Below are 115,343 nucleotides of genomic sequence, written 5' to 3' on the forward strand. Positions count from 1 at the left end.
CACGGTCGACCTCGGCCGCTCGGTGCGCATCGAGCGGGTGGCGCCTCGCTGGGGCGAGCCCGCGCCCGCGGCTTCGTCGGTCGCGGTGTCCGAGGACGGGCGAGCGTGGTCCGCCGTCGCCGCCGATCCCGCGACCGGGACGCTCACCGAACCGGTGTCCGCACGGTATGTCCGGCTGGAGGTGACCGGCGCGGAGGCGGCCGCGCCGCCGGGCGTCCGGGAGCTGGAGGTCTCGGGTTCTCGCGGCTGAGCCGCACTCATTCGCGCGCGGCGCTCGTGGCCGCCACGGGCTCGGCGGCCTCGTCCCGCCGGATCCTGCGGCTGATCGCCGTGCCCGCCAGAAAGGCGATGGGCAGCATGACGATGCCGTAGACGCCCGCGGGCACCGCCATCCGAATATCGCCGAGCACGCTGATGGCGACCGTCATCGCCAGCGTGCTGTTGTGGATGCCGACCTCCATCGAGCACGCGATGGCCTGGGTGCGCGCGACGCCGAAGGCCTTGGGCACGAAGTAACCGATACCCAGGCTCGCCACGCACAGCAGCGCGACCACCAGACCGACCGCCGCGAGGTAGTCGAGCACGCTGTCCCGCTCGGCCGCCAGCGCCGCGAGCGTGACCACCGCGAGGAATCCCACCGAGATCATCCGCACCGGCCGATCCATGCGGTCGGCGAAACCGGGTCGCAGCCGCCTGGTCGCCATGCCCGCGGTGATCGGAATCAGCACCAACGCGAAGACCTGGGCCACCTTGCCGAACTGCAGGCCGATGCCGTCGGCGCCGGGCGGCGCGAAATAGCCGAGTGCGAGGTTGGTGACCAGCGGAAGGGTGACCACGGCGAGCACCGAATTCACCGCGGTGAGCGTCACATTCAGCGCGACATCGCCGCGGAACAGATGGCTGAGCAGGTTCGCCGTCGCCCCGCCGGGCGAGGCCATCAGCAGCATCACGCCCACGGCGAGCTCCGGGGCCAGACCCACCGCGACGACCAGCCCGAAGGCCAGCGCTGGCAGCGCAACGAGCTGACAGCTCAGCGCCACGATCACCGCGCGCGGATACCGCACCACCCTGGTGAAATCGTCCATCGTCAGCGCGAGCCCGAGCCCGAACATGATGAGCGCCAGAACCATCGGAAGCGCGACGGTGACCGGCCAGCTGTCCATGAACACCTCGTCATGTCGATGCGGCCCACCACCCCGCCGGCCACCGGATCTGTGTAGCACGATGCTACGGGCGGTCTCGCCGATCCGCCGAACTCCCGCGGCCGCCGAGCACGCGCGTCGGCCTTTACTGTTCCGCACCGAGGTGAATCCGTGTTAACTTAGTCGAGAATATGAGTTAACTTAATCGATCGGAGACAGCTATGAGGTCCGCCGTCATCGTGGACGTCGTCCGCACCCCCTCGGGCAAGGGCAAGGCCGGCGGAGGTCTGTCGGAGGTGCATCCGGCGACGCTGCTCGCGGGCGTGCTCGCCGAGCTCGTCTCCCGCAACGATCTGGACCCGGCGCTGGTCGACGACGTGGTGGGCGGTTGCGTCACCCAGGCCGGGGAGCAGGCGTTCAACATCTCGCGCACCGCCGTCCTCGCCGCGGGCTTCCCCGAGTCGGTGCCCGCCACCACCGTGGACCGCCAGTGCGGCTCCTCGCAGCAGGCCGCGCATTTCGCCGCGCAGGGCGTCATCGCCGGGGCCTACGACATCGCCATCGCCTGCGGCGTGGAGTCGATGAGCAGGGCGCCGATGTTCTCCAATGCGCAGGGCAAGGACGCCAACCGCGGGCCCATTGCCCATCGCTACCCGGAAGGTCTTGTCCAGCAGGGCATTTCGGCGGAGGTGATCGCGGCGCGGTGGAAGTTCGACCGCGCCGCGCTCGACGAGTTCGCGGCACGCTCGCACCGGCTGGCGGCCGAGACCGCCGCCGCGGGCGGGTTCGACCGCGAACTGGTGGCGGCAGGCACGCTGACCGCCGACGAGACCATCCGCGCCACCACCACCGCCGAGGGCCTGGCGGGGCTGCGTCCCGCCTTCGTCGACGAGCAGTACAAGGCGCGATTCCCCGAGATCGAGTGGTCGATCACCCCGGGCAACTCCTCGCCGCTCACCGACGGCGCCTCGGCCGCGCTGATCATGAGCGAGGAGGCCGCCGCCAAGCTGGGCCTGCGCCCGCGCGCCCGATTCCACTCGTTCGCCGTCCTCGGTGACGATCCGCTGCTCATGCTCACCGCCGTCGTCCCGGCCACCCGCAAGGTCCTCGGCCGCGCCGGACTGAGCATCGACGACATCGACGCCTACGAGGTGAACGAGGCGTTCGCGCCGGTGCCGCTGGTCTGGCAGCACGAAATCGGCGCCGACGCAGGCAAGCTGAACCCGCGCGGCGGCGCGATCGCGCTCGGCCACCCCCTCGGAGCGTCCGGCACCCGGATCCTGGCCACCCTGGTCAACCACCTCGAGCAGACCGAGGGCCGCTACGGCCTGATGACCATGTGCGAGGCGGGCGGCCTGGCCAACGCGACCATCGTCGAGCGCCTCTGATGACGATCTCCTTCTTCCACACCATCGACAAGACGCACCGATGAGCACGACGACGCGCAGCGCTCTGGTCACCGGCGGGTCCCGTGGCATCGGCGCCGAAATCGCCCGGCGCCTTGCGGGCGAGGGGTATCACCTGACCCTCGCCGCCAGGAATGCCGATACCCTGGCCGAGACCGCGCGGCGTCTGCACGACGAATCCGGCGTCGAGGTGAATCCCGTTGTGGCACAGATGAACGACCTGGATCAGGTGCGAAACCTGGTGCAGGCGCACGCGGATCGGTTCGGCGGACTCAACGCCCTGGTGCTCAGCGCGAGCACCGGGACCGCGGGCCGGGTGGCGGACATGCCCGCCAAGACCTACGAGCGCATGCTGGACGTCAATTTCCGCGCGCCGATCACCCTGATCCAGGCGGCGCTGCCGCTGCTGCGCAAGAGCGCCGCCGACGACCCCGCTCGCGGCGCGAAGATCGTCGCGCTCGCCTCCATCACCGGCGTCGCGGGTGAGGCGGGACTGGCCGCCTACGGCGCCACCAAGGCCGCGCTCATCTCCTTGTGCGAAACCGTCTCGCTCGAGGAGTCGGGCAACGGCGTGAGCGCCACGGCCATCTCGCCCGGCTATGTCGACACCGACATGACGGCGTGGAAGCGCGACGAACTGGACCCCTCGGCCATGCTCGGCACCGGCGACATCGCGGAGATGGCACTCGCCGTGATCCGGCTCTCGCGCAACGCGGTGATCCCCAACATCGTCCTGTCCCGCGCGGGCGATCGATTGTGGCGGGCTTGAGCCGCACCGATTGAGAGCAGGGAGACCGGGTATGCGACCACTGTCAGCCGTAACCGATATTCGGAGGTAGACATCGTGTCGAAGCACGAAAGCGGTCCCCGCGAAGGTGTCAAGGGCGTCGTCGAAGACGCCAAGGGCAAGGCGAAGGAGGCCGCGGGCATCGTCACCGGCAACGAGAACATGGAAAAGGAAGGCCGCGTCCAGCAGGACAAGGCCGAATCGCAGCGTGAGGCCGCCGAGAAGGAGGCCGCCGCCGAGAAGGCGCGGGCGGAAGCCGGCGTCGACGAGGCGCGCCAGAAGGCGTACCAGCGCGGCGACTGATCGCTGACGCACAAGTGGGCGGGTCCGTAGGACCCGCCCACTTGTCGTTGTGTCCTCAGCGTGCGGTCAGGCGCTGCGCGACCGCGCCGAGGCCCTCGGCAATCGCCCGCTGTTGGGCCGGAGTCAGGACATCGAGCAGCGCTCGGCGTACGGTGGCGACGTGTCCTGGAGCAACCTGCTCCAACCGGTGCCGTCCCGCTGCGGTGAGCACGGCGACCACGCCGCGTTCGTCACACGGGGCTGCCGCGCGGCGGACGAATCCGGCCTTTTCCAGCTGAGCGACCTGGTAGGTGAGGCCGCTCTTGGACGTGAAGAGCGCGTCGGCGAGGTCGGTCATGCGCAGTTCGCCGTCCGGCGCGGCGGCCAGCCGGACCAGCGTCTCGTACTGCGTGTGCGACAGCCCCTCCCGCTTGAGATGCTGCTCGATCTCGCGGTTGACCAGGGCGCCCGCCGCCAGGAATCCGTGCCACGCGCGCATCTCGCCGTCGTCGAGCCAGTTCGGTTCGTCCACCCCGCCACCCTAGCGTTGTTGTTCAAATTTGAACCAACCTTCCCAGAGAGGACCTCCGACATGACGACCACGACAGCACCGACCGCGACAGCGGCGGCGAGCACGCTGCCCACCGATCTCGGCCTGCTGGTACTGCGCTTGGCGCTCGGCCTGACCATGGCCGCGCACGGCGCGCAGAAGCTCTTCGGCTGGTTCGACGGCGCCGGGCTCGACCGCACCGCCAAGTTCTTCGAATCGGAGGGTTATCCGGCGAGCCAGGCAGCCGCGGTCCTCGCGGGCATCTGCGAGGGCTTCGGCGGCCTCGCCCTCGCCCTCGGCCTGCTCACGCCGCTGGCGGCGGCCTCCATCCTCGGCGTGATGATCAACGCGACCGCCGTCAAATGGGGCGGCGGATTCTTCTCCGCCAAGGGCATCGAGTACGAGCTGCTGATCATCTTCTCCGCCGTCACCATCGCGCTGGCCGGTCCGGGCCGCTTCTCCGTCGACAGCGCGGTGGGTTTCCTGCGTCCGTACCGCCTGACATACGGCATCGCGGCGATCGCTCTCGGCCTGATCACCGCGGGCATTGTGCTGCTGGCGCGTAACTGATCCGTGCGCGAAACTCGCCTAGAATCGCCGCCACCGAAATCAGGCACGACGAGGTGAGGGCACATGGTTGATCCGCGGGCGACCAACGAGGATCTGACCGCGAAGGCGCGGATCAGGAACGCGGCCATGGACCTCTACGCCCAGTACGGCGCGGAACGGGTGTCGTTGCGCGCGGTGGCAGCCGAGGCGGGCGTCACGCTCGGGCTCGTCCAGCACCATTTCAAGACGAAGGCAGGACTGGAGGCGGCGGTCGACCAGTTGATCGTCGACTATTTCGCGCACGCGGTCGCGTCCGTTCCGGTGGCGGGCACCACCGCGGAGGTCGCCGCCGCGCGGGACGAGGCAGTGCGGCGGATGCTCGCCGCCAACCCCGCGGTGGTGAACTACGTCCGGCGCGCGGTGCTGGAGCCCTCCGAGACGCGGATCGAGCTGCTCGAGTCGCTGGTCGAGCTGACCCGCAAGGAAGTGGTCGGGCTGCGCGAGGCGGGCGTGGCCTCCACCGACCGGCGCGAGTCGACACAGGTCGTCTCGGTCCTCATCCGCCAGCTCGGCGAACTGCTGCTCGCGCCGCTGGTCGAGGCGGTGTGGGAGCAGGTCGCCGGGCCGGGCGAGACCGAGCGGCCGCGGTTGAGCATCACCGTCCACGACTGAGGCGGACCCCCGCCGTATGCGGGCCGAGGGTGGGCTCCCGCCGAGAGCGCTTACGATGCGAGCCATGTCGCACAGCACCTCGCACGATGCGGAGCTGGAGCGGTTGGCCGTGGTGCTCGCCGACCGCCGGGTCGCGGTGCTGACCGGCGCGGGCATCTCCACCGACAGCGGCATTCCCGATTATCGCGGCCCCGATTCCCCGCCCCGCAACCCCATGACCTACCAGCAGTTCGTCGGGGATGCCGCCTTCCGGCAACGGTATTGGGCGCGCAACCACATCGGCTGGCGCCGGATGGACGCAGCCCGCCCCAATCCGGGGCACCGCGCGCTCGCCCGGCTGGAACGCCTCGGCGTCGTCACCGGGTTGATCACCCAGAACGTCGACCTGCTGCACACGAAGGCGGGCCACCGCAGGGTGATCGACCTGCACGGCACCTACGCCCGCGTGCGCTGCCTCGGGTGTTCCGCGCTGATCTCCCGGATGACGCTGGCCGACCGGCTGGAAGCGGCCAACCCCGGCTTCGCCGCGGCGGCCACCGCCACCGGCATCGAGGTGGCGCCCGACGCCGACGCCGTGGTCGCCGACACCGAGAGCTTCCGCATGGTCGACTGCGCTCGCTGCGGCGGCATGCTCAAGCCGGACATCGTCTACTTCGGCGAGAACGTCCCGAAGGACCGCGTCGCCGCCGCCTTCGACCTGGTCGACGCCGCCGATGCCCTGCTGGTCGCCGGATCCTCGCTCACCGTCATGTCCGGCCTCCGCTTCGCCCGCCGAGCCGTCGCACAGGGCATGCCCGTGGTGATCGTCAACCGCGGTAGAACCCGCGGCGACGATCTCGCCACGCTGACCATCGACGCGGGGTGCTCGGAAATCCTCGAATCCCTTGCTCGGCGTTGCGCGAACGAGTCCGCGCCCCTGGCGGCCGAGCCCCAGTAGCGGCCGTGTCAGTTATCGGATACGTAGAAATCGAAGCAGGCTCGGACTCCGGCACGCGAGGTCGCCGCACCGCAACAGCAGTCGTGGCGTCTACCCGGCGAACAGGAACCGCTGCCGCCGAAGCAGACTCGGGATCCGGCACGCCAGATCGCCGCACCGAGACAGCAGTCGTGGCGTCTACGCGGTGAACAGGAACCGTTGCCGCCGAGTCGGACTCGGGATCCGGCACGCCAGATCGCCACACCGCAACAGCAGTCGTGGCGTCTACCCGGCGAACAGGAACCGCTGCCGCCGAAGCAGACTCGGGATCCGACACGCCAGATCGCCGAAGCGATGCAGTAGCGGCGTCGGCTAACCCACCGTAGAAACCGTTGCCGCCGAGGCGGACTCGGATTCCGGCGAATCAGGCCCCATGGCGCGATCGGCGAGCCAGCGAAGGCCGCGGACCGGCAAGCTCCAGCGCGCGGGCCGCCGGACCGACCCGGTGAGGGCACGCTCGGCGCGGTCGAAGCTGTCCTCGAGGCAGGCGTCGTGCATCCAGCGATAGGCGAGCGGCCAGGTCAGGCGGGCCGGGCCGCGGGCGTGCATGGCGAGCAGGTGGATCAGATCGACGCCGCCGTCGGGAGTCGGCTGCACAGTGAGTTCGTGAAAACCGTCGAAACCGCGCGGGCCGGTGAATCGGAAGCGCACCCATCGACCGGGTTCGTACTGTTCCACCGTGTACCGGACCGGACCGTGCCCGCCTGCCGCGCCGACGCCCAGCGGGCGGTCGAAGCGCATGGGCGGCCACTCCGGGGCGGGCCAGAGCCGGTCGTTCTCGCTCGCCAGCGAGTCGAGCAGCTGACCTGCCTCGGCCGCCGACGCGGCTAAGTGTCGAACGTGAATATTGATGACGGCCATGGTTTTTCGCTCCTTCTTCAGCCGTGTACGGAAGTCCGGCGTGGTGCGGAATGGCGGTGGCGACGCCAGTAGTCGGCGGTGGCGGCGAGCAGCAGCACCGGCCACAGCGGCCACCATCCGATCCACCTCCATTTTAGAGAGTTGTCTCTAAAACAGAATTAGAGCATATCCTCCAATACATGGGAAGACCGCCGAAACACGACGCCGATCGGCTGCTGGACGCGGCCGCGGAACTCCTCGCCGCGGGCGGCCCCGCCGCCGTCACCATGTCGGCGGTGGCCAAAGCCGTCGGCGCGCCGAGTGGGTCGGTCTACCACCGCTTTCCGGACCGCCCCGCGCTGCTCGCCGCACTGTGGTCACGCACACTGCGCCACTTCCACGACGAACTACTCGCGGTGCTGACCATCGAGAATCCCGGGGAGGCGATCCGCCGCAGCGCGCGGGCGACCCTCGACTGGGCACGCCGAAACCCCCGCGAGGCGGCCGTGCTGCTCGCGGGGGCACGGGAATTGGGAGAGCGGGACTGGAGCAGGCAGGCGCACAAGGACACCGCGCTACTCAATGCCGCGATCCAAGACGCGATGACCGAGCTGATCGCGCGCACCGGCGACACCGGCGCCGCGGCGACCGACCGGGTGCTGCTCGCCGTCGTCGACCTGCCCTACGCGCTGGTCAGACGGTATCTGCGGGCCGGGCAACGGATCCCGCCGCACGCCGCCGATCTCGCCGAGCAGGCCGCGGCGGCGCTGCTCGGCGCGGCGGATTAGCGACCGAGGGCGCTCTCCAGCTGCCTCTTCGTCATCGTGGAGCGGCCCTTGATGTTGCGCTTCTTGGCCTCGTTGTACAGCTGGTCCCTGGTCGGGCCCTTCGGCCCGCTGCGGCCCGAGCGCTGCCCGCCACGCTGCTGCGGCGACTTGTCCTCGAGCGACGAGCGGCTCGCGGTCTTGGACTGACCGGCCTGCGCGCGATTCTTGTTGACGGTGCGGGCCGCGATCTCCTTGGCGCGCTTGGTACTCGCGCCGCGGTCCTGCGCGGAATCCTTGATGTGTTCGTATTGCCGTTCCTGTTTGCCGGTCCATTCCTTCGGCATGACACACACCTCCTCTGTCGATCGGATACCCCTGAATCGCACGGGAAACCACCGCGACCCGCCGGTGATCGGCCCCGCCCGCCGCCTCGTGCGAGACTGAGCCGGTGATCGAGCGTGAGCGAATGGAAGGCAAGTCGTGAGCGAGCCAGACAAGCCAACCGCCGGGACCGACACCGGCAAGAAGAAGGCGCTCGAGCTGCCGGAGCGCGGGGGCGTGATCGGCCTCGGACTGCTCTGGCTCGCGAAGTGGTCGCTGTGCATCGTCGCGATCGCCGCGGGAGCCTGGGTGCTCGGCTGGATCGTCGCGCGGCTGTGGGTGGTGATCCTGCCGATGGCGCTGGCCGTCGTCGTCGCGACCGTGCTGTGGCCACCCGCCAGGTGGCTCACCAAAATAGGGCTGCGGCCGGCGCTCGCCGCCACGCTTTCGGTGCTCGGCTTCCTCGGCCTGCTCGCCGGGGTGATCGCGCTGATCGTGCCCTCGGTGGTGGACCAGGCCCCCGAGCTGGCCGACAAGGCCACCGAAGGCGTCAACCAGATCCGCAAATGGTTGCAGGGCCCGCCGCTGAACATCCGCGACGAACAGCTCGATTCCGCGGTGGACGCCATCGTGTCCCGGCTGCAGTCCAGCGCCGAGCAGATCGCGACCGGCGTTTTCAGCGGCGTCACCACCGCCACCTCGGCGCTGGTCACGCTGTTCCTGGTGCTGGTGCTCGCGTTCTTCTTCATCAAGGACGGGCCGCGCTTCCTGCCCTGGCTGCACAACGTGACCGGCACCCGCGGCGGCATGCACTTCGAGGAGGTGCTGCGCCGGATCTGGATCACCCTCGGCGGTTTCATTCGCACCCAGGCGCTGGTCAGCCTGATCGACGCGGTCTTGATCGGCGCGGGTCTGGTGATCCTCGGCGTGCCGCTGGCCGGGGTGCTCGCCGTGCTGACGTTCATCGGCGGCTTCATCCCGATCGTCGGCGCCTTCGTCGCGGGCGCGCTCGCGGTGCTCGTCGCGCTGGTCGGCAACGGCCTGACCACCGCACTGATCGTGCTCGGCATCATCCTGGCCGTGCAGCAGCTGGAAGGCAATGTGCTGCAACCGGTGTTGCAGAGCCGCAGCATGCAGCTGCACGCGGTGGTGGTGCTGCTCGCCGTAACCGCGGGCGGCTCGCTGTACGGCATCGTCGGCGCGTTCCTCGCCGTGCCGGTCGCCGCCATCGTCGCGGTGGTGCTGCGCTATGTGGGTGAGCAGATCGACGAAGCCTGCGCGCCGCCGCAGGAACCGGACGACGCGGCCGAACCCGCGCGGTGACCCCCGCGCCACATGCGGCTGTGGCAGTGTGAGTTTCATGAAGACGATCCTGATCACGGGGGCGACGTCGGGTATCGGTCTGGAAGCCGCGCGGCAACTGGGCGAAGCAGGCGATCACCTGATACTCGTCGGACGCAATCCCGAGAAGCTCGACCACGCCGCACGACTGGTCCGCGCGGCGGGCGCGGGACGGGCGGACACGCTGGTGTGCGATTTCGCGAGTCAGGCCGCGGTGCGCGAACTCGCCGCGGCGGTGCTCGCGACCTACGAACGCCTCGACGTGCTCGCCAACAACGCGGGCGGTTACTACCCGGACCGTGTGATGACCGACGACGAGGTCGAGTCCACCTTCGCGGTCAACCACCTCGGCGGCTACCTGCTCACCGAGCTGCTGCTCGACCTGCTGCGGCGCAGCGCCCCGGCGCGCATCCTGTTCACCTCGTCGGTCATGCATTACGGCGCCAGCCTGGACTTCGACGATCTGAGCCTGGCCCGCAGCTACTCCGGCGAGAAGGCCTACAGCCAGTCGAAGCTGGCCAACATCCTGTACGTCCGCGCGCTGGCGCGGCGGCTGGAGGGCACCGGGGTGACCGTCAACGCCTTCCATCCCGGCGCGGTGGCCACCGGGATCTGGGATGCGATGCCGTGGTGGGGCAGGCCGTTCGCGGCGGTCGCCAAGCGCGTGTTCATGATTCCCGCCGCCGAGGGCGGGCGCAGGCTCACCTATCTCGCCTCCGCGCCGGAACCCGCGCGGCACAGTGGACGCTACTTCCAGAACAACGAACTGAAGACGCCGTCGCGCCGCGCGCAGGACGACGCGCTCGCCCGGCAACTGGACGAGGTCAGCGCGCGACTGGTGGGGCTCTCGAGCTAGGGAGCACCCGGACGCCTGCGAACCCTGCCACCGGCCGGTGGCGCGGATTACCATGCAGTGAGGACTCGAAGAGCACACGCTGACATTCGATCGCCCCGGACGTCCATCACACAGACCACGGGGCTCCGTCGATCGGCACCCGGACTTGGGCATCGTCGCCCCTAGCTGATCGTTCGTCCCATTTCCGGAGGAGGACGCATGTCCTACCCGCTGCACGCGAAGATCTGCCTGACCGGCCACGGTTGCCTCTGCCCCGCGGTCACCCTCTTCCTCGTCTCCGAACCGCTGATGCCGGGCGGGAACATCCTGCACCTGCTGGAACAAGCGATCGTCGACGATCCCGGCGCGCCGCCGCGGCCCGACATCCCGCTGGTCGAGTCGCTGGAGACGCCCTCCGAGCCCGGCAGCCCCGAGCCGCAGATCCACGCCGAACTGCGCCCCTTCACCGCGCACCTGCCCGATCCCGAGCGCCTCCGCGCGATCCTGCACGATCATCTGATCGTAGACCCCTTCGGACTCGATCTCGGCGACCGCGCCGAGGTGACCCGGCTGGCGCTGCTCCCCGAACACCGCATCGGCTTCCGCCGCAGCGAGGATTTCCAGCCCGACTCCATCCGCCAGGCCATGCTGGCGATCTACCGGCACTTCGACCTCGACCAGCGCGCACCCCTCGTCTACCACGGCTTCGCGGACCCGACCAACGGATGGTTCGCCCTGCGCACCGCGGCCGCCTGACCCTGCGCCACGAGACGGTCACCTGGCGCGGGTGACCGCCTTCGTGATCTCGAAGTCGAGGCCGAAGTGGTTGAGGCTCAACGGCCACCGAACCTCGATTCACCCGAGCGAGGCGGGCTCGCTCCAGATGTCGGCGCGCACCACGCGCCTGCTGCGACCGTGCGGGTCGAGGATGTGCCCGAAGAGCTTGTCGTGGCGCAGGGTGACGGTGCGTTCCGCGATGCGCAGGGCGGGGTGCGCGGTCGCGAGCCCGGCCTCGAAACGCGGGATGTCGGCCAGGCTGTGCAGATTGGCCTGGATCAGCAGGTTGTGCCCGCCGCTGATGGCGGCGCAGTTGCGCGTCTGCGGGAGCCGGATGATCGCGTCGCCGATCTCGGCGAGACGATCCGGCGGCGCGTCCAGCCACAGCGTCACCGCGACCGGCCAGCCGCCGAGCGGACGCGCGAAATCGCAGCGGAACTGGAGTAGTCCGAGCCGGGTGAGCCGATCCAGCCTGCGCTTGACGGTCGAGGCGCTGGCGCCGACCGCGGTCGCCAAGGATTGGTGCGAGGCCCGGCCGTCCAGCGCGAGCTGGGCGAGCAGCGCCCGGTCCGCGTCGTCGATGCTCACCGCGCGCGCGGGCGCCGTCGGCTGCGGACGCGGAACGTCGAGTTCGGCGCGTTGGTCAGGAGCGAGCGCGTCGATGCGCCAGCGGCCGCCCTCGGTGAACATGTGCGTGACGATCCTGGCCCGCACCGCCGCGACGTGCGGGATGGCGGGCAGCACGTCCAGTGTGTAGTGCGACATGGCGCCCAGATCGCGCGCCGCGACGGTGGCCAGCAGGTTGTAGGTGCCCGCGCAACGCTCCACGGTGACCATGTGCGAGTGCTCGCACAGGCTGCGGCTGACCACGGCCGCCGCGTCGGCGGTGCAGCCGATTTCGACGTAGGCGACGGTGATCTGGTCCAGCAGCCGCGGCCCCGGCGAGGGACTCACCCAGGCCGCGCCGTGCCGCGTGAGCCGTTGCCAGCGGCGGGCCACGGTCACCGGATCGACCCCGAGCGCGTGGCCGAGCTCCGACCAGGAACCACGCGGCCGCAGCTGCAGCGCGTTGATCAAGGCGAGCTCGTCTTCGCTCAGTAGTGCGGCGTCATCCTGCATTCACGCTTCCCATCGTGCCGGATTCCTGCATTCTAGTAGCCGCGAGTGAATGGCGCCCCATGCTTTCTCCCGGTGGCGCGGTGCGGCGCCGGAGACGAAAGGGCAACCGAATCCATGGCCTTCGCCGATTACCAGAACGAGATCTACCTGCGCGGGCTCGGCGGCGTGCAGCCCACGCTGCCCATGTCCTTCGCCGAGCTGGAGGCCAAGGCACAGGCGGCGCTGCCGCCTTCGGTGTGGTCGTACGTAGCGGGCGGGGCAGGTGACGAACGCACCCAGCGCGCCAACGTGACCGCATTCGACCGATGGGGTCTGGTGCCGCGGATGTTCGTCGGCGCGTCCGAGCGCGACCTGTCGGTGGAGCTGTTCGGGATGACGCTGCCCGCGCCGGTCTTCCTCGCCCCGATCGGGGTGATCGGGCTGTGCGCCCAGGACGGGCACGGCGATCTGGCGACCGCCCGCGCCGCGGCGCGCACCGGCATCCCGATGGTGGCCTCCACGCTGTCGGTGGACCCGCTCGACCAGGTGGCGGCCGAAATGGGCGAGACGCCAGGGTTTTTCCAGTTGTACACGCCCACCGACCGCGATCTGGCCGCCAGTCTGGTGAAGCGTGCGGAGCAGGCGGGCTACAAGGGCATCGTCGTCACGCTCGACACCTGGGTCACCGGATGGCGCCCGCGTGATCTCGGCGTCTCGAACTTCCCGCAGCTGCGCGGCCACTGCCTGGCGAACTACTTCACCGATCCGGTGTTCCGCGCCGGCCTGCCCGGCCCGCCGGAACAGCACCCGCAGGCCGCGGTACTGCGCTGGGTTCAGCTCTTCGGCAATCCGCTCACCTGGGCCGACCTGCCGTGGCTTCGCGAACTCACCACGCTGCCGCTCATCGTGAAGGGCATCTGCCATCCCGACGACGCGCGGCGCGCGAAAGACGGTGGCGTGGACGGCATCTACTGCTCCAACCACGGCGGCCGCCAAGCCAACGGCGGCCTGCCCGCCCTCGACATGCTGGCCGAGGTGGTCGACGCGGCCGACGGCCTTCCGGTGCTCTTCGACTCCGGCGTCCGCGGCGGCGACCACATCGTCAAGGCGCTGGCCATCGGCGCGACGGCGGTCGGCATCGGCAGGCCCTACGCGTACGGTCTCGCGCTCGGTGGCGTCGACGGCATCGTGCACGTGCTGCGCGCGCTGCTCGCCGAGGCGGACCTGATCATGGCCGTCGACGGTTACCGCAGCCTCGCCGACCTGACCAGAGACGCCCTGCGCCAGGTCTCGGTCTGAGCGCCCCTTGACTTCAGGTCGACCTGAACTCGCACGCTGAGGGTCGACCTGAGGAAAGGGATGACATGGGTGAGTTCGGAGAACAGGAAAGCCGCGGCTACGATCGCCGCGCCACCAGACTGCTCGGCGGTCTGTACCGGCACATCGCGGACGAGGTGGCCACGTCGACCGGGACCGGTGAAGCGGTGCTCGACGTCGGGACCGGCCCGGGAGTCCTGCTGGCCCACCTCGGGCGCAGACGGCCGGATCTGCTGCTGCACGGCGTGGACCTCTCGCCGCACATGATCGCGCTCGCCCGCACCAAACTGGCCGGGCGGCCCGTCGAGCTGTCGGTGGGCGATGTGGGCGCACTCCCCTACCCGGACAACAGTTTCGACCTGATCGTCTCGAGCCTGAGCATGCACGAGTGGCCGGATCCGGTGGCCGCGGCGGCCGAGCTCGAGCGGGTGCTCCGGCCACGCGGGACACTGGCGCTCTACGACTTCCGTTTCGTCCGCGACGCCGCGATGCGGACCGCGTTGGGCGCGCGTTTCGAGGAGCCGACGGTACGCAGGAAGGTCGTGCGGCCCCGCGGGTATCCGATCGGGCTCTATGCCCAGTGGACGGCTCGAGCGGCGTGTCGGACGAGGTCCGTCGATGATTCGCGCTACGCCTAGGGTGCTGTGTATGCCCGAATCCGCGGTGACGATCGGCGAACTGGCCGCGCGATTCGGCCTGGCCACCCACGTGCTGCGCCACTGGGAGGACCTCGGCCTGCTCGCGCCGCACCGCGATTCCGGAGGTCGCCGCGTCTACCGCGCCGACGACGCGGAGACGGTGGCCGTCATCCTGCTGGGCAAGCGGGTAGGTCTGTCGCTGAACGAGATCGCCCGGCTGTTCGAGAGCGCCGCGGATCGTGACGCGCGCCGCGAGCTGCTGCGCGCGCACCGCGATCAGCTGGCCGCGCGGATCGCGCGCGCCACCGCGGCGCTGGACACCATCGAGCACGCATTGGAGTGCGACGCAATGGATTTCCGTTCGTGCCTGCATTTCCGCACGAAGGTCGACGAGGCGCTGCGACTCGGCGTCGACGGGGTGGCGGCCCACCCCGTCGACGTTCCGCTCAGCGAGCGGTGACCGTGGTGGGCAGGCTCGCGAAGCCGCGGTTGTTGGAGGAGTGGATGCGGCGCAGCTGCGCGGCGTCGATGTCGTAGTCGGCGACCGTGGCGACGATCTCCTCCAGCGCGACGCGCAGTTCCAGCTGGGCCAGGTTCGCGCCGAGGCAGTGGTGGCGGCCGCTGCCGAAGACCAGCGCGGCGCCGGTGTCGCGGTCCAGGTCGAAGGCATCGGGGTCGGCGAAGACCTCGGGGTCGCGGTTGGCCGAGCCGGTCAGCAGCAGAATGCGCGCACCGGCCGGAATGTCGGTGCCGTGCAGGGTGATCGGTTCGGTGGTGCTGCGCAACTGGGACTGGGTGGCAGGTTCGTAGCGCATGCCCTCGGCGATCCACTCGTCGATGCGTCCGCCGAAAGCCGCGCGGCGCTGGTCGGGGTGCTGCCACGCGGCGTGCCAGAGGTTGCCCAGCGTCAGCATGGTGGTCTCGATGCCCGCGCCGACCAGCAGGATCAGCACCCCGACGATCTCCTCGGGGCTGAGCCGGTCGTCGCCGTCGGCGGCGTCGAGCAGACCGGAGAGCAGGTCGTCGCGGCGGGTCTTGCTCCGTTCGATGGTGAGCTCGGTGTAGTAGCCGACCAGCGTGCCGATGGCCTGCATCGCCTCCGGGCGCAGATCGGTGGATTCCTCCTCGGTGTACATGATTTCCATGCCCAGCTTGCGGAGCATCTCGCGGTCCGCCTCCGGGACGCCGACCAATTCGGAGATCACATCGGTGGGGAACGGGCCCGCGAAATCGGCCATCAGATCGAAACTTTCGCGTTCCAGCAGTGGCTGCCACAGGCCGCGCGCGATCTCCCGTAGTCGCGGCTGCAACTCCTGCACTCGCCTATTGGTGAACGCACGGGCAACCAGACCGCGCAGACGAGTGTGCTTGGGCGGGTCCATCGCGACGAAGGAAAAGAACCGCTCGGCCTGAGGTCCCCAGAATGCGGGTTCCATGCGCAGTCCGTTGGCGCTGGAGAACCGATCCGAATCACGCAGCGCGGCAACGATATCGGCGTGCCGGGAGAATGCGTAGAAATCGTCGGCCGGGTTGTGGAAGACGGGCGCCTCCGCGCGTAGCCTGGCGTAGTACGGATAGGGATCGCGGTGGACGTCGAAATCGTACGGGCTGTACTGCAACTGCATGACGTAGCCTTCCGGGGGCCGTGCGAGATTCACGCTCGCTACCGGTTCGCAACTCGAGCTGACACGATGAGCGTAGTCGAAATGAATTGAGGGCAAGGTGAACTCGGAATCGGCAGCTGCCCGGGTGGATATCAGCAAACCGCACCCGGCGCGCCGGTACGACTACTGGCTCGGCGGAAAGGACAATTTCCCGGCGGACCGGGACTCGGCCGACGCGGTGGCCGAGGCATTTCCGACCGTGCGCCTCGCCGCGGTGGAGAACCGCAACTTCCTGCGTCGCGCGGTGACCTACTTGGCCGCCGAGGCGGGCATCCGGCAGTTCCTCGATATCGGCACCGGCCTGCCCACCGCGGGCAACGTGCACGAGATCGCGCAGGGCATCGCGCCCGAATCGCGCATCGTGTACGTCGACAACGACCCGATCGTGCTGGTGCACGCCAGAACGCTGCTGGACAGCTCACCCGAAGGCGCGACCGCCTACCTCGACGCCGACCTGCGCGACCCGGATCGGATCCTCACCCACCCGGATCTCACCGGCACGGTCGACCTGACCGAGCCGATCGCACTGATGCTGGTGGCCATCATGCACTTCATCACCGACGACGAGGCGCCCTACGGCCTGGTGCGCCAGCTCAGCGAGGCACTGCCCTCCGGCAGCTACCTGGTGATGACGCACGCCACCAACGATCACCTCACCGACGAGGACCTCGCCGAGACCAAGCGGGCCAACAAACGCAGCGGCGTCCCCTTCCAGCTGCGTTCCACCGCCGAATTCCGCCAATTCTTCACCGGCTTCGACCTCGTCCCACCCGGCATCACCTCGGTGATGACCTGGCGCCCCGAAGTCTGGCGCCCCCACCCCCGCCCCGAAGCGGTCTCCATGCTCGGCGCCGTCGCCCGCATCCCCTGACCGCTCCCACACACCGTTCGGGCGCCCCACAGCGCCACCGGCTTTGTGACGCGTGCGGGGGCTTTGTGGGGGTCAGGGGGTGCGGCGGGCTTTGGCGCGGCGTTTGCCCTCGTGCATGGCTTGGACGCGGGCGACGGGGATAGTGTGGCCTTCGGCGACCAGGTCGGCCGGGAGTGGTTGCGGGGCGGGCATTTCCGCGGTCCAGGGGTCGCGGTCGCCGAGGCGGTCGGCGGCGGTGCGGAGGGTGAAATCGGTCGGCTTCGCATCGGCGAGATCGGCCCAGCCGACCGGGAAGGACACCGGGACGCCGGGGCGGATGCGCGGGCTGTAGGCGGCGACCACCGTCGCGCCGCCCGCTCGGGTGGAGTCCAGGAAGACCTTGCCCTCGCGGTCCTCGCGGATGAACGCGGTGGTGGCAAGGCCGGGGTCGAGACGTTCGGCGCGGGCGGCGATCGCCCGGGTGGCGGCCGCGGCGTCCTCGATGGCGGTACCGGCGGCCACCGGGACGAACACGTGAACCCCTTTGGCGCCACTGGTCTTCACCGCGCCGGACAGTCCGTCGGCGGCCAGCGCCGCGCGGATCAGCTCGGCGGCGAGCACCGCGTCGCGGAAGGTCTGGCCCGGTGAAGGATCGAGATCCAGGACCAGATGGGTCGGTCCGGCGGAGTGGTCGGCGAGCAGCAGCGTCGGGTGATATTCGACGGCGCGCTGATTGCCGAACCACAGCAGGGTGCGCACGTCGTCGCAGAGGGCGTAGGTCACCTCGCGGCGCGAGCTCTCGGCCCACAGCGCGATCCGTGGCACCCACTCCGGGGTGTACTTGGGCAGATTCTTCTGCATGAAGGGTTCCTGCCCCGGCCGGATCCGCACCACCGACAGCGGACGGTCACGCAGCTGGCCGACCAGCCGGTCGCCGACGAACTCCAGGTAGTCGACGAGATCCCGCTTGGTCGCCTCCGCCCCGTCGAACAACGGCTGGTCCAGGTTCGTCAGCGTGACGCCCGCGCGCTCCTCTTCGCCACCCATCGCCCCACCTTGCCCGGCGGCCATGGCGCGGTCAACCCCGCGGGCGGGCGGCGCGGCGGTCGCTGCCGCGTATCCTTCGGCACCGCCGCGGCGACGGTGACCTGTCGAACTCTCCAAAGAGCTTCGTGCCGTCCGGCAGGTTCACCGGACGGCACGAAACTGGTATTTCAGGAAGCCCCGCATCTACAGCGCGGAGAGCTATCTCCTTGGCGGGCAAACATAGTCGACAGAGTTTCATACGCCGCGCCTACCCCGACGCGGCGGATGAAAGATCAAATTCTCGCAAATTCACCGCAATCAGGCCCCGATGGGGCAGGACCGACTAGCGGTGATCTACCGTGAACGAATCAGGCGGCAGGCTTGGGCTGGGTCAGGTCGTTGACGCCGGTGATCGCGTCGATGATGTTGACGATGGCGGAGGTGCCGCCGTCGAGGGCCGAGCTGCCGGAGTCGAGCATGCCGGAACCGGCGGACGAGCCGCTGAACGAACCCGAGTCGGAGCCCGAGGCCGAACCCGTGCCGGAGGAGCCGGTCGCCGAGTCGGCGGCGACGGGGGTCAGCTCCAACGGGGCGGACTGATCAGCGGAGGCCACCGCGACAGGGCCGAAGAACATGGCGGCGGCGGCGGAGACGGCGCCGGCGGTGGCAAGGGCCTTACGAGAGAACATGCGTGGAGCTTCCTTTCACAGTTTGATAACGACGCCATCACAGGCTCGCATCAGCAACACTAGGAAAGATAAACTCATAAATCCACTTCTCATATTGTGCGATGAATCACCGTTAATTCTGCGCTAACAGAATATTGTGCCGTGGTAACACCATTTGATCTTCATACCGGCGTGGATTCGATGATCAAATTCTATTGAATTATCCGACGGTGTCGCGTATCTGCTTGCGGCGGTGCCGATCTCGTCGTGGACCTCCGATTCCGGCACGGCAGGGCCCGAGCCGACGACGCGCTCGAGGGCGCTGCCATGACGGCGATCCGGCTCGGGTTACCGGGGCGAGGTGGCGCGCCGGGCGACGGCGAGACACACTCGAGACCATGAGTTCGATGTCATGGCGACGCGGGACGGCGGGCCCCGCGTGACCGCGCTGGCCCGCGGCGAGAACCGGCCCGCACCCGGTGACCGGATGACGATCACCGTCACCTGCACCGCGGCCGTCGACGTGTCCGCACTGCTGCTGAACGCGGCGGGCCGGGTCCGCTCCGACGGCGATTTCGTCTTCTTCAATCAGCCCGCCGGGCCTGGCGTCACCTACCGGCACGGGCGCGGCGCGGGCGACATGGTCGACGTGCAGACCTCCGCGCTGCCCGCCGACGTGGACACGGTCGTGGTCACCGCCAGCCTGGACGGCAGCGGCCCACGCACCTTCGCCGGCGTCGGTTCGCTCACCGCGACCATCGGGTCCGATGCGGGCACTGTCACCTTTCCGGTGACCGGGCTCAGCACCGAGGCCGCCGTGGTGTGCGTGGAGATCTATCGCCGGGGCGGCGCGTGGAAGATCCGCGCCGTCGGCCAGGGATACGACGACGGGCTCGCCGGGATCGCCAGGGCGTTCGGCGTGAACGTCGACGACGACCCCGAGCCGCCGAGCGCTGCACACCCCGCGGCGCCCCAGACTCCGCCACCGGCGTATCCAGCCGCGCCGCCCGCCGCACCCCAATCTCCGCCACCGGCGTACCCGACCGCGCCACCACCGGCGCACCACCCGGGCGGCGGCACCGTCCCCGGCTACGGCGCTCCGGCCTATCCGAACGCCCCCGGCTACCCGAGCGCCCCGGCCGCCACATACGGAACGCCACCCGCACCGGGCTACCCCACAACCCCCGGTCACCCCCCGTCCGGCGCGTTCCCACCCCCGCAGATGTCGACACCCCAGCAAGGAGCGCTGCCGATGCAGAGCGATCTGTTCAACCCGAGCCATGCCGAGGTCAGCGGCGTCGGGATCCAGAAACAGGGCGGCAAGATGGTCAAGGTCGGCCTCGCGGGCGAGGTCATGGCGCGCGCCGGATCGATGGTGGCCTACCAGGGTGACCTGCAGTTCCAGGCGCTGGGTTCCGGCGGCATCGGCCGCGCCATCCAGCAGCGGCTGACCGGCGAGGGCGTGCCGCTGATGAAGGTGTCCGGCCGCGGCGATCTGTTCCTGGCGAACTCCGCCGCCGACGTGCACCTCATCGATCTCGACGGCAGCGACGGGCTGACCATCAACGGCGCCAATGTGCTCGCCTTCGACTCCACGCTGCGCTACGACATCAAGATGGTCCAGGGCGCGGCCGGGTTCGCGAGCAACGCGGGGCTTTTCAACTGCGTGTTCACCGGGCGCGGCCGGATCGCCATCACCACCCACGGCACGCCGGTGGTGCTGAACGTCGACCAGCCGACCTACGCCGATCCGCAGGCCGCGGTGGCGTGGTCGTCGAGCCTGCAGACCAACATCAAGCGCAACGACTCGTTCGGCCTCGGCAGGCTCATGGGCCGCAGCACGGGCGAGGGCTTGACGCTGGCCTTCTCCGGCCGCGGTTTCGTCATCGTGCAGCCCTCGGAGCTGCCGCCCGGCGGGCTGCTCGGCGGCACCGGCGGCGGCCAGCAGGCCGGGCAGAGCGGCGGCATGCTCGGCGGCCTGTTCGGCTAGACCGGCCCTCGAGACAACAGCGGGCGCCCGTGATCCGCGAGCGTCGCCCACACCACCTTGCCGACCGGCCAGCGCGGCGCACATCCCCATGCCCGCGCCAGCGAGGCCACCACGTGCAAGCCGAACCGCGCGGGGTGCCCCGCGACCGGTTCGCGCAGCATCGCCTCCTGCGGATCGGCGTCGGCCACCGCGATCGTGAGCAGCCCACCCTGGGATTCGAGGCACAGTCTCATCTCGCCGAAGGCGTGCAGCAGCGCGTTCTCCACCAGTTCGGTGGCCACCAGCAGCGCGTCCGTGCGCACCGGACCGATGCCCCAGCGATCGCACATCCGGGTCACGAACCGCCGGGCGTACATCGAGGAGATCGCGCTCGGCGCCAGTTCGATCGACGCCTCCCGCCGCGGGGGCGGCGCGGGCAGCGACCGCAGCGCCGCCTCGACGGACGCGAAGGCCGGCACCCGGTGCCTGGTCGCGACGGTGGCCGTCGGGTTCGCGACCCCGTCGGCGACCAGCACGATCGGCACGTGCGGCCAGTCGCTGACCCGCACCCGCGCGGACGCGCAGGCCGTCGCCACCGCCTCCTCGATCAAGTCGAGATCGTCGACCACCACGACCACCGCGCGCGGCCGGTCGACGGCGTAGCGCACCAGGTCGTCGCCGAAGCGGCGATAGCCGTCCCAGTCCAAGACCCCGCTGGGCCGGAGCACCGTGCAACCGGCCAGTTCGGAAGGGCGCCAAAGCAGAGCGCCGCGACGGAACCCCGACATTTGCTCTCCGCCCGCACCGCGCCGAGCAGCGCCGCGTGGGCGGTGACCTATCCCGCGCACGCCGTCGCCGGCTGCGCCCACCGCATCCGGTGCGGCTGTCCGAGGCGCGCGGCGATCTCGGGCTGAGGCATCGCTGTCATCGCTCCCGCCTTTCTCCTCGTCGGTCTGTGTCACAGACGGGCTACCCAGCTTCGAACCGTCGAATCGGGCGGGCGCGCCTCACTCCGGTGCGATGCGTCGAGGCAGCGTGGGTGGTCGGAACTCATCGACGGCGAACGGCAGGCATCCGGGTTTCCCGCCGAGCCCGACGGGCACCCGGTGGGCATGGACGACGACAACGAGAAGCGCCCCCACTCCACGGTCACCGAGAGCGATCTGCGTGAGCTGCTCGCCGCCGGCCCTGAAGCGTGCCTGGTCCTGCTCGAAGGACGCGTCGAGATAGCCGAGGGCGCCGCGGACGGTCTGACCATCGCCACCCGCGACGACGTGGCGGGCCGCGCCGGAGCCGAGCCGGACCAGACCCGGATGCGCGAACTGGCGGCGGAACTCGCCTGCGAGATCCGGCTCCAGGGCGCCTGAGCCCCGGAGCCCTCCCAGCCGAGCGCTGACCGCGCGGTCGGCCGGTCAGAGCTGCATTCCGAGGTACCGTGACGTATGAGCCTGTCTCGTCGGCAGCTGTTGAGATTCGGCGCCGCAGGATCGGCCGCGGTGCTCGTCGGCGCCTCGGCGGCCGCCAGCGGCCGGTTCCGTACGCCGCGCTGGTCGGCGGATCCGTTCACGCTCGGGGTCGCCTCGGGCGATCCGACGCCGGACGGCGTCATCCTGTGGACCCGGCTGGCGCCGGACCCGTTCGCCCCCGACGGCCACGGCGGCATGATGAATCATCCCGTGACCGTCGACTACGAGGTCGCCGACGACGAGCTCTTCCGTCACGTGGTAGCTCGCGGTTCCGCCGTCGCGACCCGCGAACTGGCGCACAGCGTGCACCCGGAGATCGACGGGCTCGCACCGGATCGCTGGTACTACTACCGTTTCCGCGCGGGCTCGGTGATCTCGCCGGTCGGGCGTACCCGCACCGCGCCGCCGCCGGGGCGGCCGACCGCGCGCATGCGATTCGGCTTCGCCTCCTGCCAGTCGTGGAGCTCCGGCTACTACACCGCCTACGAGCACCTGGCCCACGAAGACCTCGACCTGGTCGTGCACCTCGGTGACTACATCTACGAGCGCGCGTGGATCCAAGGCCGCCAAGGGCTTTCGATGGGGCCGGAGTTCCAGGAGGAGGCCGTCGACCTGCCCGGCTATCGGCTGCGCTACGCCCTGTACAAGGCCGAGCAGCCGTTGCGCGACGCGCACGCCGCATTTCCCTGGCTGGTCACCATGGACGACCACGAGGTCGACAACAACTGGGCGGCAGGCTCGCCCGGCCTCGGCATCGACATCCACCGGATTCCCGCGCTGTTCCGTCGCCGCCGCGCCGCGGCCTTCCAGGCGATGTACGAACACCAGCCGCTGCGGATCGCTCAGCTGCCGCGCAGTTCCGGCATGCACCTGCATCGCCGCTACCGGTTCGGCGATCTCGCGGAGATCACCATGCTGGACACCAGGCAGTACCGGACGCCGCAGGCGTGCGGCGGCAACGTCGTCGCAGGCTGCGACGAGCGCTTCGATTCCGACCGCACGATTCTCGGTGCCAGGCAACGGGACTGGCTGCTGGACGGTTTCACCACCTCGCCCGCTCGCTGGCAGATCGTCGGCAATCAGGTGGGCATGAGTCAGACCGACAGCGATCCCGGGCCGGACCTTGCCGTGTCCACCGACTCGTGGGACGGATACGCGGCCGACCGCAACACCGTGCTCGGCGCGGCCGTGGACCGCGGCGTGCGCAACCTGGTGGTGATCACCGGCGACCGGCACCAGAACCATGCCACCGATCTGCGCCGCGACTACACCCATCCCGAATCACCGGTGGTGGCTTCGGAATTCACGGGCACCTCGATCACCAGCGGCAGCGACGGCGCCGACATGAACGACACCGGACGACGCCTGCTCGCCGCCAACCCCGACCTGAAGTTCTTCAACGCGCAACGCGGCTACGTCCGCGTCGAGCTGGATCACGGTCTGTGGCGCAACGACTTTCGCGTCGTACCGTACATCCGCCGCCGGGGTGCGCCCGTCCACACTCGCGCGAGTTTCGTCGTGCAGGACGGGGTGCCCGGAGTGCAGGAAGCGTGGCGGCCGGAGCCGCCGGCCGAGTCGGCGCCGAGCTCCGACATCACCGCGGGGCCCGACAGGGGGCCGCGCTGAACCTCACCGGTGCGCGGCGTCGTACCAGCGGTGCGGTATCGACCAATCCCAGCGCTGCGCCGGGGTGTTCGCGCCGAGCCATTCGGCGTGGCAGCGGGGCGAGCCGCCGACGCTCGCGCCGTACAGCAGCAGCCCACCGACCAGGTGACGCGACAGGGTGGATATGCGCGCTCGCATCGTTACCTCCTCGGCAGGACCCGAATTCGCGCCAGAATACGTGCGCGCACCGGGCGGCGGAGGCGAAATCGGCTGATCGCGGACCGCGCCGCGATCAGCCCAGCGCCAGCGTCGTGATCAGCCGAGGGCCAGCGTCGTGATCGGGGTCGACGTCGGCAGCAGCGAGCCGTCGAGCGGTTCGATCGTGATCGCCAGGGTGTCGGCCGGATGGAACCGGGTGACGAACGGCGTGTCGGCCGCGGGCAGTTGCCCGAGCACACCGACCGAGCGCGGCGCGCCTTCCGGCGGCACCAGCCACAGCTGGTAGGCCTGTCCCTCCACGGGGGCGGCGACCCCGTCGAAGTTGACCGTCGCGGCGCCGAGCTGCGCGGAGGTGGTCACCAGCAGCGCCCCGCCGCCCTCGACCACCGCCGAGCGGGTTCTGGTGTCGGGCTGTTCGTGCACCAGCTGGGCCGTGATGTCGTAAGTGATCCGTTCGGCGTCGCGATCGACGAAGAAGACGGCGCCCGCCCCCAGTGCGACTACGAGCGCGGCGGCGGCCGCGAGCCACTGCCATCCCGGGCGGCGCGACCGGAGATCGGTGGGCCCGTCGAGGGCGGACAGGATCGCGTTCTCCAGATCGGCGGGCGGTGCGACGCTGTCGACCACCGTCATCGCCGCGACGGTCTCACGGACGCCGCGCACGGTGTCGTCGAAGGCGGCGGCGGTGGCCGCGTCCGCCGTGTCCACCCGCTGGTCGATGGTCGCGCGCTCGTCGGCGCTGACGGCGTCCATCGCATAGGGGAAGGCCAGGTCGAGCAGGTCCGGGTCGGGAGACTCGGAGTCGATCAACTGGATTCACCTCCGCTGAGGCAGGTCGCGAGTCGCCGCAGTCCGTCGCGGATGCGGCTCTTGACGGTAGGCAGCGGGACGTCGAGCTGGTCGGCGACCTCGCGGTAAGTCCTTCCACTGTAGTAAGCCAGCGCCAGCGCCTCCCGCTGAGTGCTGGTCAGTGTGCCAAGGCATTCGAGCACGGATTGCTCGTCCAAGCGCTGGTCGACCTCCTCGGCGACGATGTCGTGGTCCCGGCCGAGGTGGCTGTGGCCGTAGACGATGTCCCGATCGGCGGTGGACTGCTCCGTGCGGACCTTGTCGACCGCGCGCCGGTGCGTGAGCATCATCAACCAGCCGATCGGGCTGGCCCTGGCGCGGTCGTACCGTTCGGCCGTCGACCACGCCTGCAGGTACACCTCCTGGGTGATCTCCTCGGCCGCGGCCTGACTGCGCGCGATACGCACCGCGAGTCCGAAGACGCGATGGCTGGTCGCGCGATAGAACTCGGTGAAGGCTTCCCGGTCGCCCGATCCGACGGCGGCCAGCAGGTCCGCGAGCCATCGATTGCGTTCGGCGGTCGCGGCCGCGTCCGGCGTGGAGCACTGCGAGGCGTGCGTCCCGTTCTCCGCCGGGTTTCCGCGCAGCCGGATCAGGCCGCGCTTCCCCGCGTCATCGGACATTCTTCACCTTTTCCCGCATAAGAGGTCCTTCGATGCGGATCGGAATCTGGATGGGTGTGATTCGGGCGCCTTTCGACCATGTGCCCCGGCGCCGCCGTCAAACGCTTGTCTGACACACTTGTCCCACCCGCCGTACCCCAGAACCAGGGGCCACATCATTCAGGTCGTGTGCGACGGAGGATTTCGCCGAATACTCCGTGCTCATGATCAGAAAAACCATCGCAGGCATCGCACTCTCCGCCGCGCTCGTCGTCCCCGCGAGCATGGCGTCCGCGTCGCCCCTCCAGGCGCAGACTCCCGTTGCGGACAGCGGCTCGGCGTCTTCCGGGTCGGCGTCCGCCGGGTCTGCCACGCAATCCCTGTGCCTGCTGCTGCGCATGTTGCGCGCCGGGTACGTCGACAGCTCCGGCTCGACACCGGCCTGCACCTTCCTGTAGGCGTGTGACGGGCAGCCATCACAGAAACGGTGCGCAACTCCAGCGGCGTTCGTCCAAGGAACTCCAGCACGGATGACCGGCACGGCATCTCCCGGCGGATACAACCGTTGGCCGCGCACATAGTCTCCTCCGGCATTACCCTCGGTGGTGGGCACGAAAACGTGCTCACCACAGTCTTTTTCGTAATCCGGGGGGATGGACCGGGCGAGCGTACGCCCACGTCGTCACCTTCGGTCTGCGCCGCAGGAGGCACGAGCGTGACCGGCGAAAACCCTGGCACCACACCGATCGTCATCGATCCGCTGGTCCGTGACCTCGATGGTGAGACCGCCCGGCTCCGGGCGGCCGGACCTCTCGCCCGCATCGACCTGTTCGGCGTCCCGGCCTGGAGCGTCACGCAGCACGCGCCTGCCCGCAAGCTCCTCACCGACCCGTGCTTGGTGAAGGACATCAACGCCTGGTCGCTGTGGACTTCCGGCGCGGTGACCCGCCAGTGGCCGCTCATCGGCATGATCGACACGGGCCGCTCGATGTTCACGGTGGACGGTGTGGAGCATCGCAGGCTGCGGATCAAGACCACCCAGGCGCTCACCGCCCGCCGCCTGCACGCGCTGCGCCCCGACATCGAGCGACTCACCGCCGAACTCCTCGACGACCTCGACGCGGTGGGCGGCGACGGCGCCGTCGTCGACTTGAAATCGCGGTTCGCCTACCCGCTGCCGATGCGAGTCATCAGCGAACTGATGGGCGTCGATCGTGCCGATCATCCGATGCTGCTCGGCTGGTACACCGCGTTCTTCTCCGTGCTCACCCCGCAGGACGAACGACTGCGCGTCATCGACGAAATGGATGTCTATTTCACCGAATTGGTGCGCAAGAAGACCGCAATTCCCACCGACGACCTGACCGGCGCCCTGATCCGCGCCGACGACGGCGGCGAACCCCTCACCGAGGAAGAAGTCGTCGGCAATCTGAAAGCGCTCGTCGCCGCGGGTCACGAAACCACCGTCGGCCTGATCCTCAACACCCTGCGCGCCTTGCTCACCCACCCCGACCACCTCGGCCGACTCCGCGACGGCGACCTCGAGTGGGCGTCCGTCATCGAGGAAACCCTCCGCTGGGACACCCCCGTCACGCATCTGCTGATGCGCTTCGCCACCGAGGACATCCAGGTCGACGACACCCTCATCCGCCGAGGCGAAGCCGTCGTACTCTCCTACCGTGCCGTCGGCCGCGACACCGCCTTCCACGGCCCCGATGCCGACGCCTACGACCCCACTCGCCCAACCTCGCACCGCCACTTGGCCTTCGGCCACGGACCGCACATCTGCCCCGGCGCCGCCCTCGCCCGGCTCGAAGCCATCATCGCCCTCCCGGCGCTCCTCACCCGCTTCCCCGCCCTCGAATTGGCCGTCCCCGTCGAGGAAATCCACAACCTTCCGGTGCTCACCCAGAACGACCTGGCGTCCTTCCCGGTGCGGTGGTAAGTCGCTACTCGGCTTCGATGGCCTCGAGGATGGGTGGCGAGCCGCTCCGGTGACAGCCGCTATTCCGACGCGGTGATCCGCGGGAAAGGGTTCTCCGCTTCGAGGAGATAGCCGATCTCGAGCAAGGTTCGCTCGTCTCCGTATGCGGCACTGCACATCACGCCTACGGGCAGCCCGTTGGCGCCGAGACCCGTGGGCACCGAAATGGCCGGCGATCCCGCGACATTGTTCATCGGCGTGTAGCCGGCGTATCGAAACAGTCGGTCGATGAGTTCGTCGGCGGGCACCGTGGGACTCAGGTAACCGAGCGGCGGGACGGCGTGCGTGGTCACCGGCGAGAGCACGATGTCGTAGCGGGTGAAGACGTCGTCGTAGATCCGTTTTGCCCGCCGCAGCCGGTACAACGCGGCCGCGCTGCCGACGAAACGTTCACGGTGGTATCGCCCCAATCCTTTGGTCAGATCGTCGAGGGCGGATCGATCGAACGAGCGGCCGTGCAGAATCTTGCCGGTCAGGGCCGTCATGTGCGCCAGCAGTGCCCAGTACAGCAAGAAATCTTCGGCGAGCCGCCGGGCGAACGGCACGTCCATCGGTTCGACATGATGCCCCGCTTTCTCCAGCAACCGCGCCGCTCGCTCGACCGCCGCGCGGGTCTCGGCATCCGGCTCGTCACCTGTCCCCGAGGCGAGCAGCAGACCGGTGCGCAGTCGCCGGTCGCCTGGTCCCTCGACCATTCCGATGGGAGCGAGCTTCGGATTGTGCCAATAGCGTTCGGCCGCAGCGGTATACATCGCCGTGTCGCGCATCGTTCGGGTCAGCACGCCTTCGGAGACGAGCTTGATCGGAAGCTGACGAGCTTGGGCGTTGTCGAGATGCCGGAACCGGCTCGGCTTCAGCGCGACCAGACCCGCACATGCGGCGGGAATGCGCAACGATCCGCCGCCGTCGTTTCCGTGCGCCACCGGTACCACGCCGGCCGCAACCAGCGCGGCACCGCCGCCGGAGGATCCGCCCGCCGAGTACTCCGGGTTCCACGGGTTGACAGTCGGCGGTGCGTGCTGGAATTCGGTGGTCGGATTGAGACCGAACTCCGGCAACCTCGTCTTGCCGAGCAACGTCACCCCCGTGCTCAGGAATTGTCGCGTGTACGCGTCGTCCCGCGTGGCAGGCCGCGGCTGGAACGCGACACTGCCGTGGCGGGTCGGCATCCCGGCCACATCGGCATTGTCCTTGATCAGCGTCGGCACCCCGTACCACACGCCCGAACGCTGGCGCGCGTAGCGCGGCGGATCGAAACACTCGTACTGGATGGCGTGCAATGTCGGTTCCACCCGCTCGGCGCGCACGATCGCCGCCTGAGCCAGTTCCTCCGGGCTCACCTCACCGGAGCGAATCAATGCCGCCAGCGCGACCGCATCGCGGTCGGCGAGGGCGTCGTCGGTAAACGCGTGCACACGGTCGGCCATAACAGCGCTCACAAAAGGTGGTCGGGGTCCGCCGGACCTTACCCATAAACGACTGTCCAGTTCTGCGCTATGGTACGCGCACCCCACCACGCGCGAAATGCTTCTGCCGTCATTCGTGAGTGCATCCGCGAGCGCTCGCAACACACCCACAGTGCAGGTTCACCCGAGCATCAGAACTGACAGATCGCACAACCCACCCGAGAGATCCGAGATCGACGCCGCATGCGCCGCAACAGGTTTCGCCCCCTCAGGGAGATGACCGGAGCTGGTTCGCGGACGGTCGCGAGTCGCCGGTCCGGCGGAGGACGCGATTCGAATGACCGCGTCTATGCGTATACGTATACTGCAAGAATGTTGGATCCCCTCAGCCTCGCGGTCGGCGCCGGTCTGATCGGTATCGGCTGGGTATTCGGCCGGTTCGGGCATCGGCGGCGAGCCCAGTCCGAGGCGAAATCTCTCGCACGCTGCGGTTGCGGTCACGACCTGGCGCTGCACGACCGCGCCACCGGGAATTGCCACGCCGAGTTCTCCCGCAAGGGCACGCACGGCCTGCGGGAGTGGGTCCGCTGCACCTGCCGCCGCTACACCGGCCCGACCCCGCTGGAGGAAGTGTTCACCTCGCCGATCCTCCCGCCGGAATCCTGAACGGACGGAAGATGATCGACGGTCCGCCGCCGTCAGCACGTCGCGGCCGAGGCTCGTCTAGCCGGTCGCCACAGCGACTACCCTCCGCGCCACGGGAGTCAGCATCCGCATCGGAAGCGGCGGAGCGAAATACCGGACGCCGATGACATCATCGTTGTTGCCGCCGAGCTCCGGCGTGCCGACCGCCGATGCCCGGAAGTAGTGCCGGGCGGACTCCCACCCGGTACCCGACACGATGTCGAAGAAGTACTCGACGAACTCGCAGATCTTGCTCGGCTGCCCGGTGATCCGCACCTTGGTCTCTTCTTCGACCTCACGTCGAAGAGCGTCCAGCAACTCCTCTCCGTGCTCGACGCCTCCGCCCGGCAGATCCCACTGCTCCTCGGTGCGCACGCTGTCGCGCACGAGCAGAATGCCGTTGTCGTCGGAGAGGAACGCATAGGCCGACGTTCGCCGCAGCAGTTCGGCCCGGTGGACGATATGCACCTCGCCGTTGATATCCCGGCAGAGGTAGTAATCGACGTCGAGGCGTGCATTCATCAGAGCGCCTTCCTCCTGGCTACGGCCGCGGAACCCCTTGCTACCGAACAACTTCCCCGGTTCGGCCGACCGAGTCGCTCCGAACTGCCACATCGAGGCGATCAACGATCGGTGGACCTCATTCGCCGTGCAGTGTATTCGCCGACCCCAACGGGATCGAGCGTCTGCCCGGCGGCTCCCGATACGACGATGCCGCAGGCACAATGCCTGCGGCTCGGTTTCGTCGAAGGGATGATCGTCGCACGCTATTTGGCGGGTGCGGGCGGCATCGGGGCGTTGATGGTCGTGAAGTATTGGACGGCGGCGGCGATCGTGACCGGTGCGGTCACCAGGATCTGTCCGGCCACGGCGCCCAGCGCGCCGACGGCGGCGATACCGCCGAGGCAGCCCACGGCTGCGGCCGGGAGGAACGGGCCGAACATGCCGACCAGCGTGGCCGCCATGACGGTGGCTCCGGCGATGCCGCCGAGTACACACCCCACGGCCGCGCCGCCGATCCCGCCGACCAGGGTGCCGACGCTGACGCCCAAGCCGATCGTGCTGACCATGCGAGACCAGGCGGCCTGCTCCCGCTCGTACGGGGTGCGCCAGCCTGCCTCGCTCTCGAACGGCAAGGCGACGGGCTGGTACACGGCCTTGGCGGGATCGAGCTGCGGGGTGAGGGTGGCGGTGCGGCCGGAGATCTCGGCAGCGATCGGGAAGACGTATTCGTCTACACGAAAGGTCAATTCGGTCCCGGCGAGGACGGTGCCGTCGGCGGCCTCGACCTTGAAGACACCGTCCTCGACGGCGAGCGAGCCCGAATCGGTGGTGACGGTGGTCGACTTGGCGTCCGCGGAGGGCGCGTAGGAGATCTGGGCGGCAGAGGCGGGGGCGGCCTCGGCGACACCCGACGAGATACCGACGGTGACTGCGAGGACCGCGGTGAGGGTGGTAGATGAGGCAAAGGCGCGCAGGGACATGACAATTGGCTGCTTTCTCGGGATGAGCTGAGGTTCGGGTGTTCCGGTGTTGTCATCACTGTGCTGGCCCGCGCTGACAGCGCGCTGACACCGCTCTGACGGGTTGCATGTGCCCGCGAAATAGACTGTCCAACAGCATGCTCCGCAGGCGACTACGCTCACCACGACATCGGCACAGGCCACGTGATCAACGAGGGGAAGGCGTAATGGAGGATCTCGCCACGCGATTCGAGGAGCTGGGTCGCCTGGTACCGATCCCCTACCCCTGGGACATCACGGAATACATCGCGCGGGTGGCAGAGTACCGGAGACGGCCGATCACGTTGTGCCCGATCGACGTCGGAGCACTCTCGGGGAACGGATGCGGCACCGGAAGTGGCCTGTGGATTGCCCGGGAAGACGACGACGTGATCATGTACGGTGCCGACACCGAATGGCATGCCGATCACATCATCGCCCACGAGATCGGTCACATGCTGCTCGGCCACGGAGGGACTGCGAGCGGCCCCGGTGGCGACGCGGCCGACCTGCCGTTGCGCGAATTGATGCCCTCGCTGTCGCTGGAATCCATCCGCAGCGTACTGGGCCGCCAAGACTACGGCAGCGAGCGCGAGCGTGCCGCCGAAACCTTCGCCGACCTGCTGCTGGTCGAAGCGATGCTGCCGAAGCGGTCGGCGAGCCGGTTCCGCTCGACGTTCTTCCGAAACCGGCATCGATGAGATGACCTCCCCGATCCCGGGTCTGATCACCTGGCCCGTCCTGACAGGTATCGCGTTGGCACTCGCCGGTCGGTGGTGGCTGTTGCGGGACAGCATCATCGACCGGCTCATCAACCGTGGGCTCGCCGCCACTCTCTTCGCAAACCTATTGCAGGAGGCATGGTTCGAACAGTCACTCGCCTGGCTGCTGCCCGGCGACGACAGCGACGTGGTGAATATCGCCCGACAGCTCGCGCTGGGAGCAACCACGTTGACCATCTCGCATGTCTACGCCGTCGCCAAGCTGTGGGCGGGCGCCGATCCTGCCCACACGTGGCGCAGGCAGGGGCGTTACTACCTCGTCGCGATCACCGCCACCGCCGTCATCCTGGTCGCAGGGACGCCCGCCCGTCGCGCCGACCAGTTGATCGACCAAACCTTGGGCTGGCCCGCCGTCGTGGTCTGGGCCGCGTTCTCCCTGCCGCTCGGCGCTACGGCCCTGCTCCTCGGCCGGGTATGTGTGCGTGAGATGCGCACCGCAGGCGACACCAGCTGGCAGGAACGTGCAGTGTACACAGCGTGCCTGTGCAGCACGGTGGGCCTGGGGGTCATAGCGGTCGTATACCCGCTCGAGACCGCCATCAGTGTCATGACAGGCCAACCATCATTCGCTCCCGAGATGCACTGGAAGGGCTGGAGCGGCTTCCTTCTCTCGGCAGTCGTCGTTCCCGCCGCGGTCACGGTGCCGCTGATCAGCACCCTGCTCACCCACATCGGATGGGACCGCACCGGCCGATACTGCCGCCGCCTGCAGCCGATGTGGGCCGATCTCACCGCAGCCGTACCCGAAATCGTCCTGGAGACGCAGCGCGATCACAACGGCCGAACAGACCCGGCCATCCGTCTGCACCGCATGACGGTCGAAATCCGCGACAGCCTGCTGCATCTCAAGCGCTACAGCGACAGCCCCGACGATCTGGCCGCCGCAGGCAGTGACCCACATATCTATGCCCGCCGCATTGCCGAGGCCATTGCCACCAAAGCTGCCGGGCATCCCCCGAGCGCGAGCCGGTTCACGCCCCGGCACCAAGTCCGACCGGGCGCACGGGATCTCACCGCAGAGCTGCGCCAGCTACTCGCACTCGCCAAGGCATGGCCGCACGCCCGCCGCTCGAGCACCACTACCTCGGCCTCCCGGTGCGGGGACACGGGAGGCCGAGGTGGTGGAGCGGTGCGGTTACAGGTTCCGCTAGAACCTCTCGGTTGAGCGGCCGCCGCGGGATGCGCCACTCAGGACGCCCAGGACGATGCCGCCGATGAGGGCGATCAAGCCCAGGATCGCCAAGGCGATGGGGAGTGTTCGGCTGAAGAGGGTGAGTCGGTCGAGGCTTTCCTGGGTGACGGCCAGCTGGGAGTCGATGGTTTTTTCGTCGAAGACGATGTGGGACTTGAGCGCGGTGACGTCGACCTGGTTCGCGCTGCGACCGTAGAACAGATGAATCTGCTCGCCGCCCTTGAGGACGGCTCCGGTCTTCGGCTCGACCCATACGTCGCGGGTGTTGGTGTAGAAGCGGGTCATCGTGACCGGCTCCTCGCCCTCGAGGCCCCACTTGGCGGCGGGGAGGGTGAGCTTGTTGGTCGGCGCCTGCACGACATCCCACATGTTCGTGACCGGGATGGTCTGGCGGAAGTGATAGACCGGCACGCCGTTGATCTCGGACTCGTCGACGTACTCGATGTCGTAGGTGGCGCGGGCGTTGAGATCGAAGTAGGGGTACGACTTCTTCTCGGTGCCGATCGGGAAGCGGTACTGCAGACCGGCGCGCTGCGACGGGTCGGCCACCGAGGCGCCCGTCCTGTCGACGGAGACGGCGATGGAACCGTTGGGGGACACCGGGATCGGCGCCCCCGTCTTGCGATCGATGGTGACGCGGTCGATCGAGGCGGTGAGCAGACCGGTGTCGCCCTCGCGGTCGTCACGACGCAGCGTCTGGCCCGCTTGCACCGTCATCTGGTCGGCATCGGAGGGCTCTTCGACGGTGAGGAAGCGCTGCGAGACGATCGGCACGTTGGTGTCGACCTTGGCCGCGCCCTCGGGCGAGGTGAGCGACTTCGCGTCCAGCACAAGGCTTTCCTCGCCGGGCACGCTCTTGGCGATCGTGGTGATCCGCAGGTCCAGCGGCGTCTTGGCCACCTTGCCGACGGTGTAGCTGGGAATCATGACCGCTGCCACGAGCAGCAGCGCGCCGAGGCCGACGAGGATGCAGGCGATGGTCCTGCGCCCGTTGCTCATCGGCTGCCGTACGGCGTATTGGCCAGCGACGAACCGGGGTCAACGGTCGTCTCGGGCGCCGGGATCGAATTCTGTTGCACGCCAGTGGTGATGCCTAGCACGGCGACCACCCCCAGGGTCGCGCCGGTCAGCCCGCTGACCAAGCCGGAAACGGCAAACTTCATAGATCGAACTCCAATACGTTGCGTCGGCTCAGGCGACGGTGAAGAACCCGAGGGTCGGCGCGAAGGTGCAGGTACGAGCGCCGGAATCGGCGGTCGTGGTAGTGAGCGACCCGGAGATCACCGCGGCGACGCGCCCCGAGCCGGTGTCGGCCAGGGCCGACAGCGTGGCGGGACCGTCGGCGTTGAGCTCCGACTCGTTGGTGAGCGGCTGGACACCCGAACGACGGTTGTCGAGGTTGACCCACTGCACGGTCAGCGGCGGATTTTGCACGGCCACAGGGGATTTGGTGCCCAGCGCGGTGAAGACGAAGCCGGTCTGGCCTGCCTTGGGTCCCGGCGGCGGCAGTTCGGCCGGACCGGGTACGGCCAGCGCGGTGCCGACGGAATCGGAGGTCGGGCCGATGCAGCCCTTGCCGATGGTCGGGTAGAGGAACTGGGCGATCCGCGGACCGTCCGACGGCGGGAGCTCGGGGCCACCGCCCCCGCTACCGTCGAGGAACGTGATGACCCTCTCCAGGGTCGCCTTGACCTGCGGGGGAATGCCGGGCGTGGCGAGCAGGGCGCGCGCCTGGGCCAGGATCGCGGCTTGTCCGCCGTCGGCGATGGCGCCGGGGGCGGAGATGGCGCTGACGATCGTCGGCGCCAGCGCGGCCAACGTCTCGGAGGGGACGTTCTCCGCGATCGCCGGAACGGCCTGCTGCGCCGGCACGGGCCGTGGCGCGGCCATGGTCGGCGTCGGTGCGACGAGTGCAGCGCTCGCCGCTAATACGAGAGCAGACAGAGCGGTCCGCGATCCTCGGGTGGGCAGCATCGGTCAGCCGTCCTTCGTTCAATGGGATAGGTGGAGCAACCCAGAAATGTCGGTGTAATCCCAGGTGGGGCGTCGAGGACCTCTAGGAGGCAGCGGCTGAAGATCTTCCGGCCGGCCCGGCATCGTCAGCGGCGGCGCGAGATCGGTTGTGGACATCTCGACTTCCTTCCCGCCGCTGCTCGAGCCCCAGCGCATCATGATGAAACAGCATCCGACCTGTCTCGAGCCAGCGATTCGTGCGATCTAGAAAGCTGTCGGCAATATTTTGTGACTAACCACAGTCGCTTCCGATCTACTGGCGGGTACGAACGGGCACTGGCCACGGTGGGCCCCGACAACCCCGAACCGCGCGGAAAGCCCCCAGCTCAACCGGCATCGCCGAAGCCGCCCGACCAGCTCGAACCGCACTGGGAACGTTCACAACGCCATCGCGTTCAGCCGACATTCGGCAGCAGACCGGATCCCGGCTCAGTAGCCTCGGCGGCCCGCTGCCGGATCGCCGCCGGAGGAACGCACCGTCCGGTGTTGCTGCCGCCGCGAGCACGAGCATGCCTCCGGGCGCGTGCCCGGCCGCGGCGTTTCCGGGAGTCGGGCACCGCTGCCAGCACTTCCGGCAATCCGACCATTGAGCATCGTTTCGTTCGCTGTGCAAGACTGCACCGGTGGCCGAAACCGCTGAACTAGTTACCAACGTTTCCGACACCGCCCGTTGGGTGGCCGCCTTCCGCGCTGTCGAATCCGCCCGCCCTGACGCGCTTTTCCGCGATCCCCTCGCCGACCGGGTCGCCGGGGAGCGGGGACGCGCCATAGCCGGCCGCACCCCGCTCTTGATGCACAACGGCTGGAATCTGGTCACCCGGACCAAACTCATCGACGACCTGATCATGAAGACCATCGAGCAGGGCTGCGATCGGGTGCTCAACATGGCAGCGGGCATGGATACCCGCCCGTACCGGCTGGATCTGCCCTCCGAATTCCCTTGGATAGAGGCCGATCTCCCCGGATTGGTCGAAGAGAAGAACGAGCTGCTCGCCGGGGAGTCGCCGCGCTGCGCGCTCACCCGCACGGCGGTGGATCTCGCCGATCCCGAGGCGCGGAGCAAGTTCCTGGACGAGGCCCTCGCGGGTGCGCAGCGGGCGCTGGTGCTCACCGAGGGTCTGATCTACTACCTCGCCGACGACGAGGTCATCGGCTTGGCCGCCGCACTGGCTCGTCCTGAAATCGCTTGGTGGGCATTGGATGTCAATAACAAGGCGATCTTCAAGCGGATGAGTAAGGCCACCACCGAACTGCTGGCCAACGCCCCATGGCAGTTCGGTCCGGTCGATCCGCTGCGCTTTTTCGCCGACCTCGACTGGACGGCCGACGAGGTGGAAGCTCTGGCCTCGGCGGCGCACCGGTTCCACCGGCTGCCCTGGTTCATGAAGCCGATGGCGCTCTTCCCGCAACCGGATCCCCGCAAGCCGATCCAAAATGCTTGGCAGCCTTGGAGTTCGGTGGTGCGGCTCAGGCACACACCGGCGAGCCGCTAGCTCGCGAGCCCTAGCCCTCGAGGCGCACCACCGCCGGCATCCGGCGGTGGTGCGTATCCATGCCATAACGAAAGGCTTCCCGCCCCATGGGTAATAGCTGGCTACGTCGCCTGTCCCCCTCCCCCGGGGATGGGTCCCACAAGTTGTTCTGCTTTCCGCACGCCGGCGGCTCCGCCCTCTCTTTCGGACCATTGGCCAAGTGCATCGGATCCGAATACGACGTTCTCGCTGTCCAGTATCCGGGACGACAAGACAGAAGGCATGAACCGCTCGTGGGTAGCATTTCAAGCCTCGTCGACGGCCTGCTTCCCGAGCTGATAGAAGCGGTCGAGGACGCCGAGAATTTCTCCATATTCGGGCACAGCATGGGATCTGTCGTGGCTTTCGAGGCCTGCAGGCGGCTCGAGCACGAAGTGGGAGCGAGCGCGAGGGTCCTGTTCGCCTCCGGTCGGCGCGCGCCTTCGGCGGCGCCACCTGAGCTGCGAATTCATCTGCTGAGCGATCGAGAACTGTGTGAGCACCTACTGCAGTTCGGCGGTACACCGGCGGCGCTGCTCGAGGATCCCGAATTTCGAGAGCTGATCCTGTCTATCGTCAGGAACGACTACCGAGCCATCGAGACTTACGAGTGCGGTACGGACGCGATGGTCAGCAGCCCTATCGTCGCGATTGTCGGCGATCGTGATCCCGATGCGAGTCTCGCGCAAATCGAGGCATGGGGCTCGCACACCTCTGGAAGCTTCTCAGCGAGACCATTTCCGGGCGGTCATTTCTTCATCGATGCGAATTGCCAAGCAATAGGCCAGCTGATCCGCGATCACTGCGCTCGAGCGCTGTCGGTCTAGCGAGAACGACCGGGTGGGCAAGTCGCCCACCCGGTCGTTGTTCCTAGCTCTCGAGCCAATCCTCGATCGCTTCGGCGACATCCGCAGAGCCGTCCTCCAGGATCGTGATGTGGTCAGCCTGTACCGAAACAACGGTATGCGTCGAATCCCACGGTTCGGCCTGCCAGTTCACGCGATCCGATGAGCTCCCCAGGAAGTTCTGGGCGCACTGGATGAACAACGTCGGCGTGGCGACGGAGCCGGGCACCATCTCCTTCAGGAGCTGCACGTACCGGCCCATCCCGGTCAGCCTGGCCTGGTCGAAGCGACCGAACGTAGCCTCCGCCGACACCATGTGTTCGAACATCGCCCGAAGCAGCCATTCACTGTCGTCGTTCACCTTGTAGGTGTCCACCATGACCACCGCGGCGGGCGCTGGGCCACCAGCCGCTTCCAGGTGCTCGGCGACGAGGTAGGCCAACAGGCCGCCCGAGGAGTATCCGACCAGCACGAACGGATCTCCCTGCGCCGCCTCGAGGACGGAGCGCGCCACTGCTTCCGCGGCCGCCGTCGGCGTCGTCGGCAGTGGCTCTCCCGTCCGGCAACCGATCGGCGGCAGCGCCAAAACGTCACGGGCAGTTCGCAAGTGCGATGCGATCCGGGCGTACTGATGTGCGCCGCCGGTGGCCAGAGGCGGAGCGAGGCAAATGATGCGTGGCAGGGTGGAACCCGTGGCGAGCCGCGTGGGCACCGGCAGTCGATCCAGTTCGTGGGCCGACGAGAACTGCTCGCGCAGCTCCGCCGCCGCCCGCAACAAAGCGAAACCCTTGTCGGCTTGGCCGGACGCTACCGCGCCACGGAACATCCCGTACAACGAGTCGTCCGCACCACCGGGTTCGTGATCGGTTCGTGAGTCTGCGGTGAGCTCCTTCTGCAGATATCGGGCCAGTGCCGCCGGCGTTTTGTGATCGAAGATCGCGGCCGTCGGCAGCGTCAGGCCGGTGGAAGCGTTGAGGGCGGTTCGCAACTCCATGGCAGCCAGGGAGTCGAACCCCGATTCGAGGAAGTCCCGCTCGGGGTCGAGTGCCTCAGCGCTCTCATGTCCCAGCAGTCTCGCCGCGTTCTCGAGGATGTGCGCCAGGAGCCACTGTTCCTGTTCTGACTCGGACAGCTGTGCCAGTCGTCTGCGGACCGCACCCGCATCCTGTGTTCCAGCGCTCTGCCGCCGCCCGGTCCGCTTGGCCAAGTCGCGCAGCAGCGCGGGCACCGCGTCCTGAGCACGCAACGTGGCAAGGTCGATCTCGACCGGAACGTGCACCGGACGGTCCGTGGACAATGCCGCGTCGAACAGCTCGAGCGCCTTGTCGGCAGCCAGTGGCGGCAGACCTTGGCGGCGCATACGCTGCCGGTCGGCCTCGCTGAGCCACTGCGAGAGTCCGGTTTCGATGTCCCACAGACCATAGGCGAGCGAGGTGGCCGGCAAACCTGCGACACGACGGTGGGTCGCGAGCGCGTCGAGGAACAGATTGGCCGCCGCATAGCCGCCCTGACCTGCGGGCAGTATCAAGCCTGCCACCGAGGAGATCATCACGAAGGCGGACAGCCCGGCTTCACGGGTGAGCTCGTGCAGATACCAGGCGGCGTCGGCCTTGGCACCGAGGGAGTAGTCGATCTGCTCCGGCGTCAAGGTATCGACCAGCCCGTTGTAGGCAACGCCAGCCACGTGAACGATCGCGCCCAGCGGATGCTCCGCGGGTATCGAGGCCAGCAGGTCTCGCAGCGCATCACGGTCCGTGACATCGCAGGCAGCTACGCGAACCTGGGCGCCGAGAGCATCGAGTTCCTCGATGAGATCCTGGGCGGCGGCTGGTCCGCGCCTGCCGGCCAGCAGCAGGTGTCGCACACCGTGCGCGTTCACCAGGTGCTTGGCGAGGTGGCTACCGATCCCGCCGGTACCACCGGTGATCAGCACGGTCCGCCCGGAATCCCAGGGTGCCTGCCGCTCCGATTCGGGCGACGCGGCACGAGTGAGCCGCGGCACCCGTGCCCCATCCGCGTGGACAGCCAGTTCCGGTTCGCCCGACATCGCCGCGGCGACAAGATGATCCGTCGCTGTCTCCGCGTGAGCATCGATGAGCACGATCCGCCCTGGGTTCTCCGCCTGAGCGGCGCGCACCAGACCCCACACCGCGGCCGCGGCCGGGTCGGTGGAGTCGGTGATCACCGCCAGAGTGCTTGCGGCATAGCGTTCTTCGCGCGCGAACTCCTGGATGACGCCGAGCGTGCGGTGCAAGGCCGTGCGCAGCCGGACCGGCACTTCCACGCCGTCGACCGGGGGCCGGAAGAGCAAGACCGAGGCCGACTCCGCCGCACCCCACTCGGCCCAGGAGACGCCTGCCGCGGATCGCAGCTCCGGACCGGGCCGCCAAGTGACCTCGTACAGCGAGTCCCGCGAAGACCGGGTCGCGGCCGAGAGCAGGTCGGCGGACAACGGGCGCAACGCGAGGGACCCTACGGAAAGCAGTGGCGCGCCACTGGAATCGGCCATCGCCAGGGCAACTGTCCCCTGATCCGACCAGGTCAACCGAACCCGCACCCGCCGGGCACCGTCGGCGTGCAAACGCACCGAAGACCAAGCGAAGGGAACGAGGGTCGGCCGCTCGGTGTCCTCGTCCACGCCCTGCCGAAGACCGAAGGGCAGTGCGTGCATGGCCGCATCGAGCAGTGCCGGATGTATGCCATAGCCCTGGGTAGCGGTCTGCTCGGGCAGAGCAATCTCCGCGAAGAGATCCTCGCCCCGGCGCCAAAGTGCTACCAGCCCTTGGAAAGCCGGCCCGTAGTTGTATCCGTTGTCGGCGAGTTCGTCGTAAGCGCCTGCCAAACCGACCTCGGAAGCACCGGCCGGTGGCCACTGAGCGAAGTCGGCCAAGACTTCCGGTTCGTCGGACTCTCTGCTCGGGCTCACGGCGCCTTGCGCATGGTGCGCCCACGGGACCGACGGATCGTCCTCGTCATGGCGCGAGTAGATGTCGAGCCGTCGGCGACCGGACTCGTCACCGTCACCGACGATCACCTGGATCTGTACTCCGCCATGCCCCTGGAGCACGAGCGGCGCGAGAAGAGTGAGCTCCTCCAGTTCCGGACAGTCGACCTGGCCTCCGGCGTAAACGGCCAGCTCGACGAATCCGGTGCCGGGCAGCAGAACGGTACCGAGCACGTCGTGATCGGCCAGCCAGGGATGGGTGACCGTGGACAGGCGGCCGCTGAATCTGGCGCCCCCACTCTCCGGCTGCGCCATCAATGCGCCCAGCATGGGGTGCTCGGTGGACCGCAGACCGAGCGCATGTGCCCCGCCTGTGTGCAGCGGGCCCGTGACCCAGAAGCGGCGGCGCTGGAAGTTGTATGTCGGTAGGTCTACCTTCGTGGCTCCGGTGCCGGCGTAGTAGCTCGTCCAATCCACCGCCGAACCTGTGACGTGCAACCGGGCGAGACCCGTCAGCATGGTCGCGGGATCCGCGTTGTTTCGTCTGGTCAGAGCGATTGTGGTCGCGGTGTCGAGGGTCTGGACGATCATCGGGGTAAGCACCGCATCGGGCCCGACCTCCGCAAACCGGGTCACACCCATGCCTGCCATCGTGGCGACCGCATCGGCGAAGCGCACCGTGTCCCGGACCTGACCGACCCAATACGACGGATCCGACATCTCGTCGACGATCTGGGTACCGGTCACCGTGGACACCAATGGGATGTTCGGGCGACTGAACGCCAAACCATCGATCGCCGTGGCGAATTCGGCCAGCATCGGCTCCATCGACACCGAATGGAAAGCGTGCGAGACTCGCAACCGATGCGTCCGCCAACCACGCGCGATGCACGCCTCGACGACAGCGGCGACAGCGTCCTCGACACCGGAGAGCACCACCGAAGCCGGACCGTTGACCGCCGCGATCGACACCTCACCGGCCAGCAGCGGCAGCACGTCGGCCTCCGAAGCACCGACAGCCACCATCGCCCCGCCCGTCGGCAGCGCCTGCATCAACCGGCCACGCGCGGCGACCAGGACGCACGCATCCGACAGCGACAACACCCCCGCCACATGCGCAGCAGCCACCTCACCGATCGAATGACCAGCCACCACATCCACACGGACTCCACACGATTCGAGCAGCCGGAACAACGCCACCTCGAACGCGAACAAACCCGCCTGAGCGAACACCGTCCGATCGACCAGAGCCTCGTCGGCCAACGCCACGCTCAGCGAAACCGATTGCCCCAGCAACGGATCCAACTCGGCAACGATCGCATCGAAGTGCTCGGCAAACACCGGATACGCACCACGCAGCTCAGTAGCCATACCTGTCCACTGCGCACCCTGCCCGGAAAACACCACACCCGTCGAACCCGACACCACACGACCGGACACCACACCCGGTGCCTGCACGCCGGCGGCCAACGCCCGCGCACCCTCGAGCAGACCATCGCGGTTGTCGGCGACGATAACCGCGCGATGCTCGAACACAGCACGCGTGGACGCCATCGAGAAACCGACGTCGACCGGATCGAGGTCGTGATCGACGACATGCGATGCCAGCCGGGCAGCCTGTCCGGCAAGAGCCGCACCGCTACGCGCCGAAACCACCCACGGCAGCACGCCACCGGCCGGGACAGTCTTGCCCACCGGCTCCGGAGGCGCCACCGGCGTCGGGGCCTGCTCGATGACGACGTGAGCATTCGTGCCGCTGATCCCGAACGAGGACACACCAGCCCGACGCGGCCGATCCACCTCCGGCCACGCCACCTGCTCGGTCAGCAACCGGATATGCCCCTCGGTCCAGTCGACCTTGGTACTGGGCTGATCGACATGCAGCGTTCGGGGCAGCACGCCATGGCGCATCGCCATCACCATCTTGATCACACCACCCACACCCGCGGCGGCCTGAGCATGACCGATATTGGACTTCAACGACCCCAACCACAACGGACGATCCGGGTCCCGGTCCTGACCGTAAGTGGCCAGCAGCGCTTGGGCCTCGATCGGGTCCCCGAGGGTGGTGCCGGTGCCGTGCGCCTCGACCACATCGACCTCGACCGGCGACACCCCCGCATTCGCCAGGGCTTGACGGATCACCCGCCGCTGCGAAGGACCATTCGGAGCAGTCAAACCATTCGACGCACCATCCTGATTCACCGCCGAACCCGCAACCACCGCAAGAACTTCATGACCATTACGGCGCGCGTCGGACAACCGCTCCAACACCAACATTCCAGCGCCCTCGGACCAGCCCACACCATCGGCGGCATCGGCGAACGACTTGCACCGCCCATCCGGAGCCAAACCCCGCTGACGGCTGAACTCGAGGAACATCTCCGGGGTGGCCATCACCGCGACACCACCGGCCAACGCCAGATCACACTCACCCGACCGCAACGACTGCGCAGCCAGATGCATCGCCACCAACGATGACGAACACGCCGTATCCACCGACACCGCCGGGCCTTCCAACCCCAGCGTGTAGGCGATCCGACCCGACACCAAACTACCGCCGGCGCTGCTACCAGTGCCCTGCGCGTAATCGTGGTACATCACACCGGTGAACACCCCGGTCGAACTGCCACGCAGCACAGCCGGATCCACACCGGCCCGCTCCAACGCCTCCCACGAGACCTCCAACAGCAACCGCTGCTGCGGATCCATCCCCGTGGCCTCGTTCGGACTGATCCCGAAGAAGTCCGCATCGAATTCCGCTGCCGAATACAAGAACCCACCCTGACGGGTATAGGTCTTGCCCGCCCTACCAGGTTCGGGGTCGTAGATACCGTCGATGTTCCAGCCACGATCCACCGGCATCTCGCCTGTGGTATCGATACCCGAGGTGACCAGATTCCACAGGTCTTCGGGCGAGACGACACCACCCGGATAGCGGCAGCTCATCGCCACCACCGCGATCGGCTCGTCGTCGGCTCGTACCCGACTGATCGCGAGTTCATCGACAGCCCCGGTACCGGTGAGTTGGGAATCGATGAACTCGGCAACGATCTGCGCGTTGGGGTAATCGAAAATGAGAGTGGCCGGCAATTGCAGACCCGTCGCAGCGTTGAGCCTGTTACGGAACTCGACAGCGCCCAGAGAATCGAACCCGAGCTGCTGGAACGCTTGCTGGGGTTCGACAGCGTCGACGGAGGCGTGCCCGAGGATGTCGGCGGCAACCGATCGGACCAGGTCGAGCAGAGCGCTCTTGCGAGCGGTATCGGAGAGACCGGCCAGCTTTTGCGCGAATGCCTGACCTGCCGGGGTTCGACTGTGGCGGCGCACCGGGACCGGTGCGATCGCGCGGACCAGGGCCGGTATCTGCTCGCCCCGGGTGCGAAGCACGGCCGGGTCGATCCGCAAAGCCACCAGCTGGGCGGTATCAGTCGCTATCGCGGAGTCGAACAGCGCCAGACCGTCAGCCTCGGTCAGCGGAGGGAACCCCTGCCTGCGCATCCAGTTGAAGGCGTCCTCGGAGAGCTCGGCGCCGAGCGCGGTCGATCTCGCCCACATCCCGTAATCGAGGGAGGTCGCGGGTAGTCCCAGGCTGTGACGATGTGCGGCAAGGGCATCGAGGAAGACATTCGCGGCAGCGTAGTTGGCTTGGCCGGCAGCCAGTACCAATCCACCCGCCGACGACAACAGGACGAACAGCGACAACGAGTGGTCGAGGGTGAGTTCGTGAAGGTGCCACGCCGCATCGACCTTGGGTCCGAAGACATGGTCGATCCGGTCCGGCGTGATCGACTCGATCAGCCCGTTGTCGGCGGTTCCGGCCGCGTGCACCACACCCACCAGCGGATGCTGGTCAGAAATGGAGTCGAGCAGCGCCGCCAGCGCAGACCGATCGGACACATCGCACGCGGCGATGGTCACCTGCGCACCGAGCTCGACCAGCTCCGCACACAATTCAGCCGCGCCGTCAGCATCCGGTCCACGCCGAGATGTCAGAAGCAGATGTCCCACACCGTGTTCGGTCACCAGATGTCGAGCGATCACCGCACCCAGACCACCGGTGCCGCCGGTTATCAGCACAGTGCCAGGCTCGGACAGCCGCGCAATCGTGCCGGGTGCGTGGCGGGTCAAGCGCGGCACGAGCAGGGTCGTCCCGCGTAGCGCGGCCTCCGGTTCTCCAGCTGCCGCTGCGGTCGCGACGGAGATCGGGTCACGGTCCTGATCCAGATCGAGGAGCTGGAATCGACTCGGGTGTTCGGCCTGCGCGGCACGCAACAGCCCCCACACCGGCGCCTGCCCCAGATCGACCTGGTCCGAATCGGCAGTGGACACAGCTCGTCTGGTGAGCACAACCAAACGGGAACCGGCGAAACGAGAATCGGCCAGCCACCGCTGAACTGTGTCGAGAACACCGGTCACAACCTGCCGCACGGCCTCCGGCGGCGCACCATCATGGTGCGGGCACTCGAGCAACACGATCTCAGGAACAACCAGGTCGGGAGTCGCATCCAGATCGGCGATCAACGCCGCGAGATCACCATTACGTCGCACCTCACCGGAACTCTGGTCGGCGGAACCCTTGCCGGAACCGAGTACCGCAACACGCCCCGGCTCGGCACTCACCGCCGACGACAGCGGAACAGCGACCCAATCCACGCCGAAAAGGGCCTCCGACACCCGGCCCGCGCCCAGGCGTTCAGGCGACACAGGCCGAGAAGCCAAGGCACCCACCGACAGAACAGGTTGACCCTGCTCGTCGGCGATCTGCACAGCGAACCGATCGCCCCGAAGCACAATGCGCACCCGCGCTACGGCAGCACCGGCCGAGTACAACACCACCCGGTTCCAGGCGAAAGGCAGCGCAGGGGCGCCACTACCACCGCCACGAAGACCATGAATTATCCCGGCATGCAACGCAGAATCGAACAGCGCAGGATGAATCCCGAAACCCTCGGCGTCCCGCGGATCCGACAGAGCGACCTCGGCGAACAACTCATCGCCACGCTGCCACGCCGCCCGCAAACCCTGGAAGAACGGGCCGTACCCGTACCCGAGTTCGAGCAGCTCGTCATACACACCGTCGACGGGCAACGGCTGCGCGCCAGCCGGAGGCCACGAGATCAGGTCGAAATCAGCCACCACATCACCCGGCGCAAGCACACCTTCGGCGTGCAGCACCCACGGACCGTCACCCGCCTGCCGAGAATGGATACTCAGCCGCTGACGACCAGCCTCGTCAGCAGCGGCCACCACGACCTGCACCGAGACACTGCCCTCGGCCGACATCGTCAACGGGGTGTGCAGAACGAGCTCGTCCACCACACCGCAGCCCAACAGGCCGCCGACGTAGCTGGCCAGCTCCACAAGTCCGGTTCCGGGCAGCAGCACGGTACCGAGCACGCTGTGGTCGGCCAGCCATTCGACGGAGTCCAGCGACCACCGGCCGGTGAAGCTCACTCCACCCGAATCCGGGTGCGGCACAACCGCACCCAGCAATGGGTGATCCACCGCATCCAGCCCGGCCGAGCTGACCCCACCCAGCTCGGCCGCCAGCCAGGACTGCGCCAACATCTGCCTGGTATCGATCCAGAAACGCTCGTGCTGGAAGGCATAGGTGGGCAAGTCGATTCGCTGGGCCCCGGAATCAGCGTAGAAACCAGCCCAATCCACCTCGGCACCAGAGACGAACAGCGCTGCCACGCCACCCAACACCGTGGGCCGATCGGCATGGTTTCGACGCGCCAGCGCCACAACGGCAGAAGCCGCGCCTACCTGCTCGTCATCCACGATCTGCGCGATCATCGGAGTCAACACCGCATCAGGCCCGGCCTCGGCGAACCGGGCCACACCCATCCCTGCCATCGTCGCGACCGCATCGGCGAACCGCACCGTGTCACGAACCTGACCAACCCAATACGACGGATCCGACATCTCCTCGACGATCCGGGCACCGGTCACCGTGGACACCAGCGGGATAATCGGCCGAGCGAACGCCAAACCCTCGATCGCCGAAGCGAATTCGGTCAGCATCGGCTCCATCAGCGCCGAATGGAACGCATGCGAAACCCGCAACCTGTGCGTCCGCCACCCACGCTCGGCACACCGATCAGCGACAGCCACGACATCGTCTTCGACACCGGACAACACCACCGACGACGGACCATTGACCGCCGCGATCGACACCTCACCGGCCAGCAGCGGCAGCACCTCGGTCTCCGGGGCACCCACAGCCACCATCGCCCCACCCGTCGGCAGCGCCTGCATCAACCGGCCACGCGCCGCCACCAACACACACGCATCCGACAGCGACAACACCCCCGCCACATGCGCAGCAGCCACCTCACCGATCGAATGACCAGCCACCACATCCGCACGCACGCCCCACGACTCGAGCAGCCGGAACAACGCCACCTCGAACGCGAACAAACCCGCCTGCGCGAACACCGTCCGGTCGACCACGTGCTCGGACGACAACGCCTCACCCAGCGAAATCGATTGCCCCAGCAATGGATCCAGCTCGGCAACGATCGCATCGAAAGCCGCGGCGAACACCGGATACGCACCACGCAGCACGGCAGCCATACCCGCCCACTGCGCACCCTGACCGGAAAACACCACACCCGTCGAACCCGACACCACACGACCGGACACCACACCCGGTGCCTGCACGCCCGCAGCCAATGCCCGCACACCCGCCAGCAGATCGTCACGGCCTTCGGCCACGACAACCCCGCGATGCTCGAACACACTGCGCGCCGACGCCAGCGAGAAACCGATATCAATCGGATCGTGCTCGCCCGCGCGCGATGTCAAACGATCAGCCTGAGCGGCAAGAGCATCCCTACTGCGTGCCGAAACCACCCACGGCAGCACAGCCGGGACGGTCCGCACAACCGGCACCGAGGCAGGCTCCACCACCGGGGCCTGTTCCAGGATGACGTGGGCGTTGGTGCCGCTGATCCCGAACGAGGACACACCAGCCCGACGCGGCCGATCCGCCACCGGCCACTCGACCGCCTCGGTCAACAACCGCACATGCCCCTCGGACCAATCGACCTTGGTCGAGGGCTGATCGACATGCAGCGTTCGGGGCAGCACGCCATGGCGCATCGCCATCACCATCTTGATCACACCACCCACACCCGCGGCGGCCTGAGCATGACCGATATTGGACTTCAACGACCCCAACCACAACGGACGATCCGGGTCCCGGTCCTGACCGTAAGTGACCAGCAACGCTTGCGCCTCGATCGGATCGCCCAGGGTGGTCCCGGTGCCGTGGGCCTCCACCACATCCACCTCGACCGGCGACACCCCCGCATTCGCCAGGGCTTGACGGATCACCCGCCGCTGCGAAGGACCATTCGGCGCGGTCAAACCATTCGACGCACCATCCTGATTCACCGCCGAACCGGCCATCACCGCAAGAATCTGATGGCCGTTGCGCTGAGCGTCGGACAACCGCTCCAACACCAGCACACCGGCACCCTCGGACCAGCCCACCCCATCGGCGGTATCGGAGAAGGACTTACACCGCCCGTCCGGCGACAACCCTCGCTGACGGCTGAACTCCACGAAAGTCTCCGGTGTCGCCATCACCGCCACACCACCGGCCAACGCCAGATCACATTCACCCGACCGCAACGACTGCGCAGCCAGATGCATCGCCACCAACGATGACGAACACGCCGTATCCACCGACACCGCCGGGCCTTCCAACCCGAGCGTGTAGGCGATCCGACCCGACACCAAACTGCCGGTAGCGTTGCTGCCGCTCCCCTGGGCGTAGTCGTGGTACATCACACCGGTGAACACCCCGGTCGAACTGCCGCGCAGCACAGCCGGATCCACACCGGCCCGCTCCAACGCCTCCCACGTCGTTTCCAGTAGTTGCCGCTGTTGCGGATCCATCATCGTGGCCTCGTTGGGACTGATCCCGAAGAATTCCGCATCGAAATCGGCTGCGGAGTACAGGAATCCACCCCGGCGGGTATAGGTCTTGCCTGCCTTGCCGGGTTCGGGATCGTAGATACCGTCGACGTCCCAGCCACGATCCATCGGCAACTCACCGATGGTATCGACGCCCGACATGACCAGATTCCACAGGTCTTCGGGCGAGGCGACGCCACCCGGGTAACGGCAGGCCATTCCGACCAGAGCGATCGGCTCGTCGTCAACAGCCCTGCTGGCAGTAACCTCGACATCGCGGCTGGTGCCTGCGAACTCATCAGCCAGATACTTCGCCAAAGCCTGCGGTGTCGGGTAGTCGAACACCAGCGTCGCAGGCAGCCGCAGACCTGTCACGGATTTGAGAGCGTTGCGGAACTCGATAGCGGTGAGCGAGTCGAAACCCAACTCACCGAAGGCCTTGTCCGCCGCAATCGCATTCGCGTCCTGATGACCCAGAATCGCCGCGACCTGACCACGCACGATCTCCACGAGCACACCGAAACGTTCACCGTCGGAAGTGTTCGCCAAACGAGCGCGTAGCGCCGTGAAAGCACCCGAGGCCGCTTTGCGGCGATGCGGGATCAGTGCAGAAAACAGTGCGGGCACCGCGAACCCCGTACTGCGCATCGCGTCCAGGTCGAAACGGGCAAGGAGAGGGGCAGCTGTGTCCAACTCTGTCGCGGCATCGAACAGCGCGAGGCCTTGTTCCTCCGAGAGCGGCAGCAAACCCGAGCGAGACATGCGGTGGCGGTCCCGGTCGCTGAGTTCTGCGGCCATACCCCCGTCCATGCTCCATACACCCCAGGCGTAAGACTTGCCGCAGAGCCCGGATGCCCTGCGGTGTGCCGCGAGAGCATCCAGGCACGCGTTGGCAGCGGCATAGTTGCCTTGACCGGCGTTTCCGAATGCGCCGGCCACCGAGCTGAACAGCACGAACGCCTTCAACGGCAGATCGGCGGTCAGTTCGTGCAGATGCAGGGCGGCATCGACCTTGGGCCCCAACACGGCATCCATCCGGGCCGGGGTCAACGAACCGACCGCACCGTCGTCGAGAACACCGGCCATGTGGAACACACCGGTCAGCGGGTGACCGGAAGGCACCTCGGCCAACACCTGCGCAAGCGCGCCGCGATCGGCGACATCACAAGCCACGAACCCGACCTCGGCACCGAGACGCTGCAACTCCGCCCGCAACTCCGCAGCGCCGGAAGCGGATTCACCGCGGCGGCTCAACAGCAAAAGTCGGCGCACACCATGTGCGTTGACCAGGTGCCGAGCGAACAACCCACCCAGGTAGCCGCTGGCACCGGTGACCAGAACAGTATCGTCCGGGCCGAAGGACGAATTCACAGCCGAAGCTGCCGCGGAGGAACCCCCAGCTGAAGCGATCGTCGGAGCGGAGATTCGGTCGACGCGCGCAATGTGTACTTGCCCATCACGCACCGCCACCAGCGGTTCGGCCGCGGCGACAATCCCGCCCAGCAGCCCGTCGAGTTCGGAATCGGTGTCGATCAGCACGATCCGGCCAGGATTCTCCGCCTGAGCGGAACGAACCAGACCACACACAGCCGCACCGGCCAAGTTCGTAACATCTTCCCCGGCAACCGATACCGCACCACCGGTCCGGACTACCAGCACCGATTCGGTGAATCGATTGCCCGCAATCCAGGACTGCAATACCTCGAGAACCTCATGAGTCGCAGCATGGATAGCGGCGGGATCATTACCCGTCGGGCACTCCAACACCACCACCTGCGGAACCTGCTCACCGAGCTCCGCCCACGCTACCGCGGTGACTTCGGCTTCACGCACCGCGATCGGTGTCCAGCCGATCTGGAACAACGCATTACCGACGACGGATGCGCCGGCCATGAGCTGCGCGGGATCGATCGGCCGGGAAGCCAGATGCCGCACCGTCGCCACCGCAGCACCGGTCGAGTCCGCCAGATCCAGAGCAACACCGTGCTCACCGACGCGAGTCAGCCGAACCCGTAGCGCATCGGCACCCGCCGCATGCACCGTGACACCGGACCACTCGAACGGCAACGCCACACCGGTTCCGTCCGCCGACATGCCATCGGCAAAACGCAAGGCATGCAACGCCGCATCCAGCAACGCCGGATGCACACCGAAACGCTCCGCCTCGGTTCGGGTCTGCTCAGGCAATTCGACCTCGGCATAGAGCAGCCCGTCGGATCCGCGCCACACCGACCGCAACGCCTGGAACACCGGACCGTAGTGATAGCCCTGCGCATCGAGGGAGTCGTAAACCCCATCGATATCGACCGCGACCGCACCGGCGGGCGGCCACTGCACCAGATCCACAGCCGCGCTGTCGATTCCGGACGAGAGCACACCTTCGGCGTTCAGCGTCCACGACGGCACCGAATCGACACCATCATCGGGGCGGGAGAAGATCCGCACCGCGCGACGGCCGGTCTCGTCCTCGGCGCCGACCACAACACGCACCGCGAGTCCGGCGGACTCCGGCAGTGCCAGTGGGGCTTGTAGGACCAGTTCCTCGAGGGTCGAGCAGCCGACCTGTTCTCCGGCGTACAAGGCGAGTTCGACCAAACCCGTACCGGGGAACAGCACGGTGTCCACAACCGTGTGGTCGGCCAGCCATGGGTGCGTCTGCACCGATAGGCGGCCGGTGAGAGTTACCGCGTCGGAGTCCGGTTGCGAGACGACCACCGAGACCAAGGGGTGCCCGGTGGCGACGAGACCCATCGCCCGGGCATTACCACCGGCGGCGGGCCCTTCGGTCATCCAATAGCGTCGACGCTGGAAGGCGTAGGTAGGCAAGTCGATTCGCTCGGCACCGGTACCGGAATACAGACCGGCCCAGTCCACCTCGGCGCCGGACACGAACAATCCAGCCAACCCGCCCAGCACCGTGGACGGATCGGCATGGTCTCGACGCGCCAACGCCACCACCGTGGGAGCCGCCACCGCAGCCCCCGCGCTCGCCTGCCCGTCGTCGAGAGTCTGGGCGATCATCGGAGTCAGCACGGCGTCGGGTCCGATCTCGGCGAACCTCGACACACCCGAACCCGCCATCGCGGTGACCGCATCGGCGAATCGCACCGTGTCGCGGACCTGTCCCACCCAATACGACGGATCCGACATCTCGTGTTCGACACGGGCACCGGTCACCGTGGACACCAACGGGATACTCGGGCGGGCGAACGCCGAACTCGCGATCGCCGAAGCGAACTCATCCAGCATCGGCTCCATCAACGCCGAATGGAAAGCGTGCGAAACCCGCAGCCTGTGTGTGCGCCAACCACGTTCGGCACACACCTCGGCGAAAGCCACGACATCGTCTTCGACACCGGACAACACCACCGACGACGGACCATTGACCGCGGCGATCGACACCCCACTGGCCGACACGTCACCAGCAGCCAGCAGCGCCCGCACCTCGGTCTCGGAGGCACCCACAGCCACCATCGCCCCACCAGTGGGCAGCGCCTGCATCAACCGGCCACGCGCCGCCACCAACACACACGCATCCCCGAGCGACAACACCCCCGCCACATGCGCGGCAGCCACCTCACCGATCGAATGACCGGCCACCACATCCGCGCGAACTCCCCACGATTCGAGCAGCCGGAACAACGCCACCTCGAACGCGAACAAACCCGCCTGCGCGAACACCGTCGCATCGACCAAGTCATCGCCCGAAAGCGCGTCACCCAGCGAAACCGACTGTCCCAACAGCGGATCCAGCTGGGCGACGATCGCATCGAAATGCTCCGCGAACACCGGATACGCCGCGCGCAGCTCAGTAGCCATACCTGTCCACTGCGCACCCTGCCCGGAAAACACCACACCCGTCGAACCCGACACCACACGACCGGACACCACACCCGGAATCGCTTCGCCACGACCCAACGCTTGTATGCCGGCCCAGAGACCGTCGCGCTCGGGTGACAGCACCACGGCCCGATGCTCGAAAACACCGCGCGTGGACGCCAGCGAGAAGCCCACATCCACCGGATTCAGGTCGTGATCGTCCGCGTACGACGCCAGACGCCCGGCCTGACCGGCAAGGGCCGCACCGCTGCGCGCCGAAACCACCCACGGCAACACAGCCGGAACGGACTCGACCACCGGCGCCGAGTCCACCGGCGCCGGTTCCACGACCGGAGCCTGCTCCAGGATGAGGTGAGCATTGGTGCCGCCGATACCGAACGAGGACACACCGGCACGACGCGGCCGATCCACCTCCGGCCACACCACCGACTCGGTCAGCAACCGGATATGGCCTTGGGTCCAATCGACTTTGGTGCTGGGTTGATCGACATGCAGCGTTCGGGGCAGCACGCCATGGCGCATCGCCATCACCATCTTGATCACACCACCCACACCCGCGGCGGCCTGAGCATGACCGATATTGGACTTCAACGACCCCAACCACAGCGGGCGATCCCCATCACGATCCTGCCCATACGTCGCCAGCAGCGCCTGTGCCTCGATCGGATCACCCAACGTGGTACCGGTGCCGTGGGCTTCCACCACATCGACGTCGACCGGCGACACCTTGGCATTCGCCAAAGCCTGCCGGATCACACGCCGCTGCGACGGACCATTGGGCGCCGTCAAACCATTCGACGCACCATCCTGATTCACCGCCGAACCAGCAATCACCGCGAGAACTTCATGACCATTGCGGCGCGCGTCGGACAACCGCTCCAACACCAGCACACCGGCGCCTTCGGACCATCCGACACCATCGGCGGAATCGGCGAACGACTTGCACCGCCCATCCGGGGACAACCCCCGCTGCCGACTGAACTCCACAAAGATCTCCGGTGTCGCCATCACCGCGACACCACCGGCCAACGCCAGATCACATTCGCCCGACCGCAACGACTGTGCGGCCAGATGCATTGCCACCAGCGATGACGAGCACGCCGTGTCCACGGTGACCGACGGCCCTTCCAGACCGAACACATACGACACTCGCCCGGACACCAAACTCCCGGCAGCGCTGTTACCGGTTCCCTGGGCGTAATCGTGATACATCATGCCGGTGAAGACACCGGTCGAACTGCCTCGCAGCACAGCCGGATCGACACCGGCGCGCTCCAACGCCTCCCATGAGGTCTCCAGCAGCAACCGCTGCTGTGGATCCATGATCACGGCTTCGTTGGGGCTGATCCCGAAGAACTCCGCATCGAAATCGCCCGCCGAATAGAGGAATCCACCCTGACGGGTGTAGGTCTTACCGGCCTTACCGGGTTCGGGATCGTAGATGCCCTCGATATCCCAGCCACGATCCACCGGCAACTCACCGGTGGTATCAACGCCCGAAACAACCAGCCGCCACAGGTCTTCCGGCGAGGCCACACCACCGGGATAACGACAAGCCATCGCCACCACAGCAATCGGGTCGTCGCCAACAGTTCTGCTGACAGCGACCTCGACGTCCTGCCCCGTGCCGGTGAGCTCGTCGGCCAGATATTCGGCCAAAGCCTGTGGTGTCGGGTAATCGAATACCAGAGTCGCGGGGAGGTGTAGGCCTGTGACGGTCTTGAGGGCGTTGCGGAACTCGATAGCGGTGATCGAATCGAAGCCCAGCTCACCGAAGGCCTTGTCCGCTGCAATCGCGTTCGCGTTCTGGTGTCCCAGAGTCGCCGCGACCTGTCCACGGACGATCTCGACGAGAACACCGAAACGTTCACCGCCGGGAGTGTTCGCCAAACGAGCGCGAAGCGCCGTAGATGCGCCTGAAGCCGCCTTCCGGCGATGCGGGATCAGCGCGGAAAGCAGCGCGGGCGCGGCGAATCCCGCGCTGCGCATGGCATCCAGGTCCAAACGGGCAAGGACGAGGGCGGCTGTATCCGTTCCTGTCGCGGCATCGAACAGCGCGAGGCCCTGTTCCTTCGACAATGGCAGCATGCCGGAACGAGACATGCGGTGCCGGTCGACGTCGCTGAGCTCTGCGGCCATACCCCCGTCCGCGCCCCAGGGACCCCAGGCGAAAGACTTGCCGCGGCGCCCGGATGCCCTGCGGTGTGCCGCCAGGGCGTCCAGGCACGCGTTGGCAGCGGCATAGTTGCCTTGACCGGCGTTTCCGAACGAGCCGGCCACCGAGCTGAACAGCACGAACGCCTTCAACGGCAGATCCGCTGTCAGCTCGTGCAAATGCAGGGCGGCATCGACCTTGGGCCCCAGCACCGCATCCAACCGATCCGAGGTCAGCGAAGCAATGGCACCGTCATCGAGCACCCCGGCCATGTGGAACACGCCCGTGAGTGGATGACCGGCAGGCACGCCCGCCAGCACCTCGGCGAGCGCGCCACGGTCGGCGATATCGCAGGCGACGAACTCGGCCTCGGCCCCGAGACGCTGCAACTCCGCGCGTAGCTCGGTGGTGCCGGGAGCAGACTCACCGCGCCGACTCAACAGCAACAGACGGCGCACGCCATATGCGTCGACCAGGTGGCGGGCGAACAACCCACCGAGGTAGCCGCTGGCACCGGTGATCAGAACTGTGTCGTCGGGGTCGAAGGCGTCGGTCGCCGGAGCGGTCGCGGCGGTGGAGACGACTCGAGCGAGTCGCGCTGTGTGTACCTGCCCGCCACGCACGGCCACCTGCGGTTCCTCCGCAGCCAGAATCCCACCCAGCAGCGCATCGAGTTCGGACCCGGCATCGTGGGAATCGGTGTCGATCAACACGATCCGGCCAGGGCTCTCCGCCTGGGCGGAACGCACCAGACCACCGACGGCGGCGCCCGCCAGGTTCGTAATGTCTTCCCCGGCAACGGATACCGCACCACTGGTCCGGACCACGAGCACCGACGCGCCGAACCGATGATCGGCAATCCAGGACTGAAGCACCCGCAGCACATCATGGGTCGCGGCATGGACGGCGGCGGGATCATTACCCGCCGGGCACTCCAGCACCACCGCGGCGGGAACCTCGTCACCGAGATCCGCCCAAGCAACCGCGGCGACCTCACCCTCGGACACCGAGATCGGTGTCCAGCTGACATCGAACACGGCAGTGCGAGCAATGGGTGTACCGGTGGTGAGCTGCGCGGGATCGATCGGCCGGGAAGCCAGATGCCGCACCGTCGCCACCGCAGCACCGGTCGAGTCCGCCAGATCCAGAGCAACACCGTGCTCACCGACGCGAGTCAGCCGAACCCGTAGCGCATCGGCACCCGCCGCATGCACCGTGACACCGGACCACTCGAACGGCAACGCCACACCGGTTCCGTCCGCCGACATGCCATCGGCAAAACGCAAGGCATGCAACGCCGCATCCAGCAACGCCGGATGCACACCGAAACGCTCCGCCTCGGTTCGGGTCTGCTCAGGCAATTCGACCTCGGCATAGAGCAGCCCGTCGGATCCGCGCCACACCGACCGCAACGCCTGGAACACCGGACCGTAGTGGTAACCCTGCGCGTCGAGAGAGTCGTACACCCCATCGATGTCCACGGCGACCGCACCGGCGGGCGGCCACTGCACCAGATCCGCAGCCGCGCGGTCGAATTCCGGTGCGAGCACGCCTTCGGCGTTCAACGTCCACGACGGCACCGAATCGACACCATCATCGGGGCGGGAGAAGATCCGCACCCCGCGACGCCCCGCACTGTCCTCGCCGCCGACGACGACACGCACCGCAACGCCCGCCGACTCCGGCAACACCAGCGGAGCCCGCAGAATCAGCTCATCCAGGCTCGAACAGCCCACTCGCTCCCCGGCGTGCAGGGCGAGTTCGACCAAACCGGTGCCGGGGAACAGCACGGTGTCCATGACCCTGTGATCGGCCAGCCACGGATGCGTCCGCAGCGACAACCTGCCGCTGACGGCGACCACGTCGGAATCCGGTTGCGACACCACCGCGGAGACCAAGGGATGTCCGGTAGCCATCAGACCCATCGATCGAGCGTCACCACTACCGGCGGACCCTTCGGGCATCCAATAACGCCGATGCTGGAAAGCGTAGGTGGGCAAGTCGATTCGCCGGGCCCCGGTACCGGTGTAGAAGCCGGCCCAGTCCACCTCGGCGCCGGAGACGAACAACCCGGCCAAACCGCTCAGCACCGTGACCGGATCGGCATGGTTTCGACGCGCCAAGGCCACCACGGAAGAGGCCGAAGCAGCCGCGCCCGCATGGCGCTCGTCGAGCGTCTGGGCGATCATCGGGGTAAGCACCGCGTCGGGCCCGACCTCGGCGAACCTGCCCACGCCCATCCCCGCCATCGCGACGACCGCATCGGCGAAACGCACCGTGTCACGAACCTGACCAACCCAATACGACGGATCCGACATCTCCTCGACGATCCGGGCACCGGTCACCGTGGAGATCAGCGGGATGTTCGGGCGAGCGAACGCCAAACCCTCGATCGCCGAAGCGAATTCGGTCAGCATCGACTCCATCAGCGCCGAATGGAACGCATGCGAGACCCGCAACCTGTGCGTCCGCCATCCACGCTCGGCACACCGATCAGCGACAGCCACGACATCGTCTTCGACACCGGACAACACCACCGACGACGGACCATTGACCGCAGCGATAGACACCCCACCGGCCAGCATCGGCAGCACGTCGGCCTCCGAAGCACCCACAGCCACCATCGCACCACCCGTCGGCAGCGCCTGCATCAACCGGCCACGCGCGGCGACCAGGACGCACGCATCCGACAGCGACAACACCCCCGCCACATGCGCAGCAGCCACCTCACCGATCGAATGACCGGCCACCACATCCGCACGCACGCCCCACGACTCGAGCAGCCGGAACAACGCCACCTCGAACGCGAACAAACCCGCCTGCGCGAACACTGTCTGGTCGACCAGGTCCTCGGACGACAACGCCACAGTCAACGAAACCGACTGCCCCAGCAGCGGATCCAACTCGGCAACGATCGCATCGAAAGCCGCGGCGAACACCGGATACGCATCACGCAGCACGGCAGCCATACCCGCCCACTGCGCACCCTGACCGGAAAACACCACACCCGTCGAACCCGACACCACACGACCGGACACCACACCCGGAATCGTTTCGCCGCGACCCAACGCTTGTGTACCGGCCCGCAGACCATCGCCTTCGGGTGACAGCACCACGGCCCGGTGGTCGAACAACACCCTCGAAGTCACTAGCGAGAAGCCGATGTCGATCGAGTCGTGGTCGTCGTCGATATGCGATGCCAGGCGCCTGGCCTGCTCAGCGAGCGCCTCGCCACTGCGCGCCGAGACCACCCATGGCAGCACTCCACCGGCCGGGACGGTCTTGGTCACCGGCACGGCAGACGGGTCAGCTGTCGGGGCCTGTTCGACGATGAGGTGAGCGTTGGTACCGCTGAGGCCGAACGAGGACACACCGGCACGACGCGGCCGATCCACCACCGGCCACGCCACCTGCTCGGTCAGCAACCGGATATGGCCTTCGGTCCAGTCGACCTTGGTGCTGGGCTGATCGACGTGCAGGGTCTGGGGCAGCACACCGTGCCGCATCGCCATCACCATCTTGATCACACCGCCGACACCCGCCGCGGCTTGGGAATGACCGATGTTGGACTTCAACGACCCCAACCACAACGGACGATCCGCATCACGGTCCTGACCGTAGGTAGCAAGCAGCGCTTGGGCTTCGATCGGATCACCCAACGTGGTACCCGTGCCGTGGGCCTCGACCACATCGACCTCGACCGGCGACACCCCCGCATTCGCCAGGGCTTGACGGATCACCCGCCGCTGCGACGGACCGTTGGGCGCGGTGAAACCATTCGACGCGCCATCCTGATTCACCGCCGAACCAGCAACCACCGCGAGAACTTCATGACCATTGCGGCGGGCGTCGGACAACCGCTCCAACACCAACATTCCAGCGCCCTCGGACCAGCCGACACCGTCGGCGGCATCGGCGAAGGACTTGCACCGCCCGTCCGGGGCCAGCCCCCGCTGACGGCTGAACTCGAGGAACATATCCGGGGTGGCCATCACCGCCACACCACCGGCCAACGCCAGATCACACTCACCCGACCGCAACGACTGCGCGGCCAGATGCAGGGCCACCAATGACGACGAGCACGCCGTATCCACCGACACCGCTGGGCCTTCCAGCCCGAGCGTGTAGGCGATGCGACCGGAGACCAAACTTCCGGCAGTGCTGCTACCGGTGCCGGTTCCCTGGGCGTAGTCGTGGTACATCACACCGGTGAAGACACCGGTCGAACTGCCGTGCAGCACAGCCGGATCCACACCGACGCGCTCCAACGCCTCCCAGGAGACCTCCAACAGCAACCGCTGCTGTGGATCCATCATCGTGGCTTCGTTGGGGCTGATCCCGAAGAAGTCCGCATCGAAATCGGCCGCCGAATAGAGGAATCCACCCTGACGGGTGTAGGTCCGCCCCGCCTTGCCGGGCTCCGGATCGTAGATGCCTTCGATATCCCAGCCACGATCCACTGGCAACTCACCGGTGGTATCCATGCCCGAGACGACCAGTCGCCACAGATCCTCCGGCGAGGCGACACCACCGGGGTAGCGGCAGCTCATCGCCACCACCGCAATCGGGTCGTCGCCAACAGTTCTGCTGGCAGTGACCTCGATATCCTGATTTGTGCCGGTCAGCTGGGAATCGATGAAGTCAGCAACGATCTGCGGGTTGGGCTGATCGAAGACGAGGGTGGCCGGTAGTTGCAGACCCGTCGCAGTGTTGAGCTTGTTGCGGAACTCGACTGCCCTCAAAGAGTCGAACCCGAGCTGCTGGAACGCATGCTGGGGTTCGACAGCATCGAGAGAAGCGTGCCCGAGGACAGCGGCAGCGACCGATCGGACCAGGTCGAGCAGAGCGCTCTTGCGATCGGCGTCAGAGAGACCCGCCAGCTTCTGCGCAAATGCCTGACCTGCCGGGGTTCGACCGTGGCGGCGCACCGGGACCGGTGCGATCGCGCGGACCAGGGCCGGTATCTGCTCGCCCCGGGTGCGAAGCACGGCCGGGTCGATCCGCAAAGCCACCAGCTGGGCGGTATCAGTGGCAATCGCGGAGTCGAACAGCGCCAGACCGTCAGCCTCGGTCAGCGGAGGGAAGCCCTGCCTGCGCATCCGATCGAAGTCGTCCTCGGACAGTTCGACGCCGAGCCCGCTCGATCGCGCCCACAACCCGTAATCGAGAGAGGTCGCAGGCAATCCCAGACTGCGGCGATGCGCCGCAAGAGCATCGAGGAAGACGTTCGCAGCAGCGTAGTTGGCTTGGCCGGCGGCCAGCACCAGCCCACCCGCGGAAGACACCAGCACGAACAGGGACAGCGAGTGCTGACGAGTGAGTTCGTGAAGGTGCCATGCCGCATCGACCTTGGGTCCGAAGACATGGTCGATCCGGTCCGGCGTGATCGACTCGATCACGCCGTTGTCGGCGGTTCCGGCCGCGTGCACCACACCCACCAGCGGATGCTGGGCCGGGATGGTTTCCAGCAGTGCCGCCAGTGCGTTCCGATCGGACACGTCACATGCGGTGATGGTCGCCTGCGCGCCGAGCTCGAGCAGATCGTCACGCAGTTCAGCCGCGCCAGGGGCATCCGGGCCACGCCGAGACGTCAAAAGCAGATGGCGCACACCGTGTTCGGTCACCAGATGTCGAGCGATCACCGCACCCAGACCACCGGTGCCACCGGTAATCAGCACAGTGCCAGGCTCGGACAGCCGGACGATCGTGCCGGGTGCGTGGCGGGTCAACCGCGGCACGAGCAGGGTCGTGCCACGGAGCGCGGCTTCCGGTTCCGTCGCAGCAGCTGTTGCCACGGTCGCGACAGAGACCGGGTCACGGTCTTGGGCCAGGTCGGGGTGGTCCAGGTCGAGAAGCTGGAATCGACCAGGGTGTTCGGCCTGCGCGGCACGCAACAGCCCCCACACCGGAGCCTGCCCCAGATCCACCTGCTCCGAATCGGCAACAGCCACTGCTTGTTCGGTGAGTACGACCAAACGAGAACCAGCGAAACGACTATCGGCCAGCCAGCCCTGAACAGTGTCGAGAACACCGGTGACAACCTGGCGCGCAGCCTCCGGCACCGCACCATTGTGGGAGGGGCACTCGAGCAACACGATGTCAGGAACAACCGAGTCGGAAGTCGCGTCCAGATCGGCGATCAACGACGGGAGATCATCGTAGCCTCGCACCCCGCCAGAACTCTGGCCCCAACCGAGTACCGCTACACGGGCCGGTTCAACTGCCCCCGCCGACAGCGGCGGGACAGTAACCCATTCCACGCCGAAGAGGGCCTCCGACACCCGATCCGCGCTCAGGCGCTCAGCCGATACCGGCCGAGAAACCAAGGCCCCCACCGACAACACCGGGTGGCCCTGCTCATCGGCCACCTGCACGGCGAACCGGTCGCCCTGAAGCACGATGCGGACCCGCACCGCAGCAGCGCCGACCGAGTGCATCACCACTCGGTTCCAGGTGAACGGCAGCGCCGGGAAACCCTCGACACCACCGCGCAGACCATGAACTATCCCGGCATGCAGCGCCGAGTCGAACAATGCCGGATGAATCCCGAAACCGTTGGCGTCCTGCGGATCCGGCAGCGCGACCTCGGCGAACAATTCATCGCCGCGCTGCCACGCCGCCCGCAAACCCTGGAAGAACGGGCCATATCCATAGCCGACATCGAGCAGCTCGTCATAGACACCGTCGATGGGCATCGGCTGCGCACCGGCGGGAGGCCACGAGGCGAGGTCGAAATCGGCCACCACCTCACCCGGCGCAAGCACACCTTCGGCGTGCAGCACCCACGGACCCTCGCCCGCCTGCCGAGAATGGACACTCAGCCGACGACGATCAGCCTCGTCAGCAGCGGCCACCACGACCTGCACCGAGACACTGCCCTCGGCTGGCAGCGTCAAAGGGGCGTGCAGGACGAGCTCGTCCACCAAGGCACAACCCAGGACACCGCCGACGTAACTGGCCAGCTCGACAAAACCGGTTCCCGGCAGCAACACGGTGCCGAGCACACTGTGGTCGGCCAGCCACTCGACGGAGTCCACCGACCACCGGCCGGTGAAACTCACCCCACCCGAATCCGGATGCGGCACAACCGCACCCAGCAACGGATGATCCACCACATCCAACCCGGCCGAGCTGACCCCACCCAGCTCGGCTCCCAGCCACGACTGCGCCAGCACTTGCTTGGCATCGAGCCAGAAACGCTCGTGCTGGAAGGCATAGGTAGGCAAGTCGATTCGCTGGCCCGCGGAATCAGCGTAGAAACCAGCCCAATCCACCTCCGCGCCGGAGACGAACAACCCGGCCACCCCGCCCAGCACCGTGGACGGATCGGCATGGTTTCGACGCGCCAGCGCCACCACCGCGGCAGCCCCGTCGTCGAGAGTCTGGGCGACCATCGGGGTCAGGACGGCATCGGGACCGACCTCGGCGAACCGGGAAACTCCCATACCCGCCATCGCGGCGACCGCATCGGCGAACCGCACCGTGTCCCGGACCTGACCAGCCCAGTACGACGGATCGGACATCTCCTCAACGATCCGGACACCGGTCACCGTGGAGATCAGCGGGATGTTCGGGCGAGCAAACGCCAAACCCTCGATCGCCGAAGCGAATTCGGCCAGCATCGGCTCCATCAGCGCCGAATGGAAAGCGTGCGAGACCCGCAACCGATGCGTCCGCCACCCACGCTCTACGCATAGCTCGACAACAGCGGCAACCGCGTCTTCGACACCGGAGAGCACCACCGAAGCCGGACCGTTGACCGCCGCGATCGATACGCCATCAGCCAGTAGCGGGAGCACGTCGGTCTCCGAAGCACCCACGGCGACCATCGCCCCACCCGTGGGCAGCGCCTGCATCAACCGGCCACGCGCCGCCACGAGCACACACGCATCCGCCAACGACAACACACCCGCCACATGCGCAGCAGCCACCTCACCGATCGAATGACCGGCCACCACATCCGCACGCACGCCCCACGACTCGAGCAGCCGGAACAACGCCACCTCGAACGCGAACAAACCCGCCTGCGCGAACACCGTCCGATCGACCAGATCATCGTCGGCCAACGCCACGCTCAGCGAAACCGACTGCCCCAGCAACGGATCCAGCTCAGCGACGATCGCATCGAAAGCCTCGGCGAACACCGGATACGCACCACGCAGCTCAGCAGCCATACCCGCCCACTGCGCACCCTGACCGGAAAACACCACACCCGTCGAACCCGGCAGCACACGACCGGTCACCACACCGGGAATGGTTTCGGCGCGACCCAGCGCCCGCGCTCCCGCCAGCAGACCATCACGGCTATCGGCCACGACAACAGCGCGATGCTCGAAAGCAGCACGCGTGGAGACCAGCGAGAGACCGACATCCACCGGATCCAGATCGTGCTCACCCGCATGAGACGCCAAACGGACGGCCTGACCCGCAAGAGCCGCACCACCACGCGCCGAAACCACCCACGGCAGCAACCCACCGGCCGGGACAGTCTTCACCACCGGCACCGAAGCCTGACCCACCACCGGCTCGGTCGCGGGGGCCTCTTCCACGATGACGTGAGCATTCGTGCCGCTGATACCGAAGGACGAGACACCGGCACGACGCGGCCGATCCACCACCGGCCACGCCACCTGCTCGGTCAGCAACCGGATATGGCCTTCGGTCCAGTCGACCTTGGTACTGGGCTGATCGACATGCAGGGTCTGGGGCAGCACACCGTGCCGCATCGCCATCACCATCTTGATCACACCACCCACACCCGCCGCGGCTTGGGAATGACCGATGTTGGACTTCAACGACCCCAACCACAAGGGACGATCCGCATCACGGTCCTGCCCGTAGGTAGCAAGCAGCGCTTGGGCTTCGATCGGATCACCCAAGGTGGTACCGGTGCCGTGAGCTTCGACCACGTCCACCTCGCCAGGGGACACCCCGGCATTCGCCAACGCCGCCCGAATCACCCGCCGCTGCGACGGACCGTTCGGCGCGGTCAAACCATTCGACGCACCATCCTGATTCACCGCCGAACCAGTGATCACCGCAAGAACCTGGTGACCGTTGCGCTGCGCGTCGGACAACCGCTCCAACACCAGTACGCCGACACCTTCCGACCAGCCCACCCCATCGGCGGCATCGGCGAAGGACTTGCACCGCCCGTCCGGGGCCAGCCCGCGCTGGCGACTGAACTCCACGAAGGTCTCCGGCGTGGCCATCACCGCCACACCACCGGCCAATGCCAGATCGCACTCCCCCGACCGCAACGACGCCGCAGCCGAATGCATTGCCACCAAAGACGATGAACACGCCGTGTCCACGGTGACCGAGGGCCCTTCCAGACCGAACACATACGACACTCGCCCGGACGCGATAGATCCCGAATTCGCATTGGCCGGATAGTCGTGATACATCATGCCGACCCACACACCGGTCCGGCTTCCCTTCAGCGAGCCGGGATCGACGCCGGCCCGCTCGAACGCCTCCCATGAGGTCTCCAGCAGCAGAAACTGCTGCGGATCCATCAGCGCGGCTTCGTTGGGACTGATATTGAAGAACGCCGGATCGAACTCGCCGGCAGAATGCAGGAATCCACCCTCACGGGTATAGGTGCTGTTCGGCGTCTCGCCGGTGTGATCGTAGAGACGTTCGGTATCCCAGCCCCGATTTTCGGGGAACCCCGACGTCGCGTCGGTCCCGTCCGAGACCAACCGCCAGAGGTCCTCGGGAGAGCCGACACCACCCGGATAACGACACGCCATACCCACAATCGCAATAGGTTCGCGAAGGGCTGCGTCGAGCTTGCGGTTGCGGGCGCGCAACCTCTCGGTCTCTTTGAGTGAGACGCGCAACGCCTGAGCGAGCTTCTGAGTATTGTCGTCGGGCTTCGTCATTATTGTTCCAGCTCTTCCTACGGTCACCGTGACTCGTCGACGAAATCTCGTCTACGAGACAGAATTCCGATGCATTACGGGTGATCGCGGCACGGGCTTTCCACCCGTGCCGCGCACATCGCCGTCAGTCCTCTGATGAGTTGTTGTAAGCCATATCGATCAAGTCATCGATATCGAGCTCGTCGATCGATTCATCCGAGATGTTCTGATCGATCTCGCTGTGGCTTTCCTGTCCATGTGCGAGCTGCATGAGTGCATCCAGCAGGCCCGCGTCGCGGAGACGGGCGACGGGGATCGTTTGCAGGGCTCGGCGAATATCGTTTTCCGACGAATCCGTCGACCGGCCGGTGTTGCGGTGGTCGGTGAACTCGTCGGCCAGATATTTGGCCAAAGCCTCCGGTGACGGGTAGTCGAACACCAGAGTCGCGGGCAACCGCAGACCCGTCACGGATTTGAGAGCGTTGCGGAATTCGATAGCGGTGATCGAATCGAAGCCCAATTCGTTGAAGGCCCTGTCCGCCGCAATCGCATTCGCATTCTGATGACCCAGCACTGCCGCGACCTGACCGCGCACGATTTCGACGAGCACACCGAGGCGTTCGCTGTCGGGTGTGTTCGCCAAACGGGCGCGAAGCGCCGTGGGTGCGCCCGAGGCTGTTGCGCGGCGCGCTGGCACCAGGCCGGACAACAAGGTCGCGGCGAACCCCGTGCTGCGGAGACTCCCCAGATCGAGACGGGCGAGAATGGGAGCCGCCGTGCCGATGTCGGTAGCGGCATGGAACAGCGCCAAGCCCTGCTCCTCCGACAACGGCAGCATGCCCGTACGAGACATGCGGTGCCGATCGACGTCGCTGAGCTCCGCGCCCATCCCGCCATCCATGCTCCACAGACCCCACGCCAGCGACCGGCCGGAGCGCCCGGATGCCCTGCGGTGTGCCGCAAGTGCGTCCAGGCAGGCGTTGGCCGCGGCGTAGTTGCCCTGACCAGGGCTGCCGAATGCTCCGGCCGCCGAGCTGAACAGCACGAACGCTTTCAGCGGCAGATCGGCGGTCAATTCGTGCAGGTGCAGAGCGGCATCGACCTTGGGCCGCAAAACCACATCCATCCGATCCGCGGTCAGCGAAGCGATGGCGCCATCGTCGAGCACACCGGCCGTATGGAACACACCGGTGAGCGGACGGCCCGCGGGAACGTCCGCCAACACCTCGGCAAGCGCCCCACGGTCGGCGACATCGCAGGCGGCGAACTCGACTTCGGCACCGAGACCCTGCAACTCCGCCCGCAGCTCAGCAGCGCCGGGAGCGGATTCACCACGGCGGCTCAGCAACAGCAGGTGACGGACACCCAGGGCGTTGACCAGATGCCGGGCGAACAATCCACCGAGGAAGCCGCTGGCACCGGTGATCAGCACCGTCTCGTCCGGACCGAAAGTGGAGCTCGGAGCCGAAGCGGTCGCCTGAGTGGCGGCCGCTCGGGTGAGTCGCGCACCGTGTACCTGTCCGCCGCGCACGGCCACCTGCGGTTCCTCCGCGGCCAGAATCCCGCCGAGCAGCCCGTCGATGTCGGAATCGGTGTCCACCAACATGATCCGGCCGAGGCTCTCCGCCTGCGCGGAACGAACCAGACCACCCACGGCAGCACCGGCCAGATTCGTAATGTTCTCCCCGGCAACCGATACCGCACCACTGGTCCGAACCACCAGCACCGACTCACCGGACCGCTGATCGGCAATCCAGGACTGAAGCGCTTGCAGCACATCGTGAGTCGCGGCACGAACGGCGGCGGGATCGTTGCCCGTCGGGCACTCCAATATCACCGCCGCCGGGACCTCGTCGCCGAGATCCGCCCACGACACTGCGCTGACCTCGGCATCGGACACCGAGATCGGTGTCCAACCAACCTGGAACATCGCATTACCGACAGCGGACGCACCGGCCGTGAGCTGTGCGGGATCGATGGGCCGGGAAGCCAGGTGCCGCACCGTGGCGACCGGAGCGCCCGACGGATCCGCCAGATCCAGAGCGGCGCCGTGCTCACCGACGCGGGTGAGCCGAACACGCAAGGCGTTGGCACCGGCCGCGTGCACGGTGATACCGGACCACTCGAACGGCAGCGCGAGCCCACTTCCCTCCGCGGGCGAGTGCCGGGCGATGAGCAGTGCGTGCAAGGCGGAGTCGAACAGCGCAGGGTGGATCCCGAAACCCTCGGCATCCCGCGGATCGGGCAGCGCGACCTCGGCGAACAGCTCGTCGCCACGCTGCCAAGCCGCCTGCAAACCCTGGAAGAACGGGCCATACCCATACCCGGCATCGAGCAGCTCGTCGTACACACCGTCGATCGGCAACGGCTGCGCACCAACCGGAGGCCAGGCGGTGAGATCGGCTTCGGCCGCCACCTCGCCCGGGGCAAGGACACCTTCGGCGTTCAACGTCCACGACGACGCCGAAGCGACATCATCAGGGCAGGAGAAGATCCGCACCGCGCGACGGCCCGTCGGGTCCTGGTCGCCGACCACAATGCGCAGCGCGAGCCCGCCGGACTCCGACAGCACCAGTGGGGCCTGTAGGACCAGCTCCTCCAGGGTCGAGCAGCCGACCTGCTCCGCCGCGTGCAGGGCAAGTTCGACGAGACCTGTGCCGGGGAACAGCACGGTGTCCATCACCCTGTGATCGGCCAGCCATGGGTACGTCTGCGCCGACAGGCGGCCGGTGAGGGTCACCGCGTCGGAGTCCGGTTGCGATATCACCGCCGAAACCAGGGGATGTCCGGTCGCCACCAGACCCATCGCCCGAGCGTCACTGCCGCCGGCGAACCCTTCGGCCATCCAATAGCGTCGACGCTGGAAGGCATAGGTGGGCAAGTCGATTCGCCGGCCTCCGGAACCGGCGTACAGACCGGCCCAATCCACCGTGGAACCTGCGACGTGCAACCGGGCGAGACCCGTCAGCAGGGTCGAGGGATCCGCGTTGTTGCGCTTGGTCAGAGCGATTGTGGTTGCGGTGTCGAGAGTTCGAGCGATCATCGGGGTCAGCACCGCATCGGGCCCGACCTCGACGAACCGGGTCACACCCATGCCCGCCATCACGGCGACCGCATCAGCGAATCGCACCGTGTCCCGGACCTGACCGACCCAATACGACGGATCCGACATCTCGGCACCGACCCGGGCGCCAGTCACCGTGGACACCAGCGGAATGCCGGGCCGACTGAACGCCAAACCCTGCACCACCGAGGCGAACTCAGCCAGCATCGGCTCCATCAGCGCCGAATGGAACGCATGCGAAACACGCAACCGATGCGTCCGCCAACCACGCTCGACACAACGATCGACCACAGCAGCGACATCGGCCTCGACACCGGAGAGCACCACCGACGACGGACCATTGACCGCCGCGATCGACACCTCGGGCTGGGCTTCGACACCTCCCAGCAACGCCAGCACCTCGGCGACCTCGGCTTCCGAGGCACCCACAGCGACCATCGCCCCACCCGTCGGCAGCGCCTGCATCAACCGGCCACGCGCCGCCACCAACACACACGCATCCCCAACCGACATCACCCCGGCCACATGCGCGGCCGCGATCTCGCCGATCGAGTGACCGGCCACCACATCCGCCCGGACTCCCCACGACTCGAGCAGCCGGAACAATGCCACCTCGAACGCGAACAACCCCGCCTGCGCGAACACCGTCGCATCGACCAGGTCATCGCTCGACAGCGCCTCACCCAGCGAAACCGACTGCCCCAACAGCGGATCCAGCTGGGCAACGATCGCATCGAAATGCTCGGCGAACACCGGATACGCTCCGCGCAGCTCGGCGGACATCCCCGCCCACTGCGCACCCTGACCCGAAAACACCACACCAGTCGAACCCGACACCACACGACCGGTCACCACACCGGGCGCCTGCACGTCGGAAGCCAGCGCCCGCACTCCGGCGAGCAGACCGCCGCGGTCATCGGCCATGACAACAGCACGATGCTCGAAGACACCACGCGTCGACGCCAACGAGTAACCCACATCGATCGGATCGTGGTCGTCGACATACGACGCCAGGCGGGCGGCTTGACTCGCGAGAGCCTCGCCACTACGTGCCGAGAGCACCCACGGCAGCACTCCACCAGCCGAGCCGGTACCGACCGCAGGCACCGATCCCAGCACCGGCGCCGAATCCATCACCGGCGGAGCCTGTTCCACGATGACGTGCGCATTCGTGCCACTGATACCGAACGAGGACACACCGGCACGACGCGGCCGATCCACCACCGGCCACGCCACCGACTCGGTCAACAACCGAACGTGGCCCTCGGACCAATCGACCTTGGTACTCGGCTGATCGACGTGCAGGGTCTGGGGCAGCACACCATGCCGCATCGCCATCACCATCTTGATCACACCACCCACACCCGCCGCGGCTTGCGCGTGACCGATGTTGGACTTCAACGATCCCAACCACAACGGACGATCCGGGTCACGATCCTGCCCGTAGGTAGCCAGCAATGCCTGGGCTTCGATCGGATCACCCAACGTGGTGCCGGTGCCATGGGCTTCCACAGCATCGACCTCGACCGGGGACACTCCGGCATTCGCCAGTGCTTGGCGGATCACTCGCCGCTGCGAGGGACCGTTCGGCGCGGTCAAACCATTCGACGCACCATCCTGATTCACCGCCGAACCAGCAAGCACCGCCAACACCTGATGACCATTGCGGCGCGCGTCGGACAACCTCTCCAACACCAGTACACCGGCGCCTTCGGACCATCCGACACCATCGGCGCCATCGGCGAACGACTTACACCGCCCATCCGGCGACAACCCCCGCTGACGACCGAACTCGAGGAACATATCCGGTGTCGCCATGACTGCCACACCACCGGCCAACGCCAGATCACACTCGCCCGACCGCAACGACTGCCCGGCCAAATGCAGAGCCACCAGCGACGACGAGCACGCCGTATCCACGGTGACCGACGGCCCTTCCAGACCGAAGACATACGACACACGACCCGAGACCAAACTGCCTGCGGCACCGCTACCGGTTCCGGTTGCCTGGGCGTAGTCGTGGTACATCAGACCGGTGAACACGCCGGTCGAACTGCCCCGCAGCACCGCCGGATCCATACCGGCCCGTTCCAACGCCTCCCACGAGACCTCCAACAGCAACCGCTGCTGGGGATCCATCACCGTGGCCTCGTTGGGGCTGATTCCGAAGAAGTCCGCGTCGAATTCGGCTGCGGAGTACAAGAACCCACCACTGCGCGTATAGGTCTTGCCCGCCTTACCGGGTTCGGGATCGTAGATGCCCTCGATGTCCCAGCCTCGATCCACCGGCATCTCCCCGGTGGTATCGATGCCCGACACGACCAGATTCCACAGGTCCTCCGGCGAGGCGACCCCACCTGGATAACGGCAGGCCATCGCGACCACAGCGATCGGCTCGTCGTCGGCTCGAACCCGACTGACCGCGCGCTCTTCGACAGCTTCGGTTCCGGTGAGTTGCGTACCGATGAACTCTGCCACGACTTGTGGATTGGGGTAGTCGAAGATGAGCGTGGCCGGGAGTTGCAGACCGGTCGCGGTGTTGAGCTTGTTGCGGAACTCGACGGCGCTCAACGAGTCGAACCCGAGCTGCTGGAAAGCCTGCTGGGGTTCGACGAAATCGAGGGAGGCGTGTCCGAGGATGCCTGCGGCAACCGACCGGACGAGATCGACCAGAGCACTGTCGCGGTCGGAATCCGACAGGCCTGCCAGCGTCTGCAGAAACGCCTGACCCGCCGGGGTCCGGCTATGGCGGCGCACAGGTGCCGGTGCGATCGCGCGGACGAGAGCCGGGATCTGCTCGCCCCGTGTTCGAAGCACTGCGGGGTCGACCCGCAGTGCTACCAGCTGAGCGGTATCGGCGGCGATCGCCGCATCGAACAATGCCAGACCCTCGGCCTCGGTCAGCGGCGGGAAGCCCTGCCTGCGCATCCGATCGAAATCGTCCTCGGACAGCTCGATACCGAGCCCGCTCGACCGCGCCCACATGCCGTAATCGAGGGAGGTCGCAGGTAGCCCCAACCTGTGACGATGCGCCGCAAGGGCATCCAGGAAGACATTCGCCGCTGCGTAATTGGCTTGGCCCGCGGCCAGCACCAACCCACCCGCCGAGGACAACAGCACGAACAGCGACAGCGACCGATCACGCGTGAGCTCGTGCAGATGCCACGCGGCATCGACCTTGGGCCGGAACACATACCCGATCCGGTCCGCCGTCATCGACTCGATCACACCGTTGTCGGCAGTTCCCGCCGCGTGCACCACACCCACCAGCGGATGCTCGTCGGAGATGCCGTCCAGCAGCGCGGCCAGCGCGGACCGATCGGACACATCACACGCGGCAATGGTGACCTCGGCGCCGAGCTCGATCAACTCGTCACGCAACTCAGCGGCACCCGGAGCGTCCAGGCCACGCCGAGACGTCAAAAGCAGATGTCCCACACCATGTTCGGTCACCAGATGCCGAGCGATCACAGCACCCAGACCACCGGTACCACCGGTTACCAGCACGGTGCCCGGCTCTGTCAGCCGAGCGATCGTGCCCGGTGCGTGGCGGGCCAAACGCGGCACAAGCAGGGTCGTGCCGCGTAGCGCGGCCTCCGGTTCCCCAGCAGCGGCTGCCAGTGCGGTCGCGACAGCGAACAGGTCACCGTCCTGATCCAGATCTACAAGCTGGAACCGACCCGGGTGCTCGGCCTGCGCGGCACGCAGCAGCCCCCACACCGGCGCTTGATCCAGACGCACCTGCTCGGAATCGGCAACGGCCACCGCTTGCCTGGTCGACACAACCAAACGGGAGGCGGCGAAACGGGTTTCGGCCATCCAGCCCTGGACGGTGTCGAGAACAGAGGTCACGACCTGCCGGGCCGCCGCTGTCGGCGGACCGTCTTGGAGCGGGCACTCGAGCAGCACGATGTCAGGAGCAGCCGACTCCTCGGCCGCATCCAGATCGGTGATCAACGCCGCGAGATCACGATAGCGCCGAACTCCATCGGAACTCTGGTCACCGCTGTTCGGCCCGGAACCGAGGACCGCCACGCGGCCCGGGTCGACACTCACCGCCGACGACGGCGCAACGGTGACCCATTCCACGCCGAAGAGGGCCTCCGGCACCCGGCCCGCGCCCAGGCGTTCGGCCGACACCGGCCGAGCCACCAGAGCGCCCACCGACAGCACCGGCCGGCCCTGGTCATCGGCTATCTGCACGGCGAAGTCGTCGCCTTCGGGGATGCTGTGTACCCGCACGACGGCGGCACCGGCCGAGTGCACGACCACACGGTTCCAGGCGAAAGGCAGCACCGCGGAATCATTTCCGCTGCGACGACCATGAATGATCTCGGTGTGCAAGGCCGCGTCGAATAATGCGGGATGGATTCCGAAACCCTTGGCATCCTGCGGATCCGGCAGCGCGACCTCGGCGAACAATTCATCGCCGCGCCGCCAAGCCGCCCGCAGACCCTGGAAGAACGGGCCATACCCGTACCCGAGTTCGAGCAACTCGTCATAGGCTCCGTCGACGTCCAACGGCTGCGCGCCCACCGGAGGCCACGAAGTCAGATCGAAATCAGCCACGACGTCACCCGGGGCGAGCACGCCCTCGGCGTGGAGCGACCAAGGACCCTCTGCAGCCTGTCGAGAATGGACGGTCAGTCGTCGGCGACCGGCCTCGTCGGCAGCGGCCACCACGACCTGTACCGCGACACTGCCTTCGGCGGGCAACGTCAACGCGGTGTGCAGGACGAGCTCGTCCACCACCGGGCAGCCCAACAGACCGCCGACATAACCGGCCAGCTCGACGAATCCGGTACCCGGCAGCAACACGACTCCGTGCACACTGTGGTCGGCCAGCCATTCGACGGAGTCCAGCGACCACCGGCCGGTGAAGCTCACTCCACCCGACTCCGGGTGCGGCACAACGGCACCGAGCAAGGGATGGTCCACCGTATCGAGCCCGACGGCGGTGATTCCGCCGAGTTCGGCACCGAGCCACGACTGGGCCAACATCTGCTTGGCGTCGAGCCAGAACCGCTCGTGTTGGAAGGCGTAGGTGGGCAGGTCGATTCGCCGAGCTCCGGCACCGGCGTAGAGACCGGCCCAGTCCACCTCGGCACCTGCCACGAACAACCCGGCCACCGCATTCAATACGGTTGAGGCATCTTCGTGGCCACGCCTCGTCACAGCGACTGCCGTCGCGTCACTGAGCGTTTGGGCGACCATCGGGGTCAGGACAGCGTCGGGCCCGACCTCGGCGAACCTGGATACACCCATGGCCGCCATTGCGGCGACCGCATCGGCGAACCGCACCGTGTCCCGGACCTGACCGACCCAATACGACGGATCCGACATCTCGTGCTCGACCCTGGCACCGGTCACCGTCGACACCAACGGGATGCTCGGGCGCCTGAACGCCACATTCTCGATCGCCGTGGCGAATTCGGCGAGCATCGGCTCCATCAACGCTGAATGGAACGCGTGCGACACCCGCAACCTGTGTATACGCCAACCCTGTTCGGCGCACCGATCGGCGACAGCCACGACATCGTTCTCGACACCGGAGAGCACCACCGACGACGGACCGTTCACCGCAGCGATCGACACCTCACCGGCCAGCATCGGTAGTACGTCGGCCTCGGACGCACCGACGGCAATCATCGCCCCGCCCGCGGGCAGCGCCCACATCAACCGGCCACGCGCCGCCACGAGCACACACGCATCCGACAGCGACAACACACCCGCCACATGCGCGGCAGCCACCTCACCGATCGAATGACCGGCCACAACATCCGCACGCACGCCCCAGGATTCGAGCAGCCGGAACAACGCCACCTCGAACGCGAACAAACCCGCCTGCGCGAACACGGTCTGGTCGATCAGGTCATCGCTCACCAAAGCAGCACTCAGCGAAACAGTCTGCCCCAGTAGCGGATCCAGTTCAGCGACGATCGCGTCGAAATGCTCGGCGAACACCGGATACGCACCATGGAGCGCGGCGGCCATGCCAGCCCACTGCGCACCCTGACCCGAAAACACCACACCCGTCGAACCCGGCACCACACGACCGGTCACGACGCCAGGAGCCTGCACGCCAGCAGCCAATGCCCGCATACCCACGAGCAGACCATCACGACCCTCGGCCACGACGACCCCGCGATGCTCGAACACACTGCGCGCCGACGCCAGCGAGAAGCCGATGTCGAGCGGATCATGTTCGCCCACATGCGATGTCAAACGATCGGCTTGATCGGCTAGCGCCTCGCGACCGCGTGCCGAAACCACCCACGGCAGCACAGCCGGGACGGTCCGCACAACCGGCACCGGAGCGGGCTCCACCACCGACGCCTGTTCCAGGATGAGGTGAGCGTTGGTTCCGCTGATACCGAACGAGGACACACCGGCACGACGCGGCCGATCCACCACCGGCCACGCCACCTGCTCGGTCAGCAACCGGATATGGCCTTCGGACCAATCGACCTTCGTGGAGGGCTGATCGACGTGCAGGGTCTGCGGCAGCAGCCCGTGCCGCATCGCCATCACCATCTTGATCACACCGCCGACACCCGCCGCCGCCTGAGTGTGACCGATATTGGACTTCAACGACCCCAACCACAACGGACGATCCGCATCACGGTCCTGCCCGTAGGTAGCAAGCAGCGCCTGCGCCTCGATCGGATCACCCAAGGTGGTACCGGTGCCGTGGGCTTCCACCGCGTCGACCTCGGTTGGGGAGACCCCGGCATTGGCCAATGCTTGGCGGATCACCCGTCGCTGCGACGGACCATTCGGCGCGGTCAAACCATTCGACGCACCATCCTGGTTCACCGCCGAACCCGCGATCACCGCGAGAACCTCATGTCCATTGCGGCGGGCATCGGACAACCGCTCCAACACCAGCACACCGGCACCCTCGGACCAGCCCACACCATCGGCGGCATCGGCGAACGACTTACTCCGCCCGTCCGGCGAAAGCCCCCGCTGCCGACTGAACTCGACAAAGACCTCCGGCGTCGCCATCACCGCCACACCACCGGCCAACGCCAGATCACACTCACCCGACCGCAACGACTGCGCAGCCAGATGCATCGCCACCAAAGACGACGAGCACGCCGTATCCACGGTGACCGACGGCCCCTCCAGACCGAACACATAAGAGACTCGACCGGACGCGATAGATCCCGAATTCGAATTGACCGGATAGTCGTGGTACATCATGCCGGTAAAGACGCCGGTCGAACTGCCACTCAGCACGGTGGGATCGACACCGGCCCGCTCCAATGCCTCCCATGAGGTCTCCAGCAACAGGAACTGCTGCGGATCCATCAGCGCGGCTTCATTGGGACTGATGCCGAAGAAGACGGGATCGAACTCGCCGGCAGAATGCAGGAATCCACCCTCACGCGTGTAGGTGGTGTGCGGTGTTTCGCCGGTGGGATCGTAGATACGTTCGGTATCCCAGCCGCGATTCACGGGGAATTCCGACGTCGTGTCGATCCCGTCTACGACCAAATTCCAGAGATCCTCGGGCGAACTGACACCACCCGGGTACCGGCAAGCCATGCCGACGATCGCAATAGGTTCGTCGGCAGCAGCTTTGGCGGCAGTGACCGCGATGTCCTCTCCTGCGCCGGTGAGCTCGCCGGCGAGGTATGTGGCCAGCGCCTGTGGTGTCGGGTAGTCGAACACCACCGCGGCCGAAAGCGACAGGCCGGTGGCGGTTTTGAGCCGGTTACGCAGCTCGACCGCGCTCAGCGAATCGAAGCCCAGGTCCTGGAACGCGCGATCGGGATCGATCGCGGACGCACTGTCATGCCCGAGCACGGCCGCGACGTACGTGCGCACGGTATCGAGTACCGCCTGCTGCTGTCGATCGGCGTCCAGACCGGCCAGCCGCTGCTGGAGACCAGACATCACCGCCGATGTCGCCGCCGGCCGCCGGGCGGCTCTCGGCGCCAGTTCCCGCAGCAGCGGTGGCAGCAGTCCGGCATCGGCCTGGACACGAATCGCGGCGGTGTCCACCGCGGCGATCACCGCGTGTGCCACGCCTCGGTCGAGCACCGCATTCCAGCCGGCCAACGCCTGCTCATCCGGCATCGCGGTGAATCCGCCCCGGCTCATCCGGGCCACATCGGTCTCACTCAGGTGTCCGGTCATGCCGCCCGAGCGTGCCCACGGACCCCACGCCAGCGATTGACCGGCCAGCCCTCGTGCACGACGGTGCGCCACCAGCCCGTCGAGGAAGGTATTCGCGGCCGCGTAGTTGGCCTGTCCTGGTCCGCCGATCGTGCCCGACACCGACGAGAACACCACGAACGCCGCCAGATTCAGCTCCGCGGTCGCCTCGTGCAGGTGCCAGGCGGCATCCACCTTCGGTGCCAGGACTGCGTCCATCCGTTGTGCGGTCAGCGACGCGATGATCCCGTCGTCGAGCACACCCGCGGCATGGATCACGCCCGTCAACGGCCACTGCGCCGGCGCTTCGGCAGGCAGCCCCGCCACCGCGTCGGCGTCGGTGACGTCGCAGGCCACCACCCGAACCTGTGCGCCCAGTTGCTCCAACTCGGCGCACAGCGGTGCCACGCCCTCGGCCCGCGGACCGCTGCGGCTCACCAGTAACAACGACCGCACGCCGTGCTCGGCCACCACGTGGCGGGCCACCACCGCACCCAAACCACCTGTGCCGCCGGTGATCAGCACCGTTCCCGTGCCGAAGGCGGAGGCATCATCGCCAGGTACGGAAGGCACCACGGTCGCGGGTCGGGTGAGCCGAGCGGTGTGGGTGACTCCGGCGCGCACGACCACTTGGGGTTCGCCGACGGCCATGACAGTGGCCGCGAGTTGCTCATCGATGCCGGTGTCCGCATCGACCAAGACGATTCGGCCCGGATCTTCCGTCTGCGCTGTGCGCACCAAACCCCACACCGCGGCGCCGGCAAGGTCGGTGAGGTCTTCATCGGGCAGCGCGACCGCGCCGCGCGTGGCGATCAGCAGGGTGCTCGAGGCGAACCGGTCCTGATCCAGCCATGCCTGCACCACCTCGAGGATCCGCGCGACCTCGGAATGGGTGGCGGTCACCACGTCGGTGCCGGTGTGTTCGTCCCACCCGAACCCGGCCTCGACCACCACCACCGGGGGTACCGGCGACTCCGGATCCAGGTCCCACCGACCCACGGCCACATCTCGAGGTGCTACAGCCACCACCGCGGACTCGGACGCGGTCGGCGACCACACCAGTTCCAGTACCGGATCGGCCGCGCCCGCGGCAGCCACGGCGAGCTGCTCGAGTGGTATCGGCCGGGTCTTCACCGATCCCGACAACACCGGCTGTCCCTGCTCATCGGCTACCGACACCGACACCGACGATCCGGTCGTGGTCAGACGTACGCGCAGCACCGAGGCTCCGGCCGCGTGCAGCGACACCGATTCCCACGAGAACGGCAGCACGACCCGCCCGGCCGCGACCGTGAACGGTGAATCAGGCTTTCCCGCACCGCTTTCGAGTACACCGGCCAGCAGTCCCGCCTGCAGGGCAGCATCCAGCAGTGCCGGATGGATCCCGAATCCTTCGGCTCGCACCCCGGTGTCCACATCGACGGCGATCTCGGCGAACACCTCCGCACCGCGTCGCCACAGCGCCCGCACACCCTGGAACGCCGGACCGTAGTCGTAACCACGCGCCAGCAGCTCCGGGTACGCGGCCGCGACATCGATACCACTCGACGCGGCAGGCGGCCATGCCGCCGGTTCGGGTTCGGTCATGTCGTCGTGGGTGGTCAGCAGGCCCCGCGCGTGCAGTACCCACTGTCCGTCGCGGTCGTGTTCATCGCGGGAGTAGATCGATATCGGCCGCTGCGGGGACTCGTGTTCGGGCCCGCCGACGATGACATGGATCTGCACACCGCCTGCGGCGGGTAGCAGCAGTGGCGCCTGTAGCGTCAATTCCTCGATCACCGGACACCCGGTCACGGCGCCGGCACGCAACGCCAGCTCCACAAACCCGGTGCCCGGCAACAACACCGACCCGGCCACCGCATGGTCGGCCAGCCAGGGCTGTGTCGCTACCGACAATCGGCCGGTCAACAGCACGCCACCGGACTCGGGCATCGACACCATCGCGCCCAGCAACGGATGGTCCACCGCACCCAAACCCACGGATTCGACACCCGCCGTGCCGGCAGCGGCCTCGAGCCAGTAGCGACGGCGCTGGAACGCATAGGTGGGCAACGCCACCCTATCCGTGCGGCGGCCTGCATACAGCGGCGTCCAGTCCACCCCTACACCGACGACAGACGCTTGTGCCAGCGCGGACACGAACTGAGTCGGCTCGTCGATCGAGCGCCGGGCGGCCGCAACCACCGTCGACTTGGCCTCGACGGCCGGAGTCTCGACAAGACATTGCCGAGTCATCGCGGCCAGCACCGCATCCGGTCCGATCTCCACGAACCGCCGCACACCTGCCTCGACCAGAGCGTCGATCCCTGGTGCGAACCGGACGCACCCCCGTACCTGCTCGACCCAGTACGCAGGATCGGTCAGCTCGGCAGCGACCACGACCGCCGAAACGTTCGACACGATCGGCAAGGACGGCTCGCGGTACGTCAATCCTTCGGCGACAGCGCGGAACTCGTCGAGCATCGGCTCCATCAACACCGAGTGGAACGCGTGGCTGACCCGTAGCCGGGAGGTCTTCACTCCATCCGCAACCAGCCGGTCAACGATCTCGTCTATCGCGGACACTTCCCCGGACAACACCACCGACGACGGGCTGTTCACCGCCGCCAACGACACCCGGCCGCCGAACTCGGCCAGCACCTCCAACGCCTCGGCCTCCGACACCGCGACCGCGAGCATTGCCCCGCCCTCCGGCAAGGCACCCATCAACCGACCCCGCGCCACAACCAGCGCACACGCGTCCTCGAGCGACCACACCCCCGCCACATACGCCGCCGCCAACTCACCGATCGAATGCCCGATCAGCAGATCCGGTGTCACACCGAATGATTCGATCAACCGGAACAACGCCACCTCGAACGCGAACAACGCCGGCTGGGTGAATTCGGTCCGATCCAACACACCCTCGGTGTCGGCGAACATCAGCTCCTTCAAGGACAGCGCGGCGCTCCTCGATGGGTGGGCCCGACCCAACAACGGATCGACCTGCGCGCACACATCGTCGAACGCCGCCGCGAATACGGGAAACGCCTCGTACAGCCCCGCACCCATCCCCATCCGCTGCGCACCCTGCCCCGTGAACAGAAACGCCGTCTTCCCCGAACCCGCCGACCCCTCGATCGTGCGCGGCGAACCCACCGCCAAATCGGCCAGACCCGCCAGCAGTTCGTCCCGATCCCGGCCGACGACGACACCGCGACGATCCAGCAATGCCCGCGAGTCCACCAATGACCGCGCCACCGACCAGATGTCGACCTCCGGGCGATCGGCCAACCACGCCCGCAACCGCTCGGCCTGCGCCCGCAGGCCCTCCTCCGATGTGGCCGAGATCGTCCACGCCACAGCGACATCGATGTCCGGCAAGGCCGATCCGTGCTCAGGCATCGATACCGCCTGGGCCGGAGCCTCCTCGATGATCACGTGCGCGTTGGTGCCGCTGACTCCGAACGAGGACACACCGGCGCGGCGAACCGTCCCTCCTGCGCGCCATGGCTCCGGCTGGGTGAGCAGGCGCACCGCGCCGGCCGACCAATCCACGTGCGGGGACGCCGTTTCCGCGTGCAAGGTCGGGGGCAGGGTTTCGTGGCGCAGCGACTGCACCATCTTGATCACGCCACCGACACCGGCCGCCGCGACGGTGTGACCGATATTCGATTTGATCGATCCGATGCGCAGCGGCTCCCGATCCCCACGCTCCTGCCCGTATGCGGCGATCAACGCGTTGGCTTCGATGGGATCCCCCAGCGGAGTGCCGGTCCCGTGCGCTTCCACCGCATCCACGTCGGCGGGTGTGAGCCCGGCATTCGCGAGGGCCTGCGCGATCACTCGCTCCTGCGACGGACCGTTCGGCGCGGTCAGGCCATTGCTCGCACCGTCCTGATTCACCGCACTGCCTCGGACGACGGCCAGAATGTCATGGCCGAGCCGCTGCGCATCCGACAGCCGCTCCAGGACCAGGACGCCCACGCCCTCGGCGAAGGCCACACCGTCGGCCGCGGCGGAGAACGCCTTGCAGCGGCCATCCGGCGACAGGCCGCGTTGCCGCGCGAAATCCACAGAGAGATACGGGGTTGCGGCCACGGTGACGCCGCCCGCCAAGGCCAGCGACGTTTCGCCCTGACGCAAGGCCTGACACGCCAAGTGCAAGGCCACCAACGACGACGAGCATGCGGTATCGATGGTGACCGCTGGTCCCTCGAGGCCGAACACGTAGGCGACGCGGCCGGAGACGACACTGTGGGTGGTGCCGGTCAGCCGGTACCCCTCGAGGTCGCCGGTGACGCGGTCGACATACCCCGAGGCGCACGCACCCGCGAACACGCCGGTATCGCTGCCGCGCAACGTGATCGGGTCGATGCCGGATTCCTCCAGCGCCTCCCATGATGCTTCGAGCAGCAACCGTTGCTGCGGATCCATCGCCAGGGCTTCCCGCGGGCTGATTCCGAAGAATCCGGCGTCGAAATCAGCGGCGTCGTCGAGGAATCCGCCGCCACGGCTGTAGACCGTGCCGGGCCTATCCGGATCCTGGTCGATCAGCTGGTCGAGATCCCAGCCGCGATCGTCGGGGAATTCCGTGGTGGCATCGGTACCCGATCGCACCAGATCCCACAACTGCTCCGGGGTTCGGACGCCACCGGGGAATCGGCAGCTCATGCCGACGATCGCGATGGGCTCGTCCACGCGGACGCGGCGCGACACCCGTGTCGTCGCGGAACCGGACGCTGTGCCCTCGATCTTGGAGTGCAAGAGGGTGGCAACCGCCGCGGCCGTGGGGTGGTCGAAGACCAGGGTGGACGGCAGCTGGACGCCGGTGGCCTTCGACAGGCGGTTGCGGAACTCGACGCCGCCGAGCGAGTCGAATCCCAGTGCGTCGAATCGGGCGTCGGGGTTGATGTCTTCGGCGGCGCCGTGCCCCAGGACGGCTGCCACGTGCTCCCGGACCAGCTCGAGCACCACCGCGGATCGTTCGGCCTCTGGTACCCGGCTCAGTTGTGTGCCCAGCGAACTCGACGAGGCCGCGGTCGGGGCTGTGGTGCGGGGCAGATAGCCGCGCAGCACCGCCGGCACCGCACCGTCGCGCGCTTCGCGCCGCAGCTGCGCCGGGTCGAACCCGATCGCAGCCAGGTGCGCGGCGGCGCGGCCGGTGGCCGCATCGAAAAGCCGGAGACCTTCATCGTTTCCGAGCGGGTGCAGACCGAGCCTTTCCCAGCGGGCGACGGCGCTGCGGTCCAGAGCGCCGGTCATACCGGCGCCGGAATTCCAGGGCCCCCACGCCAGCGAAATCGCGGACAGCCCTTCGGCTCGGCGACGGTGCGCCAGCGCGTCGAGGAACGCGTTGGCTGCCGCGTAGTTGCCCTGCCCCGCCGATCCGATCGTTGCCGCAACGGACGAGAAGAGCACGAAGGCCGACAGGTCACGATCGAGAGTGAGCTCGTGCAGATGCCATGCGGCCGCGGCCTTCGAGTCGAACACTCGCCGCAGTTGCTCGGCGGTCAGGCCTGCGAGGGTGCCGTCATCGAGGACGCCCGCCGCATGCACTACGCCGGTCAGCGGATGATCGGCCTCGATCGAATCCAGTAGCGCACGGAGGGCTGCTCGATCACCGACATCGCAGGCCGCCACCCTGACGGCGGCCCCAGCTTCCGACAGCTCGGATACCAGTTCCGTTGCACCAGCAGCCGTTTCGCCACTTCTGGACACCAGCAGCAAGCGGCGGACTCCGTGTGCGGTGACCAGGTGCCGGGCCACGAGCGCGCCGAGACCACCGGTGCCACCGGTTATCAGTACGGTGCCATCGCCAAATGACAGTGTCGGGTGGGCCAGTGTCGCGTAGCGACTCGATGAGGGGTGGTGGTCGGGTGACGGGTGGGCCTGCCCCGGCTCGGCATCCTGCTCGGCTCGTGCTTTCGCGAGTCTGGGCACGAGCAATGCTCCGGCGCGCACCGCGACCTGCGGTTCGCCTGCCGCGATCACCGTACCGATCGGCATCGAACCGCCCAGGGGCGCAGCGGCCGACGGATCGTCATCGATGAGAACGAACCGGCCCGGATATTCGGATTGGGCGCTGCGCATCAGGCCCCAGACGGCTGCCGCGGCGAGATCCGGCGCCTCGCCCGGCAGTGCGACGCCTTTGGTGGTCACCACGACGAGCCGAGTGTCGGCCAGACGATCTTCGGCCAGCCAGGCCTGGACCGTCGCCAAGACCGTTTCCAGGTGGCCGCGCACGGCCGCCGGATCGTCGGCCTCGGTGCTGTCCTGCGGATGCCAGATCACGACATCCGGAATTGTTTGTGCCGCCGCAAGTTCCGATGGGCTCGGCGAGCAGGTGTCGATTCCGGCGACCGGCGCCGAACCGAGGACGGCCATCCGTTCCGCGGACACACTCGGTGTCGCTGCCTCCGCGGGCGTCCACTGGACGCCGTAGAGATCGGCGTCGTCCCCGGCCAATGTGCCGCGCATCTGCCGTACGTCATAGGGCCGCATGACGACCGCGTCGACGGAGACCACGGGCCGCCCGGAATCGTCCACGGTCGCCACGGAGATCGTCTCCGGGCCGGTCGCCGTGGCGATGACTCGCAGCTTCGTCGCCTTGACCAACGGCTGGTGCAGTCGCGCCCCGCCCCAGCGGAACAGCAACCGGCCGGTGTTCGGATCGCTGTCCTGATCGCGCCAGACGAGCCCTGCCAGACCGGCGTGCATCACCAGATCGAGCAGAGCGGGATGCAGATCGAACCGCTCCGGTTCCGGCGCGGCCGCGGTATTCAAGGTGATCTCGGAGAAGACTGTCCCACCCCGCTGCCATGCGGCGTCGACACCGAGGAACGCGGGACCGTATTCGAGTCCGGAGCCCTTCGCGATCTGCTCGGGAATCCATGCGGTGTCGAGGGTTTCGGCATCGACCGGCGGCCAAGCCGCATCGCGCAGCTGGTTCAGCAGAGCGTCTTCGCCGTCCCAGGAGGGGGCCAGTACGCCACTGGCGTTGCGCACCCATTCGCCCGCTCGGCGACCTGTCTTACGGAAGTAGAAGCTGAACTGCCGTCGCCCGGTCCGGTCCGGCTCCTGCACCGACACCTGGAGTTCGACCTCGTCGTCCTCCGACGGAAGGATCGGAGCCTCCAGGGTCAGCTCCTCGACGACGCCGCAACCTATTCTGCTGCCCGCCACGAGGAGGAACTCGACGAGCGTCGCACTCGGCAGCACCACGGTGCCGTAGGTCATATGGTCGGCGACCCACGGGTCGGTCGGCAGCGAGAACCGGCCGGTGAAAACGAACTCGTCCTTACCGGCCACCGGCACCACACCGGTGAGCAATGGGTGGCCGTGGGCGTCGCCGATGGCTTGGGGACGCGGCGGCAACCAGAATCGCTGGTGTTGGAAGGCGTACGTGGGCAGGGGAACTCGTTGCATCGCGCGGCGACCGAACAGTGGCGTCCAATCCACCCGCATGCCGGACGTGTGAGCGTGCGCCAACATCGTCAAGAACTGCTGGGGCTCATCGTGATCGCGGCGCGTAGCCGCGGCCACAACCGACGACTCCGCGCGCTCCGGCAGGGTCTGCCGGGTCAGCGCCGCCAGCACCGCGTCGGGCCCCACTTCCAGGAAGCGGCGCACACCGGAGTCGATCAACGTCTCGATACCCGGCGCGAATCGCACCGCGGCCCGCACTTGCCGAACCCAGTAGGCGGCTTCCATCATCTCGTCCCCGGCAAGCTGGCCGGAAACGTTCGATACCACGGGAAGGCGTGGCCGGTGATACGTCAAGCCCTTTGCGACAGACTCGAATTCGGCAAGCATCGGCTCCATCCGATGCGAGTGGAAGGCGTGGCTGACCCGCAGCCGCGACGTCTTCCGGCCACCCTCGACGAATCGAGCCTCGATTTCGGCGACCGCGTCCTCGTCGCCCGAGATCACCAGGGCCGCAGGCGCGTTCACCGCGGCGATTGACACTCGCTCGGGATACCGCGCGACGACATCATTCACTTCGGTTTCGGATGCTGCGATGGCCAGCATCGCTCCGCCCTCAGGCAACGCTCCCATGAGACGGCCGCGCGCTGCCACCAACCGGCAGGCATCCTCGAGCGACCACAGACCCGCGATGTACGCGGCGGCGACTTCGCCGATCGAGTGGCCGATCACCACGTCCGGGGTGATGCCGAACGACTCCAGCAAGCGATACAGCGCCACCTCGAAGGCGAACAATGCAGGCTGGGTGAACTCCGTCCGATCCAGAACCGTGGCATCACTACCGTCAGGTGCAGCGCCGCTGAACATGAGTTGCTTCAGCGAGCACTCCAACACCGGATCGAACTGAGCGCACACCGAATCCAACACGTCCGCGAATACCGGGAACGCCTCGGACAGACCGGCGCCCATACCGATCCGCTGTGCACCCTGACCGGTGAACAAGAATGCCGTCGTCCCCGAACCGATGTCGCCCGCGATGACACCTGCGCCGGTTCCCGATTCGGCGAGATTCGCCAACCGCTCGAGCAGCTCGTCCCGATCGTTGCCGAGGATCACACTGCGCGAGTCCAGCTGCGCTCGCGACGTCGCCAGTGCATACGCCGCATCCGCGACATCGATCTCCGGCCGCTCCGACAACCAGGCACGCAGCCGGGCGGCCTGCGCGCGCAGACCCGCCTCGCCCTTGCCCGACACCAGCAATGGGGTGACCGGCACAGCGATGTCCGCGCGTCGCTCCGCATCGTCTTCGATGTCGCCCTCGGCAGCCCCCAGCGCTGCCGCAGGTGATTCTTCGAGGATCACGTGCGCGTTGGTGCCGCTGATCCCGAACGACGACACACCGGCCCGGCGCACTCGATCGCCCGCGGTCCACGGTTCGGTTTCGGTCAGCAGACGTACCTCGCCCGCGGCCCAATCCACGTGGGGCGACGGCGTTTCGGCGTGCAGCGTCCGCGGCAGCCGCTCGTGCCGCATCGCCTGCACCATCTTGATCACACCGGCCACACCGGCGGCGGCCACCGTGTGGCCGATGTTCGATTTCAGGGAGCCGATCCGCAAGGGTTCGCGATCGCCGCGGTCCTGTCCGTAGGCGGCGATCAATGCCTGTGCCTCGATCGGATCGCCGAGAGTCGTGCCGGTCCCGTGCGCCTCCACGGCGTCCACGTCGACCGCCGAGATCCCCGCATTGGCGAGGGCCTGCGCGATCACCCGTTCCTGCGACGGACCGTTCGGCGCGGTCAGGCCATTGCTCGCACCGTCCTGATTCACCGCGCTACCGCGAACGACGGCCAGGATGTTGTGGCCGAGCCGCTGCGCATCCGAAAGTCGCTCGAGCACGAGCACACCCGAACCCTCCGACCACGCCACACCGTCGGCGGCGGCGGAGAACGCCTTGCAGCGACCGTCCGGTGACAGGCCGCGCTGGCGGGAGAAGTCCACGTACAGATACGGGCTCGCCGCGATGGTCACACCACCCGCGAGAGCCAGCGAGCTGTCGCCCTGGCGCAGCGCCTGGCACGCGAGATGCAACGCCACCAGCGACGACGAGCACGCCGTATCCACCGTCACCGCGGGCCCTTCCAGGCCGAACACGTAGGCGACGCGGCCCGAGATGACGCTGTGCGAGGTACCGGTCAGCCGGAATCCCTCCAGGTCACCGGTCACCCGCCCGGAGTATCCCGACGAGCAGGCACCGGCGAAGACGCCGGTGTCGCTGCCCCGCAACGACACCGGGTCGATACCCGCGTCTTCCAGGGCTTCCCAGGCTGTTTCGAGCAGCAGCCGCTGCTGTGGATCCATCGCCAGCGCTTCGCGAGGACTGATGCCGAAGAAACCCGGATCGAAATCGCCTGCGCTGCCGAGGAATCCACCGTGGCGGGTGTAGACCTTGCCCGGCTTATCGGGGTCCGGGTCGAAGAGCCGGTCCAGGTCCCAGCCGCGGTCGTCGGGGAACTCGCCGATCGCGTCCCGGCCCGCGGCCACCAGCTCCCACAGATCCTCGGCGGAGCGCACACCGCCCGGGAATCGGGCGCTCATGCCGACGATGGCGATCGGTTCGTCCGCGGTCGCACGCCGCGAAGCCCGCCGCTGCCGAGTATCGGTTCCCGCGATCCGCGACCGTAGCAGCGCCGCAACCGCACTCGCGGTCGGATGGTCGAAGATGAGCGTCTTCGGCAGCGGCACACCGGTGGCGCGTATCAGGCGGTTCTGCAACTCCACCCCGCTGACGGAGTCGAAGCCGAACTCGGTGAACGGTAGATCGGGATGGATCGATCGAGCCGACTCGTGGCCTAACACGGCAGCGGCGTGCTCACGAACGATATCGAGAACTACTGTGTCGCGCTGGTATTCGGGAGCCGCCAGCAGTTTGCGTGCCAGCGGGCTGTCCTCCCACGCCGCGGTCGGCTCAATACCTTCGGAGACTTGCTCCTCGGTCGCCGCAACAACGTCGCTGACCACGGTGAGGCCACCGGAAGCGACCGGCGCACCGGCCCAGAAGTTGCGGCGCTGGAACGCGTATGGCGGCAGGTCGACCCGCGCCCCACCGGAGACCAGCGCGCGCGGATCCACCTGCACACCGGCGCAATGGGCCTGTGCCAGCGACGCCATGAACCGTTCCGGGCCACCCTCACCGCGCCGCAACGATCCGACAACAGGCACGCCCTCGGCCGCACCGGCCGCCTCGGCGGTTACGCCGATGCCCATCGTGAGCACCGGATGCGGACTCGCCTCGATGAACCCGTTGATACCGTCGTCGATCAGCGCCGTAACGGCATCGGCGAATCGAACCGGTTCCCGCAATGACCGATACCAGTACTCGGCATCCAGTTCCGCCGTATCCAACCGGTCGGCGAATACGGTGGAAAAGAACGGCACCGACCCGGATTGCGGGCGGATCGGCTCCAGTTCCTCGAGCAGCCGATCACGCAGCCGCTCAACCGCTTTCGAATGCGATGCGTAGTCCACCGGAATCCGGCGGGCCCATACGCCGTCACGGGCGCAGCCGGCGAGGAAGTCCTCCATCGCCGAAACATCACCGGCTATCACACTTTGCGCCGGTCCGTTCACCGCCGCCAACGACAGCCGATCCCCGTACACCGACAAACGTTCCCGGACCGCATCCGCGCCGAGTCCGATCGAGGCCATACCGCCCTGTCCGGCCAGCTCATCGGCGACCGCCCGCGATCGGAGAGCCACCACACGCGCCGCATCGGACAGCGACAGTCCACCGGCAACGTAGGCGGCGGCGATCTCGCCCTGGGAATGGCCGATCACCACGTCCGGCTCCACACCGGCCGCTCGCCACATCCGGGCCAGCGAGACCATCACCGCGAACAGCGCCGGCTGCACCACATCCACACGATCCAGCGGGGGCGCCTCACCTTCGCCACGCAGCACCGCCGTCAGCGACCAGTCCACGTACGGCGCCAGCGCCGCTTCACATTCCGTGATCGACTCCGCGAACGCGCCACCCGAAGCCAACAGCCCGAGCGCCATCCCCTCCCACTGGCTGCCCTGCCCCGGGAAGACGAACGCGACCCGCCGCTGCTCGGCCCGCGCGGTTGCCGGCTCGATCGCCACAGCGGGCGCGGCCGGATCGGCCAGCGCTGCCAATCCGGCCAGCAGCTCCGTTCGATCCCGTCCGACGACGCTGCCGCTCCACTCCATTCGGGCTCGCGTGGTCAGCAGCGAGTGCGCCACGTCGACTTCATCCAGCTCCGACCGGCGGAGCAGCCACTCCCGTAGCCGGGCCGCTTGCGCACGCACGCCGTCCTCGGTGCGGGCCGACACCACCAACGGCACCGCACCGGCCGCACCGTCCACCGTGGACGCGGCGGACCCGACGACCGGCGCCTCCTCCACGATCACGTGGGCATTCGATCCCCCCATACCGAACGACGACACGCCTGCGATGCGTACGCCCTCGACCGGCCAGTTCTCGGTGCCCGTCACAACCCGTAAACCCAAGTCCTCGAGTGGAATTCGCGGATTCGGTGTCTCGAAGTTCAGGCTGGCGACCAGTTCCCGGTTGCTCAGACAGAGCACGGTCTTGATGAGGCCCGCGATACCGGAAGCACCTTCCAGATGCCCGATATTCGTCTTGACCGATCCGACGGCCAGCGGCGCATCCTGCGCGCGGCTCACCCCGTAGGTTTCGCCGAGCGCGGCGGCCTCCACCGGATCACCGGCGGGTGTTCCGGTCCCGTGCAATTCGACGTACTGCACCGACGGCGCCTCGACACCTGCCGCGGTCAGCGCGGAGCGAATCGCCGCGGCCTGCGCATCCCGGCTCGGGGCGCTCAGCACCCGGCGTTCGTTGCCGGTGTTGACCGCACTACCGCGGATCACGGCATGAATCCGGTCGCCGTCGGCGACCGCCTGCGCCAGTGGTTTCAGCACCACCATGCCGCCGCCCTCGCCGCGCACGAACCCGTCGGCTCGCGCATCGAGGGTGTAGCACGCGCCGAGCGCCGACTGCGCGCCGAACTGCTCGATACGCGCACCGCTCGTCGGCGAGAGAATCAGGTTCAGACCGCCGGCCAGGGCCACGTCGCTCTCGCCGCTGCGCAGGCTCTCACAGGCCAGATGAACCGCGACCAGCGAGGATGCCTGGGCGCTATCGATGACGATGCTCGGGCCGCTGAAACCGAAGTAGTTCGAGATCCGGTTGGCGATGATGCCGCGTCCGACGCCCCACAGCGAGTGGCGGCTGACACCCGGGCCGCCCTGGGAGGCCAGGATTTCGGCGAAATCGCTTCCGGTGGAACCGAGGAACACACCACACCGCCGGGCATCGCGCGCGGTGGCGGCCAGGCCGGCGTCCTCCAGTGCCTCCCAGCTCAATTCCAGCGCCAGCAGCTGTTGAGGATCGATCGCCCGCGCCTCGTTGGGCGAGACACCGAAGAAGTCCGCGTCGAAATACCCTGCGGTGTCGATGAATCCAGCACGCTCGGTGATGTTCTCCCGCCCCGGGGGAGCTGTGCCGATCTCGGCGCGTCCCTCCCTGAGCAGTTGCCAGAAACTGTCGAGATCGGCCGCACCCGGCACTCTGCAGGACATGCCGACGATAGCGACGTCAAACGCCGATCCAGTCACCTCTGAACATCCTTCCTCAAGGCATGCTGTGACCCCCCGTAAGCATCTGACGTGTGTGTTTGTTGTCGGTCACCGTTTTCGGAGACGTTTGCCGGTCGCCCCGCCGGCAATGCGTTCTCGATTCGGCGTTCCCGCCGCGGCTCCTCAGCGATGGCGGTCGGTGGACGACCGCCGCCTCCCGCGACACCATCCGGATCGCGGAGCGGATCAGGTAACCATCAATTCGTAGGTCAAAACTTCGGTTTAAACTAAGATTCTGTTAAGCTAGGGCCCACTCAGACGATTCCTACTTCGACATAATGGATTTCGACGTGGTCGAGGCTCGGCGAATCGCCCCGAGTCATCCGGAGCGCCTTCGCAGGCGGCCTCGGACTTCGAGGAGATGCGCGCAAACTGGACCCGGCTGCGCCGCCGGGCTCAGTCGAGCAATCGATCAGCGAGCCACGCTTCAGAAAACTGAAGCGCTACGGGGTATGCCAGGGAAGCGGCCTTCGCGCCATCGAGGCGCGCGCGAGAGGGTGTAGTGCCCGAACAAGGTGCGTAGGTCGCACCTAGGCTATGACAGTGTGGATTGGCACAATGATCCCTCTCGGATTTTCGTACGACAGCACAGAATTCATGGTTACTGAACAGTATTTGCACGATCTTGAACTTGTCAACCGCTCGGAAGCATCTCGACGGCTACCCTGATCCAGGACGTGTTGCAGGCTCGTTCGAGGCGGTGGTCACCGGCCCGCTCCGGCGCTCTACCAGTGGAGATCCGAGGGTTGTCGGCGTCCTTGCCGCGGTCGCCGCATCTCGCTGTTCTCGGTGATCGATCGCCGCCGCAGGCCGTTCGAGTGGTGGTTGTGTTCGTTCACCACGACGAGATCCTTCCGCCGACCCGCCACGAAGCTCTCCGCTCGGCCTCGACCGCCGGTTGCCGAGATCCTGGGATCAACGAGCTCACTGAGCGAATCAGGCAACCGCGGGCCCGGTGCCGGTACGGAATCTCCTGTCCCAGAGACTGATTCGAAAATCGGTCTATGATCTTGACACGGACCGGGCGGCCGCCTGCCACGCCGACCTCACCGCCCCCATGACGAGCGGCTCGTAGTGCTGCATATTTGACCGATCGGTCGCGATAGCTCTAGCATCTCGAAATATGGCGCGTACCAAGGAGTTCGACCCCGTTGTCGTGTTGGACCGCGCACTGGAAATGTCCCGGCAGCGAGGCTATGAGGCATCCTGGACCGCGGATCCGACCGGGTTCCCCGGCATTGCCAGGGCCTGCGCATACGCGACCTCCGGCCGCAAATACGAGCTCTTCACAGGCGCTGCAACGCCATGTGGAGGTCATCGCCCGCGCGGTTCACGGCAGAATCGGCCCGTCCAACCTCGGCTCCGCCCCGCGACGCCGAGGTCGGTTCCCTGGTCGAACACCATTGGGTACGTTTAGAATTCGCACCACTACCCGCGCCTGGGAGCTGGCAATGCCGTCAAGAACGCGGATTTCTGTCGACGGAGGCCGGCGGCTGTTCCGGTACGTATCCGCCGCGCCGGAAGCGATCCAACCCGTGTTCGGTCCCGAGTTCTGATCGAAGCCCCGGATTACGCACGTAGAACACGAACAGGTGGTAGACCCGGGTCGGGTCGGTCTCGAGGTCCTTGTGGCCGATGTCGATGGTTCCGTAGCCGGTGTCGGCATCTCCGGTGACCAGGGTGGTCACGTTGGTTCCGCTGCCGAATCTGAACCCTTCTCGGCGGCTGCGGGCGCCGACTGCCGAGATGTCCTGCCAGGCAACCCTGGTCGGGCCATCGCCGTAATCGATCGAGATGTGCTGTGCCGTGAGCACGATGCCGACGTTACCGAGGACCTTGCGAGGTTTGTATGTGCCGAGGCCGAGCAGGATGGCGAACAAAGCGGGCAGGGAAAGGAGGAAGAAGAACGCGGCTCCGGACGACCAGTCGTCGTTCAACGATGCGATGAGTTGCCACAGTCCGGCCCCGAGCAAGGCCACTCCGACCGCTATAGATACCAAGCTTCCGGTCGAGGAAGGGCGCGGCACCGGCAGCACGAGTGCGGGGCCGGCATCGGTGGCACGAATGTCGGCGGCCACCCGAGCGGTTCGGGGGAGTTCCGACCATCCCCACCCGGTGAAAGAGGCTGCCAGGGGGCCGATTAGCACGAGCCCGAGGATCCCGGCCCACACCGATTCTGGATCTGTCACAACTGTCCAGGCTCCGCCCAGAACGAGGGGCCACATGGACAAGGCAAGCGCGAACGGCAGCACCGTATAGCGGTACGCTCCGAACGCCTTTCGTTCCCAGTCCGCTGGTAGCGGCAAGCTGGATGTGCTCCGGTATCTACCCACGACATCTCCTCCTGCGATCTTGCACGCCTACGCGCTCGCGGATCTCACTCCAGCCTCGGTCGCACCCTGCACGATCTGAATGAGTTTCGGCACCATCCCGATGATCGTCGACGCTTCTTTCGCGAGCTGGAGCAGAATCTGGGAGATCTTCGTACCCGCACCCGCAATGCTCGTGCTGGCGCGGGCGACCGCCGCGAAAGATGCTGTCCCCCCGGTGCAGATAATGATCGCGGCAGCCTCGACCAGTACGCCGGCCAGCCAGTTCAGGAGTTCGGTCACGACACCGCGAACACCCTCGACCAGGTCACCGAGCGCGGCATTCACTTTGCTCAGCGAGGTGGCGAGGGAGGATTGAGCCTCGATGTCCGCCATGAACGCATCGGCCTTGGCTTTGTAGGCCGCACCTGCGGCACCGGCCCATGCACTGACATCTTTCTGGAGTTCGGTGTTCCATGTCGCGGCGGCTTCGGTCAGCGCACCCGAGATGTTCTCCCAGGACTTGGAATACGCCTTGACCATGTCCGGGCTACCGGTGACCCAGTCGAGCGCCTTGCGCAGCGGTTCGACATTCTCCAGCATCCAGCCCATCAGCAGGGCGCCCACGATATTGAACGGATCGAACTTCGCCAGGGGAACCCCTGCGGCCATACGGCTCCGGTACTCCAGTACGTCCGCCGCGGCGACCGCTACCCCAGAAGCCTTGAGGGCCGCGCTATACAGGTTCTTGACCGGGTCTTCCCCGTTCACCGCTTCTTTGACGAGCCCGGCAGCTTCCCAGGTATCTCCCAGCGGTGTGCCCTTCAGCAGGCCTGGTTCGGCACCGTCGCTGTTTATCCTGGGGAGCAGAGCCTTCTGGTCGAAGCCATAAGCCTCGTCGTCGTCGACTTTCCCGTCGATCAGTTGGTTGCCTTCGGGCGGCGCAGCGTCGTTGAACGGCATGGGTGCCCTCCCCTACTTGATCTGGTTCTGCTGACGCTCGATCTCGGCTTTCCGCCCGGCATCGAGACTTTCGAACGTATCCGCGCAGTACCGCAGCGTTTTCGGTAGCGCCTCGGTCGTTTCGACGATCTTCTGCAGGCTGTCGGTGATCCGATCGTGCAGCGAGCCCACCATCAGATCCGCGTACCACCCGACGAAAACCCCATAGCCGTCATCCAACTTGGCGACATAGTCAGCGGCCTGCTTGGCATTGCCGACGTTCTCGAGCGTCGATTCGACCGCGCTGGCATGCGCGCGTACCTTCTCCGGATCGACGACGACGTCATCGCTATTCCACATCTCTGTCCTCATCCCAGCCATGACTTCTTGCCGAAGTACTCGCCATCCCCATCCGGCTCGTCAGGCGTGACGATCTGATCCAGATCGCAGATTCCCCCACGGCACGGCTCGGATCGAAGCCGACCATCGACACCTCCCACCCGTCCGGTCCGATCGAACTCTGTCAACGAAACCCGCACCACGCAACTCACAGTGCGAACCTTCGGTTTCGTTCTCTGGATTAGACGCGCCGCCGACCCGTTCGGTTCCATCGCGTTTCAGCCACCGTGGAGCTGCGCGAGCGCCATCCCCGAGCCTTCTCGCGGACCGCCTTCTCGTGCACTACATCTGGCTCACATCTTGTTGCTCGTTCGCAGGTGAGGCCGCAGTCGTAGTCCCGCAGGCTCGGGGGTGAGGGTTTCGCGGACGTCGAGTCGGTAGTCCGGGTCGGGTTCCAGGTCGAACTGGTGCAGGATCGCAGCCAACGCGACAGTGATCTCGACCGGCGGCAGCACAGCCTCCCGGCCCACTCGAGTCCGCGCCCACACCCGCGAACCACCACCGAACGATACGCAACCTGCACCACGAGTTACCTCGAACGCTCGGGTAATGGCTCCCCATATCGCGCGTTCGGTTTGGTGACGCCCGCATGGAGCGGGCCGAGCGCCAGCTCGACGAACTGCTCGCCGAAACACACCAGGGCGCATTGGTGCCCGAGAGCTAGCGCACCCGTCGGACCTGAGCCCGACCAGCATGGCATGACGGGAGTCCCTGTCAACCCGGTCGCGATCTTCTGAACGTATCACCGGGTTCACCCGCACCTGCCCGGCCAGTGGTGGCCCAGGGCAGGTGTTCCTCGCCCACTGCAAGTGATCCGCGCATCAGTCATACTGTTGACAGCCGTTGTCTCCCAACATATTTGACAACGCTAAAGTGCGATCGATCAGTGTAGTCGGCCGGGCGGCGGCCGAGAGAGGGAAATCATGGGATTGCCAAATAAATTCGACAAGGCCGCCGGTGCGGGCATCGCGGCGCTGGCACTGTTCGCGCTGCTGCCCGGTACCGCACAGGCGGCCATCGGCCGGGCCTCCTACATCACCGTGGCGGGAGAGATCTTGTCGATCACACAGCCGGACAGCGGCGCCTGTATCCAATTGCAGGATGCCACAGTACGTTTCGAGAACGGCACCAGCGACCGGGCCTACCTGTTCGGCGATTCCGCGTGCGGTGCGGGAACCGAGATCGAGGGTGTCGACCTCATCTGGAAAGCTCCGGCCGGGGTGCAGGCCCTGTCCGTGCGCTTCGAGCCAACCGGGTAGCCCGCGACATCGACGCCGGAAAGACCTGAAAGCCGCCCTTCCGCAATGAATTGTGCGGCGACGGCGGCGTGGTCGCTAGGCGACCATGAGTACGATCTTGCCTTGGATATGCCCTCGTGTGGCGCGTTCGTGCGCCGCCCTGGTGTCCGCGAGCGGGAACGTGCTGTCGATCGCAACCCGAGACTGTGACACCCAGCTTCGCGGTCTTTTCGTCGTCGTAGTCGCCGAGGAACACCGGGCACAGGACACCACCGCGCTCGAGCGTGCGCAGGAACCGACTGCTGGCGTGGCCGCCGACGGCGTCGAGGACAAGGTCGACCTCGTGCACGAGCTCCTCGGGACAGCTCTTGATGTAGTCGATCAACTGGTCGGCGCCGAGTTCATGCAGGGACGATCGGAGGGTGGTCGCGTCGCCGGTAGTCGGCGCGGGCGTTGGCGCAGCGGTCGCGGATCGCGGTGGCGTGTGCAGAGGGGTTACCGGCGTCGGCGAGCGCGGCGCCCATCGCGTCGCTGTCACCGCTGTCCAGGAGGCCATCGAGCACCACCCACCGGTTGCTGACGTTGTGGTCGCTGACCGGCCAGATCCAGCCCATTGCGCTCCGGTCTGCCGCAGGGGCGGCGCCGACGGTCGCCGCATGCAGGGCGCCGATCGGATCGGAGGCCGATTTCGCGAGGATTCGGCGAGGGCCAGTCCACTGACGTCGCAGCACCCATCCCCGGTCGCATGGCCGCGGTGTTGCGTAGCCCATCCTGGCCAATAGGGCGCCCGACACAGAAGCTAGTCAGCAGTGAGTTTGGCGGGCATGGAGCGGTAGGCGTGCAGGTTGATCAGGCGACGCGGGATCGGCGGGCCGTCCAAGCGCAGATCCGGATATCGCTCGAAGAGGGTCCGCAGCGCGATGACGCCTTCCATTCGGGCCAGCCGGTATCCCAAGCAGCCGTGCACCCCGCCGCTGAACGCGAGATGATCCGCGGCGTTGATCCTGGTCACGTCGAATCGTTCGGGATCAGGGAAGACGCCGGGGTCGTAGTTTGCGCCCGCCAATGACAGTAAAACCAGAGAACCGCGCTTGATGTGCTGATCGGCGATGTCGACGTCACAGTTGGCGAGCCGGCCGGTCATCCGCACGGGGCAGTCATAGCGCAGGATTTCCTCGATCGCGTCCGGCCACAGCTCAGGCTTCGCCATCAGCAGTTTCAGCTGATCCGGATGGCTGGTCAGCAGGGCGATTCCATTGCCGAGCAGGTTCACCGTCGTCAGGAATCCGGCGTCCAGCAGCAGGGCGGCGTTGGCCGTCTGCTCGCGGCGGGTGAGCTCACGACTTGTCGCAAGCACAGTGAGCAGGTCATCGCCCGGTTCGGCGGTGAGCTTGTCGATGCGCTGGTCGAAATATTGCTTGACCTCGGCCAGTTCGTCGGTGGCGTGGCGATACGTGGTCCAGGTCAGGGCGCGGTCGACCAGCGGCGCACTGTTGAGACCCCACCTCAGCAGGGTCGAATGCATGTCCGCGGGAAGCCCGAGAATCTCGGCGATGATCGCGACGGGCACCTGTGCGGCGAAGTCCTCGATCAGGTCCGGTCGCGGCTTCGACTCCAGGCGTTCGAGTAGCCCATCGGTCACTTCGACGGCCCTTTGCTCCAATTCGGCGATCGCACCCGGGCTGAATGCCTGCCCGACCAGGCGCCGGTACCGGGTGTGTTCCGGCGGATCGGTCACCAGCATCGAGGGCGGTTCGCTGAGGTTGGGAAGTTCCTGATCCGTCTTGGTCAACACCCAGCGGACCGGCTTCGGAATGATCGGATGGTTGGGCGTGACCACGCCGAAGCGATTGTCTCGCAGGATGCGACGGCACAAATCGTAGTCCGTGGTGACGTACGTCCCCGACAATTTGGGCAGACGGCCCCGCTGTCGGATCTCCTCGATGAACGGCGACGTGCCGAGTAAGCGATCCTGGCCGAAGGCGATTTGTGCGAGGGGATCGCCGCGACGCGCCGACCACAGCAGGTAGGACCGCATTATGCCGTGTATGAGCAGCCACCGAATCCACGCGCGAGTCAGCATTACCGCCTTTCGGTCCGACATCGCGCTCATGATGGGTAATGATAGCCAGATCATATGATTTGCGCCTTGTTTGCACGGTTGGCCGGTTCTGTCGACGATGTTGCTGGGAGCCCCGCCTCGGGGCACTGCTCGACGATTCGGTTCCGGCTAGGTGGTGAGGGTCGATCGGAAGTGCTCTGTGAGGACCAGTCCAATTGCGCGGAGCGCGTCGGGTTCGGTCATCCGTTCGTGCCGAGTGGGAATGTCGTGTTCGGTGATATTGCCGGTGATGTGGTCGTTCCATGCGAGCGCCGGACAGGGGTCGTCGTCCGTGTGGTCGGCGGCGTTGAAGTAGATCAGGTCACCGTCGAAGAGTGCCGGCCGGTGGTTCCAGGCGAGGTCGACCAGTCGGGTGTAGTCCTCACGCAGGATCACGAGATGTTCGGGGGTCACGGCCGTGAGGAGCCCGCCTTGGCGATGCAGCAACTCGATTGCGGCCTCGATGGTGAGGTCGGCGGGGTCCTGAGGTACGGCGAGGCCGCCGAACTCGGCGAGCATGTCCCCGATGCTCGGTGTGGGAGCGCGCACGCTGCGGGCGGTGACGACGCGGGTGTCCATCATGGCCAGGGTGGCGACAGGGTCGCCTTCGCTGCGGAGTTGGACGGCGATCGCGTGGGCGATGGTGCCGCCGAGTGAGTAGCCGAGCAAGTGGTAGGGGCCGTGCGGTTGGACGGCCCGGATCTCCTGTACGTAGCGATCGACGAGCCGGTCGAGCGTTTCGTACCGTGCGGTGGGCTCGGTGAACGCCGGGGACTGCAGCCCTCGGACGGGGCGGTCGGGGTCGAGGTGCTGCACGAGTCCGCTGAAACCCCAGGCCAATCCGATGGCTGGATGGACGCAGAACAGTGGCGGGCCGGTTCCGGCGGCGCGCAGCGGGAGCATGACCGAGAGTGCTTCGCCGGGTTCTTGTTCGTCGATGATGTGCTGGCGGGTGTCGATGCGGTGGGCCAGTAACTGCGGCGTCGGGTCGGTGAAGATCCACTGAACCGGCACGTCGACACCGGTCGACTCCGCCAGCCGCGCCACCAGTTCGGTAGCGGCCAGCGAGTTGCCGCCGAGGGTGAAGAAGCCGTCGTCGACACCGGCTCGATCGATGTCGAGGGTTTGAGCGAAAGCGTCGCAGACGGTGGCCTCGAGTGGCGTGGACGGTGACCGGAAGCGGGAGGGGCGCTGGTCGGGTGGGGGCAGGGCTTTGTAGTCGAGTTTGCCGGTGGTGGTGCGGGGGATCCGGTCCAGCACCATGATCGAGGACGGGATCATGTGGGTGGGTAGTCGGTTTGCGAGGCGGGTGATCAGTGCGGTGGTGTCGGGTGTGGTGTGGGGGGTGGGTACGACGTAGCCGATGAGTTGGTTGGTTCCGTTGGGTTGGGCATGGACTGTGACGGCTGCGTGGGTGATATCCGGGCAGCTGCGCAGCGCGCTCTCGATCTCCCCGGGTTCGACGCGGTTGCCCTGGATCTCGAGTTGTCGGTCGCTGCGGCCCTGGTAGTGCAATGTTCGGTCGGCGGTCCACGCGACCAGGTCGCCGGTGCGATAGATGCGCGTCCCGGCCGGCCCGTACGGGTCGGGGATGAATCGGGCTGCTGTCGTCGCGGGTTGCTTGTGGTAGCCGCGGGCCAGGCCTGGTCCGGACAGATACAGTTCGCCGACTACCCCGGGTGGGACGGGGCACAGTCTGCGGTCGAGTACGACGGCGGTGAATCCGCGTATCGGGCTGCCGATCGCCATCGGGCTGTCTGTGCTCGTGGTCGAGGGAGTGTCCGCGCAGCTCGTGATCGTGGTTTCGGTAGCCCCGTAGCAGCTGATCACTGTGCGGCCCGGTGTCCATTGGTTCGCCAGGTCCGGTGGGCAGGTCTCGCCGCCGAGGACCAGGGTGCCGAGGGTGCCGACGAGTCCGTCGGGGTGCATTGATGCAAGCACCGTCGGGGTCATCGCGGCATGGGTGACGCGTTCGGTGTTGATCACCCCGGCCAGTTCGGGGCCGGCGGCCACCGGTGGTGGAGCGAGGATCAGGGTGGCTCCGGCGGCGGCGGCGCCGAGCCATTCGAGGATCGAGACGTCGAAGCTCACCGAGGCAGCCGCCAGCATTCGGGAGGTCGGGGTGAGGCGGAACCGTTCCCGCGTGTCGGCGGCCAGGTTCGCTATCCCGGTGTGGGTGACCACGACCCCTTTGGGGGTCCCGGTGGAGCCCGAGGTGTAGATCAGGTAAGCGGGGTGCTGCGGTCGTAGCGTGGTTGTTCGTTCGGGGTCGGTGACCGCGGCAGGGGACGCCGACGCTGTCGCCGAGGCGAAAGAGGGGTCGTCGAGGACGAGCCATCTGGTGGTGTCCGGTAGCTGGTTTCGGTGGGCCCCGAGGGTCAGCCCGACGGCGGCGCCGGAATCGGTCAGAATGCTGGTGATCCGGTCGTGCGGATGGGCGGGGTCGATTTGAACGAACGCGCCGCCGGTCTTGGCGACCGCCCATACGGCGAGCACAGCCTCGATGGAGCGCGGCAACGCCACGACCACGAACGATTCCGGCCCTATCCCGGCATTGATCAGTACCCGCGCCCACCGGTTCGAGGTTTCCTCGAGTTCGCGGTAGGACAGTCGTGTGCCGCTGCATACCACCGCTTCGGTGTCCAGCGTCATCGCGGCCGTCAACACCTGCGGCAACACCGACATCGCCTCGCCGGGAGGACCGTGAACGGGTACCAGCGCTGCTCGCTCGACCGGCGATAGCAGCTGTAGTCGGTTGAGGGGGAGTTCGATATGTGTGGCCAGGGTGTCGAGCACTCGCAGCACCCGGTCGGCGATGGCGTCGATCTGGTGCCGTGTGAACAGTTCGGGCAGGTATTTGAAAGTCAAGTGCAGCCGGGTGTCGTGCTGGACCATCAGGCCGAGCGGAAAGTGCGCCGCGTCACGGCCGTGCACGTCCAGGACGCGCATTCCGGCGATATCGGTGTCTTCGGACAGCCCGGCCGAGTCGATCGGGTAGGACTCGAACACGGTCGCGGTGTCGAATATCGCGGCGGGGCCGGCCACCTGTTGGATGCGGGCGAGTCCGAGGTGGTGATGGTCGAGCATCGCGCCTTGCTCGGTGTGTATTCGCCGTAGCAGCTGGGCGAGGTTTTCGCGGTGGTCGAGCCGGACCCGCACGGGCACCGTGTTGATGAACAGCCCGATCATCGATTCGATACCGGGGATCTTTGGCGACCGCCCGGAGACTGTGGTGCCGAAGACCACATCTTCGCGGGCGGTCGCGCTCGCGAGCACGATCGCCCAGGCGGCTTGGACGACGGTGTTGAGGGTGGTCTCTTGCTGGTGGGCCACGGCGACCAGGGCCGCGGTGCGGTGTTCGCTCAGCCGCACCTGGACCTCACGCGCGGCAGCGGACTGCTGGCGGCCGCGGGCTTCGGGCGCCAGCAGAGTCGGCTCGGTGACGCCCTCGAGTGTCCGCGCCCACGCGGTTTCCGCCGCGTCCTGATCCTGGGCCTCGAGCCACATCAGGTAGTCGCGGTAGGGACGCACCTGGGCCAGCGTCCCGGGGTCGCTCTCGGTCGCGTAGAGGGTCAGCAGTTCCCGGGTCAGCAGTGGCGTGGACCAACCGTCGATCAGGATGTGATGAATGGTCAATACCAACTGGTACCGCTGGGGGCCGGTGGCAACAAGTGTCAGTCGCAGCAGCGGCGCCGCGGTCATGTCGAAGTGGCGGTCGTTGTCCATGAGCCGATCGAGCGCGGCCGCGGTGTCGGAGCACTCGGCCAAGTCGATCCGGGTGAACGGCACCTCGACATGCCGATGTACCACCTGAACCGGATCGCTGGCGCCGTCGCGCACGAACGCGGTCCGCAGGTTCGGGTGCCGTGTGACGAGCGTCTGCACCGCACGGCGTAACCGGTCCGCGTCGACGCGCCCGCCGAGTTCGATACAGAGTTGCACGATGTAGCCGTCGCGGGCGTCGGCGGCGAGCTGGGCATGGAACAACAGCCCCGCCTGCAGCGGTGTGAGCGGCCAGATATCGTCCAGTGCCGGATGCTGGGCCTCGAGCCGGTTGATCGCGGCCTGGTCGAGGTCGACGAGGCCGATGTCGGAGGGCGTCAGGCCCCCGGCCCCAGGCCGGGACGCGTGAGCGGCGAGAGCCGTCACCGCGTCGCGCCACAGGTCCGCGAGGTCGGTGACCTCGGCGGAAGTGAGCAGGCCGGCCGGATAGTCCCAGGTCGCGGTCAGAGCCGGCCCGTCCGGGGTGTCCACGGTGATCGCGTTGACGGCCAGCAGAGCTGCTATGGCCGCGTCGGGATTCTGCACACCGCCGCGGTTGGAGTCGCCTTCGGCGGGCATCCACTCGCTGTCGCGCAACGCTTCCGGAATGGTGTCGAACCGGCCCAGATAGTTGAAGCTCACCTGCGGGTCGGGCAGGGCACCCAGAATGCGGGCGGTATCGGCGTTGAGGTAGCGCAGCAGCCCATAGCCGATCCCGCGGTCGGGAACCTGGCGGAGTTGTTCCTTGATCGATTTGATGACGGCTCCGGCGGCAGCCCCAGCGGCGAACGCGTCGTCGATGTCGATGTCGGCCAGGTCGAGCCGCACCGGGTAGGTGGTGGTGAACCATCCGACGGTGCGGGTGAGATCGGCACCCGGGAGCACCGTGTCGTGGCGACCGTGGCTTTCGAGGGTGAGCAGTGTCTCGGTGACCGTGTTGCCGTGGCGCCGCTGCCATCGAGTCAACGCCAGCGCGAGCCCGGCGACGAGGGCATCGTCCACGTTGCCGTGGAACGCCCCGGGCAGTGTGGTGAGTACGGCGCGGGTCACCGCGGTAGGTAACCGCACCTCGACAGTGGCGAGGGTGCCCTGCACGTCCACGACCGGGTCGAGAGGGCGGGCCCCGATCGCCGGATCAGCAGCGCTGAGCGTGGACCGCCACCAGTCGAGTTCATCGAGGTTCCCCGCGGCGGTGTCCAGGCCGTGCGCCCAGCGTCGCATCGACGTACCGACCGGCGCGAGCCGCGGCGGTTGCCCGGCACTCACCTGGGCCCATGCCGCAGCGAGGTCGGGCACGAGGATCCGCCACGACACGCCGTCGGTGACCAGATGGTGCACGACGACGAGCAGCCGCCCCGGCTGTCCGGGCGAGTCGAACCACACCATCTGGAGCATGACTCCCGCCCCGGGGTCGAGGCGCTCGGCGGCCGCATTCGCCTCCGCGTCGACAATCGCGGCGAACGCGCTGCTGTCCGGTGCCGCATCCACCGACGCGTGCCGGATCAGCCCGGCAGCGGATACCCCGGCCGGGGGTACCTGCAATGCCCAACCCGATGGATACTCGGGGTCGGGGTGCAATCGGGCCCGCAGCATGTCGTGGTGATCGATCACCGCTTGCACGGTGGCGCTGATTCCGGCGATGTCGATGCCGGTCGGCAGAGTGAGCATCACCCACTGGCAGAAGCAGTCGAATCCGCCGCGCTCGAACAACCAGCACATGATCGGCGTCGCCGGCATCGGACCCACACCCCCGCCGGGCAATTCCGACGGAAGGGCGGTCGCCGCGGCGCTGTCGCGCACGGCGATCCGGGCCAGCCCGGCGACCGTTTTACACTCGAACACATCACGCACGGAGAACACCAGACCCGCCGCCCTGGCGTAGGTCACCAACTGGATCGACACAATACTGTCACCGCCGAGAGCGAAGAACGAATCATCGAGGCCGACCGTATCGACACCCAGTACCTCGGCGAACAGTCCCGCCAGCGTCGACTCCACGTCGGTGACCGGTGCCCGGAATCCGGCTCGGCTCCTGTGGAATTCGGGCTCGGGCAGTGCGGCACGGTCGAGTTTGCCGTTCTTCGTCATCGGCAGCTCGTCCAGCATCACCACGGTCGCAGGCACCATATGCGGGGCCAACCGCTGCGCCGCGAATGCGAGGACGGCAGCCGGGTCCAGGTCGGCGCCGGACTCGGGCACCACGTACCCGATCAACCGCTCGCCGGTGCCCGGGCCTCGGTCCACGGTCGCTACCGCGCGGGCCACACCCGGGCAGGCGACCAGAGCCGATTCGACCTCGCCGAGCTCGATGCGGAAACCACGAATCTCGACCTGGAAATCCGAGCGGCCCATATAGTCCAGGACCAGGTCCCCTTCCGGTTGCCGCCGCCAGCGCACCAGGTCCCCGGTCCGATACATGCGTTGTCCCGGGGCTGCGAACGGATCGGCGACGAACCGCGACGCTGTCAGATCCATCCGGTTGTGGTAACCGCGAGCCAGACCCGGACCCGCGAGATACAACTCACCCACAACCCCGACCGGTACCGGCCGCAAGCACGCGTCGAGCACAACGTCACCGACGCCGCGGATCGGCCCGCCGATCGTCACCGGCGCCGACGGGTCCAGCGCCGCACTGATATTCGTCATGATGGTGGTCTCGGTCGGGCCATATCCGTTGTGGAACGCTCGGCCCGGCGCCCACCGGACGACCAGTCCCGGCGGGCAGGCTTCGCCGCCGGCGACGAGCACCCGCAGGCCATCCAGGCCCGTCGGGTCGACCGACCCCAGCGCCGACGGGGTGATGAAGGCGTGCGACACCCGCTGCTCGATCATCAAGCGCCGCAGCTCTTCTCCGCCGTATATAGTTGTCGGCGCGATCACCAGTGTCGCCGTGGCCTCGATCGCCATCAACTGTTCGAGCACGGCCGCGTCGAAGCTCGGTGAGGCGAGGTGCAGGATCCGCGCCGACGGCCCCACCGCGTACCGGTCACGTTGCTCGGCAGCGAAGTTCGCCAGTCCGGTGTGGGTGATGATCACGCCTTTGGGCCGCCCGGTGGATCCGGAGGTGTACATGACGTACACCGGGTGGGCCACATGCAGCGGTACTTTTCGTTCAGCCGGCGTGATGGCCGCCGCGGAGGTGGTGGCGAGATCGGCTCGAAGCTCGGGGGCGTCGAGTATCAGCCAGTCGATCATGCCGGACAGCTCTGCCGCTACCGTCGATACCGTGATACCGATCCGGGTGCCGGAATCGGTCAGCATGAACGCGATCCGGTCGGCAGGGTACGTGGGGTCGATCGGCACGAACGCTGCCCCCGACTTGGCCAGCGCCCATACCGCCAGTACCGACTCGATCGACCGCGTCAGCCCCACCGCAACGTTTGTTTCCGGTCCCGCACCCCGACCGATCAGGAGTCGTGCCAGCCGATTCGACTCGGCATCCAGCTCACCGTAGGTCCACCGGCGATCCCCGCACACCACCGCGACCGCCCCTGGATTCCTTTGCACCGCCGCGGTCAACAACTCCGGCAGGACTCGCCCTGGTACGGCCGGATCACCCGACACCGCCGTCAACTCCCGGTATTCCGCCGTGGAGAGCAGGTTCAGCCGGGCCAGCGGCAGATCAGGGTCGGCGGTAACGACGCGGATCACTCGCAGGACCCGCTGCAGGGTTGCATCCATCGTGTCGTGGTCGAAGAGTTCGGGCAGGTACATGATTTTGAGGCGCAGTCGCGTGTCGATATGGGCAACCACTCCCAGCGGATAGTGCACGGCGTCGATCCCGGTCACGTCGATCAGCCGCATCCCGGCGATATCGGTGTCCGCGGTCAGCCCGCCACGATCCACCGGGTAGGACTCGAACACCGTCATCGTGTCGAACACCGCACCCTGCCCGGCCACCCGTTGGATGTCGGTCAGACCCACGAGCTGGTGATCGAGCAGCGTGACCTGCTCCGCCTGGATTCGGTCGAGCAGTTGCCCCAGGCTCTCGGTGGTGTCGAGCCGGACGCGCACCGGCAGCGTGCCGATGAACAGCCCGATCATCGATTCGACGCCCGCGAGCTGCGGAGACCGCCCAGAGACCGTGTTACCGAACGTCACATCCGCGCGGGAGGTCAACCCGCCCAACACGATCGCCCACGCCATCTGGAGCACGGTGTTGAGGGTGACTCCACGGGACCGCGCGAGGCCGGTCAGCGCCGTGGTCTGCGCCTCGGTCAGTTCGCCTGCCACCTCACGTGATTCGGAATATCGACGGCCGGGATCGACCGGAGCCACCAGGGTCGGCTCGTCGGCGCCGTCGAACGCGCGGGCCCAGGCATCCAGCGACGCAGCCGGGTCCTGTCCGGCGATCCACGCCAGGAAGTCCCGGTAGGGGCGAACACGAGGCAGCATCGAGGTGTCGCCGTCGGTGGCGTAGAGCACCAGCAACTCCTTCAGCAGCAGCGGCGTCGACCAGCCGTCGAGCAGCAGATGATGGTTGGTCAGCACCAGCCGGTAGTGCTCCGGCCCCATGGTGACCAGCATCCACCGCAGCAGCGGGGCGCGAGCCGGGTCGAGCCGGGTCGCGCGGTCCGCTGCCATCAGTCGATCCCACTCGCGATTGCGTGCGCCGTCGTCCAGCTCGGACAGGTCGAGCTCCGCCAACGGAGTCCCGACGTGTTCGAGGACCACCTGCACCGGCTCGGCGCCGATGTCCGCGTCGAAGGCGGTGCGCAAATTCGCATGCCGGTCGAGAAGCATCTGCGCGACTCGGTGCAGCCGCTGCGGATCGACGTACCCGCGCAGCTCGAGGACCAGCTGCATCACGTAGGCGTCCACAGCCTCCTCGGACACCAGCGCATGGAACAACAACCCCTTCTGCAACGGAGTCAACGGCCAGATGTCGCTCAACGCCGGATACCTGTCCTCGAGTCGCTCGATCTCGGACTGCCCGAGTCGGACCAGATCCAGATCCGAGGGCGTCCGGCCTCCGGATCCGGAACGATGGGTATGTGCCGCCAACGCGGTCAATACCCGACACCACGACTCCGCCACCTCACGCACCTGGACCTCGGTGAGGACCCCGGCGGGATACGACCAGATCGCCCGCAACCGTGGTCGGTCACCGTCGTCGAGGGTGAGGGCATTGATGTCGAGTACCGCGGACACCGGCATATTCGGATCCCGCGCACCGGCGAGCTCGCCACCGCCGAGGTCACCACCACCGTCCACCGGCATCCATCCGACCGCCGCCATCCCGTCGGGAATCCCCGGCGCACGGCCGAGGTAGTTGAACCCGATCTTCGGCACCGGCAGACTCCCGAGAATCGGTGCGGTGTCCTCATTGAGATAGCGCAACAAGCCGTAGCCGATCCCGTGGTCCGGAACAACCAGAAGTTGCTCCTTGACAGACTTGACCGCCGCACCCAAAGCCGGCCCACCCACACATGCGTCGTCGAGATCGATGCCCGAAAGGTCCAGGTGCACAGGAAAACTCGTGGTGAACCAGCCCACCGTCCGGGTGAGATCCGCGCCCGGTAAGGCACCATCCTCACGGCCGTGCCCTTCGAGACCGATCACCACGTCTGCGAGCGAACCACCGGATGCCTCCGTCTCGAACCCACGCCGCCACCTCGTCACGGCCACTGCCAGTGCGGCCAGCAGCCCGTCAGCGACACTGCCGTGGAACGCCGCGGGCACATCGGTCAACAGCGCCTCGGTCACCTCGGGGGACACTTCGACCTCGACGGTGCGGGTGGTGGCAGCCACGTCGGTCACGGGGTCCAGGGGCCGGGACCCGATCACCGGGTCGTCACCGACAGTCATCGCCTGCCACAATTCGAGCTCGGCGACCCGCTCCCGGCGTTGGGCTGCCTCGACCAGCCCGTGCGCCCACCTGCGCATCGACGTCCCGACCGGGGCCAGATCGGGTGGCTCGCCGGACTCGATCCGCATCCAGGCGAACGCGAGGTCCGGTACCAGCACGCGCCAGGAAACCCCATCGATCACCGAATGGTGCACCAGCATCAGTACCCTGCCCGGCTCTGCCGTATCAACCGGGTCGAACCAGACCACCTGCATCACGATCCCCGCACCCGGATCGAGCCGGTCCGCTGCGGTATCCAACTCCGCCGCCACCAACGCACGGAACTCGACGCTTCCCGGCCTCCCCTTCAGCGCCACACGCTGGATGACGTCGTCGGCCCGAATCGTTGCGACCGGCAGCACCTCCCACGTCCAGCTCCCGTCCTCGCCCGGGCGCAACCGCGCGCGCAGCATGTCGTGCCGATCGAGTACCGCCTGCACCGTGTCAGTCAGTCCTTGTCGGTCGATCCCCGCGGGCAGATCCAGAACCATTGCCTGCGACAAGCGGCCGAACCCCGGCTTCGCCCGCTCGAGCAGCCATCGCATGATCGGCGTCAGCGATATCGGCCCCACACCCGCGCCGGGCAGTTCCGTCGGAGGAGCGATCGCCGCAGCGCCGTCACGGGCGCCGACCTGGGCCAGCCCGGCGACCGTCTTACGCTCGAACACATCGCGGGGGGAGAACAAGACACCCGCCGCCCTGGCCCGTGTCACCAATTGGATCGACATGATGCTGTCTCCGCCGAGGGCGAAGAACGAGTCGTCGAGACCGATCGTGTCGATGCCCAGTACATCGGTGAACACTCGAGCGATCGTGTGTTCCATCGCTGTCTCAGGCGCTCGGAACGCCTTGTTGTCGGTGAATACCGGATCTGGCAGCGCCTTGCGGTCCAGTTTGTTCGTCGGTGTCAACGGAACGCGGTCCAGCACCATGATCGAGGACGGGACCATGTAGGACGGTAACCGGGCGGTCAGATGTTCGGTCAGCGTGGCGGTATCGATCGAGTGATCGGGCGCGGCAACGACATACGAAACCAGCGACTCGGCCCCAGAGTCGTTGCGGTGGCCGATGGTGGTGGCGAACCCGACGGTCTCGTGGGCAGCGAGTGTCGCATCGATCTCGCCGAGTTCTATGCGTAGGCCCCGAATTTTCACCTGGAAGTCGGTGCGGCCGAGATGCTGGATCGCTCGGTCGGCCGTCCACCGGACCCTGTCCCCGGTGCGGTACATCCGTCGACCGGGTCGCCAAGGACAGGCTACGAAACGCTCGGCCGTCAGGCCCGCCCGGCGATGGTATCCGCGGGCCAACAGCGGACCGGCAATATACAACTCACCCGCCACACCGACCGGCACGGGCTGCAGCCGCTGATCCAGCACCCATTCCGAGACACCGCGAATCGGGCCACCGATCGTCACCAGCTCACCCGCCGCCAACGGAGCGCTGTGGTTCGTCACGATCGTGGCCTCGGTCGGACCGTAGACATTGCAGAACTCACGACCGTCGCTCGCCCAGCGGCGCACCAGCTCCGGCGAGCAAGCATCACCGGCGGAAAGGACGAGCCGCAGATTGTCGAGTCCGTCCGGATCCACCGAACTCAGGGCCGCCGGTGTGATCACCGCGTGGGTCACCCGCTCACGGCGCAGCAACTCGGCCAGCTCCGCCCCGCCGTAGGTGCCGGGCGCGGCGATCACCATCGTGGCGCCGGGACCCGCTGCGAGCAGCAACTCCGAGACCGACGCATCGAAGCTCGGTGACGCGAAATGCAGGGTCCGCGAGTCCGCGGTCATCGCATAGCGTTCCCGCTGTTCGGCATCGAGCGCGGCCAACCCGCCGTGCGTCACGGTCACACCCTTCGGCACCCCCGTGGAACCCGAGGTGTAGATCAGGTAGGCCGGGTGCTGCGGCCGTAGCACGGTTGTGCGTTCGGGATCGGAGATCGGCTGGGCACTCCAGGCCTCGTCGATGTCGTCGGGTGTCAGCCAGTCGATGTCATCGGGTAGTTGTGAGCGCACCGACGCCATGGTCAGGCCGATGGCTGCCTTCGAATCGGTCATCATGTAGGTGATGCGTTCGGTGGGGTAGGTCGGGTCGATCGGCAGGTAAGCAGCTCCCGATTTGGTGACCGCCCATACCGCGAGGACCGAATCCACAGAGCGCGGCATACCGATCGCGACGATGTCTTCCGGGCCGATACCTCGTTGGATGAGCAGGCGCGCCAATCGGTTCGAACGCTCGTCCAGCTCTCGGTAGCTCAGCTGCTGCCCGTCGAACACGATCGCCGTGGCGTCGGGATCCTGCGCGGCCGCCGTGCTCAGCAGGTCGGCCAGGGGGGTGGGCGCCATGGTCGGCGCACCGGTACGTGTCAGCAGATCAGCTCGTTCGGCGGGCTCGAGTATCTCGATCGTCCCGACCGGAACCATGGGATCGGCGGCAACCGACTCCAGTACCCGGATCCACCGATGCACAAGAGAATCTATGGTCGTCGCGTCGAACAAATCCGTGGCATAGGTGACAGCTACCGCGATATCGCCGCTGTCATGGTTGTCCGACAGCACGAACTGCAGGTCGAAGCGAGACACCTCGGTAGGCAGATCGACCACCGACACCGCGAGACCGGGCAGCTCGAGCTTCACCTGTTCCAGATTCTGGAATGCCAGAAGCACCTGGAACAATGGGTGCCGGGCCTGAGAACGCTGCGGAGCAAGGTGGTCCACCAACTGCTCGAACGGAACAGCGGCATGCCCGAAGGCGTCCAGGTCGACCTGCCTGATCCGGTCGAGCAGATCGGTGAACGGTTCATCGAGATCGATGAAGGTCCGCAACACCAGGGTGTTGACGAACATGCCGATCACGTCGTCGAGCGCGGCTGCACCACGCCCGGCGATCGGCGTGCCGATCGGAATGTCGCTGCTATCACTCAACCGGGCGAGCAGGACCGCCAGCGTGCCGTGGATCACCATGAAGAACGACGAGCTATGTTGCTGTGCAAACTCTTTCAATTCTCCGACCATCCCGGCGCGCAACGAAAAACTCGCAGTGGCACCCCGATTCGACATCACCACCGGCCGCGGCCTGTCGATCGGCAGACGAAGCTCCTCGGGAACTCCGTCCAGAGTTTCGGCCCAGTATCGAATCTGCTGGGCGCACAACGATTCCGGGTCGTCGGGCGAGCCGAGGCCGGCTAGTTGCCATAGTGCGTAGTCCGCATACTGGACAGGCAGTGGTGTCCACGACGGGGCTTCACCACGAATCCGTGCGGTGTACGCAGTTGTCACGTCGCGGGCCAGGGGTGTCATCGAGAAGCCGTCCGCGGCGATGTGATGCACCACGACAGCCAGTATGTATTCAGGTTCTTTGCTGCCGAGCGCACGGAACAATCGGGCACGCACCGGCACCTGAGTGCTCACGTCGAAGCCCTCGATGACGAATTCGGTTACTGTTGCAATCAACTGGCTCGGCAGAACCGCTACCGGAGTCAGTTCGTGGTCGACATCGTCGGCCGATTCGATCAGCTGGATCAGTACTCCATCATGGTCCGGGTACCGCGTTCGCAAAGACTCGTGTCTGCGCAGCACGTCGACCATGGCCGATCGCAGGGCATCGACGTCCAACTCGCCGCGCAGCCGAATGGCGATCGGCATGTTGTATGCCCCGGAGCCGGGTTCGTACTGATTGAGGAACCACATCCGTTGTTGCGCCGGTGCCAACGGCACGAGCGCAGGACGTGGCCCAGCGATCAGTGGCGGGCCGCGCCCCGCGCCGGCATTCCGCTCTACACGAGCTGCGAGTGCCGCTACCGTGGACGCCTCGAACAACAGTCGCACGGGAATCTCGGTATCGAGCGCGGCCCCGAGCCGCGCGGCAATCCGCGTCGCTACCAAGCTGTCTCCGCCGAGGGCGAAGAAAGAATCGTCCACACCGACCCTGTCGACACCCAAAATATCTGCGAAACACCGGGCGACGATCCGCTCGGTCGACGTCCCAGGCGCCCGAAAAGGCCTGTCACCAGCGAACACCGGCTTCGGCAGCGCCTGACGATCCACCTTCCCCGCCGGCGTCAACGGAAAACGATCCAGCACCATGATCGACGCCGGAACCATATACGACGGCAACCGATCACCCAGATACTCGGCCAACACCGCCGTATCGATCGAACACCCCGGCGCCGCAACGACATACGAAACCAACAACTGCGCCCCCGCATGACCACGACAACCGACAGTCGTCGCATATCCCACAGCATCATGAGCCATCAGCGCCGAATCGATCTCCCCCGGCTCGATACGCAGACCTCGAATCTTCACCTGAAAATCCGAACGACCCACATACTCGACCGCCCCCTCGTCCGTCCACCGAGCCACGTCCCCGGTCCGGTACATCCGCTCACCCGGCGCCCAAGGACAAGCGACGAAGCGCTCCGCCGTCGTACCCGCCCGAGCGCGATACCCACGAGCCAGCAAACCACCCGCAACATATAGTTCACCCGCGACACCGACCGGCACAGGCTCCAACCGCGAATCCAAAATCCACTCCGACACACCACGAATCGGACCACCGATCGTCACCGCACCACCCACGATCAGCGGGGTGCTTTGGTTCGTCATGATCGTGGTCTCGGTCGGACCGTAAGCATTGAAGACCTCACGACCATCGCCGGCCCAGCGCTGTACCAGCTCCGGCGGGCACACCTCACCGGCCACGACGGCGACTCGCAGAGCATCGAGCCCGGCCGGATCCACCGACATCAACACGGTCGGCATAACCACCGCGTGCGTCACTCGCTCGCGGCGCAGCAGATCAGCCAACTCGGCGCCTCCGTAGGTGCTGGGCGGGGCGATCACCATCGTCGCCCCGGCGCCTACCGCAAGCAGCAACTCCCAGACCGAGGCGTCGTAACTCGGCGATGCGAAATGCAGGGTCCGCGAAACCTCAGTTGTCCCATAGCATTCCCGCTGTTCGCAACTGAGCGCGGCCAACCCCGCATGCGTCACTGTCACCCCCTTCGGTACACCGGTGGAGCCCGAGGTGTAGATCAGGTATGCCGGATGCTCCGGGCGAAGTACGGTTGTCCGTTCCCTGTCGGAGATCGGCTGAGCACCCGAGGTTTCGTCGAGGTTGTCCGCAATCAGCCAATCGATATCATCTGGCAACTGCGCACGCACAGCTGCCACGGTCACGCCCACAACCGCCCCGGAATCGGCCACCATGTGAGCGATCCGCTCCCTCGGATAGCCCGGATCGACCGGCACGAAAGCCGCCCCCGACTTCGCAACGGCCCAGACCGCCACCACTGAATCCGCACAACGCGAAATACCCACCGCGACCACGTCCTCGGGGCCCGCACCACGCCGAACGAGTAACCGGGCCAACCGATTCGAACGCTCGTCCAACTCCCGATAACTCAACCGCCGCCTATCGAACACGACCGCCGAACCATCAGGGTTCCGCCCCACCGCCGCAGCCAACAGCTCCGGCAACGTCATCACCGGCGCGGCGGCGTTACCCGAATGCGACAACAGGTCGGCTCGCTCGGCAGGCTCGAGCATCTCGACAGCGCCGACCGGAATCGTCGGGTCGGTGGCTACCGATCGGAGTATCCGCATCCATCGCTGCGTGAGGGAGTTGACCGTTGCCTCATCGAACAAGTCGGTGGCGTACGCGATCGTGGCGGTCGAGCCACCGCCGTCGTGGTCCTGCGAGAGTATGAATTGTAGGTCGCAGCAGGATATTTCGCTGGAGAGTCCGGGCGCCGGCAGTTCGAGGTCGAGTGGTCCCGGTTCGACCGGTTCCAGGTTCCGGAAGGCCAGCATCACTTGATACATGGCGTGTCGCGACCGGGATGACGGGTCCACCGCTTGTTCCAACGGAACATCGGCATGATCGAACGCATCCAGATCAACCCGCCGAACCCGACCGAGCAAATCGACGAACGACTCGCCCGGATCAATCTCCGTCCGCAACACCAACGTATTGCCGATCCTGTCATCGAGCGCCTCCACACCACGCCCCGCAACCGGCGTACCAACCGCAATATCAGCGCTGCCACTCATCCGGGCGAGCAACACCGCCAACGCACCATGAACCACCATGAACAACGAAGAATCATGCTGCCCGGCAAAATCTTCCAACGCCCGAACCAGTCCGGCGCCGAACGAATGGACGACGGTGGCGCCCCGATTCGACATCACCACCGGCCGCGGCCTGTCCACCGGCAAGCAAAGTTCCTCGGGAAGATGCGCAAGCGCAGCCCGCCAGAACGCCAGGTTCTCGCGGCGACGGCGGATCCCGGCGCTGTCGGCGGCGCTGCCGGGGTCGACCTGTCCGAGCTCGGTGTCCGATGTGGCGGCAGTGAACTCGTCGAGGAACTCCACGAATCCGGTGCGGTGCGCCGACAGTTCGAGGTCGGTGTAGAGGTTGGGATTGGCCATGAACTGGAGGATCGTCCGCGGCGGATCCCCGGTCTGATACACATCGACCAGCAAATCCTCGACCGGGCCGGAGCTGAGGATGTGGAATTCCCCGGTCACCGACCCGAACTGGAACTGCTGGGCGAAAAGCATGACGTTCACCACCGGGCCCGCGAAGCGGCGCTGTGTGGCACGGGTCCCGGTGGCGGCGCGGATGTCGGCGAGGCCGCACCTCTGGTGCCGCAACACACCCACCAGATCGGACTGCACCCGCAAGGCCAGCGTCGCGACGGTGTCCCCTGGATCGAGGACGATCGGAAGCGGTGCGATATTGACGAACACCCCCGCGGACCGCCGCAGCACGGCTGTCGTGCGGCCCGACACAGGAATGTTGACCAGGACCTCGTCCCGGCCGGTTTTCCTGGCCAGGTAACAGCCGAATGCGGCAATTACCACCGCAGCCGGGCTCGCGCCCAACGCTTTCGCCGAACGATCGATCCGCCCTACCGTCTCCGGCGACAGTTCGGTGATCGCGACAACACTGTCCGCGCACGCGGGGGCGTGCCGGGCAGCCAGGCCGAGTTCCTCGCCGACGCCGGCGAGTCTGTTCACCCAATAGGTCTGGTCGTCGGTGAACCGCTTCGACTCCCGGTAGCTGCGGTCGGCCTCGTATAGGGCGCGTATACCAGCCGCCCGGTTGGGCTCTGCCGTGCTGCCCTGCACCGCCGCCGTATACAGCGCCGCAATCCGATTCACGATCATCATCGCGCCGTAGCCGTCCATTGCGACGTGGTGGCTCCGGCAATACAGCAGATAATGCCGATCCCCGACCCGCACGATCGCCGTGGCGACCAACCAGTCCCGGGTCATATCCAACGGCGCGGTGTACTCCCGGCGCATCCACTCCAAGCCTGCCGCGACGGGATCCGGTGCGCTACGCACATCGATCACCGGTCCCGCCACCTGCAGCGACGGGTCGTAAAACTGAGACGGCTGCCCCTCGGTCTCTACCAGTCGTAGATACCCCGACTGGAACTCGTGGCCGGCTCGAATTGCCGTCTTACGTAGCAGATCTACGTCGAGGTCGCCCTGGAACTCGACGTACTGCGCCTCGGATATCGGCACATCCGGACTCAATTTCTGCGCCAGCCACAACCCCTGCTGCCCGGCAGACAGCGGTATCGACTGCACGGCCGACGCGTCCGGCTCGGTATTTCCGTTCGATCCGAGGTCGAGCTGCGGTCGCGGAGCAGTCATCATTCCTTCTCACCCCGACCTCGGCAATCATAACTCGAACGACTTCGGGTACACGGCCGGACGCTGAAACAGTTTCCATATCCATGGCCGAACAGCAGAAACTTGGTGACTTTCGGCCTTAGATTGGACAGCGGAATATTCTTTCCGTTTCGGCATTTGTGCACTTCGTCGGCCGCCGGAGTGAATGTTATCAATTCTCGACCATTCGTTCATGCCTGGCCGGCGTCCTGGCGTCATAGTCGTATGTCCAGGCCAGAGCCTTGGAATCGCAGGCGGAAGAGTGGCCGCGGGCACCCCCACCGTCCGTTCCGCATGGCGTTCGCGCTCTCGCCGAAATTCTCCCCGCGTTGGCCGCCGGTGGTGAATACACACCCGAATTCGCATGTAGCAGTACCACATTCGGCGATGATGGCCCGACTCCTTCGGATCGTGAATCCCACGGTCCCGGCCGCTGGAATCGGGAGTCGGCCCACGGCTCCGACAGACAGGTCGGATGGTCCATTCCGTCCGATTTTATGCAATGGCTATACTTTTGCCATAAGAATGTCGTGGAAAAGTAACGGCGACGCGATGCCTACGAGTGCCGCAACAGACCGCGACCACCGAGATCTTCAGCGTTGACCAGCCCGGACTACACTTCCGCTCCGGTCGTCAGCGCTGGAACCTATGTTCCAGGAAGCGCTGGACCTGGTCACGGTGGATGGCGGACCAGGCTTGCACCCGGACTACCCACCATGGGGCCACGTCGCGGGGTTTGGCGGTAACAGCGTGCGCGATGAGGTCGGAGGCCTCGTCGACGGTCAGACCGGGGATACGGCGGAAGTCGGTGGGGGCGCTCATTCTGGTGTGGACCCAGTGGTAGGTAGACCGAGGTGGTGGTGACATCGTCGCCGGCGATCTCGGCGGCGATGCTGTGCAGCCAGACGTCGAAGGCCGGGCGCCAACGGAATCCATCAACGGCGATGTCGCAATCACGAACTCCGATTTGAAATCCGTTCCGCTGGCAAGAATTGCCGCCGCAATCGGCTCTGGCACGCCCGACAGGCGCACAAGGCCGACCGCCCGATCAATGCCTTCGTCGCCGCCTGCGTCGAGCCCGAACTCACCGAACAGCCACGACCCGAAACCGTCCGATGGTGGCTCGCTCAGGCCAGAGAAAGAGAAGTCCTCAAACCTGGCGAACTCGCCAGAAAATCGAAAATACAACGCACACAAGAAAAAACGCAGCAGTGACCGAAACGCGCCCGTCGCGCCGAACCGATCGACACCCGAACGGCCAAGAACGGCACCGTGACCTATACGTTTCAGGTCGATATCGGCACCAGGACGGACGGGAGTCGCATCCGGCAGCGGTTCACCTACGACACCAAGACGGAGGCGCGGCGCGAGTTCCGGCGGATTTCCGCCGCCGTCGCCGCCGGAACCTTTGTCGGCCGAACCGACATCACCCTGTCACAGGTCTCCGACGAGTGGCTGAAGTCGCGCCGGGACATCCGGGCGAACACGCTTCGGAACTACCGGGATTCGCTGAAGTATGCCAAGCGCGACCTCGGCGCGATGAAGCTTCAGACGCTGCGGCAGGCCCATGTGGACGAATGGGTTTCCACGATGCTGGAAACCGGGTCGATGAAGGGCAAGCCACTGGCACCGGCTACGGTCCGGCTGGCCTTGGTTATGCTCCAGCAGGTGACCGAGTACGCGACGCCCTGCCGATGCCCGACGACGTGGCAACGGCGTTGCGGGAGTTGAAAACTCGCCAGAAGCGGGAACGGCTCGCGCTCGGCCGATCCTGGGACGAAACCACGCACGTCTGCTCGGACGAGACCGGCAAGGCAGTCTTACCCCGGACCTACACCGGATGGTTCCACCCCATTCGGATCGCAGCGAAACTCCCCCGCATCACCTTGCGGAACCTGCGGCACACCTCGGTGCCGGTCATGCTGCACGCGGGCATCCCGGCGTCGACCGTCGCCGCCTGGCACGGCCACGATCTCCGGATGACCACCGCTGCCTACAACCGGGTCTATGACGAGGGTTTGACGGCCGCCGCGTCGGCCATGTTCGGAGCCGTCGACAAGGCCGTCTGACCGAGGCGCTATCCGCCCGTCGGCACAGTCTTGGCTCACTGATCTTGAAAATAAGAAAGACCCGGCATAAATACCGGGCCTAACCTGCTCAAACGAGTGGAGCTAAGGGGACTCGAACCCCTGACCCCCACACTGCCAGTGTGGTGCGCTACCAGCTGCGCCATAGCCCCTTGGTGGGTCGCGCTCGGTTTCCCTCGCGCCTGATGAAAGTTACACCACCGGCGTGTCAGCAAACAAATCGCCTGGACAAAGGGGTGGCGGGCGGGTGAACTCAACCCGTAGAATCGAACACATGTTCGAACAGAATCAGCTCTCTGCGGTGGACTTCGGGGCCATGAGTGACGAAGGGTTGATCGAGGCGCTCAGGGCGGCGCACGGGGCGGCGGCCGCGGCGCAAGCGGCGGAGGTGTTCGCGGTGCGCGAGTTGTATCGGCGACACCGGGCCGCGAGCGCGGAACCGGGGCCGGGCGGTGTGCGGGCCGGGGAGTTCGCGGCGGCCGAGGCGGCGGTGGCGCTGTATGTGGACGAGGGCACGGCGGGGGCCCTGATCGATATCGGGCTGGTGCTGGAGGAGGCGCTGCCGCGGACCCGGATGGCGTTCGCGGTGGGCCGGATCGACCTGGCGAAGGTGCGGGTGATCGTGGACAGCACACGGGCGTTGACGAAAGAGGTCGTCGACGTGCTCGAGCCGCGGTTACTAGAAGCGGCGGCGCGGACGAATCCCGCGCGGTTGCGGCAGGCGGCGCGACGGTGGGCGCACCGGCTGGATCCCGCCGGTGCGCAGCGGCGGCGTGAGCGGCGACAGGACGACCGCGAC

The 115,343-nt window shown here is 67.1% G+C and carries 58 protein-coding genes and 1 tRNA gene (1 of these 59 running past the window's edge); 29 read left to right on the top strand and 30 right to left on the bottom strand.

Annotated features, from left to right (window positions below; all coding sequences use genetic code 11):
- Window positions 1-250: discoidin domain-containing protein (locus tag NL1_RS06340; RefSeq protein ID WP_156094690.1), on the top strand; the 250-nt coding region annotated here is incomplete at its 5' end.
- 7 nt (window positions 251-257) lie between these two features.
- Here the strand turns inward: NL1_RS06340 and NL1_RS06345 are convergent.
- Window positions 258-1,163, bottom strand: coding sequence for a bile acid:sodium symporter family protein (locus tag NL1_RS06345; protein WP_067835335.1), 906 nt, complete (start codon window positions 1,161-1,163; stop codon window positions 258-260).
- Window positions 1,164-1,363: 200 nt separating this feature from the next.
- On the opposite strand from NL1_RS06345, the gene NL1_RS06350 reads away from it, so the two are divergent.
- From NL1_RS06350 to mbp1, 3 genes are all read left to right on the top strand, one after another.
- Window positions 1,364-2,530: a thiolase family protein gene (locus tag NL1_RS06350; RefSeq protein WP_067835337.1), complete on the top strand. Its 1,167-nt coding sequence runs from the start codon at window positions 1,364-1,366 to the stop codon at window positions 2,528-2,530.
- Between the two features lie 40 nt (window positions 2,531-2,570).
- Window positions 2,571-3,317 carry an SDR family NAD(P)-dependent oxidoreductase gene (locus NL1_RS06355; protein WP_067835339.1) on the top strand — a complete coding sequence of 249 codons (747 nt, stop codon included), beginning with the start codon at window positions 2,571-2,573 and terminating at the stop codon, window positions 3,315-3,317.
- A 75-nt stretch (window positions 3,318-3,392) separates the two neighbouring features.
- On the top strand, window positions 3,393-3,638 hold the full coding sequence (gene mbp1 / locus NL1_RS06360) for a microaggregate-binding protein 1 (protein ID WP_067835341.1): 246 nt from the start codon (window positions 3,393-3,395) through the stop codon (window positions 3,636-3,638).
- A gap of 55 nt (window positions 3,639-3,693) precedes the next feature.
- Here mbp1 and NL1_RS06365 read toward each other — a convergent pair whose 3' ends face one another.
- Entirely contained in the window at window positions 3,694-4,149 is a 456-nt protein-coding gene (locus NL1_RS06365; protein ID WP_067835343.1) for a MarR family winged helix-turn-helix transcriptional regulator, read from the bottom strand.
- Between the two features lie 60 nt (window positions 4,150-4,209).
- Here NL1_RS06365 and NL1_RS06370 point away from each other — a divergent pair, with 60 nt between their 5' ends.
- The 3 genes from NL1_RS06370 (at window position 4,210) to NL1_RS06380 (ending at window position 6,325) form a co-directional block, all read left to right on the top strand.
- Complete coding sequence (locus NL1_RS06370; RefSeq protein ID WP_067835345.1) at window positions 4,210-4,737, top strand: DoxX family protein; 528 nt, start codon at window positions 4,210-4,212, stop codon at window positions 4,735-4,737.
- A 63-nt stretch (window positions 4,738-4,800) separates the two neighbouring features.
- Window positions 4,801-5,388: a TetR/AcrR family transcriptional regulator gene (locus NL1_RS06375; protein ID WP_067835347.1), complete on the top strand. Its 588-nt coding sequence runs from the start codon at window positions 4,801-4,803 to the stop codon at window positions 5,386-5,388.
- A gap of 64 nt (window positions 5,389-5,452) precedes the next feature.
- A complete protein-coding gene (locus NL1_RS06380; RefSeq protein WP_067835350.1) occupies window positions 5,453-6,325 on the top strand; it encodes an NAD-dependent protein deacetylase in 873 nt (290 codons plus the stop codon).
- Window positions 6,326-6,676: 351 nt separating this feature from the next.
- On the opposite strand, the gene NL1_RS06385 is transcribed toward NL1_RS06380, so the two are convergent.
- A complete protein-coding gene (locus NL1_RS06385) occupies window positions 6,677-7,225 on the bottom strand; it encodes a hypothetical protein (RefSeq protein ID WP_067835352.1) in 549 nt (182 codons plus the stop codon).
- Between the two features lie 179 nt (window positions 7,226-7,404).
- Here NL1_RS06385 and NL1_RS06390 point away from each other — a divergent pair, with 179 nt between their 5' ends.
- Window positions 7,405-7,992 (top strand): TetR/AcrR family transcriptional regulator, encoded by a 588-nt coding sequence (locus NL1_RS06390; protein WP_067835354.1) that lies wholly within the window; start codon window positions 7,405-7,407, stop codon window positions 7,990-7,992.
- On the opposite strand, the gene NL1_RS06395 is transcribed toward NL1_RS06390, so the two are convergent.
- Complete coding sequence (locus NL1_RS06395) at window positions 7,989-8,315, bottom strand: plasmid stabilization protein (RefSeq protein ID WP_067835356.1); 327 nt, start codon at window positions 8,313-8,315, stop codon at window positions 7,989-7,991. The two genes, NL1_RS06390 and NL1_RS06395, sit on opposite strands and share 4 nt — an antisense overlap.
- A gap of 136 nt (window positions 8,316-8,451) precedes the next feature.
- Between NL1_RS06395 and NL1_RS06400 the strand changes: the two genes are divergently transcribed.
- The 3 genes from NL1_RS06400 (at window position 8,452) to NL1_RS06410 (ending at window position 11,224) form a co-directional block, all read left to right on the top strand.
- Window positions 8,452-9,615, top strand: coding sequence for an AI-2E family transporter (locus NL1_RS06400; RefSeq protein WP_067835358.1), 1,164 nt, complete (start codon window positions 8,452-8,454; stop codon window positions 9,613-9,615).
- A 37-nt stretch (window positions 9,616-9,652) separates the two neighbouring features.
- Window positions 9,653-10,489: an SDR family NAD(P)-dependent oxidoreductase gene (locus NL1_RS06405; RefSeq protein ID WP_067835360.1), complete on the top strand. Its 837-nt coding sequence runs from the start codon at window positions 9,653-9,655 to the stop codon at window positions 10,487-10,489.
- 198 nt (window positions 10,490-10,687) lie between these two features.
- A complete protein-coding gene (locus NL1_RS06410) occupies window positions 10,688-11,224 on the top strand; it encodes a hypothetical protein (RefSeq protein ID WP_067835362.1) in 537 nt (178 codons plus the stop codon).
- A gap of 99 nt (window positions 11,225-11,323) precedes the next feature.
- Here the strand turns inward: NL1_RS06410 and NL1_RS06415 are convergent, their stop codons facing one another.
- Window positions 11,324-12,364, bottom strand: coding sequence for an Lrp/AsnC family transcriptional regulator (locus tag NL1_RS06415; protein WP_067835364.1), 1,041 nt, complete (start codon window positions 12,362-12,364; stop codon window positions 11,324-11,326).
- 114 nt (window positions 12,365-12,478) lie between these two features.
- Here NL1_RS06415 and NL1_RS06420 point away from each other — a divergent pair, with 114 nt between their 5' ends.
- The 3 genes from NL1_RS06420 to NL1_RS06430 all read left to right on the top strand — a co-directional run bounded on the left by NL1_RS06420 (window position 12,479) and on the right by NL1_RS06430 (window position 14,758).
- Window positions 12,479-13,642 carry an alpha-hydroxy-acid oxidizing protein gene (locus tag NL1_RS06420; protein ID WP_067835366.1) on the top strand — a complete coding sequence of 388 codons (1,164 nt, stop codon included), beginning with the start codon at window positions 12,479-12,481 and terminating at the stop codon, window positions 13,640-13,642.
- A gap of 65 nt (window positions 13,643-13,707) precedes the next feature.
- Entirely contained in the window at window positions 13,708-14,298 is a 591-nt protein-coding gene (locus tag NL1_RS06425; protein ID WP_067835368.1) for a class I SAM-dependent methyltransferase, read from the top strand.
- 10 nt (window positions 14,299-14,308) lie between these two features.
- Entirely contained in the window at window positions 14,309-14,758 is a 450-nt protein-coding gene (locus tag NL1_RS06430; protein ID WP_067835370.1) for a MerR family transcriptional regulator, read from the top strand.
- On the opposite strand, the gene NL1_RS06435 is transcribed toward NL1_RS06430, so the two are convergent.
- Window positions 14,745-15,923: a cytochrome P450 gene (locus NL1_RS06435; RefSeq protein ID WP_067835457.1), complete on the bottom strand. Its 1,179-nt coding sequence runs from the start codon at window positions 15,921-15,923 to the stop codon at window positions 14,745-14,747. The two genes, NL1_RS06430 and NL1_RS06435, sit on opposite strands and share 14 nt — an antisense overlap.
- A gap of 97 nt (window positions 15,924-16,020) precedes the next feature.
- Between NL1_RS06435 and NL1_RS06440 the strand changes: the two genes are divergently transcribed.
- Entirely contained in the window at window positions 16,021-16,833 is an 813-nt protein-coding gene (locus NL1_RS06440) for an SAM-dependent methyltransferase (RefSeq protein WP_067835372.1), read from the top strand.
- A gap of 72 nt (window positions 16,834-16,905) precedes the next feature.
- Here NL1_RS06440 and NL1_RS06445 read toward each other — a convergent pair whose 3' ends face one another.
- Window positions 16,906-17,859, bottom strand: coding sequence for a DNA polymerase domain-containing protein (locus NL1_RS06445; RefSeq protein WP_067835374.1), 954 nt, complete (start codon window positions 17,857-17,859; stop codon window positions 16,906-16,908).
- A 347-nt stretch (window positions 17,860-18,206) separates the two neighbouring features.
- Window positions 18,207-18,527 carry a hypothetical protein gene (locus NL1_RS38710; protein ID WP_067835376.1) on the bottom strand — a complete coding sequence of 107 codons (321 nt, stop codon included), beginning with the start codon at window positions 18,525-18,527 and terminating at the stop codon, window positions 18,207-18,209.
- A gap of 391 nt (window positions 18,528-18,918) precedes the next feature.
- Here NL1_RS38710 and NL1_RS06455 point away from each other — a divergent pair, with 391 nt between their 5' ends.
- Complete coding sequence (locus NL1_RS06455; protein WP_067835378.1) at window positions 18,919-20,496, top strand: AIM24 family protein; 1,578 nt, start codon at window positions 18,919-18,921, stop codon at window positions 20,494-20,496.
- On the opposite strand, the gene NL1_RS06460 is transcribed toward NL1_RS06455, so the two are convergent.
- Window positions 20,493-21,263, bottom strand: coding sequence for an ATP-binding protein (locus tag NL1_RS06460; protein ID WP_067835380.1), 771 nt, complete (start codon window positions 21,261-21,263; stop codon window positions 20,493-20,495). The genes NL1_RS06455 and NL1_RS06460 overlap by 4 nt on opposite strands.
- A gap of 324 nt (window positions 21,264-21,587) precedes the next feature.
- On the opposite strand from NL1_RS06460, the gene NL1_RS06465 reads away from it, so the two are divergent.
- Both NL1_RS06465 and NL1_RS06470 read left to right on the top strand, forming a co-directional pair.
- The gene (locus NL1_RS06465) at window positions 21,588-21,842 is read left to right on the top strand and encodes a hypothetical protein (RefSeq protein WP_067835382.1); all 255 of its coding nucleotides are present in this window, start codon (window positions 21,588-21,590) and stop codon (window positions 21,840-21,842) included.
- Between the two features lie 75 nt (window positions 21,843-21,917).
- Entirely contained in the window at window positions 21,918-23,567 is a 1,650-nt protein-coding gene (locus NL1_RS06470; protein ID WP_067835384.1) for an alkaline phosphatase D family protein, read from the top strand.
- 3 nt (window positions 23,568-23,570) lie between these two features.
- Here NL1_RS06470 and NL1_RS37295 read toward each other — a convergent pair whose 3' ends face one another.
- From NL1_RS37295 to sigK, 3 genes are all read right to left on the bottom strand, one after another.
- Window positions 23,571-23,744, bottom strand: coding sequence for a hypothetical protein (locus NL1_RS37295; protein ID WP_156094691.1), 174 nt, complete (start codon window positions 23,742-23,744; stop codon window positions 23,571-23,573).
- A gap of 117 nt (window positions 23,745-23,861) precedes the next feature.
- A complete protein-coding gene (locus NL1_RS06475) occupies window positions 23,862-24,575 on the bottom strand; it encodes an anti-sigma factor (RefSeq protein ID WP_084510343.1) in 714 nt (237 codons plus the stop codon).
- A complete protein-coding gene (sigK, locus tag NL1_RS06480; RefSeq protein WP_067835386.1) occupies window positions 24,572-25,237 on the bottom strand; it encodes an ECF RNA polymerase sigma factor SigK in 666 nt (221 codons plus the stop codon). The genes NL1_RS06475 and sigK overlap by 4 nt, the downstream gene beginning before the upstream one ends.
- Before the next feature lie 203 nt (window positions 25,238-25,440).
- On the opposite strand from sigK, the gene NL1_RS06485 reads away from it, so the two are divergent.
- Window positions 25,441-25,674: a hypothetical protein gene (locus NL1_RS06485; protein ID WP_067835387.1), complete on the top strand. Its 234-nt coding sequence runs from the start codon at window positions 25,441-25,443 to the stop codon at window positions 25,672-25,674.
- 257 nt (window positions 25,675-25,931) lie between these two features.
- Window positions 25,932-27,161 carry a cytochrome P450 family protein gene (locus tag NL1_RS06490; RefSeq protein WP_067835389.1) on the top strand — a complete coding sequence of 410 codons (1,230 nt, stop codon included), beginning with the start codon at window positions 25,932-25,934 and terminating at the stop codon, window positions 27,159-27,161.
- 59 nt (window positions 27,162-27,220) lie between these two features.
- Here NL1_RS06490 and NL1_RS06495 read toward each other — a convergent pair whose 3' ends face one another.
- Complete coding sequence (locus tag NL1_RS06495; protein WP_084510344.1) at window positions 27,221-28,627, bottom strand: amidase; 1,407 nt, start codon at window positions 28,625-28,627, stop codon at window positions 27,221-27,223.
- 351 nt (window positions 28,628-28,978) lie between these two features.
- On the opposite strand from NL1_RS06495, the gene NL1_RS06500 reads away from it, so the two are divergent.
- Entirely contained in the window at window positions 28,979-29,272 is a 294-nt protein-coding gene (locus tag NL1_RS06500) for a hypothetical protein (RefSeq protein WP_067835391.1), read from the top strand.
- 57 nt (window positions 29,273-29,329) lie between these two features.
- On the opposite strand, the gene NL1_RS06505 is transcribed toward NL1_RS06500, so the two are convergent.
- Together NL1_RS06505 and NL1_RS06510 are read right to left on the bottom strand one after the other, a co-directional pair.
- Window positions 29,330-29,812: an NUDIX hydrolase gene (locus tag NL1_RS06505; RefSeq protein WP_156094692.1), complete on the bottom strand. Its 483-nt coding sequence runs from the start codon at window positions 29,810-29,812 to the stop codon at window positions 29,330-29,332.
- 245 nt (window positions 29,813-30,057) lie between these two features.
- Entirely contained in the window at window positions 30,058-30,774 is a 717-nt protein-coding gene (locus tag NL1_RS06510; protein WP_067835395.1) for a DUF8020 domain-containing protein, read from the bottom strand.
- Window positions 30,775-30,980: 206 nt separating this feature from the next.
- Here NL1_RS06510 and NL1_RS06515 point away from each other — a divergent pair, with 206 nt between their 5' ends.
- Together NL1_RS06515 and NL1_RS06520 are read left to right on the top strand one after the other, a co-directional pair.
- On the top strand, window positions 30,981-31,493 hold the full coding sequence (locus NL1_RS06515) for a hypothetical protein (protein ID WP_067835397.1): 513 nt from the start codon (window positions 30,981-30,983) through the stop codon (window positions 31,491-31,493).
- A 1-nt stretch (window position 31,494) separates the two neighbouring features.
- Complete coding sequence (locus NL1_RS06520; protein WP_067835398.1) at window positions 31,495-32,739, top strand: MAB_1171c family putative transporter; 1,245 nt, start codon at window positions 31,495-31,497, stop codon at window positions 32,737-32,739.
- On the opposite strand, the gene pgfA is transcribed toward NL1_RS06520, so the two are convergent.
- The 3 genes from pgfA to NL1_RS06530 are packed head-to-tail and all read right to left on the bottom strand — an operon-like array spanning window position 32,722 to window position 34,740.
- Window positions 32,722-33,765: a cell envelope lipid trafficking protein PgfA gene (pgfA, locus tag NL1_RS06525; RefSeq protein WP_067835400.1), complete on the bottom strand. Its 1,044-nt coding sequence runs from the start codon at window positions 33,763-33,765 to the stop codon at window positions 32,722-32,724. The two genes, NL1_RS06520 and pgfA, sit on opposite strands and share 18 nt — an antisense overlap.
- On the bottom strand, window positions 33,762-33,929 hold the full coding sequence (locus tag NL1_RS36245) for a DUF2613 domain-containing protein (RefSeq protein ID WP_084510345.1): 168 nt from the start codon (window positions 33,927-33,929) through the stop codon (window positions 33,762-33,764). Before NL1_RS36245 ends, pgfA begins: the two co-directional genes overlap by 4 nt.
- Window positions 33,930-33,957: 28 nt before the next feature.
- Window positions 33,958-34,740: an Rv1157c family protein gene (locus NL1_RS06530; RefSeq protein ID WP_067835402.1), complete on the bottom strand. Its 783-nt coding sequence runs from the start codon at window positions 34,738-34,740 to the stop codon at window positions 33,958-33,960.
- A 662-nt stretch (window positions 34,741-35,402) separates the two neighbouring features.
- Here NL1_RS06530 and NL1_RS06535 point away from each other — a divergent pair.
- Together NL1_RS06535 and NL1_RS06540 are read left to right on the top strand one after the other, a co-directional pair.
- On the top strand, window positions 35,403-36,272 hold the full coding sequence (locus NL1_RS06535; protein WP_067835404.1) for a class I SAM-dependent methyltransferase: 870 nt from the start codon (window positions 35,403-35,405) through the stop codon (window positions 36,270-36,272).
- A gap of 86 nt (window positions 36,273-36,358) precedes the next feature.
- Window positions 36,359-37,117 (top strand): thioesterase II family protein, encoded by a 759-nt coding sequence (locus NL1_RS06540; protein WP_067835406.1) that lies wholly within the window; start codon window positions 36,359-36,361, stop codon window positions 37,115-37,117.
- A 43-nt stretch (window positions 37,118-37,160) separates the two neighbouring features.
- On the opposite strand, the gene NL1_RS39290 is transcribed toward NL1_RS06540, so the two are convergent.
- The 6 genes from NL1_RS39290 to NL1_RS37355 form a co-directional block, all read right to left on the bottom strand.
- Complete coding sequence (locus NL1_RS39290; RefSeq protein WP_444980014.1) at window positions 37,161-63,917, bottom strand: SDR family NAD(P)-dependent oxidoreductase; 26,757 nt, start codon at window positions 63,915-63,917, stop codon at window positions 37,161-37,163.
- A 97-nt stretch (window positions 63,918-64,014) separates the two neighbouring features.
- Window positions 64,015-88,155: a type I polyketide synthase gene (locus NL1_RS39295; RefSeq protein WP_281180783.1), complete on the bottom strand. Its 24,141-nt coding sequence runs from the start codon at window positions 88,153-88,155 to the stop codon at window positions 64,015-64,017.
- A 1,478-nt stretch (window positions 88,156-89,633) separates the two neighbouring features.
- Window positions 89,634-90,428: a hypothetical protein gene (locus NL1_RS06555; RefSeq protein ID WP_156094693.1), complete on the bottom strand. Its 795-nt coding sequence runs from the start codon at window positions 90,426-90,428 to the stop codon at window positions 89,634-89,636.
- Between the two features lie 108 nt (window positions 90,429-90,536).
- Window positions 90,537-91,448: a WXG100-like domain-containing protein gene (locus NL1_RS06560; protein ID WP_067835414.1), complete on the bottom strand. Its 912-nt coding sequence runs from the start codon at window positions 91,446-91,448 to the stop codon at window positions 90,537-90,539.
- Between the two features lie 12 nt (window positions 91,449-91,460).
- Window positions 91,461-91,808, bottom strand: a complete 348-nt coding sequence (locus NL1_RS06565; RefSeq protein WP_084510348.1) for a type VII secretion target — start codon at window positions 91,806-91,808, stop codon at window positions 91,461-91,463.
- 311 nt (window positions 91,809-92,119) lie between these two features.
- Window positions 92,120-92,296: a hypothetical protein gene (locus NL1_RS37355; protein ID WP_156094694.1), complete on the bottom strand. Its 177-nt coding sequence runs from the start codon at window positions 92,294-92,296 to the stop codon at window positions 92,120-92,122.
- A 453-nt stretch (window positions 92,297-92,749) separates the two neighbouring features.
- Between NL1_RS37355 and NL1_RS06570 the strand changes: the two genes are divergently transcribed.
- Window positions 92,750-93,085 carry a hypothetical protein gene (locus NL1_RS06570; protein WP_067835418.1) on the top strand — a complete coding sequence of 112 codons (336 nt, stop codon included), beginning with the start codon at window positions 92,750-92,752 and terminating at the stop codon, window positions 93,083-93,085.
- Between the two features lie 75 nt (window positions 93,086-93,160).
- Here NL1_RS06570 and NL1_RS40140 read toward each other — a convergent pair whose 3' ends face one another.
- The 5 genes from NL1_RS40140 to NL1_RS38720 form a co-directional block, all read right to left on the bottom strand.
- Window positions 93,161-93,337: a zinc-binding dehydrogenase gene (locus NL1_RS40140; RefSeq protein WP_373862527.1), complete on the bottom strand. Its 177-nt coding sequence runs from the start codon at window positions 93,335-93,337 to the stop codon at window positions 93,161-93,163.
- 128 nt (window positions 93,338-93,465) lie between these two features.
- Complete coding sequence (locus tag NL1_RS38090; RefSeq protein ID WP_067835420.1) at window positions 93,466-93,678, bottom strand: hypothetical protein; 213 nt, start codon at window positions 93,676-93,678, stop codon at window positions 93,466-93,468.
- 185 nt (window positions 93,679-93,863) lie between these two features.
- Entirely contained in the window at window positions 93,864-95,177 is a 1,314-nt protein-coding gene (locus tag NL1_RS06580) for a cytochrome P450 (RefSeq protein ID WP_245673115.1), read from the bottom strand.
- Window positions 95,178-95,294: 117 nt separating this feature from the next.
- Window positions 95,295-112,439, bottom strand: a complete 17,145-nt coding sequence (locus tag NL1_RS06585; protein ID WP_162272693.1) for a non-ribosomal peptide synthetase — start codon at window positions 112,437-112,439, stop codon at window positions 95,295-95,297.
- A gap of 651 nt (window positions 112,440-113,090) precedes the next feature.
- A complete protein-coding gene (locus tag NL1_RS38720; protein ID WP_174553394.1) occupies window positions 113,091-113,645 on the bottom strand; it encodes a hypothetical protein in 555 nt (184 codons plus the stop codon).
- 84 nt (window positions 113,646-113,729) lie between these two features.
- Between NL1_RS38720 and NL1_RS06595 the strand changes: the two genes are divergently transcribed.
- Together NL1_RS06595 and NL1_RS06600 are read left to right on the top strand one after the other, a co-directional pair.
- Complete coding sequence (locus NL1_RS06595; RefSeq protein WP_067835428.1) at window positions 113,730-114,188, top strand: tyrosine-type recombinase/integrase; 459 nt, start codon at window positions 113,730-113,732, stop codon at window positions 114,186-114,188.
- Window positions 114,152-114,526, top strand: a complete 375-nt coding sequence (locus tag NL1_RS06600; RefSeq protein WP_067835430.1) for a site-specific integrase — start codon at window positions 114,152-114,154, stop codon at window positions 114,524-114,526. The genes NL1_RS06595 and NL1_RS06600 overlap by 37 nt, the downstream gene beginning before the upstream one ends.
- A gap of 97 nt (window positions 114,527-114,623) precedes the next feature.
- On the opposite strand, the gene NL1_RS06605 is transcribed toward NL1_RS06600, so the two are convergent.
- Window positions 114,624-114,696, bottom strand: a tRNA-Ala gene (locus tag NL1_RS06605).
- Window positions 114,697-114,818: 122 nt separating this feature from the next.
- Here NL1_RS06605 and NL1_RS06610 point away from each other — a divergent pair.
- On the top strand, window positions 114,819-115,343 hold the 5' portion of the coding sequence (locus tag NL1_RS06610) for a DUF222 domain-containing protein (RefSeq protein ID WP_067835432.1). It continues 945 nt past the right edge of the window; 525 of the gene's 1,470 nt are visible here — the first part of the coding sequence; it begins with the start codon at window positions 114,819-114,821; its stop codon lies beyond the right edge, outside the window.

The organism is Nocardia lijiangensis NBRC 108240 (genome assembly GCF_001613045.1).
In the GTDB taxonomy this organism is placed as follows: Bacteria; Actinomycetota; Actinomycetes; order Mycobacteriales; family Mycobacteriaceae; genus Nocardia; species Nocardia lijiangensis.

Excerpts from the sequence above, each read along its gene's own strand:
- NL1_RS06345 (WP_067835335.1), bottom strand. The coding sequence starts at position 1,163 with ATGGACAGCTGGCCGGTCACCGTCGCGCTTCCGATGGTTCTGGCGCTC.
- NL1_RS06350 (WP_067835337.1), top strand. The coding sequence starts at position 1,364 with ATGAGGTCCGCCGTCATCGTGGACGTCGTCCGCACCCCCTCGGGCAAG.
- NL1_RS06355 (WP_067835339.1), top strand. The coding sequence starts at position 2,571 with ATGAGCACGACGACGCGCAGCGCTCTGGTCACCGGCGGGTCCCGTGGC.
- NL1_RS06370 (WP_067835345.1), top strand. The coding sequence starts at position 4,210 with ATGACGACCACGACAGCACCGACCGCGACAGCGGCGGCGAGCACGCTG.
- NL1_RS06375 (WP_067835347.1), top strand. The coding sequence starts at position 4,801 with ATGGTTGATCCGCGGGCGACCAACGAGGATCTGACCGCGAAGGCGCGG.
- NL1_RS06380 (WP_067835350.1), top strand. The coding sequence starts at position 5,453 with ATGTCGCACAGCACCTCGCACGATGCGGAGCTGGAGCGGTTGGCCGTG.
- NL1_RS06385 (WP_067835352.1), bottom strand. The coding sequence starts at position 7,225 with ATGGCCGTCATCAATATTCACGTTCGACACTTAGCCGCGTCGGCGGCC.
- NL1_RS06390 (WP_067835354.1), top strand. The coding sequence starts at position 7,405 with ATGGGAAGACCGCCGAAACACGACGCCGATCGGCTGCTGGACGCGGCC.
- NL1_RS06395 (WP_067835356.1), bottom strand. The coding sequence starts at position 8,315 with ATGCCGAAGGAATGGACCGGCAAACAGGAACGGCAATACGAACACATC.
- NL1_RS06405 (WP_067835360.1), top strand. The coding sequence starts at position 9,653 with ATGAAGACGATCCTGATCACGGGGGCGACGTCGGGTATCGGTCTGGAA.
- NL1_RS06410 (WP_067835362.1), top strand. The coding sequence starts at position 10,688 with ATGTCCTACCCGCTGCACGCGAAGATCTGCCTGACCGGCCACGGTTGC.
- NL1_RS06415 (WP_067835364.1), bottom strand. The coding sequence starts at position 12,364 with ATGCAGGATGACGCCGCACTACTGAGCGAAGACGAGCTCGCCTTGATC.
- NL1_RS06420 (WP_067835366.1), top strand. The coding sequence starts at position 12,479 with ATGGCCTTCGCCGATTACCAGAACGAGATCTACCTGCGCGGGCTCGGC.
- NL1_RS06425 (WP_067835368.1), top strand. The coding sequence starts at position 13,708 with ATGGGTGAGTTCGGAGAACAGGAAAGCCGCGGCTACGATCGCCGCGCC.
- NL1_RS06430 (WP_067835370.1), top strand. The coding sequence starts at position 14,309 with ATGCCCGAATCCGCGGTGACGATCGGCGAACTGGCCGCGCGATTCGGC.
- NL1_RS06435 (WP_067835457.1), bottom strand. The coding sequence starts at position 15,923 with ATGCAGTTGCAGTACAGCCCGTACGATTTCGACGTCCACCGCGATCCC.
- NL1_RS06445 (WP_067835374.1), bottom strand. The coding sequence starts at position 17,859 with ATGGGTGGCGAAGAGGAGCGCGCGGGCGTCACGCTGACGAACCTGGAC.
- NL1_RS38710 (WP_067835376.1), bottom strand. The coding sequence starts at position 18,527 with ATGTTCTCTCGTAAGGCCCTTGCCACCGCCGGCGCCGTCTCCGCCGCC.
- NL1_RS06455 (WP_067835378.1), top strand. The coding sequence starts at position 18,919 with ATGGCGACGCGGGACGGCGGGCCCCGCGTGACCGCGCTGGCCCGCGGC.
- NL1_RS06460 (WP_067835380.1), bottom strand. The coding sequence starts at position 21,263 with ATGTCGGGGTTCCGTCGCGGCGCTCTGCTTTGGCGCCCTTCCGAACTG.
- NL1_RS06465 (WP_067835382.1), top strand. The coding sequence starts at position 21,588 with ATGGACGACGACAACGAGAAGCGCCCCCACTCCACGGTCACCGAGAGC.
- NL1_RS06470 (WP_067835384.1), top strand. The coding sequence starts at position 21,918 with ATGAGCCTGTCTCGTCGGCAGCTGTTGAGATTCGGCGCCGCAGGATCG.
- NL1_RS37295 (WP_156094691.1), bottom strand. The coding sequence starts at position 23,744 with ATGCGAGCGCGCATATCCACCCTGTCGCGTCACCTGGTCGGTGGGCTG.
- sigK (WP_067835386.1), bottom strand. The coding sequence starts at position 25,237 with ATGTCCGATGACGCGGGGAAGCGCGGCCTGATCCGGCTGCGCGGAAAC.
- NL1_RS06485 (WP_067835387.1), top strand. The coding sequence starts at position 25,441 with ATGATCAGAAAAACCATCGCAGGCATCGCACTCTCCGCCGCGCTCGTC.
- NL1_RS06495 (WP_084510344.1), bottom strand. The coding sequence starts at position 28,627 with ATGGCCGACCGTGTGCACGCGTTTACCGACGACGCCCTCGCCGACCGC.
- NL1_RS06500 (WP_067835391.1), top strand. The coding sequence starts at position 28,979 with ATGTTGGATCCCCTCAGCCTCGCGGTCGGCGCCGGTCTGATCGGTATC.
- NL1_RS06505 (WP_156094692.1), bottom strand. The coding sequence starts at position 29,812 with ATGAATGCACGCCTCGACGTCGATTACTACCTCTGCCGGGATATCAAC.
- NL1_RS06510 (WP_067835395.1), bottom strand. The coding sequence starts at position 30,774 with ATGTCCCTGCGCGCCTTTGCCTCATCTACCACCCTCACCGCGGTCCTC.
- NL1_RS06515 (WP_067835397.1), top strand. The coding sequence starts at position 30,981 with ATGGAGGATCTCGCCACGCGATTCGAGGAGCTGGGTCGCCTGGTACCG.
- NL1_RS06520 (WP_067835398.1), top strand. The coding sequence starts at position 31,495 with ATGACCTCCCCGATCCCGGGTCTGATCACCTGGCCCGTCCTGACAGGT.
- pgfA (WP_067835400.1), bottom strand. The coding sequence starts at position 33,765 with ATGAGCAACGGGCGCAGGACCATCGCCTGCATCCTCGTCGGCCTCGGC.
- NL1_RS36245 (WP_084510345.1), bottom strand. The coding sequence starts at position 33,929 with ATGAAGTTTGCCGTTTCCGGCTTGGTCAGCGGGCTGACCGGCGCGACC.
- NL1_RS06530 (WP_067835402.1), bottom strand. The coding sequence starts at position 34,740 with ATGCTGCCCACCCGAGGATCGCGGACCGCTCTGTCTGCTCTCGTATTA.
- NL1_RS06540 (WP_067835406.1), top strand. The coding sequence starts at position 36,359 with ATGGGTAATAGCTGGCTACGTCGCCTGTCCCCCTCCCCCGGGGATGGG.
- NL1_RS06560 (WP_067835414.1), bottom strand. The coding sequence starts at position 91,448 with ATGCCGTTCAACGACGCTGCGCCGCCCGAAGGCAACCAACTGATCGAC.
- NL1_RS06565 (WP_084510348.1), bottom strand. The coding sequence starts at position 91,808 with ATGGCTGGGATGAGGACAGAGATGTGGAATAGCGATGACGTCGTCGTC.
- NL1_RS06570 (WP_067835418.1), top strand. The coding sequence starts at position 92,750 with ATGGGATTGCCAAATAAATTCGACAAGGCCGCCGGTGCGGGCATCGCG.
- NL1_RS38090 (WP_067835420.1), bottom strand. The coding sequence starts at position 93,678 with ATGGGCTGGATCTGGCCGGTCAGCGACCACAACGTCAGCAACCGGTGG.
- NL1_RS06580 (WP_245673115.1), bottom strand. The coding sequence starts at position 95,177 with ATGAGCGCGATGTCGGACCGAAAGGCGGTAATGCTGACTCGCGCGTGG.
- NL1_RS06585 (WP_162272693.1), bottom strand. The coding sequence starts at position 112,439 with ATGACTGCTCCGCGACCGCAGCTCGACCTCGGATCGAACGGAAATACC.
- NL1_RS06600 (WP_067835430.1), top strand. The coding sequence starts at position 114,152 with ATGCCCGACGACGTGGCAACGGCGTTGCGGGAGTTGAAAACTCGCCAG.